General features: G+C 69.5%; 103 protein-coding genes and 1 tRNA gene (2 of these 104 running past the window's edge). 60 read left to right on the forward strand and 44 right to left on the reverse strand.

Going from position 1 to position 114,093, the window contains the following annotated elements:
- The 8 genes from AC07TY_RS06140 to AC07TY_RS06175 all read left to right on the forward strand — a co-directional run.
- Positions 1-1,101, forward strand: the 3' portion of a protein-coding gene (locus AC07TY_RS06140) for a TDT family transporter (protein WP_494784703.1). Its footprint begins 57 nt before the window's first position; the window shows 1,101 of its 1,158 coding nt (coding positions 58-1,158); the start codon falls outside the window, past its left edge; its stop codon occupies positions 1,099-1,101.
- Positions 1,102-1,141: 40 nt separating this feature from the next.
- Positions 1,142-2,254 carry a pyruvate dehydrogenase (acetyl-transferring) E1 component subunit alpha gene (pdhA, locus tag AC07TY_RS06145; RefSeq protein WP_494784704.1) on the forward strand — a complete coding sequence of 371 codons (1,113 nt, stop codon included), beginning with the start codon at positions 1,142-1,144 and terminating at the stop codon, positions 2,252-2,254.
- A gap of 5 nt (positions 2,255-2,259) precedes the next feature.
- Positions 2,260-3,264, forward strand: a complete 1,005-nt coding sequence (locus tag AC07TY_RS06150) for an alpha-ketoacid dehydrogenase subunit beta (RefSeq protein WP_494785043.1) — start codon at positions 2,260-2,262, stop codon at positions 3,262-3,264.
- Positions 3,261-4,556 carry a dihydrolipoamide acetyltransferase family protein gene (locus AC07TY_RS06155; protein WP_494784705.1) on the forward strand — a complete coding sequence of 432 codons (1,296 nt, stop codon included), beginning with the start codon at positions 3,261-3,263 and terminating at the stop codon, positions 4,554-4,556. Before AC07TY_RS06150 ends, AC07TY_RS06155 begins: the two co-directional genes overlap by 4 nt.
- A 155-nt stretch (positions 4,557-4,711) precedes the next feature.
- Positions 4,712-6,442: an aa3-type cytochrome oxidase subunit I gene (gene ctaD / locus AC07TY_RS06160; protein ID WP_494784706.1), complete on the forward strand. Its 1,731-nt coding sequence runs from the start codon at positions 4,712-4,714 to the stop codon at positions 6,440-6,442.
- Positions 6,439-6,855: a cytochrome c oxidase subunit 4 gene (locus AC07TY_RS06165; protein ID WP_494784707.1), complete on the forward strand. Its 417-nt coding sequence runs from the start codon at positions 6,439-6,441 to the stop codon at positions 6,853-6,855. Before ctaD ends, AC07TY_RS06165 begins: the two co-directional genes overlap by 4 nt.
- A 101-nt stretch (positions 6,856-6,956) precedes the next feature.
- Positions 6,957-7,379: a VOC family protein gene (locus tag AC07TY_RS06170; RefSeq protein ID WP_123944934.1), complete on the forward strand. Its 423-nt coding sequence runs from the start codon at positions 6,957-6,959 to the stop codon at positions 7,377-7,379.
- A gap of 281 nt (positions 7,380-7,660) precedes the next feature.
- Positions 7,661-7,903, forward strand: a complete 243-nt coding sequence (locus AC07TY_RS06175) for a hypothetical protein (RefSeq protein ID WP_123944932.1) — start codon at positions 7,661-7,663, stop codon at positions 7,901-7,903.
- 211 nt (positions 7,904-8,114) lie between these two features.
- On the opposite strand, the gene AC07TY_RS06180 is transcribed toward AC07TY_RS06175, so the two are convergent.
- Entirely contained in the window at positions 8,115-8,768 is a 654-nt protein-coding gene (locus tag AC07TY_RS06180) for a DUF4304 domain-containing protein (RefSeq protein WP_494784708.1), read from the reverse strand.
- A gap of 325 nt (positions 8,769-9,093) precedes the next feature.
- Between AC07TY_RS06180 and AC07TY_RS06185 the strand changes: the two genes are divergently transcribed.
- Positions 9,094-9,660 carry a recombinase family protein gene (locus tag AC07TY_RS06185; RefSeq protein ID WP_055960830.1) on the forward strand — a complete coding sequence of 189 codons (567 nt, stop codon included), beginning with the start codon at positions 9,094-9,096 and terminating at the stop codon, positions 9,658-9,660.
- A gap of 148 nt (positions 9,661-9,808) precedes the next feature.
- Here the strand turns inward: AC07TY_RS06185 and AC07TY_RS06190 are convergent, their stop codons facing one another.
- From AC07TY_RS06190 to AC07TY_RS06200, 3 genes are all read right to left on the reverse strand, one after another.
- Positions 9,809-10,345, reverse strand: coding sequence for a DNA N-6-adenine-methyltransferase (locus AC07TY_RS06190; protein ID WP_494784709.1), 537 nt, complete (start codon positions 10,343-10,345; stop codon positions 9,809-9,811).
- A gap of 245 nt (positions 10,346-10,590) precedes the next feature.
- Positions 10,591-11,559, reverse strand: coding sequence for a hypothetical protein (locus AC07TY_RS06195; RefSeq protein ID WP_494784710.1), 969 nt, complete (start codon positions 11,557-11,559; stop codon positions 10,591-10,593).
- A gap of 202 nt (positions 11,560-11,761) precedes the next feature.
- Entirely contained in the window at positions 11,762-12,067 is a 306-nt protein-coding gene (locus tag AC07TY_RS06200) for a hypothetical protein (protein ID WP_494784711.1), read from the reverse strand.
- 95 nt (positions 12,068-12,162) lie between these two features.
- Between AC07TY_RS06200 and AC07TY_RS06205 the strand changes: the two genes are divergently transcribed.
- A complete protein-coding gene (locus tag AC07TY_RS06205) occupies positions 12,163-12,306 on the forward strand; it encodes a hypothetical protein (protein WP_494784712.1) in 144 nt (47 codons plus the stop codon).
- Between the two features lie 18 nt (positions 12,307-12,324).
- Here AC07TY_RS06205 and AC07TY_RS06210 read toward each other — a convergent pair whose 3' ends face one another.
- The 3 genes from AC07TY_RS06210 to AC07TY_RS06220 form a co-directional block, all read right to left on the reverse strand.
- Entirely contained in the window at positions 12,325-12,531 is a 207-nt protein-coding gene (locus AC07TY_RS06210) for a hypothetical protein (RefSeq protein WP_494784713.1), read from the reverse strand.
- Positions 12,532-12,670: 139 nt separating this feature from the next.
- A complete protein-coding gene (locus AC07TY_RS06215) occupies positions 12,671-13,171 on the reverse strand; it encodes a hypothetical protein (protein WP_494784714.1) in 501 nt (166 codons plus the stop codon).
- A complete protein-coding gene (locus AC07TY_RS06220; protein WP_494784715.1) occupies positions 13,158-13,697 on the reverse strand; it encodes a hypothetical protein in 540 nt (179 codons plus the stop codon). Before AC07TY_RS06220 ends, AC07TY_RS06215 begins: the two co-directional genes overlap by 14 nt.
- A 561-nt stretch (positions 13,698-14,258) precedes the next feature.
- On the opposite strand from AC07TY_RS06220, the gene AC07TY_RS06225 reads away from it, so the two are divergent.
- From AC07TY_RS06225 to AC07TY_RS06235, 3 genes are all read left to right on the forward strand, one after another.
- On the forward strand, positions 14,259-14,732 hold the full coding sequence (locus tag AC07TY_RS06225; protein ID WP_494784716.1) for a DUF723 domain-containing protein: 474 nt from the start codon (positions 14,259-14,261) through the stop codon (positions 14,730-14,732).
- Positions 14,733-14,959: 227 nt separating this feature from the next.
- On the forward strand, positions 14,960-16,363 hold the full coding sequence (locus tag AC07TY_RS06230; RefSeq protein ID WP_494784717.1) for an SIR2 family protein: 1,404 nt from the start codon (positions 14,960-14,962) through the stop codon (positions 16,361-16,363).
- Positions 16,356-18,431: an ATP-binding protein gene (locus AC07TY_RS06235; protein ID WP_494784718.1), complete on the forward strand. Its 2,076-nt coding sequence runs from the start codon at positions 16,356-16,358 to the stop codon at positions 18,429-18,431. The genes AC07TY_RS06230 and AC07TY_RS06235 overlap by 8 nt, the downstream gene beginning before the upstream one ends.
- 494 nt (positions 18,432-18,925) lie before the next feature.
- On the opposite strand, the gene AC07TY_RS06240 is transcribed toward AC07TY_RS06235, so the two are convergent.
- Positions 18,926-19,108 (reverse strand): hypothetical protein, encoded by a 183-nt coding sequence (locus AC07TY_RS06240; RefSeq protein WP_494784719.1) that lies wholly within the window; start codon positions 19,106-19,108, stop codon positions 18,926-18,928.
- Between the two features lie 98 nt (positions 19,109-19,206).
- On the opposite strand from AC07TY_RS06240, the gene AC07TY_RS06245 reads away from it, so the two are divergent.
- From AC07TY_RS06245 to AC07TY_RS06255, 3 genes are all read left to right on the forward strand, one after another.
- Complete coding sequence (locus AC07TY_RS06245) at positions 19,207-19,908, forward strand: HAD family hydrolase (protein ID WP_494784720.1); 702 nt, start codon at positions 19,207-19,209, stop codon at positions 19,906-19,908.
- A gap of 53 nt (positions 19,909-19,961) precedes the next feature.
- Positions 19,962-20,333, forward strand: a complete 372-nt coding sequence (locus AC07TY_RS06250) for a PLD nuclease N-terminal domain-containing protein (protein ID WP_123505571.1) — start codon at positions 19,962-19,964, stop codon at positions 20,331-20,333.
- 150 nt (positions 20,334-20,483) lie between these two features.
- Positions 20,484-23,390, forward strand: a complete 2,907-nt coding sequence (locus tag AC07TY_RS06255; RefSeq protein ID WP_488624780.1) for an esterase-like activity of phytase family protein — start codon at positions 20,484-20,486, stop codon at positions 23,388-23,390.
- Positions 23,391-23,399: 9 nt separating this feature from the next.
- Here the strand turns inward: AC07TY_RS06255 and AC07TY_RS06260 are convergent, their stop codons facing one another.
- The gene (locus tag AC07TY_RS06260; RefSeq protein WP_494784721.1) at positions 23,400-24,314 is read right to left on the reverse strand and encodes an alpha/beta hydrolase; all 915 of its coding nucleotides are present in this window, start codon (positions 24,312-24,314) and stop codon (positions 23,400-23,402) included.
- 64 nt (positions 24,315-24,378) lie between these two features.
- On the reverse strand, positions 24,379-25,221 hold the full coding sequence (locus AC07TY_RS06265; RefSeq protein ID WP_494784722.1) for a class I SAM-dependent methyltransferase: 843 nt from the start codon (positions 25,219-25,221) through the stop codon (positions 24,379-24,381).
- Positions 25,222-25,437: 216 nt separating this feature from the next.
- On the opposite strand from AC07TY_RS06265, the gene AC07TY_RS06270 reads away from it, so the two are divergent.
- From AC07TY_RS06270 to AC07TY_RS06285, 4 genes are all read left to right on the forward strand, one after another.
- Positions 25,438-26,088, forward strand: coding sequence for a TetR/AcrR family transcriptional regulator (locus tag AC07TY_RS06270; RefSeq protein ID WP_488624777.1), 651 nt, complete (start codon positions 25,438-25,440; stop codon positions 26,086-26,088).
- Between the two features lie 193 nt (positions 26,089-26,281).
- A complete protein-coding gene (locus AC07TY_RS06275) occupies positions 26,282-27,931 on the forward strand; it encodes an ABC-F family ATP-binding cassette domain-containing protein (protein WP_494784723.1) in 1,650 nt (549 codons plus the stop codon).
- Between the two features lie 50 nt (positions 27,932-27,981).
- Entirely contained in the window at positions 27,982-29,445 is a 1,464-nt protein-coding gene (gene cls, locus AC07TY_RS06280; protein WP_494784724.1) for a cardiolipin synthase, read from the forward strand.
- A gap of 35 nt (positions 29,446-29,480) precedes the next feature.
- Positions 29,481-30,458, forward strand: a complete 978-nt coding sequence (locus AC07TY_RS06285; RefSeq protein ID WP_494784725.1) for a hypothetical protein — start codon at positions 29,481-29,483, stop codon at positions 30,456-30,458.
- 97 nt (positions 30,459-30,555) lie between these two features.
- Here the strand turns inward: AC07TY_RS06285 and AC07TY_RS06290 are convergent, their stop codons facing one another.
- Positions 30,556-31,110: a dihydrofolate reductase family protein gene (locus AC07TY_RS06290; RefSeq protein WP_494784726.1), complete on the reverse strand. Its 555-nt coding sequence runs from the start codon at positions 31,108-31,110 to the stop codon at positions 30,556-30,558.
- 10 nt (positions 31,111-31,120) lie between these two features.
- Entirely contained in the window at positions 31,121-32,305 is a 1,185-nt protein-coding gene (locus tag AC07TY_RS06295) for a glycosyltransferase (RefSeq protein ID WP_494784727.1), read from the reverse strand.
- A gap of 74 nt (positions 32,306-32,379) precedes the next feature.
- Here AC07TY_RS06295 and glgX point away from each other — a divergent pair, with 74 nt between their 5' ends.
- Together glgX and AC07TY_RS06305 are read left to right on the forward strand one after the other, a co-directional pair.
- Positions 32,380-34,404 (forward strand): glycogen debranching protein GlgX, encoded by a 2,025-nt coding sequence (gene glgX, locus AC07TY_RS06300; protein ID WP_123505563.1) that lies wholly within the window; start codon positions 32,380-32,382, stop codon positions 34,402-34,404.
- A gap of 98 nt (positions 34,405-34,502) precedes the next feature.
- The gene (locus tag AC07TY_RS06305) at positions 34,503-35,009 is read left to right on the forward strand and encodes a GNAT family N-acetyltransferase (protein WP_488624770.1); all 507 of its coding nucleotides are present in this window, start codon (positions 34,503-34,505) and stop codon (positions 35,007-35,009) included.
- 4 nt (positions 35,010-35,013) lie between these two features.
- On the opposite strand, the gene AC07TY_RS06310 is transcribed toward AC07TY_RS06305, so the two are convergent.
- On the reverse strand, positions 35,014-35,865 hold the full coding sequence (locus AC07TY_RS06310) for a DUF429 domain-containing protein (RefSeq protein ID WP_494784728.1): 852 nt from the start codon (positions 35,863-35,865) through the stop codon (positions 35,014-35,016).
- Between the two features lie 55 nt (positions 35,866-35,920).
- On the opposite strand from AC07TY_RS06310, the gene AC07TY_RS06315 reads away from it, so the two are divergent.
- Positions 35,921-37,006 carry a VIT1/CCC1 transporter family protein gene (locus tag AC07TY_RS06315; RefSeq protein WP_123505560.1) on the forward strand — a complete coding sequence of 362 codons (1,086 nt, stop codon included), beginning with the start codon at positions 35,921-35,923 and terminating at the stop codon, positions 37,004-37,006.
- 215 nt (positions 37,007-37,221) lie between these two features.
- Here the strand turns inward: AC07TY_RS06315 and AC07TY_RS06320 are convergent, their stop codons facing one another.
- Positions 37,222-38,073 (reverse strand): phosphatase PAP2 family protein, encoded by an 852-nt coding sequence (locus tag AC07TY_RS06320; RefSeq protein WP_158614183.1) that lies wholly within the window; start codon positions 38,071-38,073, stop codon positions 37,222-37,224.
- Between the two features lie 181 nt (positions 38,074-38,254).
- On the opposite strand from AC07TY_RS06320, the gene AC07TY_RS06325 reads away from it, so the two are divergent.
- Positions 38,255-38,327: transfer RNA gene (locus AC07TY_RS06325), tRNA-Arg, on the forward strand.
- 135 nt (positions 38,328-38,462) lie between these two features.
- Here AC07TY_RS06325 and AC07TY_RS06330 read toward each other — a convergent pair.
- Positions 38,463-39,488, reverse strand: a complete 1,026-nt coding sequence (locus tag AC07TY_RS06330; RefSeq protein ID WP_494784729.1) for a LacI family DNA-binding transcriptional regulator — start codon at positions 39,486-39,488, stop codon at positions 38,463-38,465.
- 163 nt (positions 39,489-39,651) lie between these two features.
- Between AC07TY_RS06330 and AC07TY_RS06335 the strand changes: the two genes are divergently transcribed.
- From AC07TY_RS06335 to AC07TY_RS06355, 5 genes are all read left to right on the forward strand, one after another.
- A complete protein-coding gene (locus AC07TY_RS06335) occupies positions 39,652-40,905 on the forward strand; it encodes a sugar ABC transporter substrate-binding protein (protein WP_494784730.1) in 1,254 nt (417 codons plus the stop codon).
- A 39-nt stretch (positions 40,906-40,944) separates the two neighbouring features.
- Positions 40,945-41,922 (forward strand): carbohydrate ABC transporter permease, encoded by a 978-nt coding sequence (locus tag AC07TY_RS06340; RefSeq protein ID WP_494784731.1) that lies wholly within the window; start codon positions 40,945-40,947, stop codon positions 41,920-41,922.
- Entirely contained in the window at positions 41,922-42,788 is an 867-nt protein-coding gene (locus tag AC07TY_RS06345) for a carbohydrate ABC transporter permease (protein ID WP_123505556.1), read from the forward strand. The genes AC07TY_RS06340 and AC07TY_RS06345 overlap by 1 nt, the downstream gene beginning before the upstream one ends.
- Positions 42,789-42,790: 2 nt before the next feature.
- The gene (locus tag AC07TY_RS06350; protein ID WP_494784732.1) at positions 42,791-44,716 is read left to right on the forward strand and encodes a glycoside hydrolase family 127 protein; all 1,926 of its coding nucleotides are present in this window, start codon (positions 42,791-42,793) and stop codon (positions 44,714-44,716) included.
- A gap of 79 nt (positions 44,717-44,795) precedes the next feature.
- On the forward strand, positions 44,796-46,517 hold the full coding sequence (locus AC07TY_RS06355; RefSeq protein WP_494784733.1) for a CBM35 domain-containing protein: 1,722 nt from the start codon (positions 44,796-44,798) through the stop codon (positions 46,515-46,517).
- 157 nt (positions 46,518-46,674) lie between these two features.
- Here the strand turns inward: AC07TY_RS06355 and AC07TY_RS06360 are convergent, their stop codons facing one another.
- The 3 genes from AC07TY_RS06360 to AC07TY_RS06370 are packed head-to-tail and all read right to left on the reverse strand — an operon-like array spanning position 46,675 to position 49,705.
- Entirely contained in the window at positions 46,675-48,096 is a 1,422-nt protein-coding gene (locus AC07TY_RS06360) for an MSMEG_0567/sll0787 family protein (RefSeq protein ID WP_494784734.1), read from the reverse strand.
- A 2-nt stretch (positions 48,097-48,098) separates the two neighbouring features.
- Positions 48,099-49,172 carry an MSMEG_0568 family radical SAM protein gene (locus AC07TY_RS06365; protein ID WP_488624762.1) on the reverse strand — a complete coding sequence of 358 codons (1,074 nt, stop codon included), beginning with the start codon at positions 49,170-49,172 and terminating at the stop codon, positions 48,099-48,101.
- 2 nt (positions 49,173-49,174) lie between these two features.
- Positions 49,175-49,705 (reverse strand): MSMEG_0572/Sll0783 family nitrogen starvation response protein, encoded by a 531-nt coding sequence (locus AC07TY_RS06370; RefSeq protein ID WP_123505554.1) that lies wholly within the window; start codon positions 49,703-49,705, stop codon positions 49,175-49,177.
- 221 nt (positions 49,706-49,926) lie between these two features.
- On the opposite strand from AC07TY_RS06370, the gene AC07TY_RS06375 reads away from it, so the two are divergent.
- From AC07TY_RS06375 to AC07TY_RS06415, 9 genes are all read left to right on the forward strand, one after another.
- On the forward strand, positions 49,927-50,799 hold the full coding sequence (locus AC07TY_RS06375; RefSeq protein ID WP_494784735.1) for a carbon-nitrogen hydrolase family protein: 873 nt from the start codon (positions 49,927-49,929) through the stop codon (positions 50,797-50,799).
- Positions 50,792-51,082 carry an MSMEG_0570 family nitrogen starvation response protein gene (locus tag AC07TY_RS06380; protein ID WP_123505552.1) on the forward strand — a complete coding sequence of 97 codons (291 nt, stop codon included), beginning with the start codon at positions 50,792-50,794 and terminating at the stop codon, positions 51,080-51,082. The genes AC07TY_RS06375 and AC07TY_RS06380 overlap by 8 nt, the downstream gene beginning before the upstream one ends.
- Positions 51,079-52,353: an MSMEG_0569 family flavin-dependent oxidoreductase gene (locus tag AC07TY_RS06385; RefSeq protein WP_494784736.1), complete on the forward strand. Its 1,275-nt coding sequence runs from the start codon at positions 51,079-51,081 to the stop codon at positions 52,351-52,353. Before AC07TY_RS06380 ends, AC07TY_RS06385 begins: the two co-directional genes overlap by 4 nt.
- A 20-nt stretch (positions 52,354-52,373) precedes the next feature.
- Positions 52,374-53,234 (forward strand): carbon-nitrogen hydrolase family protein, encoded by an 861-nt coding sequence (locus AC07TY_RS06390; protein WP_494784737.1) that lies wholly within the window; start codon positions 52,374-52,376, stop codon positions 53,232-53,234.
- Between the two features lie 27 nt (positions 53,235-53,261).
- Positions 53,262-54,404, forward strand: a complete 1,143-nt coding sequence (locus AC07TY_RS06395) for an MSMEG_0565 family glycosyltransferase (protein WP_494784738.1) — start codon at positions 53,262-53,264, stop codon at positions 54,402-54,404.
- Positions 54,361-55,809, forward strand: coding sequence for an AMP-binding protein (locus AC07TY_RS06400; protein WP_494784739.1), 1,449 nt, complete (start codon positions 54,361-54,363; stop codon positions 55,807-55,809). Before AC07TY_RS06395 ends, AC07TY_RS06400 begins: the two co-directional genes overlap by 44 nt.
- 66 nt (positions 55,810-55,875) lie before the next feature.
- Positions 55,876-56,316, forward strand: coding sequence for a MerR family transcriptional regulator (locus tag AC07TY_RS06405; RefSeq protein WP_494784740.1), 441 nt, complete (start codon positions 55,876-55,878; stop codon positions 56,314-56,316).
- Complete coding sequence (locus AC07TY_RS06410; RefSeq protein ID WP_494784741.1) at positions 56,313-57,299, forward strand: aldo/keto reductase; 987 nt, start codon at positions 56,313-56,315, stop codon at positions 57,297-57,299. Before AC07TY_RS06405 ends, AC07TY_RS06410 begins: the two co-directional genes overlap by 4 nt.
- A gap of 127 nt (positions 57,300-57,426) precedes the next feature.
- A complete protein-coding gene (locus tag AC07TY_RS06415) occupies positions 57,427-58,470 on the forward strand; it encodes an NAD(P)-dependent alcohol dehydrogenase (RefSeq protein WP_494784742.1) in 1,044 nt (347 codons plus the stop codon).
- A gap of 29 nt (positions 58,471-58,499) precedes the next feature.
- Here AC07TY_RS06415 and AC07TY_RS06420 read toward each other — a convergent pair whose 3' ends face one another.
- The 5 genes from AC07TY_RS06420 to AC07TY_RS06440 form a co-directional block, all read right to left on the reverse strand.
- Positions 58,500-59,192 (reverse strand): anti-sigma factor family protein, encoded by a 693-nt coding sequence (locus tag AC07TY_RS06420; protein ID WP_494784743.1) that lies wholly within the window; start codon positions 59,190-59,192, stop codon positions 58,500-58,502.
- Entirely contained in the window at positions 59,189-59,695 is a 507-nt protein-coding gene (locus AC07TY_RS06425; RefSeq protein WP_123505546.1) for a sigma-70 family RNA polymerase sigma factor, read from the reverse strand. Before AC07TY_RS06425 ends, AC07TY_RS06420 begins: the two co-directional genes overlap by 4 nt.
- A 94-nt stretch (positions 59,696-59,789) precedes the next feature.
- Positions 59,790-61,349, reverse strand: coding sequence for an FAD-dependent oxidoreductase (locus AC07TY_RS06430; RefSeq protein WP_494784744.1), 1,560 nt, complete (start codon positions 61,347-61,349; stop codon positions 59,790-59,792).
- The gene (locus AC07TY_RS06435; protein WP_494784745.1) at positions 61,346-62,239 is read right to left on the reverse strand and encodes an FAD:protein FMN transferase; all 894 of its coding nucleotides are present in this window, start codon (positions 62,237-62,239) and stop codon (positions 61,346-61,348) included. The genes AC07TY_RS06430 and AC07TY_RS06435 overlap by 4 nt, the downstream gene beginning before the upstream one ends.
- Positions 62,226-62,720, reverse strand: a complete 495-nt coding sequence (locus AC07TY_RS06440; RefSeq protein WP_494784746.1) for a hypothetical protein — start codon at positions 62,718-62,720, stop codon at positions 62,226-62,228. The genes AC07TY_RS06435 and AC07TY_RS06440 overlap by 14 nt, the downstream gene beginning before the upstream one ends.
- Positions 62,721-62,887: 167 nt before the next feature.
- Between AC07TY_RS06440 and AC07TY_RS06445 the strand changes: the two genes are divergently transcribed.
- The 3 genes from AC07TY_RS06445 (at position 62,888) to AC07TY_RS06455 (ending at position 66,380) form a co-directional block, all read left to right on the forward strand.
- Entirely contained in the window at positions 62,888-63,535 is a 648-nt protein-coding gene (locus tag AC07TY_RS06445) for a dihydrofolate reductase family protein (protein WP_494784747.1), read from the forward strand.
- 152 nt (positions 63,536-63,687) lie between these two features.
- Entirely contained in the window at positions 63,688-65,736 is a 2,049-nt protein-coding gene (locus AC07TY_RS06450) for a GMC oxidoreductase (protein ID WP_494784748.1), read from the forward strand.
- Between the two features lie 77 nt (positions 65,737-65,813).
- Entirely contained in the window at positions 65,814-66,380 is a 567-nt protein-coding gene (locus AC07TY_RS06455) for a TetR/AcrR family transcriptional regulator (RefSeq protein WP_494784749.1), read from the forward strand.
- Positions 66,381-66,706: 326 nt separating this feature from the next.
- Here AC07TY_RS06455 and coaBC read toward each other — a convergent pair whose 3' ends face one another.
- On the reverse strand, positions 66,707-67,984 hold the full coding sequence (gene coaBC, locus AC07TY_RS06460) for a bifunctional phosphopantothenoylcysteine decarboxylase/phosphopantothenate--cysteine ligase CoaBC (protein WP_494784750.1): 1,278 nt from the start codon (positions 67,982-67,984) through the stop codon (positions 66,707-66,709).
- Positions 67,985-68,028: 44 nt separating this feature from the next.
- Here coaBC and AC07TY_RS06465 point away from each other — a divergent pair, with 44 nt between their 5' ends.
- On the forward strand, positions 68,029-68,775 hold the full coding sequence (locus tag AC07TY_RS06465) for an NRDE family protein (RefSeq protein WP_494784751.1): 747 nt from the start codon (positions 68,029-68,031) through the stop codon (positions 68,773-68,775).
- A gap of 99 nt (positions 68,776-68,874) precedes the next feature.
- Here AC07TY_RS06465 and AC07TY_RS06470 read toward each other — a convergent pair whose 3' ends face one another.
- The 3 genes from AC07TY_RS06470 to AC07TY_RS06480 all read right to left on the reverse strand — a co-directional run bounded on the left by AC07TY_RS06470 (position 68,875) and on the right by AC07TY_RS06480 (position 71,300).
- Positions 68,875-69,345 carry a hypothetical protein gene (locus AC07TY_RS06470; protein WP_148061160.1) on the reverse strand — a complete coding sequence of 157 codons (471 nt, stop codon included), beginning with the start codon at positions 69,343-69,345 and terminating at the stop codon, positions 68,875-68,877.
- A gap of 79 nt (positions 69,346-69,424) precedes the next feature.
- Positions 69,425-70,036, reverse strand: coding sequence for a nucleoside deaminase (locus AC07TY_RS06475; RefSeq protein WP_488624742.1), 612 nt, complete (start codon positions 70,034-70,036; stop codon positions 69,425-69,427).
- A 142-nt stretch (positions 70,037-70,178) separates the two neighbouring features.
- Positions 70,179-71,300 carry a GAF domain-containing protein gene (locus AC07TY_RS06480; RefSeq protein ID WP_494784752.1) on the reverse strand — a complete coding sequence of 374 codons (1,122 nt, stop codon included), beginning with the start codon at positions 71,298-71,300 and terminating at the stop codon, positions 70,179-70,181.
- Positions 71,301-71,724: 424 nt separating this feature from the next.
- Between AC07TY_RS06480 and AC07TY_RS06485 the strand changes: the two genes are divergently transcribed.
- A complete protein-coding gene (locus AC07TY_RS06485) occupies positions 71,725-72,609 on the forward strand; it encodes a helix-turn-helix transcriptional regulator (protein ID WP_494784753.1) in 885 nt (294 codons plus the stop codon).
- A gap of 56 nt (positions 72,610-72,665) precedes the next feature.
- Here the strand turns inward: AC07TY_RS06485 and AC07TY_RS06490 are convergent, their stop codons facing one another.
- Positions 72,666-74,102, reverse strand: coding sequence for a DHA2 family efflux MFS transporter permease subunit (locus AC07TY_RS06490; protein WP_494784754.1), 1,437 nt, complete (start codon positions 74,100-74,102; stop codon positions 72,666-72,668).
- Complete coding sequence (locus AC07TY_RS06495) at positions 74,099-75,130, reverse strand: LacI family DNA-binding transcriptional regulator (RefSeq protein WP_494784755.1); 1,032 nt, start codon at positions 75,128-75,130, stop codon at positions 74,099-74,101. Before AC07TY_RS06495 ends, AC07TY_RS06490 begins: the two co-directional genes overlap by 4 nt.
- A 231-nt stretch (positions 75,131-75,361) precedes the next feature.
- Between AC07TY_RS06495 and AC07TY_RS06500 the strand changes: the two genes are divergently transcribed.
- From AC07TY_RS06500 to AC07TY_RS06520, 5 genes are all read left to right on the forward strand, one after another.
- Complete coding sequence (locus AC07TY_RS06500) at positions 75,362-81,103, forward strand: Ig-like domain-containing protein (protein ID WP_494784756.1); 5,742 nt, start codon at positions 75,362-75,364, stop codon at positions 81,101-81,103.
- Positions 81,104-81,388: 285 nt separating this feature from the next.
- On the forward strand, positions 81,389-82,684 hold the full coding sequence (locus AC07TY_RS06505) for an ABC transporter substrate-binding protein (protein ID WP_494784757.1): 1,296 nt from the start codon (positions 81,389-81,391) through the stop codon (positions 82,682-82,684).
- An 88-nt stretch (positions 82,685-82,772) separates the two neighbouring features.
- Positions 82,773-83,711 carry a carbohydrate ABC transporter permease gene (locus AC07TY_RS06510; RefSeq protein WP_123505530.1) on the forward strand — a complete coding sequence of 313 codons (939 nt, stop codon included), beginning with the start codon at positions 82,773-82,775 and terminating at the stop codon, positions 83,709-83,711.
- Positions 83,708-84,541, forward strand: coding sequence for a carbohydrate ABC transporter permease (locus AC07TY_RS06515; RefSeq protein ID WP_123505529.1), 834 nt, complete (start codon positions 83,708-83,710; stop codon positions 84,539-84,541). The genes AC07TY_RS06510 and AC07TY_RS06515 overlap by 4 nt, the downstream gene beginning before the upstream one ends.
- A gap of 48 nt (positions 84,542-84,589) precedes the next feature.
- Positions 84,590-86,875: an alpha-L-rhamnosidase gene (locus AC07TY_RS06520; RefSeq protein WP_494784758.1), complete on the forward strand. Its 2,286-nt coding sequence runs from the start codon at positions 84,590-84,592 to the stop codon at positions 86,873-86,875.
- Positions 86,876-86,952: 77 nt separating this feature from the next.
- On the opposite strand, the gene AC07TY_RS06525 is transcribed toward AC07TY_RS06520, so the two are convergent.
- Positions 86,953-88,017 carry a LacI family DNA-binding transcriptional regulator gene (locus tag AC07TY_RS06525; RefSeq protein WP_494784759.1) on the reverse strand — a complete coding sequence of 355 codons (1,065 nt, stop codon included), beginning with the start codon at positions 88,015-88,017 and terminating at the stop codon, positions 86,953-86,955.
- A 74-nt stretch (positions 88,018-88,091) separates the two neighbouring features.
- On the opposite strand from AC07TY_RS06525, the gene AC07TY_RS06530 reads away from it, so the two are divergent.
- Positions 88,092-88,283 (forward strand): hypothetical protein, encoded by a 192-nt coding sequence (locus AC07TY_RS06530; RefSeq protein ID WP_123505526.1) that lies wholly within the window; start codon positions 88,092-88,094, stop codon positions 88,281-88,283.
- A 1-nt stretch (position 88,284) separates the two neighbouring features.
- Here AC07TY_RS06530 and AC07TY_RS06535 read toward each other — a convergent pair whose 3' ends face one another.
- The 3 genes from AC07TY_RS06535 to AC07TY_RS06545 are packed head-to-tail and all read right to left on the reverse strand — an operon-like array spanning position 88,285 to position 90,431.
- A complete protein-coding gene (locus AC07TY_RS06535; RefSeq protein ID WP_494784760.1) occupies positions 88,285-88,482 on the reverse strand; it encodes a hypothetical protein in 198 nt (65 codons plus the stop codon).
- 36 nt (positions 88,483-88,518) lie between these two features.
- On the reverse strand, positions 88,519-89,181 hold the full coding sequence (locus tag AC07TY_RS06540) for a response regulator (protein WP_494784761.1): 663 nt from the start codon (positions 89,179-89,181) through the stop codon (positions 88,519-88,521).
- Positions 89,178-90,431: a sensor histidine kinase gene (locus tag AC07TY_RS06545; RefSeq protein ID WP_494784762.1), complete on the reverse strand. Its 1,254-nt coding sequence runs from the start codon at positions 90,429-90,431 to the stop codon at positions 89,178-89,180. Before AC07TY_RS06545 ends, AC07TY_RS06540 begins: the two co-directional genes overlap by 4 nt.
- 192 nt (positions 90,432-90,623) lie before the next feature.
- Between AC07TY_RS06545 and alr the strand changes: the two genes are divergently transcribed.
- A complete protein-coding gene (alr, locus tag AC07TY_RS06550; protein ID WP_494784763.1) occupies positions 90,624-91,742 on the forward strand; it encodes an alanine racemase in 1,119 nt (372 codons plus the stop codon).
- Complete coding sequence (locus tag AC07TY_RS06555) at positions 91,739-92,746, forward strand: D-alanine--D-alanine ligase family protein (RefSeq protein ID WP_494784764.1); 1,008 nt, start codon at positions 91,739-91,741, stop codon at positions 92,744-92,746. The genes alr and AC07TY_RS06555 overlap by 4 nt, the downstream gene beginning before the upstream one ends.
- A gap of 70 nt (positions 92,747-92,816) precedes the next feature.
- Here the strand turns inward: AC07TY_RS06555 and AC07TY_RS06560 are convergent, their stop codons facing one another.
- The 6 genes from AC07TY_RS06560 to AC07TY_RS06585 all read right to left on the reverse strand — a co-directional run bounded on the left by AC07TY_RS06560 (position 92,817) and on the right by AC07TY_RS06585 (position 98,862).
- Positions 92,817-93,095 carry a GlsB/YeaQ/YmgE family stress response membrane protein gene (locus AC07TY_RS06560; protein WP_123505521.1) on the reverse strand — a complete coding sequence of 93 codons (279 nt, stop codon included), beginning with the start codon at positions 93,093-93,095 and terminating at the stop codon, positions 92,817-92,819.
- 151 nt (positions 93,096-93,246) lie between these two features.
- A complete protein-coding gene (locus AC07TY_RS06565) occupies positions 93,247-93,915 on the reverse strand; it encodes an ATP-binding cassette domain-containing protein (protein ID WP_494784765.1) in 669 nt (222 codons plus the stop codon).
- A complete protein-coding gene (locus AC07TY_RS06570) occupies positions 93,912-94,766 on the reverse strand; it encodes an ABC transporter ATP-binding protein (protein ID WP_494784766.1) in 855 nt (284 codons plus the stop codon). The genes AC07TY_RS06565 and AC07TY_RS06570 overlap by 4 nt, the downstream gene beginning before the upstream one ends.
- Positions 94,763-97,885, reverse strand: a complete 3,123-nt coding sequence (locus tag AC07TY_RS06575) for a hypothetical protein (protein ID WP_494784767.1) — start codon at positions 97,883-97,885, stop codon at positions 94,763-94,765. The genes AC07TY_RS06570 and AC07TY_RS06575 overlap by 4 nt, the downstream gene beginning before the upstream one ends.
- Before the next feature lie 93 nt (positions 97,886-97,978).
- Complete coding sequence (locus AC07TY_RS06580) at positions 97,979-98,467, reverse strand: SRPBCC family protein (RefSeq protein ID WP_494784768.1); 489 nt, start codon at positions 98,465-98,467, stop codon at positions 97,979-97,981.
- Complete coding sequence (locus AC07TY_RS06585; RefSeq protein ID WP_488624725.1) at positions 98,464-98,862, reverse strand: ArsR/SmtB family transcription factor; 399 nt, start codon at positions 98,860-98,862, stop codon at positions 98,464-98,466. The genes AC07TY_RS06580 and AC07TY_RS06585 overlap by 4 nt, the downstream gene beginning before the upstream one ends.
- A gap of 53 nt (positions 98,863-98,915) precedes the next feature.
- On the opposite strand from AC07TY_RS06585, the gene AC07TY_RS06590 reads away from it, so the two are divergent.
- Positions 98,916-99,842 carry a nucleoside hydrolase gene (locus AC07TY_RS06590; protein ID WP_494784769.1) on the forward strand — a complete coding sequence of 309 codons (927 nt, stop codon included), beginning with the start codon at positions 98,916-98,918 and terminating at the stop codon, positions 99,840-99,842.
- Here the strand turns inward: AC07TY_RS06590 and AC07TY_RS06595 are convergent.
- The gene (locus tag AC07TY_RS06595; RefSeq protein ID WP_494784770.1) at positions 99,839-101,122 is read right to left on the reverse strand and encodes an MFS transporter; all 1,284 of its coding nucleotides are present in this window, start codon (positions 101,120-101,122) and stop codon (positions 99,839-99,841) included. The two genes, AC07TY_RS06590 and AC07TY_RS06595, sit on opposite strands and share 4 nt — an antisense overlap.
- Before the next feature lie 196 nt (positions 101,123-101,318).
- Between AC07TY_RS06595 and AC07TY_RS06600 the strand changes: the two genes are divergently transcribed.
- Positions 101,319-102,074 carry a sugar phosphate isomerase/epimerase family protein gene (locus AC07TY_RS06600; protein ID WP_494784771.1) on the forward strand — a complete coding sequence of 252 codons (756 nt, stop codon included), beginning with the start codon at positions 101,319-101,321 and terminating at the stop codon, positions 102,072-102,074.
- Positions 102,071-103,171, forward strand: coding sequence for a Gfo/Idh/MocA family protein (locus AC07TY_RS06605; RefSeq protein ID WP_123505513.1), 1,101 nt, complete (start codon positions 102,071-102,073; stop codon positions 103,169-103,171). The genes AC07TY_RS06600 and AC07TY_RS06605 overlap by 4 nt, the downstream gene beginning before the upstream one ends.
- Before the next feature lie 43 nt (positions 103,172-103,214).
- On the opposite strand, the gene AC07TY_RS06610 is transcribed toward AC07TY_RS06605, so the two are convergent.
- Both AC07TY_RS06610 and AC07TY_RS06615 read right to left on the reverse strand, forming a co-directional pair.
- Positions 103,215-104,051 carry a metallophosphoesterase gene (locus tag AC07TY_RS06610; RefSeq protein ID WP_494784772.1) on the reverse strand — a complete coding sequence of 279 codons (837 nt, stop codon included), beginning with the start codon at positions 104,049-104,051 and terminating at the stop codon, positions 103,215-103,217.
- A gap of 178 nt (positions 104,052-104,229) precedes the next feature.
- Complete coding sequence (locus AC07TY_RS06615; protein ID WP_488626745.1) at positions 104,230-104,820, reverse strand: YitT family protein; 591 nt, start codon at positions 104,818-104,820, stop codon at positions 104,230-104,232.
- A gap of 163 nt (positions 104,821-104,983) precedes the next feature.
- Here AC07TY_RS06615 and AC07TY_RS06620 point away from each other — a divergent pair, with 163 nt between their 5' ends.
- Entirely contained in the window at positions 104,984-105,451 is a 468-nt protein-coding gene (locus AC07TY_RS06620; RefSeq protein WP_123505511.1) for an Lrp/AsnC family transcriptional regulator, read from the forward strand.
- A 108-nt stretch (positions 105,452-105,559) separates the two neighbouring features.
- Positions 105,560-106,591, forward strand: coding sequence for an iron-siderophore ABC transporter substrate-binding protein (locus AC07TY_RS06625; protein WP_123505510.1), 1,032 nt, complete (start codon positions 105,560-105,562; stop codon positions 106,589-106,591).
- 87 nt (positions 106,592-106,678) lie between these two features.
- Here the strand turns inward: AC07TY_RS06625 and AC07TY_RS06630 are convergent, their stop codons facing one another.
- Positions 106,679-107,761 carry a LacI family DNA-binding transcriptional regulator gene (locus AC07TY_RS06630; protein ID WP_494784773.1) on the reverse strand — a complete coding sequence of 361 codons (1,083 nt, stop codon included), beginning with the start codon at positions 107,759-107,761 and terminating at the stop codon, positions 106,679-106,681.
- Between the two features lie 159 nt (positions 107,762-107,920).
- Between AC07TY_RS06630 and AC07TY_RS06635 the strand changes: the two genes are divergently transcribed.
- From AC07TY_RS06635 to AC07TY_RS06645, 3 genes are all read left to right on the forward strand, one after another.
- On the forward strand, positions 107,921-110,014 hold the full coding sequence (locus tag AC07TY_RS06635) for a beta-galactosidase (RefSeq protein WP_494784774.1): 2,094 nt from the start codon (positions 107,921-107,923) through the stop codon (positions 110,012-110,014).
- Between the two features lie 77 nt (positions 110,015-110,091).
- Entirely contained in the window at positions 110,092-110,502 is a 411-nt protein-coding gene (locus AC07TY_RS06640; RefSeq protein WP_494784775.1) for an ester cyclase, read from the forward strand.
- Positions 110,503-110,641: 139 nt separating this feature from the next.
- The gene (locus AC07TY_RS06645) at positions 110,642-111,034 is read left to right on the forward strand and encodes a hypothetical protein (RefSeq protein ID WP_488624716.1); all 393 of its coding nucleotides are present in this window, start codon (positions 110,642-110,644) and stop codon (positions 111,032-111,034) included.
- A 44-nt stretch (positions 111,035-111,078) separates the two neighbouring features.
- Here AC07TY_RS06645 and AC07TY_RS06650 read toward each other — a convergent pair whose 3' ends face one another.
- The gene (locus tag AC07TY_RS06650; RefSeq protein ID WP_494784776.1) at positions 111,079-112,743 is read right to left on the reverse strand and encodes a cation:proton antiporter; all 1,665 of its coding nucleotides are present in this window, start codon (positions 112,741-112,743) and stop codon (positions 111,079-111,081) included.
- Positions 112,744-112,877: 134 nt separating this feature from the next.
- On the opposite strand from AC07TY_RS06650, the gene AC07TY_RS06655 reads away from it, so the two are divergent.
- A protein-coding gene (locus tag AC07TY_RS06655) for an NAD(P)/FAD-dependent oxidoreductase (RefSeq protein WP_199738225.1) crosses the window boundary here: on the forward strand, positions 112,878-114,093 show its 5' portion. Its footprint extends 80 nt past the window's final position; the window shows 1,216 of its 1,296 coding nt (coding positions 1-1,216); it begins with the start codon at positions 112,878-112,880; its stop codon lies off the right edge, out of view.

The following is a 114,093-nucleotide window of genomic DNA, read 5'->3' on the forward strand; positions in this document are numbered from 1 at the left end:
CTTTTCCGGGAACTTGAACGACCCGGGCATATCGTGTCGAACCTGACCCCGAACTGGTTCGCCTCGATCATGGGCACCGGCATCGTTGCCAACGCGGCCGCGAGCCTGCCCTTGCAGTTCCCGGGCCTGCGGGTTTTCGGCACTGTTGTCTGGGCCATCGCCAGCGTCGTCCTGGTGGCCCTCACCGTCGCGACCGTCCTGCACTGGGTGTTTTACCGCGACACCGCGAAAAAGCACCACCTGAATCCCGTCATCTCCCACTTCTATGGCGCCCCCGCGATGGCGTTCCTCACCGTCGGCGCCGGCACTCTCCTCCTCGGCAAAGACGTCATTGGCCTCCCGGCGGCCATCGGAATCGACTGGGTGCTGTGGTCGCTCGGGACGGCGATGGGCCTCGTTACCGCGATCGCCGTCCCCTACCTGACCTTCACCCGGCACGAAACCAAACCTGACAGTGCGTTCGGGGGGTGGCTGATGCCGATCGTCCCCCCGATGGTGTCCGCCTCCACCGGCGCCCTCCTGATCCCCTACGTTTCCGCCGGTCAGCCCCGAGAAACCCTGCTGTGGGCGTGCTACGCCATGTTCGGGTTGGCGCTGGTGTCGTCCCTCGTCGTGATCACCCTCATCTGGTCCCGTCTCACCCAACACAAAGTCGGACCCGCCGCCATGGTCCCGACCCTGTGGATCGTCCTCGGACCCGTCGGGCAGTCGATCACGGCCGTGAACCTCCTCGGTGGTAACGCCCACCTCGCCGTCAGCCCCGCGATCGCGGATGTGCTGCTCACCTTCGGGATGATCTACGGCGTCCCGATGCTCGGCTTCGCCCTCATGTGGACCGCTCTCGCGCTTCTCATCACGATCCGCACCGCCCGGGAGAAACTCCCGTTCTCACTCACCTGGTGGTCCTTCACGTTCCCCGTCGGAACCTGCGTCACCGGTTTCAGCGGACTGGCCCTCCACACCGGCCTCATCGCCGTCCAGGTCCTCGCGTGCGTCTTCTACGCCGGCCTCGTCGCCGCGTGGATCACCGTCGCCATCCGCACCTTCCACGGCAGCGTCATCCGCGGCACCCTCCTCGCACCGCCTCAGGCAATCGCTTGACCTCCGCCACAAAAGCGACCGACGCACAGAGGGACGACTCATGACTGAAAAATCCAGGCCTTCGCGCAAGCGGCCCGTGCCATTGATACCGCCAGTGCTGCGCGAGGCTGACTTGGCCGATGGGGTCGATCGGGAGCTGGCGTTCTACCGGCAGATGGTCTTGATCCGCCGCTTCGAGGAGCGGGCCGCTCGCGGGTATACCCAAGCGTTGATCGGCGGTTACTGCCATCTGAACCTTGGCGAAGAAGCCGCCGTCGTCGGTCTCCTCGCAGCCCTCAAACCCAGCGATTACCTGTTCACGAATTATCGCGAGCACGGTTACGCCATCACTCGGGGTATCGAACCGCGACGAGTGATGGCCGAACTGTTCGGGCGAGTCGATGGAGTCTCCAAAGGCTGGGGCGGATCCATGCACATGTTCGACGTCACGCAACGACTTCTCGGCGGATACGGCATCGTGGGTGGCCAAATCCCCCTGGCCACAGGTGCGGCCCTCGCTATCGACTATCGCAGCGGCACCGAAGTGGTGTTGTGCACGATGGGTGACGGAACCACCAACATCGGAGCGTTCCACGAGTCGTTGAATATCGCCGCGCTGTGGAAACTCCCGATCGTCTACGTCATCATCAACAACGGGCTCGGCATGGGGACCACCGTACAGAAATCGTCCTCGGAACCAGAGCTGTATAAACGGGCCGCGGCCTACAGAATGGCCGCGGAGCGGGTCGATGGCCTAGATCCCCTAGCCGTCTTCGAAGCCGCGAAACGAGCCGTCGACACCGCTCGGCGGGGCCACCCGTACCTTCTTGAGGTCGTCACGGAGCGACTCCGCGGCCACTCCGTCGTCGACCCCGCCAACTACCGATCCGCAGATGAAGTCGCCCTATTGGCGGAGAACGACCCCGTGCACACCTTCGCCGCCCGACTGCTTGCGGAAGGGAATATCGACCAGTCAGCACTGGAACAGATTGACTCCGACGCCGTGAAGCGCGTCGTCGATGCGGTCGAATTTGCCGAACAAAGTCCCGCCCCAGATATCTCGACGTTGTTCGACTACACCTTCGCCACCCCGGTACCCAACGACTCTCGCCGACTCCCGGGGGAACCCCTTTTTCCCGCAGAGCCGTTCTTGACATCAGGAGCGACTAAGTGACACTCATGACCTACCGGCAGGCACTGCACGACACCCTGCGCAACGAAATGCTCCGAGACAAAGATGTCCTCCTCCTCGGAGAAGAAATCGGGATCTTCGAAGGTTCCTACAAGATCACGGCTGGTCTTCTGCAAGAATTCGGCGAAAAACGAGTCCGAGACACCCCGATTGCTGAAGAAGGCTTCACCGGCGCCGCCATCGGAGCTGCCATGCTTGGCCTCCGCCCGGTCGTGGAGATCATGACCATCAACTTCTCACTCCTAGCCCTCGACCAAATCGTCAACCACGCCGCCAAGATCTACGGCATGTTCGGCGGCCAGGCCCGTGTCCCCCTCGTCATCCGAACCCCAGGAGGCGGGGGACAGCAACTCGGAGCCACTCACTCCCAGAACGTCGAGCTGTACTACGCATTCGTTCCCGGGATGAAAGTCGTCGCACCCAGCACACCCGCTGACGCAAAAGCATTGCTTTTGGCGGCAATCCGGGACGACGACCCCGTGCTGTTCCTAGAAAACCTTGCCCTCTACAACACGCAAGGTGACGTCCCCGATACCAACGAGCCAGCCCAGATCGGACAGGCGGCAGTGACTCGGGAAGGCAGCGACATTACTCTCATCGGATATTCCCGCATGGCACACGTCGCAGCCGAGGTCGCCTCCGACCTCGCCGACCGGGAAGGGCTCGATATTGAAGTCATCGACCTCCGAAGCCTCCGCCCCCTGGACCGGGACACCGTCATCGCATCGGTCAAGAAAACGCATGCCGCAGTCATCGTCGAAGACGACTGGTTGACCTACGGGATCGGAGCGGAGGTCGCGGCGAGCATCTCCGATGGCGCCTTCGACTATCTCGACGCCCCCGTCCGGCGGGTCGCGATGGCCGAAGTGCCCTTGCCCTACGCGAAATCGTTGGAATCCGCCGCCCTCCCATCGGTTGACGACATCATCGGCGCCATCCACCAGACACTCGATGCCGTCGGCTACCGGCGCCCGCAGAAAGAGATGTCATGATCCAGATCACCATGCCCCGCCTCTCGGACACCATGGAAGAGGGTGCGATTGCCACCTGGCACAAGCACCCCGGCGACCACGTCGACGCGGGCGACATCCTCGTGGAGATCGAAACCGACAAAGCCACGATGGAATACGAGGCCTACGACAGCGGCACCCTCAAGCAGATCCTCGTCACCGAAGGCGATCTCGTCGCGATCGGCACCCCCATCGCCGTTCTCGACGACGGCCAGGGGGATCCCGACATCGACCCCACCGTAACCAGCGGGCCCGCCGAGGAAGACACCGCAGCGCCGTATTCGCCGCAGGAGGACGCCACCCGAACGCCTACCCCCACCCCGTTAGCCGAGGCCGCCCCGACAGGGCCACGTTCCTTCGCGTCGCCGCTCGCGAGGAAACTCGCCCGCGACCATCACCTCGACCTCACGGACGTCACCGGCACGGGACCGGGCGGGAGAATCATCCGGCACGACCTCGAACCCCTGCTCGAGCACAAGCCCCTGCCGGAAATTTCGGCCAGGGAAAAAACGGCAGACGCAGGCGCCTCGGGTACTGCTCAACGAGCCCTCGCCGTCCCCCCTACCGCCGACATTCGCCAGTCCCAACGAGTACCCCTGTCTTCCACACGGCGCGTCATCGCGAAACGCCTCAGCGACAGTGCGCAAACCATCCCGCACTTCTACGTCACGGCCGTCGCCGACGCCGAACTCCTCGTGCAACTCCGAAGCGACGTGAACGCGCGTCTCCTGGACGCGGGAAGGTCGAAGGTCAGTCTCAACGACTTCCTGATCCGGGCCGTCGCGCTCGCCCTCCATCAGCACCCGGATGTCAACGTGTCCATAGGCGATGACTCCGCCAGCATGCTTGTCCACCACCGCATCAATATCGGTGTCGCCGTGGCTGCGACCGGAGGACTCGTCGTCCCAGTCATCCCTGACGCCGATCAGAAAACCGTCACGCAGCTCGCTTCCGAGACTCGACAACTCGTGTCCCTCGCCCACAACAAACAGCTCACTCTCCAGCAGATGAGCGGCGGCACGTTCACCATCAGCAACTTGGGAATGTTCGGGGTGGAACACTTCACCGCCGTCATCAACCCGCCCGAGGCAGCCATCCTCGCCGTCGGAAGCGCCATCCTAGAACCGTCCGTACACGACGGTGTGATCGCGGCCCGGCATCATCTTCGCTACACGCTCTCCGCCGACCACCGCGTCATCGACGGCGCCCTCGCCGCCTCGTTCCTCGCCACCCTCACCGGTCTCATCGAGAACCCCTGGACCATCCTCGCCTAACCGCCGACAAGGAGCAGTTGTTTGCCCCTTTCCTGTCGTGGCCGTAGCGTTTTCTCGGAGTCGCATCCGAGCCTGCATCCGTCCCACCAGCCACGTCACCCACGAAGGGCAGCTGCCGTGCCACACCCCACACCTCACCTGCGATTGCTGACACCATGACCACCGAAGCGACACGGCCGAGCACAGGCACGACAGAGAAGCGTTTCGTCACGACGCGAGTCGGTCGGAAGGGGAACGTAGTCGTTCGTTGGGTGACGACCACCGACCATAAGACGATCGGTGCTCTCTATTTGATCACCTCGTTCCTGATGTTCCTCATCGGCGGGGTCATGGCCCTCGTCATCCGCGCCCAACTATTCGAACCGGGCCTGTCGGTGGTGGCGACGAAGGAGCAGTACAACCAGCTGTTCACCATGCACGGCACGATCATGCTGCTGCTGTTCGCCACCCCTCTCTTCTCCGGGTTCGCCAACGCGTTGATGCCGTTGCAGATCGGGGCCCCCGACGTTGCGTTCCCTCGGCTGAATGGTTTCGCGTACTGGCTGTACCTGTTCGGCGCGATCGTCGTCCTGAGTGGCTTCCTCACCCCGCAAGGAGCCGCCTCCTTCGGTTGGTTTGCCTACGCACCGTTATCCGACACGACATTCACTCCAGGGCTCGGCGGGAACCTGTGGGTCTTCGGCCTTGCGCTCACCGGATTTTCCACCATCCTCGGCGCGGTGAACTTCATCACCACCATCATCACCATGCGCGCCCCCGGGATGACCATGTTCCGGATGTCGCAATTCACCTGGACCACCCTGATCACCTCGATCCTGATCCTGATGGCGTTCCCGGTCCTCGCCGCGGGCCTTTTCGGGTTGGGCTTTGACCGGGTGTTCGACGCGAACGTGTTCAACCCCGCCAACGGGGGCGCCCTTCTCTGGCAACACATGTTCTGGTTCTTCGGCCACCCCGAGGTCTACATCATTGCCCTCCCGTTTTTCGGGATCATCTCCGAGACCCTCCCGATCTTCAGCCGCAAACCGATCTTCGGGTACAAGACCCTGGTTTATGCGACCATCGCCATCGCCGCTTTGTCCGTCACGGTGTGGGCGCACCACATGTACGTCACGGGGTCCGTCCTCCTTCCGTTCTTCTCGCTGATGACGATGCTCATTGCCGTGCCGACCGGGGTGAAGATCTTCAACTGGGTCGGCACGATGTGGAAGGGATCCATCACCTTCGAGACGCCGATGCTGTGGGCCGTCGGGTTCCTCATCACTTTCACCTTCGGCGGGTTGACCGGCGTGATCTTGTCCTCTCCACCTCTGGATTTCCACGTCTCCGACTCCTACTTCGTCGTGGCGCACTTCCACTACGTCGTCTTCGGCACCGTCGTGTTCGCGATGTTCGCCGGCTTCTACCTCTGGTGGCCAAAATGGACCGGCCGGATGCTGAACGAGCGGCTCGGCAAGATCCACTTCTGGCTTCTGTTCATCGGCTTCCACACCACGTTCCTGATCCAGCACTGGCTCGGCGTCGAAGGGATGCCCCGTCGGTACGCCACCTATCAACCCTCCGATGGGTTCACTTGGTTGAACCAGCTGTCCACGACCGGGTCCATGCTGCTTGGCATCTCGATGCTGCCGTTCCTGTACAACGTCTACATCACCGCCCGCTCCGCACCCAAGGTTGCCGTGAACGACCCCTGGGGCTACGGCCGCTCGCTCGAGTGGGCAACCTCCTGCCCGCCGCCGCGGCACAACTTCACCACGATCCCCCGCATCCGCTCCGAGTCCCCCGCCTTCGACCTCAACCACCCCGAAGCCGGACCCCAAAAAGGCATCGGACCGATCAAAGACGTCCCCGATTCCGAAGAACATTTGAAAGCAGCAGACGCATGAAAATCAACGCCAATATTTTCACCATCATCGGCATATTCTTGGCCGTCGTCACCGCCGCATACACCGCGTGGAACCTCATCTCCACCGGACAGGTGGAATGGGCCGGGACAGTATTTCTAGGCCTTGCTACGATCATGGCCGTCTTTCTGGCTTTCTATCTCAACCGGTCCCATGCTGCCCAAACCGGGGAACTCTCCGAAGACCGACTGGACGCTGAGATCGACGACGGCGACCCTGAAATCGGATTCTTCAACCCCTACAGCTGGTGGCCCATCGCTCTCGCGGCCGGCTGTACCCTCTGCTTCCTCGGCCTCGCCGTCGGCGTCTGGATCTGCTTCATCGGCGGCGCCGTCGTCGCCGTCACCCTTGTCGGGTGGGTATTCGAAAACTACCGCGGCCACTACCAGCACTGAACTCCCTCTCGGCCGCTCTCCGCACGCCCTGGAGCGGGCACCGGCAACAACAGATAAAGAAACGACCCTGCATCTCGGACACGGATTGGACAGCCCCAGAAATGACCCCTCGCGCAGAAATCGCCTCCTGTGTTCTCTTCGTGGGGAATGTAGAACGGTCTGCGCAGTTCTACAGGGATCTCATGGGGTGGAAGGTCACCGTCCGAGAAGCTGACGCCATTTTGTTGGCGTCGCCGATGGGGTTTCAACTTTTTCTCATCAGTGCCGGCCACCGGGCCCGGCATGCCAGTCTCGGAGTCGGCACGCACCACCTCATGTGGGCCGCGGACACGGCTGACTCCCTCGATCAGTTCGAACAACTCCTTCGTGGGAACGCCCAGGGAGGCAACTTCGTCGATCGTCACGTCACCGACGGGGTCACCTTCGTCGAAGGGCACGACCCGGACCAGATCCGCCTCATCCTCTGCTACCCGGGACCGCACCTGAAACCGCGAACTGTCATCGACAGCAGACTCTTCACCTGAAAACCAAAACGTCCGTCCACCGCAGCACCGCGTTAGGACGTTTCTGCACCGCACCTGAGCGACAGGGACCCGCATGACAAGTGACGACAGCTCCCGCAAGTGACCACTACGACGTGATCGACATCGGCGGCGGAACTAAGGCGGGAGTTAGCGAAGACCGGCGAGAGAAATACTGTTGCTGGAGCGAGGAGATTCCCTCACCCGGGAGCGGGAGAACGGGGACCCCAAGTCGATGTTCTCCGATCGACAGAGGCCTCGCCACCCTGGGCATGGATGACCGAGTGATCGTCTTCGAGGGTCGCCCTCAAGTCTTCAGCGGCTCCAATTCGCTGTATTCAGGCGCCAACAACCACTACTGCGGTCTCCGCAGGGCTCGAGACAAGTTTGGCCACGTCTCGCAGGAACTGACTCTTGCCGGCGTTGTTGGGACCGACGATCAGGACCACCCCGCGGTCAGGGAGATCAACGACGGTTCCATCGTTCAACCTGGGGTTGGCGATAGCGACTTCGGCTCGCATTTTTGAAGCGTAGCGACAACCAGTGGCCGCGTCCCAGGCGGCGGCTCTATCTATGTCAGCAACGTCGTCCCATATCCCTTCGATTCCGCTACAACGAGCCAGGCCCGAAGGGAAGTGATGTGTGAGGCGCCGCGGATTGTGGCCCAGTTATCGCAGAGATGAATGACCGACCCCTAGGTCGCTCGGCACACCCGCAGGGACCCTCGGGTCTGTAAGTTCAGATTCGAAATTGGAGCTCGTTCCCGGCCAGCCTCGACTCGACCCACGTCACCACAGCCCGAATCTGGTTGGAGCGGGCGCTGCTCTCTTCCTCCGCCGCCTGCTCTCGAAGAGTGGCAAGGAGAGCCGGGAGACTGCCCGGGGATGCGTCGTCGCTGAGGATGAGTGCTGACATGGCCGTGGTGCTCCAAGTCAGCAGCCAACCGGTTTCGACCTGTCGATGTTGTTTGGAGAGATGCTCGAGCAGAACCTTGCGGTCGAGGAGCTTGTCGACAATTGGTACGCCCTGCGAGCGAAGCTGGGACACGAGGGCTGCTGCATATTCGCCGGCGGCAGAGCCGTCCCCAAACGACCAATCGGTGCCCCAGCGGCGGTCTACGTTTTCAGGCTTGAGTCGGGCGCGCCAGAGGCCCGAAGCCTCTGAGGGTTGCTTTGGCAGCGGGCGGGCGTCATACCAGGCGTTGAATTTGCGGACGGCTTCCGGAACGATCGACAAATTGACGTACGCATCAACCGATCCGCCGTCGCCCCAGGCGGATTTTTGGACGTTAATGATCGCCCAATCACCGTGCGCATTTCGTTTGCGCCAGTTGAGACCCGATCCGGTGAAGCCCAATTCACGCAGCGCTGGGGCTACATCGAGGCGAAGCATGTCGCGAAAACGATCCCGAGCATCCAATGTCCAGTTCTCCTACCTCTTGATTATTGAAGGATCGGCCTGGCCGGTGGGCGTGACATTTACCCGACTTCTCTCCAAGTTTATTGAGACCTCTGCTTGCCCCGCATTTTGCATGCCCGCGCGGCGGTTACGAAACGCGGCATGCGACTTCGAGGTCCCCAAGCGTCTCTAGCGAGTGTCCATGGACGACCGTCCACGAGACAGTCGAGCCCACCGGGTCGAGAATCGGCGCGTCGTGTTCCATGGCCCGTGTCCGAGACCTATGTGCTGCCAGGTACGTCCGAGGTACAGTTCTGCCATGGCATCCGTCGGCTACGCCCGCGTCTCCACCCAAGAGCAGAACCTCGACGCGCAAACCGACGCCCTCGCAGCGGCGCACTGCGACAAGGTGTTCGTCGAGCACGCCTCCGGGGTCCTCGCGAAACGGCCCGCCCTCGATGACGCGCTCGATTACCTCCGCAAAGGCGACACCCTCGTCGTCACGAAACTCGACCGCCTCGGCCGCTCCGTCCGCAACCTGAAAGAAATCGCCGACGGACTCGAACGCCGAGGCGTTGGCCTCAAAGCCCTATCGCAGGGCATCGACACGACCACCCCCGGCGGCCGCCTGTTCTTCCACATGCTCGCTGCCATCGCGGAGTTCGAGCACGACCTCATCGTCGAACGCACAAGGGACGGACTCGCCGCCGCCCGAGCCCGCGGCCGAAAAGGCGGCGGGCGCTCCAAGATGACCGCCACGAAGGCGAAACAGGCCCGAGCGATGTACGACGAGAAGACCTACACGGTGCAGCAAATTGCCGACACCTTCGGCGTCTCGCGCGGCACCATCTACCGACACCTCGAGGAAGACGCCACCTCCAGCTAGCCGAGGACTTTCTTAGCTCACGAGCGTTCGTAAAAGCCGCAAGTGGGTCCGGCTTAGATTGCCATGGTGGGTCCCAAATACCTTGACATAGTCACGGCCGGGCAGATTCGTGGAATGCGGGTGAAATCGGCCCAGCGCGCTTGGATTATCAGTTTTTGACGGGGCGAACGCAGTGGCCGAGTCCGGACTGAAGCAGCGCCTGCGCGGCGGTCTCGCCGTAAGCGAAGAGCGCCGAACCGGTGCCGGGGTTGCCTTTGACCTTGCCCGTCCGTCCTTCGATGAAGGGAATGCGGCGGGCCATGAAGCAGACGAGGGTGGCCTTCGCGAGGGCGGCCTGGAACCACACCGTGTCGGTGCGGTTGAAGACGAGTCCGATGCCGTCGCCATGGTCGGCGAGCTTCAGCATCCACGTTTTCACGTCCGAGTACGGCGGATTGATGAACACCGTGCCGAACCACGAGGAGGTGAGTCCGTCGTCGTGGATGGTGTAGTGGTGGCGGGCCGGGACGTAGGACCGGTCGGCGCCGGGCGAGCAGGGGTCGAGGTCGAAGGTCAGCCCGATGCTCGTGAAGATGGACGGCGGGGTGAACCATTCGTCGGACTTGCCGGTGGGGGCTTCGTGGGTGAACCCGGCCTTCTTGCTGGAGGCGGGCGTGGGCGGGGTGAGGTTGAATTTGTCAGTCACTCCCCGCCTATGCGGGATCCAACATGTTCGACGTAGGAAATGTCCGACCACCTTGTCGCCGGTCGTCATCGACCTGTCGAGCAGCAAGGCTTCTTGTCAGACGGGTGCACTTTTTGTCAGTGACGACCCGTCCTAACTCGCATCATTTCGTGTACCAGGCCCGTTCCAGATTCCTCATTCTCGAGAGAATTCGGTGCGTCGGACACCCTTGGGCATGCAACCGCCCAACAATTTGCCAGACGAATTCAGGGCCCACGGCGCTCGTCGTCACGGGCGGTGGATGGCCTCTCGAGGATGTTGTTCCGGAAGGCTGTGGCGGCCTGGAACTGCTGTGTTGTCGTGGCTGTTCGTTCGATGTCGAACGCGGTAATAACCTCGTCCGTCCAGCCCGGGCGAGGAGAGGTCAGAGGCAACGTCTTGTCCTGGGGGAACGTGAGCTCAAGTGTGCAGTCGTCGGCGGTGGCCGGTGTGAAGCCTGCCTCCCAGAGGTTGAGGTTGTCTTCGTGGACGTGGCGCATCGGGTAGCAGTACGCGATGACCCGGTCGAAGGCACCTTCGCGTGCCGGCGGGGTGCTTGCCCTCGGGGTCGACAGCAGGCTGAATCCGGTGCGGCGGATGAGGTGTGCTTGCTCGTCGAGGGGCGCGGGGTGGATCCACCGGGTCGTCATGCCGTGCGCACCGGGATACGTGTCGAGCGCGTAGTGCAGCAGGCCACGCCGGTTGCGGATGCGGACGTGCTCGCGGGTGACGTCGACGTACTCGCGGAGAACCTGGAGGGCGACAGAGATCGTGCTGTGCGGGACGTGGAATCGGTGGTGCAGGTCGTCCTTTGTCGGAGCCTCGGCGCTGTGGAGGAGGGTGCGGGCAATGGCGAACGCGATGAACGTCTCCCGACGGGGGGTCTCAGTGATCTGGCGCCGGCGACCGAACCGCGGCACCTCCGAACCATGCGCCCACACCCGTCCCAAGGCAACGGACGCGAGGAGGGTGCGGGTGTTCCCGGTGACGGCGCGGATGGTCTCTCCGGACGGGTCGTCCGCGATGAACAACACGACCGTGCTGGGGCCGGCGCTTTTCATGGTCTCCTCGACGCTGTTGCGCCACGTCTCGTGGTCGAGCCACCGGACGAGGATAGGCAGCAAGTCGGGGCCGAGGACTTCCGTCGAAGACACTGCGAAGACCGGTATGCCGGCTGAGGCGAGGAGGGCGATCACCGGGGTCAGGTCTCGGGCGCCGCCGAACCGGGGCGGGGCAAGGAACCACGCGCCTTCCTCCAGGCGCGGCTCTCCATCGGACGCGTCAAAGGGAGGCCCGTTCATCACGGCTGCCTCTGTCGTGGGCGGATCCGCAGGATGTGGTCCCGCAGCACGGCCATGACGTGTGCGGGCTCGAATGTGCGGGCATCGCGGGAGGTGGTCATGCGATTCGCACCCATGAGACGACCGGTGTGGTGCGCCGGACGGTCGGTATCCCGTCTCCCCTAATGTCGAGGACCATCACCAGGTCGTGACCGATTTCAAGGGCCCCCATTCTCAGCAGGGGCCGCTCGTTCTCGTCCTGGCGGAGGTTTTTCGCCGGGTCCGCGTCATCCGGGTCCGGGAAACGGGTAGCCGTCTTCTGGTCGAAGTCGATCCTGTAGTGCGACCCCGTCAACGTGACCACGAGGTAGACCCCTGTTTGCGGCATCGCCGGCAGCTCCCCGGCATCCGTGTCGTCGCTCATTTCTGGTTCTCTCGTTCGTCTCGCAGGCGCATCCATTCCGCGTTCCACCGGGCCCGTGCGTTCTTCCACGCCGCAACGTCATCAAGGGGCACATTGTGGACCGCCTCCCGGAGGGCGATGAGGCGGCTCATCGCGTCCTCATCGGTATCAAGGCGCACGATGAGCTCCCCTGCGACCCGCCGGGCGGCATCACACATGAGGTCGTAAACGACATCGGCGAAAAGGTCCGGGGCTTCTGAACGTGCGGAAAGTCGTCCTCATCCGGCATTGTCACGGTCATCCAGAGCCGTGAGAAGGACTCGGACGAGCCGGTCCGCTTCCTCCACGTAGACATCGGTGTTGGGCAGGTGCGCCTGGCTGCCGGCCGCCGTCACCCGGTATCCGAATTCCGCGTCAGCGTCTTCGATGTTGACCTGCCTGGGCTCGTAGCTACCAGGGTCGTGGAAGAAGAACATGCCGAGCATGTGGAGGCTGTCCCTGCCAAGTTGCATCGAGATAAGACGAGGCTTCACAGCGCACCCGTTTCGTTCAGCCGGTCGGTGATGCAGCCGGTTGGGCGCGAGGGCTCCCGGCTTAATCCCTGTGACCTTGTCGCCATAGGGGTCACCACCGGCAGTCGTAATCGGTAAGCGCTTCGATGACCGGGTTCGGGTCCCGGCCATCGGCAAGCCAGTCGACGGCGGATACCGGCTCGCCGTCGACGAGGGTCTCGTCCTGCGGTGTGGTCATGAACGCGTGCATCATCTCCCCGTACTTACGGCTGAGGCTCACTGGCATGGCACCAAGAACTTCCGTCAGATGCGGGAGAAGCTGCCAGGCGTCACGCCGGTCCGGTTGGCCGGTGAAGACGAACTGCCAGCGCGGAACACGCTGTTCACCGCTACGACTCGTGGCCCAAAGGCGTCCCGCTTTGATGTCGTCCTCGATGTGGCGCGGTTCGACTCGGAGCATGGCGGCCGCCTCAGCCGGGGTGACCGTGTGTTCGAGATGTCGCCGCCTGCCGTCTGCCTCCCACACGGCGGCAAGCAGTGCCGCCTCCTCGTCCGAAAGCTCCGGGACATCGAAGGGGTCGACGTTGCCGCCCACGGGGTCAACCGGCGACATGCGGGTCCCTGACCTCTTCAGGCGGAAGAGGCGGCAGCCGCTCGAGTCCCAATCCGGCACTCTCCAAGATGGTGGTTTCCGCCTGGTAGTCGGAGACGGCGGCACCGATGAACGAGTTGACCTCGATGAGCTTCGCGGCGCGACGAATCGTCGACCGCTCCAAAGCGTCCGCGTCCACAGCGTCCCGGTCGCGAAGCGGGACAGGTTCGTCCCATTCCAGGCACTGCGCCTCGACGCAGGCGATTTCGGGGTCCCACCGCACACCCACGAGGACGCGGCGCTGATCGGAGTCGCGTTCGAAGATGAGCGAGCCGAAGACGAGGCTTGCCCGGTGCATCTCGACCTCTGCACCGGTCAACGTCCACCCGGGAACGTCCAGCGCTGGGTTCCACTTCGGCAGCTTCAAACCCCACGGCGGGACCGGGAGCTGCAGGAGCAGCTGATCCTTATTGATGGTGGTGTACTGCCTCTTTATGCCGTGGCTGGCGAGGAAGGCGTCGTCGGACGGCTCGTCGGCGTCGGTCATGCCGGTGATTCCAATCGGTTCGAGTTGGTGGCCAAAGGAGAAGCAGGGCCATTGCTGTGTTCTTCGCCCCGTGCAGGAAGCTGTCGCCTCCGCGTAGGTGCTGATGCCTTGACGGGGGCTAGAGACGGTTCCGGCGACATTGCCGGGCCTGGCTGCGTCCAGTCCAAGGACTTCCTCGCCGTAGCGGCAGAGCGCGTACGGAGGTGAGGAGCCGCCCTGCACCTTGATGTGTAAAGAAAACCGTGTTCGACCATGTGCTGATAATAATCAGCTTTTCCCGAGAGGTCGACCGGATATCGCGGATTGGACCCGATGACCGAGGCGTCAGATCCTTTCGAAGAGTTCCGATTCTGGAGAGAACCCGTCGAGTCCCTCGTTGCTTGATGACCGGACGGGTTCCCTCATTGACGCATGTACGGGACTTGTCGCTGAGAGCTCACCGGACGCCGGGTAGGGGCTGATCGCCCTCGGCGAGGAAATCGCCAAGCGGTCGTCCCCGGCAAGTTCGGGATGTGCGTCAGAACGCCTCCAGCCCCTCAAACGCCGACGCATAGAAGCGGCATGACTAACCGAAACCTCGCTGCCAGGGCCGAAGCCTTCATTACCGCCGCTTCCGAGAAGCACAACGGCAAGTACGACTACAGCCGAGTGACATTTGAGTACATCAATGCACACGCGAAGGTGAGAATTGGGTGTGACGAGCACGGGACATTCACGCAAACCCCCAATGAGCACAAGCAGGGTGCGGCCTGCCCATCTTGCTCGTACCGGCGCGGAGCGAGCGTGAGGTCTCGGACATCGCGTTTCATCGACAGCGCCCGCAAGGTGCACGGTGACGCCTACGACTACGACGGCATCACTTTCATCGACCAGCGAACGCCCATCAAAATTACGTGCCGCATCCACGGACGTTTCGAGCAGCGCCCCATCAACCACCTCGCCGGCCACCACTGCCCCGACTGTGGGCACGTCAATCGGACGACGACCAGACGCCAGGCTCCGTCTCTGCCCGATTGGCCGACCTGGTGGAACTAACCCGCCTGGAAGGTTCAGCTCCACCTCTGCCATGGATAACAGACCATGACCGAACGGGTTCACTTGTCCGCTGCGCTGCGGCTCCCTCGTTTGGCATGGCGCTGACGGAAATTCCCTGCTGGCTGCCCGGGCGGTTGAGCTGTAACGCGGATAACTCGCGCCAACGGCAGTCCGACGCGCACGGTGAGACGACATAAGGTCTCGCCCGCGCGTGAGAAAGTGGCAGCATGACAACAGATGCCGCGGCGGAGTGGGCAAAGGGCCTTTTCATTGTTGGCGGAGTTGTGAAGTCCACACTTAGCGATGCAAACCGCCGCGTAGTGCAAGACCATCTCGCCATGCTTCTGCAAGTGCAGAACTTAGTCATCCTCGTCGGTTCGGGTGCTTCTTTTCATTTGGGGTCACCGCAGACGCGCAACCTGAATGCGGAAGCGATCGACGTGCTCCTTCGGAGGGCTGGCGAACAGCTGACTGTCGAGGACGAGGCCCTTCTTTTCGCACTTAATCCAAATGATGATTCCGACCTGGAAAAGCTCCTGACTTCCCTTCAGCTAGCAGCAACGTTGGCTGACCTCACGACGGAATCCGCCATTACGTTAGGTTCAGGCGAGACTGCTGAAGCATTCGGGGCGGCCGCCCTTGAGTCCTTTCGGCGAAAGATCGGTTCCGCGTTAGTCGAGGCTTGCAGACTTCCTGGAGACCCTGCACGCATCGATTCTGCCTATCACGCCGACCCGTTTCGGGCCCATCGGTCCTTCCTTTCGAAGATTGTGCGAGCTCGCAGATCGAACCTCCCTCGACCGCGCATCTTCACCACAAACTACGACCTCGTCTTAGAGCGGTCGTTGGACCAACTGGGCTACCCATACATCGACGGCTTTAGCGGGACAGTTGACCGTCGACTAAATCTCGCGTTTTACGGGCTGGATTTTCACCGCGTGGACAGTAGCTCTCAGCAAGTCCTCGCCCGAGCCGACAGCGCCTTTTACCTGCACAAGATTCACGGCAGCCTGAACTGGCGCGCGCGTCAGGAGCCCGACTCCGTAACGGGCGTTGGATCCCTCGAAGTGCATCAGGTGGCAGAAGACGCCGAGACTGCCGAGGATCGCGTCCTGATTTACCCTACGACCGCCAAAGAGGGCGACACGTTGGCCTTCCCGTACTCGGATCTCATGCGGCAGCTGGGCGACGCCGTTCAGCTGGATGACACGGCCATCATCTCCGTCGGCTACGGTTTCGGCGATGCGCACATCAATCGAATCCTGCTTCGCAGCTTGGCCGTCAATCCTGCGCTCAACGTCCTAGTCGCGGACCCGTACGCTGTTCTGAGCCCAGAGGCCATGGCCTCTGCCCTGACATCGCCTGAGCCTGTCGGGAAATCACTCACAGATGTGTCACCCACGCTTCGTGACACCGCGGTGGCATCGCTCGCGCAGGCGCGGGATGCGCGCCTGGCGGTGCTGACGGGCGACGCCGGTAGATTTACGAGCTTCGTGGACTTGCTTCCCGATTCTGGTGCGGCTGGAACAGACGGCTCTCCTCAGATAGTGGCGGATCTGATCGAGTCGCTGACCGTGATTCGCAACCAGCCCGGACAGAGAGTCTCCGACGGAACGGCTAGTGATGCCTGACGTCGGGATGATTGGAAGGGTCACTTCCGTATCGAGCACGACCCTGCGGGTCGCTCTTGACGTGGGGACCAAGGGCTTCACAAAAGTGGGTCCCGACGGCCTGCACACTGTCGGCGTCGTCAATTCCTACATCACGGTGCCCGCTGGTGCGCACCAAGTGGTGGCAATCGTCACGGGCGTGTACATTGCCCGACGGCTCGACCGGGCTGACTCAAAGACCATTCTTTCAGAGGATGACCAGAGCTCCTACGAACTTGAGGCGTCGGTCGTAGGACGATTCGAAGGACCGATATTCCGATCGGGGCTGACGGGATACCCGCCGCTGCACGCCGCAGTTCGGACCGCCACGCCTACCGAGGTGAAGAGCATCTTCCTGCCGAATGATGTCCCCGCCCTGCGACTCGGATCATCAACAGTTGCGGCCGACCAGGACGTGCACCTGGACGCCAACCTTCTACTCGGCCATCACTGCGCCGTCGTCGGTTCGACTGGCTCGGGAAAATCTTGCACGGTCATGGCGATTATCGACGCTGTCCTGGACCACCCCGTCGAGAACGGGCACATCGTTATTTTTGACGTAAACGGAGAGTATGCCCAGTCGTTCGCGCCAGGAACAGCCCGGGGAGACTCCACCCGCACTGTCGTTCTCGGGCCAACCCCGGGTCCCAGCGACGGGCTGATCCTCCCGCATTGGTTCATGAATAACGAGGAGAGTCTCGCGCTCTATCGGGCCGGCGAAGGTGTCCAAGCCCCGGTACTACAACGGTCGATCGCCGACGCTCGTGCGAGCGCAGCTACGTCAAGAGTAGATTTCAACCGCCTGCAAGCTGTGGAGGGGGCGCTCAGAAATATCGAAGGACTCTTCGGCGATAGAAGTGGTCAGGCTCGGGCTCTCGAACAACTTCGAGCACTTCATGACCTCGTTCAAAACCAAGCCGCTCGAGAAGGCCCGTGCTCGGCGCAATGGGCCGGAATGCTCCTTCGCGTGACTTCCGCGGGTCAGGAGGCTCAGCTCGGGAGTCAGGAGTGGCGCGCGATGACCGCCCCTCAAATCGCAGTGCTAACAGAGCTGCTCGAGAGCATGAGAACCGAGGTGGCGTCAGCCTTCGGCGCCTTGAGGCTCGGCAGCGACTCAGTCTTGCCAGACTTCGACGCACCCATTTATTACTCGCTTCAGCAACTGTGCGACTTCTTTCTTCCCGCGCGAGTCAAACAAGAACAAGGCAACGACAACCGGATTGCCGCTTACGTTGCGACGCTCCAAATGCGCATGAGTCGCCTCCTCGCTGACGGCCGCTATGACTTCATGACGCGGGTAGAAAATCACGATGACCCACTCGGTACTTACCTTCGACTCCTCATGGGTGCCGATCCTCTCAAGGGCGCCTCGGACTCCGACTGGCCCGCGGCGCCCCACTACCTAGAACAAGCGAAAAGTCACACGCACGGCCCATCTGTCACGATCTTCGATTTGAGCCTTGTAGCCAGCGACGTGTTGGAAAACGTGACAGCGCTTCTCGGCCGCATCCTGTTCGACTTCGCCGTTCGCAGCGACCCCCGCGCCGCGCACCCTCTGCTGCTCGTCCTCGAAGAAGCCCACCGGTTTGTTCCAGCACGAAGGGACCCCAACGGCTTGGCCAGCCGCTCAACTGCGGTCTTCGAACGGATCGCAAAAGAGGGACGCAAGTTCGGACTCTCGCTTCTGCTCGCTTCGCAGCGGCCGAGCGAGCTCAGCGAAACAGTGGTGGCACAGTGCGGAACAGTGATCGCTCATCGACTAACCCATGAAGCGGACCAGAATCTTTTGAGGCATGCCACAGCTCTCAGTTCGAGGGCGCTCCTAGACCAGCTACCGGGACTTGCCCAGCAACATGCTCTCGTAACGGGTGTCAGTACCGGGGTGCCTGCCGCCGTTCGAATTCGGGACATCGTCGATCCGCCGCGCAGCAACGACCCGGACTTCATGCGCGTCTGGGGAGATGCATCGGGACGTGAAGCGCTGGTCCAACACATAGACCGGGTCGTCACTGGATGGCAGGGCATGGCCACGGTTACCGGGGACGACTAGAAGCTCCAGTGGCCAGAGCGAGAACCGTGGGTCTGAAGGCGAGTCGCCACATCCCCCACGTCGACTAGGCAAAATCGGGTGCCTTCACTTCGATTCAAAGAAATCCCAGATCAGGCGCCAAGCAGGAATGCGTCCTGGATAGTTGAACCTCGTTCAGAGGATAGGCCCCAAATCGAAGCTTCAGAGAGGCCCGGAATTAGGGGCATCGGGGAGTTTCGTAAACGCCCCCACTGGATTCTGCCTGTTCGCCGCTGGCGCGGCTCACCAACGCCAGTGCTAGCGCCTTCGGCTCGCTCTCGCTCGCACGCGTCTTGCTCGCTGGCGCTCGCTCGACGCTGTGGCCTACCTCGCTTCGCTCGGTGGCCGGCGGTGGTGCGGGACCACGACAAGGCCTACCTCGCTTCGCTCGGTGGCCTGCGGTGGTGCGGGACCACGACAGGGCCTAGCTCGCTTCGGTCGGTGGCCTGCGGTGGCGAGGGTCGCGGGGCCGGGGATCAGGAACGCGTACACGTACCAGCGGGGAGCCAGTCCGCCACGGCGAAGGCGGGGCCGACGGTGTGCACCATCTCGTTGGCGACCGAACCCGGATCGAGGGCCGCTGCCCTCAGCGTTCTGAACCACGGCAGTTCCTGCGCCCCGATGCTGAGGACCACCACGCCGATGAAGAGCGATCTCACGGAGGCCTCTCTCGACCGGGACGGGGTGGCACCAGCGTAGTGAGGCCGAATCACCGATTCGCGACCGGGCCGTGAGGAGGATCGGGCATCATGGGGGCATGGGATACAGCGCCGTCCTCTTCGACCTCTACGGCACCCTCGCGCCGGGTGGCACGAGGGCGACGCGCGACGCGGTGTCGCTCCAGGTCGCTGACGACCTCGGCGTCGACCCGACGGCGTTCTGCGACCTCGTCCGCGACACGTTCCTGGACCGCACGCTCGGCCGCCTCGGCTCGCTCGAGGAGACCCTCCGCACCCTCGCCGGCCGCCTCGGCGGCTCACCCGACGACGCCGCCGTCGAGCGCGCCGTCGGTCGACGTCTGGCGATGACCGCCTCGCTGCTCGAGCAGACCTGGGCCCTTGAGGTGCTCGACGAGCTCCGCGACCGCGGCTACGCGCTCGCGCTGGTCAGCGACTGCTCCGTCGAGACGGCCGTCGTCTGGCCCACCACGGCGCTCGCGGAGCACTTCCAGACAGCAGCCTTCTCGTCGGTCCACGGGGTCAAGAAGCCCGACGCCCGTCTGTACCGGGCTGCGACCGACGTGCTCGGGGTCGAGCCCGAGGAGTGCGTCTACGTCGGCGACGGCGGCAGCACCGAGCTTCCCGGCGCCGCGGCGCTCGGAATGCGGGCGATCTGGCTCGACCACCCCGGCAACGACGGGGGAGCCGCCGACCCCGGCTGGTCGGGTGAGGCGATCCATGAGCTGCGCGAACTGCTCGGGCTGCTTCGACCGCTGCACGTTCCTGCGCCAGGAGACTGATCTCACCCTGTCGGGGGATAGCCGTTTCTCAGGCGATCAATAGAATCGACCGCATGTATCTGGTGCTGTCGGCGTTCTACTTCCTGCTGGTCATCGCGGCGCTCGTCGACATCATCACGCGCGACGAGTCGCAGGTGCAGCACCTGCCGAAGCTGATGTGGGTCTTTCTCGTGATCATCATCCCGGTGATCGGCAGCATCCTCTGGTTCGCGGTCGGCCGCGACTACCGGCCGCAGCCGGAGTTCGTCCGCTACGGCGATCCGCGCCGGCACTCGGCGGCCGCCGAGACGGTCGACGTGCGGGCGCAACGCGTCTCGACGACCGAGCAGCAGCTCGCCGAGCTCGACCGCGAGATCGAGTTCTACGAGAAGCAGGCGAAGCTCAAGAGGCTGCAGTCCGAGCTCGACGACAAGGCCGGCGAGTAGCGACCCGCGTCTTCCTCTCCACAGGGTGACCGTTCGGCGACGATCGCGCGAACCCTGTGGAGAACCGTCGCAGGAACTCGAGAACTCGGCTTACATGGCAGAGGTCGCGGGTCACACCGCTCGCGGGTTCCAGCTCAGGGGAGACAAGCCATGCAACGATCACACGTGCGCGCCATCGGCGCCGCAATCGGGGCCGCGGCCCTTCTCGGCGGGGTGCTGGTGGCGGTTCCGGCTTCGGCCGCTCCGTCGTCCGGCGCCGTGCGCATCCACGACATCCAGGGCGCCGCGTGGATCTCGCCGCTCGACGGCCAGAAGGTCGCGAACGTGCCCGGCATCGTCACCGCGGTCCGCGCCAGCGGCTCGAGCCGCGGCTACTGGATCCAGGATCCCCAGGCCGACTCCGACCCCGCCACCAGCGAGGGCGTGTTCGTCTACACGGGCACTGCGCCGACCGTGGCCGTGGGCGACTCCGTGCTGGTCTCGGCGAGCGTCAAGGACTACCGCGCCATCGCGTCGGGCACCACTCTCGCGACGACCTCGTACCTCTCGGTCACCGAGCTGACCTCGCCGACGGTGTCGGTGCTCTCGCACGACAACGCCCTGCCCGCCCCGGTCGTCATCAGCCCGACGACCGTGCCCGCGGTCTACGCCCCCGATCTCGCGGGCGCGAACATCGAGTCGACGGCGCTCACGCCGACGCGCTCGGCGCTCGACTACTACGAATCGGTCGAGGGCATGCGCGTCGAGGTCGACGACGCACGGGTCATCGGCCCGAGCGACCAGTACGGCGAGCAGTACATCACGACGAAGCCCGACCAGCTCGCCAGCGCCCGCGGCGGCGCCCTGCTCACCGCCGAGAACGCGACCCCGTCGGGCCGCCTCGAGGTCGTCCCCGTCGACGGCGGCAACCCCGGCGTCAGCGTCGGCGACGTGTTCAGCGGCGCCACGGTCGGTCCGGTCGACTACTCGCAGTTCGGCGGCTACCTGATCGCCGCGACCACGCTCGGCTCCGTCGCCTCGAAGAACCTCGCGCCGACCGTCGCCGAGAAGGCCGACCGCAAGCAGCTCTCGGTCGCGACCTACAACGTCGAGAACCTCCAGCCCACCGACTCGGCCGCGAAGTACGCCGCCCTCGCCGAGGGCATCGTGACGAACCTGTCGTCGCCCGACATCCTCACCGTCGAGGAGGTGCAAGACGACAGCGGCGCCACCGACGACGGGACCGTCGCCTCCGACCGGACGCTCGCGAAGCTGACGGACGCCATCTCCGCGGCCGGCGGCCCGACGTACTCGTCGCGCTCGATCGACCCGGTCGACGACCAGGACGGCGGCCAGCCCGGCGGCAACATCCGCATCGTGTTCCTCTACAACGCCCAGCGCGTCAGCTTCGTCGACACGGGCGATGCCGGCGTCGACCGCGCAACGACCGCCACCGCAGCGATCTCGCGCAGGGGCGCCACGTCGCTGACACTCTCGCCCGGCCGCATCGACCCGACCAGCGACGCTTGGGCGTCCAGCCGCAAGCCGCTGGTGGGCCAGTTCACGTTCCGCGGCAAGACGGTGTTCGTCGTCGGCAACCACTTCGCCTCGAAGGGCGGCGACCAGAGCCAGGACGGCCGCTTCCAGTACCCCGCGCAGTCGAGCGCCGTCCAGCGCGCGAAGCAGGCGACCGAGGTCAACCAGTTCGTGGGCAGCATCCTGAAGCACGACTCCAGGGCGGCTGTCGTCGTCGCGGGCGACCTGAACGACTACCAGTTCAGCCCGGCGATGAAGGTGCTCACCGGCAAGGCCGCGGGGAAGCCGATCCTGACCGACCTGATCACCACGCTGCCAGCGAACCAGCAGTACACCTACGACTACCAGGGCGTGAGCGAGGTGCTCGACCACATCCTGGTCACGAAGGGCGTCGGCACTCCCGAGTACGAGGTCGTCCACACCAACGCCGAGTACGCGAACCAGATCAGCGACCACGACCCGCAGGTCGTCCGGCTGTTCGGCAAGGCGGAGAAGCCCGACCTGTCGATCGCGCCGTTCGGCACAGCCGTCGGCTACAGCGACGCGCTGAACAAGCTCGAGTACAAGGGAGCGGAGGTCGGCGGCCTGTCGTCGCTCGCGTACGACAAGCGCGCCCGATCGTGGATCTCGGCCGTCGACAACCACGCCGACGACCCATCGCGCCTCTGGTTCATCGGCCGCTCGCTGCAGAACCCGACCGTGACCCGGTCGCCGCTGGTGCTGAAGAAGTCCGACGGAACGCCCTACACCGGGCCCACGGCCGACAACGAGGGCTTCGCGGTCCTGCCGAACGGCGACTACCTGATCTCGAGCGAGACCGAGCCGTCGATCCGCGTCTTCGGGCGCGACGGCGTCGAGAAGTCGCAGCTCGCCGTCCCCGGTCGCTTCGCGGTCACCGGTACGACCCTGGCCGGCTCGTCGGAGGTCGGTGAGGCCGCCTCGAACGCCACTCTCGAAGGGCTGACCATCTCGCCGTCCGGCCGCACCATCGTGGCGGCAATGGAGGGGGCGCTCTCGGGCGACGTCTCGTCGAGCGGCGACGCCACGTCGCACCGGTTCCTCGTCTACACGGCTGGCAAGAGGGGCACGTACTCGCTCACGAAGCAGGTGGGGTACCGCACCGAGACCGGCATGCGGGTACCCGAGGTCGCGGCTGTCGACGACGACCGCCTCCTCGTCGAAGAGGCATCGTTCGCCTCCGATACGGGCAACGCCGTGACGCTCTACGAGGTCAGCGGGCTGTCGAAGGCGGTCAACGTCTCGAAGGTCGCGAACCTGTCGGCGGCGCCGGCCCGATCGATCCTGTCGAAGACGCTGGTCGCCGATCTCGTGAAGGGCCCGACGCTCGGCGCCACGGCGCTCGAGTCTCAGGCGAACCCGCTGCTGGACAACTTCGAGGGGATGGCGCTCACCAGCGGCAGCTCCGGGCTGCGGGGCCATGGCGCCGGCAGGAGGGTCGGCGTCAGCCTGATCTCCGACGACAACTTCGGAGCCAAGCAGGTCACGCGCGTCGTGAACATCGAGCTCAAGCTGCCCCGGTAGTCCGTCCGATCAGGTGAGGTGCCGGCCCAGGTGCGCGAGCTGGGCCGGCACCATCCGCCGCCAGTAGCCGACGTCGTGCGCACCCGGCTCGAACCCGCCCGCGGGCGCCGTGGCAAAACCCGCCACGTAGTCGCGCGCGGCCGGGTAGAACCCGTCACCGGTCCCGCAGTCGACCCTCACGGCGATCCCGTCGAGGGTCGACTGCCGCCCGAACACCGTGTGCGCGGCGAAGTCGGCGGGCGAGTCGAACGCGATCGACGCAGCCTCGGCGGCCGTGTGCCAGATGGCCGGGCTCTCCGCAGCGACCGCGGCCACGCGCGACGAGCCGAGCTGCGACGCGAGGGCCAGCGCGCCGAAGGCGCCCATCGACCAGCCCAGAAAGCCGATCCGCGCGACGTCGAGCCCCCTCTTCCGAAGCAGCGGCAGGAACTCGCCCACCACCATCGCACCGGCGTCCTCACCGGTCACCCGCCGGTGCCAGTAGGTGTTGCCTCCGTCGATCGAGGCGAGCGCGAACGGCGGCCCGCCGGCCTGGGCGTGCGCGGCGAGGAACCGGTCGAGGCCCAGGTGCGCGCCGCCGAAGGCGGAGGCGTGGGTGCCGCCGTAGCCGTGGAGCACGACGGCCACGGGGAGGGGATCGCCGGGCGCTGAGCCGGGCGGGTACGCGATCGACCAGCCCACGTCGGCCCCGAGGCGGGCCTTCGAGGCGAACGAGCCGCTCACGAGGCTGCCCCCGCCGGCGGAGGGCACGACGCCGGGTGCGCCGTCGAGGTGCAGCAGGCGGTGGAGGGTCGTGCGGCCCGGCAGGAGCCCCTGCTCGACGGCGGCGCCGCCTGCGGCGGTGAGGGCGGCGGCGGTGGCGGCAGTTCCTGCGCCCCAGAGCAGTGATCGTCGGGAGAGCAGTGATCGTCGGGAGGTGGTCACGTCGCGAGGCTACTGAGCGGCACCGGCCCGCGGAGTCCGCCGCGAGGACGAGACCCCTGGGTCGCTAGGAGCGTTTGCGCGCGGCGATCGAGAACGCGAGCGGCAGCCGGTCGGCGTGCTCGGGGAGCACGTAGTCGCTGCCCTCCTCGACCATGTGCGGCAGGGCGGCCCAGGGGAGAGTGCGGTGCTCCCGCAGGTCGATCAGCTCGAGGCCCGCGCCGAGCAGCGCGCCGACGATCTCGGCGAGCGAATGGGGCCACTCGTACGTCGTGCGGTGCGCGATCGTGGCGGCAGGATCGCCGATGTAGGTCTGCTCGTCGTCGTACCGCAGCGGCTCAGGCCCTGGGAAGTAGCGGCGCCCGACGACCAGCAGCCCGTCGTCGCGCTCGTCGTCCATCGCGTTCAGGATCGGATGGGCGTCGCGCACGTAGAAGAGGCCGCCGGGCTTCAGCAGGGCGTCGATCGTGCGTGCCCAGGCGCCCAGGTCTTCGAGCCAGCAGAGCACGCCGATGCTGGTGTAGACGACGTCGAAGGTCTCGTGGACGTGCCCGGGAGCGTCGTCGACGGTCGACTCGACGAACGTCGCGCGGTCGTCGAGGCCCGACGCGGTGGCCAGGTCGCGCGCGGCCGCGATCGACGCAGGCGAGAAGTCGATGCCGGTGACCGTGGCGCCGAGCCGCGCCCAGCTGAGCGTGTCGGTGCCGATGTGGCACTGCAGGTGCGCGAGCGCGAGGCCGTCGACGGTGCCGCCGGGCAGGAACGGGGCCATCAGCGGCACGTCCTCCCGCACGACGTCGGAGAGGTAGTCGGGCGACGCCGCGAATCGGTCGACGCGGTACCCCTCCAGGTGCGGTTCGACGCGGTCGTCCCAGTTCGCGCGGTTGGTGTCGGTGTGCTCGGCAGGCATGGCTCCCCCTCGGTCGGTGCCGCCCGGGAGGGCAGCCGACCAGGATGCCAGGTGCGGCGGCGTGGCGCCACCCCCGAGGCGATGCGGGCGCAGGAACTGCCGCCCCGGCCCCCGGCGCGACCATTGCGTCCGAGGCCGCTTGGCGTTGTCTGGGCGTTCACGCGCTCAGGAACGATCGGGGAGGCGGCCGAGTTCCTGCGGTCTAGGCTTTCGGGCGTGGACAGCCCCGGAACGCGCAAGGTCGGCCGACCCCGCGATCCGCTGGTCGAGGAGCGCCTCCTGCGCGTCACGCAGGAGCTGATCGCCGAGATCGGGCTCGACGCGCTGACGATGAACCGCGTCGCCGAGCGGGCCGGGGCGAGCAAGGCGACGCTCTTCCGGCGCTGGGACGACAAGCGGTCGCTCGTGCGCGACGCGGTCGCCGCCTTCGACGTCGACACCACGATCCCGAACACGGGGGCGCTCCGCACCGACCTGGAGACCCTGATCCGCACCTGGGTGAGCCCGATCGGCTATCCGCCCGCGGAGTTCCGCCACGTCATCGCGGCGATCTCTCGAGACCCCGACATCTGGCGCGCCTTCGACGCCGCCACCCACGCCGAGCGCACCCGCTCGCTGACCGTCATCGTGAGGCGCGCCGTGTCGCGCGGCGAGGCAGAGCCCCTGCGGTACGACGCCGCATTCGTCACCCGCGCCGTGCACTCGCTCGCCGTCGAGCACGCCGCCCAGCGCGAGCTGCCGCTCGACGAGGCCTTCGTCGCGCGCGCCATCGAGAGCATCGTCGAGCCGATCCTGGGCGTCGGGCGCGACCCCGAGGCCGACGCGCGCGACGTGGCCGCCGGCATCCCCCTGCACGTGCGGCGCTAGCGCGCCGGCGCCCCGGCGCCCCGGCGCCCCAGCGCCGCCGCCCCGCCGCCGGCAGGCCCGGCAGGCCGGTGAGGAGTCGCTCGTTGCTCTAAACCGCCCTGGCGGCGAGCAACCAGCGACTCCTCACCGGCCTGGGGCGGGGCTGGGCGGGGGGCGCGGGGCGGGGGGCGCGCCGGGATGGGACGATGGGGGCATGACCGCCACGCTCGTCGCCAAGGGGCTCGCCGGCGGATACGCCGCTCGCACGCTGTTCGACTCTCTCGACCTGACCGTCGCCCCCGGCGACGTCATCGGCCTCGTCGGCGTCAACGGCGCGGGCAAGTCCACGCTGCTGCGCCTCCTCGCCGGCGTCGACCAGCCCCTCGCGGGGACGGTGTCGCTCTCGCCGAGGGACGCGTTCGTCGGGTGGCTGCCGCAGGAGCACGAGAGGATCGCCGGCGAGACCGTCGGCGCGTACATCGGCCGCCGGACGGGGTGCGCGACGGCGACGCTCGAGATGGACGCCGCCGCAGCTGCTCTCGCCGACCCCGACGGGGGCGACTCGGCGGCCGACGCCTACTCGACGGCGCTCGACCGATGGCTCGCCTCGGGCGCGGCCGACCTCGACGAGCGGGTGCCCGTCGTGCTGGCCGACCTCGGGCTCGACGACGCCGTCGGGATCGACAGCGAGATGACGGCGCTCTCGGGCGGGCAGGCCGCCCGGGTCGGGCTGGCGGCGCTGCTCCTCAGCCGCTTCGACATCGTGCTGCTCGACGAGCCCACGAACGACCTCGACCTCGACGGGCTCGCGAGGCTGGAGGAGTTCGTCAGCGGTCTGCGCGGCGGCGCGGTGCTCGTCAGTCACGACCGCGAGTTCCTGCGTCGATCGGTCACCGCCGTGCTCGAGCTCGACCTGCCCCAGTCGACGCACCGGCTCTTCGGCGGCGGGTACGACTCGTACCTCGATGAGCGCCAGATCGCCCGCCAGCAGAAGCGCGACGCCTACGACGAGTTCGCCGCGACCAAGGCCGACCTCGTCGGGCGGGCCCGCACGCAGCGCGAGTGGTCGAGCCAGGGCGTCCGCAACGCGATGAAGAAATCGCCCGACAACGACAAGATCCGCCGCAAGGCCGCCGCCGAGTCGAGCGAGAAGCAGGCGCAGAAGGTGCGGCAGATGGAGTCGCGGATCAGCCGCCTCGACGAGGTCGACGAGCCGCGCAAGGAGTGGCAGCTCGAGTTCACCATCGGCCAGGCGCCGCGCTCGTCGTCCGTCGTGGCGACCCTCTCGGAAGCCGTCGTCGAGCAGGGCGATTTCGCCCTCGGGCCCGTGTCGCTGCAGGTGAACGGCGGCGACCGCATCGGCATCACCGGCCCGAACGGCGCTGGCAAGTCGACGCTGCTCCGCGCTCTTCTCGGGCGGCAGGAACTCGCCGCCGGCTCCGCCTCCCTCGGCGCCACGGTGGCCGTCGGCGAGGTCGACCAGGCCCGCAGCGTCTTCACCGGCCGCCGCGCGCTCGCCGACGTCTTCGAGGCCCTCGTGCCCGAGCTGACGCAGGCCGAGGTCCGCACGCTCCTCGCGAAGTTCGCGCTCAAGGCCGACCACACCGGCCGCGCCGTCGACGAGCTGTCACCGGGTGAGCGCACCCGTGCCGGGCTCGCCCTGCTCCAGGCGCGCGGCGTGAACGTGCTCGTGCTCGACGAGCCCACCAACCACCTCGACCTCGCCGCCATCGAGCAGCTCGAGCAGGCCCTCGAGTCGTACGACGGGACCCTGCTGCTCGTCACGCACGACCGGCGGATGCTCGAGACCGTGCGGCTCGACCGGCAGTGGCGGGTCGAGGCGGGGCGGGTGACCGAGCTCTGACCCGTGTGGCGGCGTTCACGAGCGTCAGAGGCAGGCACTAGCCTCTGACCATGAGCTGGAAGTCCATCACGGCGACCGTGGCCAAGATCGTCGTCGGCATCAACTTCTTCCTTCGGGTCACCTCGGTGATGGCGGTGCCCCGCAACCGGCGCCCGACGACCGCCCTGGCCTGGCTGCTGGCGATCTTCGCCGCGCCGATCCCCGGCGTGATGGCGTTGAACCTGTTCGGCTCGACCCTTCTCCCGAAGGGGCGCCGTGAGAAGCAGGCCGAGATCAACGGGTTCATCCTCGAGACGACGTCGGGCCTCGACCTCGTCACGAAAGAGGAGAGCTGGCCGCGCTGGTTCGGCTCGGTCGTCGACCTGAACCGCAAGCTCGGCGCCATGCCGCTCGTGGGTGGCAACGACGCGCACATTCTCGCCGACTTCGCGGGCACGATGCGCGCCATGACCGACGCGATCGGCAAGGCCGAGCGCTACGTGCACGTCGAGTTCTACCTCTTCGCCTACGACAGGGCGACGGTCGAGTTCTGCCGGGCCCTCGAAGACGCGCACCGGAGGGGCGTCACCGTCCGGGTGCTCTACGACCACTGGACGACCATGCGAAACCCCGCCTCCAGAGACACTCTGGCGTGGCTCGAGCGCACCGGGATCCCGAACCGCGCCATGCTGCCCGTGAACGCGCGAACGCTGCTGCGGCGCCGCCCCGACCTGCGCAATCACCGCAAGGTCGTCGTGATCGACGGCACCATCGGCTTCATGGGCTCGCAGAACCTCGTTGATCCCGACTACAACAAGGCCTCCAACCGGCGTCGGCACCTGCGCTGGAAAGACCTGATGCTCCAGCTCGAGGGTCCGGTCGTCGCCGGTGTGAACGCCATCTTCATCACCGACTGGTTCGCCGAGACCGAAGAGCTCCTGCAGCGCGAGGCCGACCCCATCCACGACGTCGTCGAGCCCGACACGCTCGACTGCCAGATCGTGCCCTCTGGGCCGGGGTTCGAGGGCGAGAACAACCTCCGCCTCTTCAACGCGCTCGTCTACGGCGCCCAGGAGAAGCTGATCATCGTCAGCCCCTACTTCGTTCCCGACGACTCCATGCTCTACGCGATCACGACCGCGGCCCAGCGCGGCGTCGAGGTGCAGCTGTTCGCCTGCGAGGTCGGCGACCAGTTCATGGTCTATCACGCTCAGCGCTCGTACTACGAGACGCTTCTGCGCGCTGGCGTGCGCATCTTCCTGTACCGCAAGCCGATCGTGCTGCACGCGAAGCACTTCACGGTCGACTCCGACGTCGCCGTCGTCGGGTCGAGCAACATGGACATGCGGTCGTTCAGCCTGGACTTCGAGGTCTCGGTCATGATCCGCGGCCGCAGGTTCGTCTCCGAGCTCGCGAAGGTGCAAGACGACTACCGGGCCGAGTCGCGCGAGCTGTCGCTGACCGAGTGGCTCGACCGGCCGCTGCTGTCGCGGATCCTCGACAACGTATGCCGGCTGACGGCGGCGGTGCAGTAGAGCCGTCCCGTCGGGACCGACCAGGGGGAGCAGACATGACCATTCCACGCGCACTTATCGCCGCCATGACTGTCGGCGTGCTCGCCGTCGTCGCGATCCTGGTCTTCGGGCCCCGTCACGAGCCGACCGCCCTCGGAGGCTCGACGCCGCATCCCATCGCCGGCCCCGCCATCCCGAGCACCTGGCCCTATTCGCAGCTCGCGGTGCTGCGGCAGCAGCGCCTGTCGACCGACGTTCTCCCCGCCTCTTTCACCGCCGACGACGAGACGATCATCCGGGCTTCGGCGCGGCACCTCGCCACCGACGGACACCAGCAGCTCTGGCTCGTGGTCGACGGGGCGCAGGATCTCTGCCTCCTGTTTCTCGAAGACGGCGTCGGCGGCGCCACGACGGCGTGCGCCTCGCCCCCGGATCACGTCGTCGCGCCCGGGACGCTGACCCTCGGCGCCGGTGCCGGCGACTACGAGCTTCACATCTACGCCGACGGCGCCGTCAAGCGGACGGGCGAGGACGCCCCGACCGGCCGGCGGATCGCGTACAACGTCTGGCTCGACGGGGTGAAGCACCCGTCGCGCCTGACAGGGCTTCGGGCGCCGTCGGCAGGCCCCGACGCGCAGTCCTTCCCTCTCACCTACCCGTACTCGACGTACGCCATCCTCCGGCAGGAGCCCGTGCCCCTGGCGAAGCTCCCGGCGATCTTCACCAAGGACTCCGGCGGGTTCCTCGACTCGATCGACCAGACGACGGTCCACTACGCCGGCGAGTACGAGGGCGCCGAGGCCTGGGTCGCCGTCAACACCGTGGGCGAGGTGTGCTTGATCTCGAAGGGGCAGGACGACTCACTGGGGCTCGGGTGCGACGACGACCGCGAGACGGGCCGGGGCGTCTTCGTGTCGGGCTTCGGCAACGGCGGCGTCACCACGCAGCTGGTCACCGACGGCAAGGTCTCCACCGACGATGTCGAGGGCGCCACCCGGATCGCGCCCAACGTGTGGGCCGCCGCCCTCGACTAGGCGGCGCCCGGTGGACGGCTAACCGTCTGACGCACGACTCGCCGAGGCGACGGTCAGCGGTGCGTGAAACGGTTAGCGAAGGGACGCCGGCGGGGCGTCAGGGCGCCAGCGCGCCGGGCGTGTACGTCAGGATCGCGACGCCGGTGGCCGTCGTGCGCGCCTCAGCGAGCGTGAGCGGCACGGGGCTCGCGCCCGGCGCCCAGAGCGGGCGGCCGGTGCCGACGACGACGGGAAACACCATGAGGCGGATCTCGTCGACCAGGCCCGCGGCGACCAGGGCGCCCAGCAGCTGCGCGCTGCCGTTGATCAGGAGTGTGCCGGTCGACGCGTCGTCCTTGAGGGCGCGCACGGCCTCGACGACGTCGGTCGCCAGCGGAGACGCGTTCCACGTCAGCGCGTCGGGCGTCGACGTCGCGACGAACTTCGGCATCGAGTTCATCTTCACGCCGAACTCGCCGGTCTCGGCCTCCATCTGAGGCCACGCCTGCGAGAAGCCCTCGTAGGTGACGCGGCCGAGCAGCAGGGCGTCGGCCTCGATGAGGTTGTTGTACTGGAACGCCTGGAGCTCTTCGGCGAAGTAGGGCGCCGACCAGCCCGGCTCTTCGAAGACCCCGTCGAGGGTGACGTACTCGACTGCGACGATGCGACTCATAGGGCAGAAGCTAGCGCACCGAGGTGACCTGCCGGTAGGCGGCGACGAGCCCGTCGGCGGAGTGGGCCCAGCTCAACCCGGCGGCACGGACGCGCGCCGCGGTCGCGAGCGACGCAGCGAAGCCCCCGTCGCGGAGGATGCGCTCGATCGTCGACCCCCAGACCTCGGGGGCGCGCGACCGCAGCACGACGCCCGTCACGCCGTCCACGACGGCCTCGCGGAGGCCGCCCGCGGCCGCAGCGACGACGGGCGTGCCGCTGGCAGCAGCCTCGAGGGCCACCAGGCCGTAGGTCTCGGAGTGCGACGGGACGACGGCCACGGCGGCCTCGCGGAGCAGCGCGGCGAGGTCGGCGCGCGACTGCGGACCGACGAACCGCACCCGGTCGCCGATGCCGAGCCCGTCGGCCAGGGCGCGGAGCTCGCCGGGGTAGCTGCGGTAGTCGACCGACTCCTCGCCGGCGATGACGAGGTCGGGGCGCACATCGGCGGGGATCGCGGCGACGGCCTCGATCGCCAGGTCGAACCCCTTGAGCGGGTCCAGGCGGCCGGCCGCGACGACGAAACGCGTCTCCGAGCGCGCACCCGGCCGGAACATCACCGAGTCGACCCCCGGCGGCACGACGTGCACGCGGTCGGGGTCGCCGCCGAGGCGGTGCACGACGGTCTCCGCCTCGGCGGCCGAGATGGCGACCACGGCGTCGGACTCGACGGCCAGCCGGGCCTCGCCGGCGAGGCGCCCGGGCGACTCGGGCCTCTCACCGTCTGACAGCGGGCTCGCCGGATCGGCGGCGATCGAGTGGAAGCTCTGCAGGTGCGGCAGCCCGCGCTCGCGGGCGTAGGGCATCGCCGCGATGCCCGAGAACCAGTGGTGGGAGTGCACGATGTCGTACGGCCCGAAGGCCTCCAGGGCGGCGCCGAAGTCGGCCATGTAGAGCTCGTGCATGCCCTTCGCCAGGGGCTCGGCGGGGCCCGCGTCGAGGAACCTCAGCACGACGCCGTCACCCAGCGACGTCGACTCCGGCTGGTCGGGCGACGATCGGCGGGTGAGCACCTCGACCTCGTGGCCGAGCGCCCCGAGGGCCACCGCCTGGTTCCGGACGACGACGTTCATGCCGCCCGCGTCGCCGATCCCGGGATCGGACGCGGGTGACGTGTGCAGGCACACCAGGGCGATCCGGAGAGGGGTCGAGGGCATCGTCCCAGCGTATCGGCCCGGCCGGGGTACGTCGCGGCCGGACGATCTCAGCCGCCGACCGGTATCACTGAGCCATGACCTCCTCCTACCCGTACCCGCTCGGTGTCTCCGTCGTCGACGGCGGCGTCCGTGTCGCCGTCTACTCCGAGACCGCCACGGCCGTCTACTTCTGCAGCTTCGACGCCGACGGCGCCGAGACCCGGCAGGAACTCGACACGCGAACCGGGTACGTCTTCCACGGCTTCGTTCCCGGCATCACTCCGGGCACGCACTACGGTCTGCGGGTCGACGGCGCATGGGACCCCGCCAACGGCCTCCGCCACGACGTCGCGAAGCTCCTCCTCGACCCGCACGCCCGCGCCATCGACGGCGGCTTCGAGTGGGGCCAGGCCCTGTTCTCGCACGAGTTCGACGACCCGTTCGCGCGCAACGACGAGGACTCGGCGGCGTCCATGCCGAAGTGCGTCGTGACCGACGACTCGTTCGACTGGGGCGACGACGCACCGCCGCAGGTGCCGCTGGCCGAGACGGTGCTGTACGAGGTGCACGTCAAGGGGTTCACGAAGAGGCACCCGGGGGTCGCGGCGGACACGCAGGGCACCTACGCGGGTCTCGCAGTTCCTGCGGTCATCGAGCACTTCACGAAGCTCGGCGTGACCAGCGTGGAGCTGCTGCCCGTGCACCAGTTCGTGCAGGACGACACCCTCGCCGACAAGGGACTCCGCAACTACTGGGGCTACAACTCGATCGGGTTCTTCGCGCCGCACAACGAGTACTCGTCGTCGGGCCAGGCCGGCCAGCAGGTCGCCGAATTCAAGTCGATGGTGAAGGCGTTCCACGCGGCGGGGCTCGAGGTGATCCTCGACGTGGTGTTCAACCACACCGCCGAGGGCAACCACCAGGGGCCGACGCTGTCGTTCAAGGGCATCGACAACGCGTCGTACTACCGGCTGGTCGACGACGACCGCCGCAGCTACTTCGACACCACCGGCACCGGCAACAGCCTCAACGTCGGGCACCCGGCCGCCCTGCGCCTCATCATGGACTCGCTGCGGTACTGGGTGACCGAGATGCACGTCGACGGCTTCCGCTTCGACCTCGCGACCACGCTCACCCGTCAGGACGGCGACGCCGAGAAGCACAGCGCGTTCCTCGACCTCTGCCACCAGGACCCGGTGCTCGCGCCGGTCAAGCTCATCGCGGAGCCGTGGGACACCGCGGGCTACCAGGTCGGCGGATTCCCGGCCGACTGGTCGGAGTGGAACGGCAAGTTCCGCGACGACACCCGCGAGTACTGGGGCTCGGGCGATGTGCTCGGCACCTTCACCCAGCGCGTGCTCGGCAGCCCCGACGTGTACGAGGGCGACCGCCGCGCGCCGGTCTCGAGCGTCAACTTCGTGACCGCGCACGACGGCTTCACCCTGCGCGACCTCACCTCGTACGCCGAGAAGCACAACGAGGCGAACGGCGAGGACAACAACGACGGCGAGAGCAACAACGCCTCGTTCAACGGCGGAGTCGAGGGCGACACCGACGACGCCGGGGTGCTCGAGTGGCGGGGCCGCCAGCAGCGGAACCTGCTGGGCACCCTCCTGCTGTCGGCCGGCGTGCCGATGCTGCTCGGCGGCGACGAGCTCGGGCGCACGCAGGGCGGCAACAACAACGCCTACTGCCAGGACAACGAGATCTCGTGGTTCGACTGGGAGAACGTCGACCAGGAGCTCCTCGACTTCACCACCGCGCTCGTCTCGCTCCGGAAGTCGTCGAAGGCCCTGCGCCCGGAGTGGTTCCGCACCGCCCCCGGCGACTCGGCCTCGACCGTCGAGATCCTCCGCGCCGATGCCCGTCCGTTCGAGGAGCACGACTGGCAGGATCCCGAGAACCGCGCCGTCATGTTCGTTCTCGCGCACGAGGGCGCCGACACCCTGGCCGTGCTGATGAACGCCGCCCACAACGGCGTCGAGTTCACGCTGCCCGAGGCGCCCTCCGGGGAGTGGGAGCTGGCGATCTCCAGCGACAGCGAGCAGCAGGTGGCCGCTCCGGTCTCGACGCTGATCGTCCGCGACGCCTCCTTCACGGTGGTCCGCTCACGCGCCTGATTGTTCACATGCCCCGGCGTGAGGGGTCGCTGGTTGCTCGGCGGGCAGGCCCACCTGAGCAACCAGCGCCCCCTCACCGGGATGGATAAGGTCTCTCCATGCACTCCAGCTTCACCGTCCGCTCCGTCAGCGAGGACGACTGGCGCCAGGTGCGGTCGCTCCGCCTCGAGATGCTGGCCGACACCCCCATCGCGTACGGCGAGACGCTCGAGACGGCTCTGCGCCACCAGGAGCCCGAGTGGCGCCTGCGCGGCCGCCGCGGCACCGACCGCAGCTCCGCCTCGTTCGCCGCCATCGAGGTCGCCTCCGGGCGCTGGATCGGCACGATGGGCGGCTACCTTCCGACGGGCGGCGAGCCGCTGCTCGTCGGCGTCTACGTGGCGCCCGACTTCCGCGGGGCGGCGGCGGGCGTGGCCGACCTCCTGCTCGACGCCGTCGAGGCCTGGGCGGACGGGTACGGCGAGGAGCTGTTCCTGCACGTCCACGAGGACAACCGGCGTGCCATCCGGTTCTACGAGAAGCGTGGGTTCGTCGACACCGGCCGCCGCCTCGCCTACGAGCTCGAGCCCGGCGGGCACGAGGTCGAGATGCGCAAACAGCTCTAGCGGGTCAGAGCAGGCGCTGCGTCGGCCGGCACGGCGTGACGATCGTCGCCGGGCGGCCCGCCTCGTCGAGCGGCTCGTCGCGCCCCAGCACCTGCGTGCGGTCGAGCCCGTGCCGCAGCCACACCGACGCCGTCCAGGCGCAGAGCACGGCGTCGATCAGGTCTTCGCGATGCTTGTGCCCCGGGCCGTCGAGCGGCGTGGGCGACTCCAGCAGGTCGGCTGTGAGCGGGTGCGACCGGAGGTCGACGGGAGGGTCGGCGGCGTCGAGCCGGGCCAGCCGCCCGATCAGGTCGTCGGTCGCCGCGCGCCGGGCCAGCCGAGCCTCGGCGGGCGGGAGCGCCCGGTCGAGCCGCTTGTACCGCGGCCGCTCGACGTCGTAGCCCAGCTCGGACATCCCGACGAGGGTGGTGAACGGGTAGCACTCGAAGGCGACTCGGGCCCCGGCGGCGGGTGGCGATGTTCCTGCGACCACGGTCACGCCGTGCTCGTGGAGGAGATCGCGCAGACGGAGGCCGGCGAGCCAGGGGAGGGCCTGGTTGGTGGCATTGCACGAGACCTTCCAGCGGCCGTAGGCGCGCCCGACCTGCTTCTCGGACTCGCGCATGCCCGTCGCGTTCGGCACGACGAGGGGCGCGTCGACGGCGATGACCGCTCCCTCGCCGGTGTGGCGCAGGATCCACTCGGCGGTCGCGTCGACCCCGCGGGTCCAGCCCGCGTCGACGATCGTGCCGTCGGGCCGCATCGCGCAGACGCCGGTCTCGTTCGCGAGCCTCGCCCGGGTCGCCGGCCCGGTCGCCGACGCCGGCCTGGCGGGAGACCCCTCGCCCCACGCGAGGTCGACGCCGATCAGGAGCACGAGCCCACGGTAGTCGCGGCGGCTCCGAGTCCGGCGCGCGGACTACCCTTGCGGCATGAGCGACCTGGCGCCCACCCGCACGCCCACCCCGGCCGACCTGAGACGGTGGCGCCGCTACCTCGCCGACGAGCGAGCGGAGGCGGCCGTCTACCGCGACCTGGCCGCGCGGCGCGCGGGGGAGGAGCGCGACATCCTGCTCGCCCTCGCCGACGCCGAGGGGCGCCACGCGCAGCACTGGCTCGATCTGCTGGGCGACCGCGTGGGCAAGCCCGCCGGCACCGACCTCCGCACCCGGATCCTCGGCCTGCTCGCCCGCCGCTTCGGCTCGATCTTCGTGCTGGCCCTCGTGCAGAGCGCCGAGGGCCGCTCGCCGTACGACGCCGACGCCGACGCGACGGACGCCATGGCGGCCGATGAGCGGATCCACGGCGAGGTCGTGCGCGGGCTCGCCGAACGCGGGCGATCGCGGCTGTCGGGGACGTTCCGGGCGGCGGTGTTCGGCGCGAACGACGGTCTGGTGTCGAACCTCGCGCTGATCCTGGGCGTGAGTGCGACAGGGGCCTCGCACGCGGTGGTGCTCGTGACGGGCCTCTCGGGGCTGCTCGCCGGTGCGCTCTCGATGGGCGCCGGGGAGTACGTCTCCGTCTCGTCGCAGCGCGAGCTCCTCGCGGCGTCGACGCCCGATCCCGACGCGCAGAACGCGCTCCGCCACCTCGACGTCGACGCCAACGAGCTGTCGCTCGTGTACCGCGCCCGGGGCATGTCGCAGGAACTCGCGGACACCCGCGCCCGCGACGCCCTCGCCGCGCTCCCCGCGCCCGCCTTCCCCGCCGGGGGTGCCGACTCGGCCTCCGCCGACGCGCACGAGGCCATCGGGTCGGGCCTCGGTGCCGCCGTCTCGAGCTTCCTGTTCTTCGCGTCGGGCGCCGTCATCCCCCTGATCCCGCTGTTCTTCGGAGCCACCGGGCTGACGGCCGTCGTGGTCGCCGCCGTGCTCGTCGGGCTCGCCCTGCTCGGCACGGGGGCCGTCGTCGGCCTCCTGTCGGGTACCTCGCCTCTGCGCCGGGCCCTGCGCCAGCTCGCCATCGGGTACGGGGCCGCCGCCGTCACCTACGCACTGGGGCTGGCTTTCGGGGCGTGACCCGGCCGTCTGGGTCCGCTCGCCGCGCCGCGCCCCGCTCCTGCCTCGGGCGTCCCGGTCTCCTCGAAATTCAAGGAGAAAAGCGCGGACGCAGCCGACCTCATGCCGATAGGCGGTCGTCGCGGCAAAAATTTCCTTGAATTTTCGGCGACGAGCGGGGGCAGGGCAGGGCAGGGCAGGGGCAGGCGGCGGGGAGAAGACGGGAGCGGTGCGGGTCAGATCGAGCGGTCGAGCTTCCACGCCAGCCACGCCGTCGCGATGACCACGCCCGACGAGAGCAGCCGCGCGCCGACCAGCACACCCGGACCTGTCGACATGGTCAGAGTCATGTCCTCGCCGACGCCGATCGCGAAGATCGCCCCGGCGGCCGCGAGCGTCGCCACCATCGCGAGGCCCAGCAGCCCCGACGTGAAGCCGTGCGCCTTGCGTCCCACCGTGTCGCGGGCGTCGTTCGACCAGACGGCCGCGGCGCTCCGCACGATCGCGAGCCACAGCATGCTGACCGCGCAGGCCCCGACGACGTCGCTGACGCGATGCCAGCCGAAGGCCACCGTCTGCTCGGCGACCCAGGCGGCGAAGAGCGTGCCGACGATCATGATGAGCGGCCGGAGGTGGCGCCCGAACGCGGTGCCGAGCGCCAGCACGCCCGCGACCGCGATGGTCACGTGCCCGCTCGGGAAGCTGTTGCTGAGGGTCAGCGAGGTGAGCTCAGGTCGCGGCGCGATCGCCTTCACGACCTGCGCCGTCGCGATCGCGCCCACGATCAGGGCCGCTCCCTGCAGTGCCGCACCCGGCCGCCGCCGCACGAACGCGATCACCACGACCACGCCGACCGCGGCCAGCACCGCCGGGATCGTGATCGCGTCGAGGGCCCGCCCCGACTTCAGCAGGGTCTCGCCGTCGACCGATCGCAGGATCGAGTCCTCGATCATCTGGCCCTGCTTGGTCAGCACCGCCGCCGTGTACACGCCGCCCAGAGTGATCACCGAGCCGACGCTCGTCAGCATCCACCGGGCCGGCACATGACGACGCACGGCCGTCCGGGTCGGGAGAGTGGTGGCGTTCACCCCGTAATCCAACCGCACGGCGCCTGACAGGAGCCTCTGTCCCGACCGCCAAAGAGCGGTGAGGAGGCGCACACCCCGCCCTCGGATCAGGGCGCAGGAACTCGAGATGGAGACCTCGATTCGCGCCCACCCCCGCCCTCGTGTAATGTTTCCTCTGGCCATTCGGCCAGAAACAACCTGCGCGCTCGTAGCTCAACGGATAGAGCATCTGACTACGGATCAGAAGGTTGGGGGTTCGAGTCCCTTCGAGCGCACGTGCTTGCTACACGACACTGAAGAAGTCACACGACAGCGAAGAAGTCGTGGAGCAGAGCAAGAGAACTGAGTTGAGACAGCAGTAAGGCGAGGCCCCGCACTCCAACGAGTGCGGGGCTTTGCTTTGCCCTGCGTCAGGCCGACTCGCGTCCGACGACGTGCACGGCTTCATACGACCGGCCGGGATGGCCGACGCCGGCTATGGCGTCGACGAGCCGCTGGGCCGCGACACGGCCGAGATGCTGCAGGTTCATGTCGACGCTCGTCAGGGGCGGTCGTGACTCCGTGACGAGCAGATCCCAGTTGTCGAACCCGACGACTGCGATGTCGTGCGGCACTCGCCTGCCGAGGTCATGGAGGGTGTCGAGCACCCCGCGAGCGATGTGGTCGCTGCCGGCGATGATCGCATCGATGCTCGGATCGCCGTTCACGAGCAGTCGAGCGCAGTCACGCCCCCAGGCTTCTCCCCACTGGCCGAACAGCGCCCGCCCGCCGGCCAGCTCCAGTCCGTGGTCGGCGAGCTCGGCGATCACGCCCGCCGCGCGATCCTGGGCGGCCGCATACGAGGCCTCGCCGTTCACGAGAGCGATGCCGCGCCGGCCCGACTCGACGAGGTGGCGGACGGCCAGTCGACCAGCCAGATGGTTGTCCGGCGTGACCGACGAGTCGGCGTCATCGGTCGACGGCGCGTAGACGTAGACCACGGGGATGTCCGAGGCGAAGGTCGCGGGCGGTCGCGGATTCGTCGTGCGTCCCACGATCAGCAGGCCGTCGACCTTCCGTGCCATGAGGGTCTGGATGTGCAGCTGCTCTCGCAGGACATCGTCGCGGGCGTCGGCCAGCAGGACCGAGAGGGAGCCCGACCCGAATGCATCCTCCGCGCCGAGCAGGATCGGCAGGACGAAGCGGTTGTCGAGGTCGCTCGTGATCATGCCGATGGTGTTCGTGCGCGACGAGTTGAGGGCTTGGGCGAAGTAGTTCGGCGTGAAGTCCAGCGATGCGGCGGCGGCCTCGACCCGGAGCCGGGTGGCCTCCTTGACGTGGGTGCGCTTGTTGAGCGCCTTCGAGGCTGTCGCGACAGAGACGCCCGCGGCGCGTGCGACATCCGTCAGGGTGACCTTGCCGGAGGCTTCGCGGGGCGAGCCGCCGGTGATGGACATGATCCGAAATTAGTTCAGGACTGGGTTGACAAGCAAGCGGTCGACAAAATATGGTCCTTCCGAAACCGGTTTCGGTTTTGGTTTCAACGGAGAGATCGAGTCCCCACAGCGGACCTCTCCGTCCCGCATCCTGCAGACACGCTGCATTCAGAGAGGAATCACTGTGATCTCGTTCTTCCGCCGCAAGCGCGCATTGACCGCGCTCGCCGGTCTCGCCGTCGCCACCGTCGCGCTCACCGGCTGCTCCACCGGATCCGGTGGCGGCAGCTCCGCCGCCAAGGGCACCTACACGTTCTGGGACCCGTATCCGCAGTTCGACGCGTCGTCCGCCTGGACGAAACTGGTTGAGAAGTGCGGCACGAAAGCCGGCGTCACGATCAAGCGCACCGGCTACGACACGTCGGATCTCACCAGCAAGGCGCTTCTCTCCGGCCAGCAGGGCAACTCGCCCGATCTCCTGCTCGTCGACAACCCCGTCGTCTCCACTCTCGCCGATGCGGGCCTGCTGACGGACACCTCGGAGACCAAGACCAGCACCTCCGACATCGAGGCGAACATCCTCGCGGCCGGCCAGGTCGACGGCAAGACGTACGGAGTTCCGATCGGCGCGAACACGCTCGCGCTCTACTACAACAAGAAGATCCTGAGCGCGGCCGGCGTCGACGCCTCGAAGATCACGACGTGGGACTCCCTGACCGCGGCCCTCGCAAAGGTGAAGGCGGACGGGAAGAAGGGCATCACCTTCTCGGCCATCGGCACCGAAGAGGGCAGCTTCCAGTTCCTGCCCTGGTACTGGGGGTCGGGAGCCGACCTGACGAAGCTCGACTCGTCGGACGCGGCATCGGCTCTCTCGCTCTGGACCGACTGGGTCGACAAGGGCTACGCCCCCAACTCGGTCATCAACAACACGCAGACGACCTCCTGGCAGGAGTTCCTCACCGGCGACTTCGCCTTCAGTGAGAACGGCACCTGGCAGCTCGCCGGCGTCAAGGCGTCGAAGATCGACTACGGCATCATCTCGATCCCGGCGAAAGCCGGCGGAGCGGCTCCCGCGCCGACGGGCGGCGAGTTCCTGACCATCCCGGTCCAGAAGGACTCTGCTCGCTACGCAGTCTCGAAGAAGATTCAGTCGTGCCTTACCTCGACGGCCAACTACGTCTCGACCGACACCACCCTCTCGTACGTCGCCCCCACCAAGGCCGCGCAGGAGAAGCAGGTCGCGGCCGACCCGGACCTCGAGCCCTGGGTCACCGCGGTCGGCGACGCCAAGGGTCGCACCAGCGACAACCTCGGCACGAAGTACCCCAAGATCTCCGAGCAGCTCTGGAAGGCCGTGCAGAACAGCCTCAGCGGCTCGCAGACGCCCGACGCCGCCCTGAAGCAGGCGCAGACCGCCGCGGCCGCGGCAATCAAGTAATCCCCCACCCCCGACACGGCAGCCCGCAGGAGCATCCCCATGAGCAGCACCATCATCGAACGCCCTGAGGCCGCCGTGCCCGACGGGAGGTCGGCGAAGAACGCCGGCCTCCCGCCCCGACCCTCTCTGAAGAAGCGATTTCGCGCCGACCAGCTCACCGCCTGGGGGTTCATCGCCCCGGTCGTCGCCTACCTCGTCATCTTCTACGCGTACCCGCTCTTCAAGAACGTCGACCTCTCCGTGCGCGACTACACGGTCCGGTCGTTCATCGACGGCAACGCCCCGTTCGTCGGATTCGCCAACTTCACCGCGATCTTCCAGAACCCGACGTTCGGACCGGCACTCGTTCACACGCTGCTGTTCACCGGCATCTCGATCGCATTCCAGTTCACGATCGGCATGGCCCTGGCTGTGTTCTTCTTCCAGAACTTCCGGCTCTCCTCGACCCTGCGGGCCCTGTTCCTGGTGCCCTGGCTCCTGCCGCTCATCGTCAGCGCCTCGACCTGGTCGTGGATGATGAACAGCGACTCCGGCGTCATCAACTCCGTTATCCAGAGCTTCGGCGGCACCAGCATCAACTGGCTGACCTCCCCGCACTGGGCACTCGTCGCAGTGATCATCGCGAACATCTGGATCGGCATCCCGTTCAACCTGGTGATCCTCTACAGCGGCCTGCAGAACATCTCGACGGACATCTACGAGGCGGCTTCGCTCGACGGCGCCAACGCGTGGCAGAAGTTCTGGCGGATCACGTTCCCTCTGCTCAAGCCGGTGTCGGCGATCACGATCCTTCTCGGCCTCGTCTACACGCTCAAGGTCTTCGACATCATCTGGATCATGACCAAGGGCGGCCCGGGCGATTCGTCCACCACCTTCGCCATCTGGTCGTATCAGCTCGGCTTCGGCAGCACTCTGCCGGACTTCAGCCCGGCCGCCGCCGTCGGCAACCTCCTCATCGTCATCGCCCTCATCTTCGGGTTCCTCTACCTCCGCGTGCAGAAAAGGCAGGACGCCTGATGTCCAGCATCACCACTCGACTCTCGAACGTCGCTCCCGGAAGCAGGCGGCGCGGCCGCCGCACCTGGCACAAGACCCTCCTCGGCCTCGTCTTCACGGCGATCATGCTGTTCCCCATCTACTGGATGGTGAACGTCTCGCTGACGCCGGCCGACCGGATGCGGAGCTCGCCGCCATCCTGGTTTCCGTTCGCACCGACCTTCGACGGCTACATCGCCGTGATCCAGCAGCAGCTCCCCTACCTCGGCACCAGCCTCGTGATCGGCCTCGGCACCGTCCTGCTCACGGTCGTCGTCGCCGCTCCTGCGGCCTACTCGCTGGCCAAGCTGCGGCCGAAGGGCGGGGGCGCGCTCTCGTTCGTCCTGCTGGTCGCGCAGATGATCCCGCAGGTGATCGTGGCCATGGGCTTCTACGCCATCTACCTCAACCTCGGCATCCTCAACCAGCCCGCTGGCCTCATCATCGCCGACTCCACCCTCGCCGTGCCCTTCGGCGTGCTGATCTTCACCGCCTTCATGAGCGGGATCCCCGACGAGCTGATGTCCGCCGCGAAACTCGACGGCGCCGGCACCATGCGCACGTTCCTGAGCGTCGTCCTGCCCGTGAGCCGCAACTCGATCGTGACCGTGAGCCTCTTCGCGTTCCTGTGGGCGTGGTCCGACTTCGTCTTCTCCTCGACTCTCAACTCCGGCGGGGACGCCCAGACGATCACCCTCGGCATCTACCGCTACATCGGCAACAACAACCAGGACTGGAACTCCATCATGGCGACCGCCGTCGTCGCCTCCATCCCCGCGACCATCCTGCTGATCGTCGCCCAGCGCTACGTCGCCGCCGGTGTCACCGCGGGCGCCGTGAAGGACTGACCATGACCGACACCATCTCCCTCGCGGCCCCCGGCACAGAAGGTCGCTCGACCAATCGACGCGGCGGTCCCGTGTCGCCGTCGACCTCGCTCCTCACCCCGCTCGACTCCAGCGAGATCCATCTGACCAAGGGCTACTGGCGCGATTGGCAACGGACCAACGCTGAGGTCGTCCTGTCTCACTGCGAGACCTGGATGGAGCGCATCGGCTGGACCTCGAACTTCGACCGTGCCGCCTCCGGCGAGACCGGCTGGCAGCACTCGGGCATCGAGTTCGTCGACTCCGAGATCTACAAGCTCCTCGAGGGCATGGCCTGGGAGCTCGGCCGCGGTGGCGACCCCGAGCTGAACGCCCGCTACGACTCGCTGGTCTCGCGCGTGGCAGCGGCGCAGGACCCCGACGGCTATCTCCACACGTCCTTCGGCCGTTCCTGGCAGCGCCCACGCTACTCGGACCTCGAGTGGGGTCACGAGCTGTACTCGTTCGGCCACCTGATCCAGGCCGCCGTCGCCCGCATCCGCACTGTCGGCCACGGCGAGCTCATCGATGTCGCCGTCCGCCTCGCCGACCACCTCTACGAGACCTTCGGGCCCGACGGGCGGGTCGCCGTCTGCGGCCACCCCGAGATAGAGCCCGCACTGGTCGAGCTCGGACGAGCCCTCGACGAGCCCCGCTACATCGAGCTCGCCGGTCTGTTCGTCGAGCGCCGCGGGCACGGGCTCCTGAAGTCGATCGAGTACGGCCAGGAGTACTTCCAGGACGACGTGGCCGTCCGCGAGGCGACGACCCTCCGAGGCCATGCGGTACGCGCCCTGTACCTGGCCTCAGGCGCGCTCGACGTCGCAGTGGAGACAGGGGATCAGGAACTCGCCCACGCCGTCGAGCAGCAGTGGCGGCACACGGTGGCCACCCGCACCTACGTCACCGGCGGCATGGGATCGCACCACCAGGACGAGGCGTTCGGCGCCGACCACGAGCTCCCGCCGGACCGCGCCTACTCGGAGACCTGCGCCGGCATCGCCTCCACGATGCTGTCGTGGCGCCTGCTCCTGCAGAACGGCGACTCGGCGTATGCAGACCTCATCGAGCGCACGCTGCTGAACAACGTCATGGCGTCCCCGCGGGAAGACGGCCGAGCCTTCTTCTACACCAACACTCTCCACCAGCGTGTTCCCGGCACGGTGCCCTCCGAGGTCGACATCAACGCCCGGGCTCTGTCGAGCCTCCGAGCGCCATGGTTCGAGGTGTCGTGCTGCCCGACCAACGTCGCGCGCACGCTCGCCAGCGTCGAGCTGTACTTCGCCACCAAGACCGACGACGGCATCCAGCTGCACCAGTACGGCGACTACGACGTGCACACGACACTCGCCGACGGCACGCCGATCGAGTTCTCCGTCACGAGCGGCTACCCGTTCGACGGCCGCGTCACGGTCACCTGGCGCCGGAGCACCGGCCGCTCGGTCGACCTGCGACTCCGAATCCCGGCCTGGGGTGCAGGCGCCGTCCTGAGCCTCGTCGGCGAGCAGCCACGCAGCGTCGACGCCGACCACGCCATCGTCTCGCGGGCTTTCGAAGCGGGCGACACCGTCCAGCTCGACCTGCCCATGGAGGCGCGGTGGACCACCCCGGACCCTCGGATCGACGCGATCCGCGGCACCGTGGCCGTCGAGCGAGGTCCCCTCGTCCTCTGCCTCGAAGAGACCGGGGGCTCGGTCAACGACGTCGTCGTGGACACGGACGAGCCACTGTGGACGACAGACCGCGGCGCCGGGGTGACCGTCCGCGACATCTCCACTGTCGATCCGGCGTGGCCCTACGGCGACGCCGTCCCGGCCGAAGGGCCAGGGCGCCACGCGATGCTCGTCCCCTACGCCACCTGGGCGAACGACGGGCCCTCGACGATGCGGGTGTGGCTCCCGAGGGGGTAGCGCGCCGACAGGCTTCGCCGGGGCAGCCTGTCCGGGCGGACGGAAAGAAACATCAGCAGACCACGCAAAGGAGCATGGAATGAAGAAGAGAACCATCACGTCAGCGATAGCGGCGTCGGCCCTGGTGGCCACCAGCGTCTTCGCCTTCGCCGGCGCCGCGCAGGCGGAGACGAACACCCTCGTCGTCAATGCCGGCGCGACGCTGCGGCCGGTCACCCACGCCGCCTCGGGGGGCCTCTACGCGCTGGCGACGACGACCACCCCGGATCCTGCGCTCCTCCCGGCCCTCCACCTGAGCCAGCTCACGCAGCCGGCGCCCGGTGTCACTCAGCTCGGCAACGGTGCGACGACGCCGACCGGCGACGCGCTCAAGGTCGCGCCCAGCGCGATCGGCGCCGGCGCCCAGACGACGGTCCGCATGCCCGACATCTACCCGGACTTCCCGTACAAGTGGGTCTCGATGTCGGACTACCTGAGCAAGGTCGACACCATGGTCAAGGCCCGCCTCGCCGCGACGTCGACCACGAACATCAACGGCTGGGAGCTCTGGAACGAGCCCGACGGCAACTGGGACACCGCCAAGGCCGGCCCGTTCAACGACGCCTGGGTCCAGATCTACCGCGAGGTCCGCTCGCTCGACACGGTCACCCCCATCGTCGGGCCCAGCTACAGCCAGTACAACCACGCCACCATGGTCGCGTTCCTGACCAACGCCAAGAACACCGGCACCATCCCCGACGTGACCAGCTGGCACGAACTCGACAGCGGTCAGAACGGCTGGGCGCGGATCACCTCCGACGTCGCCGACTACCGCGCCGTCGAGACCTCCCTGGGCATCTCGCCCCGCCCCATCTCGATCAACGAGTACGCGGCGCCCGACCAGGTCGACGTGCCCAGCGCCGCCCTCCACTACGTCGCCCAGTTCGAGCGGGCCGGCGTCCGCGACGCAGAGCGCGCGTACTGGTTCGAGTCCGGGACCGTCAACGGACTCCTCTACAACGGGGCTCCGACCGCGAGCTACTGGATGTACAAGTGGTACGGCGACATGGCAGGAAGCATGCTGCCCGTCACCGCGTCCAACTACCTCGACGGCATCGCCTCCCTCGACTCGACGCGCAAGAAGGTCGACGTCGTCTTCGGCGGCCAGGCCGGCACCACCACGGTGCGCGTCGACGGGCTCTCCGGTTTCGGCACGCAGGTGAAGGCGACGCTGTCGTACACGCCGGGATCGGGACGGCAGACCAACGTCGCCGCGCCGACGTCCCTCGGCTCGCAGACGCTCCCCGTCACCAACGGCTCGGTCAGCGTCCCTGTCTCGGCCAACGCCGACTACAACGGCGCCTACCAGCTCACCGTCACTCCGGTCGCCGGACCGACCACGGCATACCAACAGACCTACGAGGCTGAGAACGCCACGGTCGTCAATGCGTCGAGGCTCAGTTCGTCGACCGCCTCCAACGGCGGCTACGTCGGGCGAATCGACGGGTCGTCCGACATGCGCAGCGACAGCTTCGTGGACTTCCTCGTCACCGTTCCCACGGCCGGCAGCTACAACCTCGCTGTCCGCTACGCCAACGGGGGCACCGCCACATCGACCCAGGGCCTGGCCTACAACGGAGGCGCGTTCTCGACGGTCTCCTACCCGGTGACGGGCAGCTGGGGTTCGTTCGCGAACTCCGTCACGACGCCGGTCACGCTGAAGGCCGGGTCGAATGTCATCCGGCTGGCGAAGGGATCGCCGAACTACGCCGGGGGCTCGGGCTATGCGGAGCTCGACTCCATCACGGTCACTCCTCGCTAGGAGCGCCCGCTGAAGGCGAGGCCCCGCGCCGAGAGGTGCGGGGCCTCGGTCTGCTCGCGGGTAGCCTGCCGGGATGAACGCCGAGATCGCCGGCGTCCGCGAGATCCGACCCGAGCCGGCGCGCTGACGCGGTCGGACCGCGCGAAGGCAGCCGCGCTCAGGCGGGGCCGAGGCCGGTCACCCCTCCGGTGACCGCTCGCGTGATCTCGCCGTCGGGCCACCGCAGGACGACGCCGCGCTCCAGCGTCAGCGAGCCGACCTCGGCCGTCGATGCGAACGGAGAGTCCATGCGCGATTCGCCCGGGCGGTCGGCCGTGATCATCCCGAAGCCCGGGAAGCATCCGAGCCAGTCGCCCAGCGCGACGTCTGCCGAGGCGTGCGGCGTCGGGACGGCCTCGACGTCGAGTACCGCGCCGTAGCCGCTGGCCTCGGCGAGCATGCCCGCCGTGCCGACGATCCCGGCCATGCTGACGTCCTTCGCGGCGGCCGGCCGCGCGCGGGCCACGGTCGCGGCGAGGTCGCGGAGCTCGTCGGAGCGGCGTCCCTCCGTCGAGTTCCACTGCGCTCCGCGGTGTCCTTCGCGCCAGGAGCCGCTGACGTCGATGGTGAGGCTGAGTGCGTCGCCGTAGCGACCGCCCCCGCCCGGAACCGAGTGGGCCGTGCGTCCGAGAGCGGTCACGGAGAGCGCGGCCGGCACCCCGACCTGCGTGTGCCCGCCCAAGATGGGGATGCCCCAGGCCGCAGCGCCGCGACGGATGCCTGTCATCACGCGGCGGACGAACTCCGTGTCGCGCCCGGCCACGGCGTCGAGAAGCCCGACCGGCGCGGCGCCCATCGCGCTCAGGTCGTTGACGTTGACGAGCACGCCGCACCAGCCGGCCCACTCCGGATCGCGCTCGACCATGGAGGGCAGGATCGCGTCGCACGCGGCGATCACGTCGCTTCCGGGCACGGGAGCGCCGTCGTCGCCGACCCAGCCGGGGCCGCCGAGCGAGGTCGCCGGGGCGTCGGCCCACGCCGAGTGGGGCTCGAGCAGGGCGGCGAGGTGCGACTTCGTGGCGTCGACGAGTCGCTGGTACCGGTCGATCGGCCAGCGCATGGCGAGATGGTCGACGCCGCCGATGACGGTGCTGCCCGTCGTCTGCCAGCCGAGGCGACGGAAGAGGACCGAGCTCCGGGTCTGCACGGTCGCGTCGAAGCGGATCACCCCGAGCTGCTCCGCCAGGGCGCTCGCCGCCCGCACGAGCGCGGAGCCGATTCCGAGCGCACTGCGGGCCTCGGGGGCCACGACCAGGCGCGAGCCCGTCCACCAGCCGATGTCGCGGGCGCCGACGGGTGAGATCCGCACGCCGCCGACGACCGTCGTGCCGGCCCGCGCCACGAGCACGACGGTGCGCGGGTCGTCGTCCAGGTCGTCGCGGTCGGTGCCCGCGAAGAGCCCCTGCTCATCGACGAAGGCCGCCTGCCGGAGCCTGCGGTAGGCGTCGACCTCCGTGCCTTCGGCGATGGCGACCAGGAACTCGGCGGGACGCGCGACGACACTCGGCCCCATGAGGGCCGGCACATCCAGCAGGGCCACCCCTAGCCCCCCGCCGTCTGCAAAGCGGAGCACGCGCCGCACGCCGCGCAGCCCGCCTTCTGGTCGGAGCCGCGCATCCCGGCAGCGATCAGCGCCTGCGACACCCGGGACGTGATGTCGTGGAGGACGCCGCGGTGGGGTGCAGGCACCTTGTCGACGTCGGTCGCGAGGGTGCCGCGGAGCGGGCGGAACGGGACGACGAACGGGTAGACGCCCATGTCGATCAGCTCCTGCGCTCCGGCGACCATCTCGTCGGGGTCCTCGCCCATTCCGACGAGGAGGTAGGTCGAGACCTGGTTGCGGCCGAAGACCCGCACGGCCTCCCGCCAGGCGGCCCGGTACTCGTCCAGCGAGACGCGCGACTTGCCCGGCATCCACCGGCGCCGGACCGCGTCGTCCATCGACTCGACGTGGATGCCGATCGAGCGGGCGCCGGCTTCGTACAGGTCGGTGATCGTCGTCAGGTCGGCGGGCGGCTCGCACTGGACCTGGATCATCAGGTCGGGGACGGCCTTCTTGATCGCGCGGACGCAGCGGGCCAGGTGAGTGGCCCCGCGGTCGCGCCCGTTCGAGGTGCCGGTCGTCATGACCATCTGCTCGACCCCGTCGAGTCGCCAGGCCGCCTCCGCCACCTCGGCGATCATCGCCGGCGTCTTGACGGCTACGGTGCTCCCCGACTTCAGCGACTCCTCGATGGAGCAGAAGCGGCAGCGCTCCGCCGGGTCGTAGCGGATGCAGGTCTGCACGACCGTCGTGGCGAGCACCTTCGCGCCGTGCAGGCGCGCGATCTGCTCGTACGGGACGCCGTCGGCGGTGGCGAGGTCGTAGAACCTCGGCCGATCGACGGGGGACACCTCGATTCCGGTGTCCTCCCCGTCGAGCAGGAGCCGGCCGTCGTCGACGAGGTAGGGGCTGTCCTGGTTGACCGGGATGGCCGACTGCATCCCCTGGAACAGCACGTGCCCGTCGTCGCTCGGCCCGGCGCCGCCCTCGCGATGCACGGGGGCCGCGACGCGGATGCCGCGGATCGCGACGTCGACCCGGGTCGACAGCGCCCCGCCGTTGGTGATGGTCACGGTCAGACCATGTAGGTGCTGTTGATGATCGCGCCCTTGCGGGCGTAGTGGATGACGGCGTCCTGGACGTCGAGCGGGTGGCAGGGGATGACGCCCTCGATGAGGTCCTCCTCGCGGTTGCCGTGGAGCGCCAGGCCGAAGCGGCAGCAGAAGACGGTGCCGCCCTCCTTGATGAAGGTCTCCAGGGCGTTGTTGATGTTGTTCTCGCCCGGGAACCCGTCGGCCCCGGTCGTCGGGAAGCCGCGGTTGGCGATGCAGTTCATCGAGCCCGGGCCGTAGAAGTACAGGACGCTCGTGAATCCCTTGCGGAGGGCGCGGATCGCCTGCAGCGTCGCGACGAAGCTGACGGAGGACTCGTGGGCGATGCCGTGGACGAGCTGGAAGTAGTACTCGTCTTTCGTGGCCGTGTAGTCGGGGAAGATCTTCGTCGATCCGTAGATGTTCGAGCCCTTGGGGATCGAGGGGTGAGGGATCTCGGTGCGAGAGGTCTCGATGTTGTCGAGGATCTGCTGGTCGTAGTCGATGTCGCTCATGTGTGTCTCCTAGCGGGTCGAGATGCATGCGTGTCTGGATCGGGAGCCGTACGAGATCGAGTCTTTGCCGTGTTTGTTGCGGACTGGTTTCGGCGAGATTGCATGTTTCCGCCGAAATGAGCTCTTATTCCTGCCGTAACCATTCAGAAACACGTGCCGTCGTTGACTAGGTGCACCGCAGGATCCTGCGCGTCCCGCTCCACTCACCGCAAGGAGACCCGATGGCCACCACCGTCGCAGCCGTCTCGGCGAATTTCACACGAGTCCTCGAGCAGAACTACGCGCTCATCGAATCCCTGGTCGCCGAGGCACGGGAGAACGACGTGCGGCTCCTCGTCCTGCCGGAGGCCGCGATCGGCGGGTACCTCTCGTCGCTCGGCAACCACGGCGACACCCTGAAGAACACGACGCGCTCCCTGCCGCCGGCGATCTCCCTCGACGGCCCCGAGATCCGCCGGGTCCAGAGCATCGTGGGCGACCTGGTCGTCTGCATCGGCTTCTGCGAGCTGGCCGACGACGGCGAGACCCGGTACAACGCGGCCGTGTGCCTCGACGGGACGACGATCTACGGCTCGTACCGCAAGGTGCATCAGCCGCTCGGCGAGAACATGTCGTACTCGGCCGGAGACGTCTACGAGGCGTTCGACACCCCCGTGGGTCGCGTCGGGATGCAGATCTGCTACGACAAGGCGTTCCCGGAGGCGGCCCGTTCGCTCGCGATGGACGGCGCCGAGATCATCGTGAGCATGTCCGCCTGGCCGGCTGCGCGCACCGCGACCGCCGAGAACCTGCAGGAGGACCGCTGGACCTACCGGTTCAACCTGTTCGACATGTCGAGGGCCCTCGACAACCAGGTGTTCTGGATCGCCTCGAACCAGGCCGGCACCTTCGGCTCGCTCCGCTACGTGGGCAACGCGAAGGTCGTCGACCCGGGTGGCAACATCCTCGCGACGACTCTGCTCGACTCGGGCATGGCGATCGCCGAGATCGACGTCGAGGGCACCTTCGCAGCCATGCGCGGCGGCATGTTCCACCTGCGAGACCGTCGCCCCGACGTGTACCGGACCGGCGAGGGGGCGTTGATCGATGCCTGAGATGACCTTCGAGGTGCGCTGGCCGGACGGCTCCGAGGTGTCCTGCTACTCGCCCAGCCTCGTGATGCACGACTACCTCGACCGCGGAGCGACGTACTCGGTGGACGAGTTCGTGAGGCGGTCGTCGGCGGCGCTCGACCTCGCCAGCGAGCGGGTGCTCGCCACGTACGGCTTCAGCTGCACGTCGGCGATCCAGCAGAAGAGCGAGATCGTCGCGACCGCAGCCGGCTTCGATACCGGCACCGTCGAGATCCTGCGCATGGAACCGGGGCTGCCCTCGTGAGCGCGCGGATCACCGACGGCTCGCATGTCGAGGTCGCCGTCGTCGGGGGCGGCCAGGCCGGGCTGTCCATGAGCTGGCAGCTCACGCAGCGGGGCATCGGCCACCTCGTGCTCGAGCGAGACACGGTCGCCCACGACTGGGCCGACCGCCGCTGGGACAACTTCACGCTGGTCACGCCGAACTGGCAGTGCGCTCTGCCCGGGTATCCGTACGACGGCGCCGATCCGGACGGCTTCATGAAGCGCGACGAGGTGCTCGCCTGGATCCGCCGCTACGCCGAGTCGTTCGGTGCGCCGGTCGTGGAGGGCGTGCTCGTCACTCGAGTGCGTGAGGGGGCGGCGGGCGGCTTCGAGGTCGTCACCGACCAGGGCACCATCACGGCCGACCAGGTGGTCGTCGCGACCGGCGGCTACCACCGGCCCGTCCTGCCGGCAGCGGCCGGCCGGATCAGCGGCTCGATCGTGCAGGTGCACTCCGCCGACTACCGGTCTGCCGACGTGCTGCCCCAGGGGGGAGTGCTCGTCGTCGGCTCCGGCCAGTCGGGCGCGCAGATCGCCGAAGACCTGTTCCTCGCCGGGCGCGAGGTCCACCTGGCTCTCGGGTCGGCGCCTCGCTGCGCTCGCTTCTACCGCGGCCGCGACTGCATCGCCTGGCTCGACGACATGGGCGTCTACGACATCCCCGTCCAGGCCCAGGTCGGCGGACTCACCAAGCGCGAGTCGACGAACCACTACATGACCGGTCGCGACGGCGGCCGTGACATCGACCTGCGGTCGTTCGCCCTCGGCGGCATGCGCCTCTACGGCCGTCTGATCGGCGGCGAGGGCACGTCGCTCGCCTTCAGCCCGACGGCCGAGGCGTCGCTCGACCACGCCGACTCGGTGATGGAGTCGATCAAGACAGACATCGACCGGTACATCGACCGTGCCGGGATCGACGCGCCCCGCGAAGACCGCTACGTGCCGGTGTGGCGGCCCGACGAGGAGGTGACGTCCCTCGACCTCGACGAGGCCGGGATCACCAGCATCATCTGGTCGGCGGGGTTCCGATCCGACTACTCCTGGGTGCAGGTCGGCGTCTTCGACGGCGCCGGGCACCCCACGCACCAGCGCGGTGTCACGGCCGCTCCGGGGCTGTACTTCCTGGGCCTGCCGTGGCTCCACACCTGGGGGTCGGGGCGCTTCGCGGCGATCGCCCGCGATTCGGAGCACCTCTCGTCGGCCATCGGCGACCGCGCGCGACACCCCGCGGAGGCCGCTGTGCCGGGGTAGCGGGCATTAGCCTGTCCGACATGGCCGAGATCACGATGGGCGCGGTCGCCGCCCACTTCGGGCGCGACATCGAGCGGACCCTCGCCAAGCTGCCGGGCATGATCGACCAGGCGCGCGAGCGCGGCATCGACCTGCTCGTCCTGCCCGACGCCACCGTCGGGGGCTACCTGCTCGACATGGTGCACCCCGGCCCGGAGGCGCTGCCGCCGGCCGTCGAGCTCGACGGACCGGAGGTCCAGGCCATCGCCGACATGGCAGGCGACCTCACGCTGTGCTTCGGCGTGGCCGAGAGGGCGCTCGAGGGCGGCGAGGACGTCCGGTACAACAGCGCCGTCTGCGTCCAGGGCGGCAGGGTCCTCGGCACGCACCGCAAGGTGCACCTGCCGCTGGGCGAGTCCGAGGCCTATCGCGCAGGATCCGGCTTCCGCTCGTTCGACACCCCCGTGGGGCGCCTGGGCATGCTGATCGACTTCGACAAGACCTTCCCGGAGTCGTCGCGGACGCTGGCTCTCGACGGCGCCGAGATCCTCGCCTGCCTCAGCGCCTGGCCCGCCAGCGTCACCGACCGCTCGGACCGACTCCGCAACGACCGTCAGGCCCACCTGTTCGACCTCTACGACTGCGCTCGCGCCGCCGAGAACCAGGTCTACCTCGTGTCGTCCAATCAGACCGGCGTCCTCGGCGGGCTGCGCTTCCTGGGGCAGGCCAAGGTGGTCGACCCGGCCGGCGAGATCATCGCCAAGACCTGGGCCAAGGGGGGCCTCGCCGTCGCCACGGCCGATGTCGCCACCGATGTCGCCCGGGCTCGGCGAACCATGTTCCATCTCCGCGACCGCGCCCCCGAGGCCTACGGCCCCACGGTGGCCGCGGCCCGCGACTGACCGATCTCGACTGACCTTGGAGGTCGCGTGCGTATCGCCCAGGTGACCTACTCGACCAAGCCGCGCGGCGGCGTGGTCCACACGCTCGCCCTCTCGGAGGCGCTGGCCCGTCGCGGCCACGACGTCACGGTCTGGACCCTCGGGCGCGGCGGCGACCAGGCCTTCTTCCGCTCGGTCGACCCCGCGGTGACCATCCGGGTGGTCCCGTTCGAGCCGATCGACGGAGAAGCCGTGGGGCACCGGATCCAGAGGTCGATCGAGACGATGCGGAGGGCGTTCGCCGAGTCGTCGTCCGAGTTCGACGCCGTCCACGCGCAGGACTGCATCTCGGCCAACGCGGTCGGCCCCTGCATCCGCACGATCCACCACCTCGACGAGTTCACGACCCCGCAGCTGATCGCCTGCCACGACGCGGCCATCCGGGAGCCGATCGCCCGGCTGTGCGTGTCGGCGGCGGTCGCCTCCGACGTCGCGGACGGCTGGGGGCTCGCGCCGACGGTGATCCCGAACGGCGTGGACGCGGAGCGATTCGCGGCCGCCGCCGGCCCGGCCGGGAAGGCGGGCCGCGATCGCTGGCGCACGGAGCTCGGGCCCTACGTGCTCGCACTCGGCGGGATCGAGCCGCGCAAGGGGAGCATCGACCTCCTCGATGCGTTCGCCCTCCTGCGCTCTCAGCGCCCCGACCTGCGGCTGGTATTCGGCGGCGGCGAGACGCTCTTCGACTACCGCCCGTACCGCGAGGTCTTCGATGCGCGGGCCGCCGTGCTCGGAATCGCGCCGACGATCCTCGGCGTGATCGACGAGCCCGAGCTGGCCCCTCTGGTCGCCGGCGCCGCGGCCCTGGCGTTCGTGTCGACCAAGGAGGGCTTCGGCCTAGCGGCGATGGAGGCCCTGGCCGCCGGAGTCCCCGTCGTCGCGCGCGACCTCCCTGTCCTGCGCGAGGTGTTCGGCTCGACCGTGTCGTACGCCACCGAGGCGACGTCGATCGCCGCCGCGCTCTCGTCGGCGATCGGCGGCGACGGGCCGACGGCCGATGGCGGTCGCGCGCTGGCGGCCGCCCACGACTGGGACGACGTCGCACGCCTCCACGAGTCGTTCTACGAAGCGGTCGGTCAGGAGGGCGACCATGGCCAGGCAGTCGATCTCCCGGATCTTCACGGCGCTCGCTGAGCAGGATCCCCACCGCGTCGTCGCGATCGACGACGCGGGGGCGCTGACGGCCGTCGAGCTCGACCAGGCCTCCAACCGCCTCGCGCGCGCCTACCTCGCGCTCGGTGTGACGACAGACTCGCTGGTGACGGTCTCGCTGCCGAACACCGTCGAGATCGTGATCGTCTGCGTCGCGGTCTGGAAGTGCGGCGCCACGCCCCAGCCGATCTCGACGGGGCTCTCGCTGGCGGAGCGCGACGAGCTCGTCGAGCTGGTGTCGCCGGCCCTGGTGGTCGGCTTCGAGGCTGAACGCGACGTGCAATGGGTTCCCGTCGGCTGGACTCCCGACGCCTCGGTCTCGGACGCCGCGCTGCCGGACGCCTGGGCCGCGAGCTGGAAGGCGCCCACGTCGTCGGGCTCGACCGGGCGCCCCAAGGTCGTCCTGGCGGCCGGGCCGGCCCTCATGGATCCCGACCTCGCCGTCGCGCCCTACCTGCCGCGCGAGCAGGTTCAGCTCGTCACCGGGCCGCTGACCCACTCCGCCACGTTCACCTACGCGTTCCGCGGCCTGATGACCGGCCACGCCCTCGTCATCCTCCCGCGCTTCGACGAGACGCGGGCGCTCGCCGCGATCGGGACCCACCGGGTCACGTGGGCGCTGCTCGTCCCGACAATGATGCACCGGCTCCTCCGCCTACCGGAGTCCGAGCGCGCGGCCGCGGACCTCTCGAGCCTCCTCACGGTCCTGCACCTGGGGGCGCCGTGCCCGCCCGACCTCAAGCGCCGCTTCCTGGACTGGATCGGTCCGGAGCGCGTCGTCGAGGTCTACGCGGGCAGCGAGTCGAACGGGCTCGTCATGATCCGCGGCGACGAGTGGCTGGCCCACCCCGGCAGCGTCGGCCGCGCGATCGGCGGCACGACGGTCGCGATCCGCTCCGCCGACGGCGCGGAGCTCCCGGCGAACGAGGTCGGCCGGATCTGGCTGCACCGGGAGGGCGAGCCGACCTACCGCTATCTCGGCGGCTCCTCGTCGCGGACCCCGGACGGGTGGGACACCATCGGCGACCTCGGGCGGGTGGACGACGACGGGTACCTCTACGTCGTCGACCGTGCGGACGACCTGATCCTGCGAGGAGGGGTCAACGTGCACCCCGCCGAGATCGAGCGCGTGCTCGAGGCTCACCTCGCCGTGCGGAGCGCCGTGGCCTTCGGCGTGCCGGATGACGACCTCGGGCAGCGCATCGAGGCCGTCGTCGACGTCGCGGGCGCCGCGGTCGAGGCCGGCGACGTGCTCGCCTGGGCGGCCGGTCGACTCGATGGCGCTCGCCGCCCCGCGCGGATCCACGTCGTGGACGACCCCGTCCGCAACGACGCGGGCAAGACGAGCCGCCGGGCCTACGCGCGCCGGTTCGGCCCCGCCGGCTGAGCCGTCGCGCGCGCGACGGACACCCGCACTTGACCTGGAGCGCGCTCCAGGTGTGACGATGGGCACATGAGCGAACTCCTTCTCCCCGAGGTCGAGGTCGACGTGCCCGACGGCGGGCTGCCGATCGGCGAGGCGGCGCGGGTCACGGGGCTCGGCGTCGAGACCCTGAGGTACTACGAGCGCGCCGGGCTGCTGCTGGATCCTGCGCCCCGGAACTCCGGCGGGAAGCGCCGCTACGGCCAGCGCGACCTCAACTGGATCGCCGGTCTCGTCATGCTGCGCGAGACCGGGATGTCGATCGCGGACATGCACCGCATCGCGGCGATCAGCCGGCGCCCCGGGACCGAGCGCGAGCGGCTCGTCGCCTTCGAGGAGCACCGCACCCGGGTCGTCGCCGACCTCGAGCGCACCCGGCGGCACCTCGCCGCCATCGATCGCAAGATCGCCGCCTACCGGGAGGCCGCGTCCGCGGTCGCCGACGACAGACACGCAGGAGACAGCGAATGAGCATCAGCACCACTCGGATCGGCGACGGCCTCGACGTCTCGGGCATCGGCCTGGGCGCCATGGGGATGAGCGCCTTCTACGGGGCGAGCGACGAGAAGGAGTCGATCGCCACGCTCCGGCACGCGATCGACATCGGGGTCACCTTCATCGACACGGCCGAGGCCTACGGGCCGTTCGAGAACGAGAAGCTCATCGCGCGGGCCCTCGGCGACCGGCGAGACGAGGTGACCCTGGCCACGAAGGCGTCGACCGAGACCGACGACGACGGGACGGTGCACGGCCGCAACGGCACGCCCGCCTACATCAGGCACGCTGCCGAGCGGTCGCTGAAGCACCTCGGCACCGACGTGATCGACCTCTACTACCTGCACCGGGTCGACCCGGCCGTCCCGATCGAGGAGAGCGTCGGCGCGATGGCCGAGCTGGTCGCCGAGGGCAAGGTGCGGCACATCGGCCTCTCGGAAGCCGCGGCATCCACGATCCGCCGGGCCCACGCCGTGCACCCGCTGGCCGCGGTCCAGTCGGAGTTCTCGCTGTTCGCGCGCGACGTCCTGCACAACGACGAGAAGGCGGTCATGGACGAGCTCGGCATCGGGCTCGTCGCGTTCTCACCGCTGGGCCGGGGCATCCTGACCAGCGGCATCCGCAGTCTCGACGAGCTCGCCTCCGACGACGCCCGACGCCACCTGCCGCGGTTCCAGCCCGACGCCTTCGCAGCCAACCTCCGGCTGGTCGAGCGCGTCGAGGCGATCGCCCGGACCCATGAGGCCACCGTGGCGCAGGTCGCCCTGGCCTGGCTGATCGGCCAGGGCGTCGTTCCGATCCCGGGCACCCGCCACCGCGAGCGGCTCGACGAGAACGCGGGAGCCGCTGCCGTCTCGCTCACGGAGGCCGAGCGGCAGGAACTGGCCGACGCCGTCCCCCGGGACGCCGTGGCCGGCTCGCGCTCGGCCGCCCCCGTCCGCCCCGGCGAAGATCGCTAGCTCCTCGCGTCGGACCGGTCTCTGCGACGCGCTCTGAGTCTTCGGGCGCATAATGAAGGGACACTAGCGCGACACCTGTCGTCGAAACGAGTTCCCCGGACAGCGCTGCCGCACGAGAGGAACAGCAATGAAGGCACTCCGCTACGTCACGGTCGGCGCGGCCCCCGAGGTCGTCGAGATCCCGACCCCGAAGCCGGGCCCCGGGCAGGTGCTGCTCAAGGTGACCGCCGGCGGCGTCTGCCACTCCGACGACTACGTGATGGGGCTGTCGGCGGAGGAGTACGCCGCCGCCGGCTACCCGCTCCCGATGACGCTCGGCCACGAGGGCGCGGGAATCGTCCACGAGCTCGGCGAGGGCGTGTCGACGGTGAAGGTCGGCGACGCCGTCGCCGTCTACGGCCCCTGGGGCTGCGGCTACTGCCGCAACTGCTCGATGGGCCACGAGAACTACTGCACGAACGCGGCAGAGCTCGGCATCACGCCTCCCGGTCTCGGCACCGACGGCTCGATGGCCGAGTACATGATCGTCGACGACCCGCGCCACCTGGTGCCGCTGGGCGACCTCGACCCGGTCAAGAACGTCTCGCTCACTGACGCCGGCCTCACGCCCTACCACGCGATCAAGCGCTCCCTGCCGAAGCTCGGCGCCGGCACCCACGCCGTCGTCATCGGCTCGGGCGGCCTCGGCCACGTCGGCATCCAGATCCTCAAGGCGCTCTCGGGTGCGACGGTGATCGTGCTCGACGTCAACGACGAGAAGCTCGAGCTCGCGAAGCACGTCGGCGCCGACATCACGATGATCAGCGACGGCGACGCCGCGGCGAAGATCCTCGAGCTGACCGACGGCAAGGGAGTCGACGCGGTGTTCGACTTCGTCGGCGCCAAGCCCACCATCCCGCTCGCCATCGCCGTCGCCGCGTCGGAGGCCGACGTCACGATCGTCGGGATCGGCGGCGGCGCCGTCGAGTTCGGCTTCGGCACGATCAAGTACGACGTCGCCGTGCGGATTCCGTACTGGGGCTACCGCAACGAGCTGATCGAGGTGCTCGATCTGGCCCGTGCCGGCAAGATCGACGTCGAGGTCCAGCAATACTCGCTCGACGACGGCCCGAAGGCCTACGCCGACCTGGCGAGCAGCTCCATCCGCGGCCGCGCGGTCATCGTCCCGTAGGGTGTCCGAGCGGGGCGCGGCGGGCGCGGTCAGTAGTGCCGCGTCGCGAGCGCCACGTCGGAGCCGGCGGGGGTGATGGAGACGGCGCGGATCGACCCGGCGGCGATGTCGGTGGCGGCGGAGAGGTCGGACGCCGTGCCGCCGATGGCCTTCCAGGTGGCGACGGTCGTGCGAGTTCCGGCGTCGTCGATCACGACCAGGTCGTACGAGCCGCTGTCGGTAGCCCAGTCGGTGCCGTACGAGCAGTGCCAGTCGACGCGGGTTCCCCAGTCTTTGGCGGTCAGGCCGATGTCGGCCTCGACGGGGCTTCCGGCGGCGGGGGTCATGGCCGCGAGCGGGGCGGACGGGTCGGGACGCAGGGCGCCGACGGTGAAGCCCCCGGCGATCAGGAGCACGGCCGAGACGGCGGCGACGAGCACCAGGCCGACGCGGCGGCGCCGACGGCGGGATGCGATCCGGCCGGCGATCGACTGCACCGTGCTCGACGGCACGGGCGTCGTCGCCTCGTCGTCGAGCAGCTCGAGGGCCTCCTGGACGCTCAGCGAGCGGAGCAGCGCGGGCAGCCCGGCGATCTCGGCCATCTCGGCGCGCGCGTCGGGGCGGTCGCGCAGGTAGCCCTCGTACTCGAGGCGCTCCTCGGGCGTGAGCGAGCCGAGCACGTAGGCGGCGTCCCAGTCGCGGGGCTCGTCTCCCGAGGTCGGCGGCGGGGTGTCGTGGGTCACTGGGTGACCCCCCTCTCTTGAAGCGCGAGCCGCAGGGCCCGCAGCGCGTAGTGCAGTCGCGACTTGATGGTGCCGGGCGGGACCCCGGCCTGGTCGGCCAGGTCGGCGATGGACATGCCGAGGTGGTAGGCGCCGACGATCACCTGGCGGTGCTCGCGGGTCAGCGACTTCATGGCGTCCTGCAGCAGCCACTTGCTCAGGCTGGCGTCGGTCTCGTCGGCGGTCGCGCGCTCGGGCAGCAGGTCGGTCGGGAACTCGTGGCGGTGATGGGCGCTCCGGGCGTCGTCGACGACCAGGTTGCGCGCCACGGTGAACAGCCAGCGCCGCGCCGAGAGGTCGTCGCCCTCGAGCAGGCGGGTGTTCTTCCAGAGCCGCAGCAGCGACTCCTGCACGATGTCCTCCGCGAGGGCGGGGTCGTTCGTCAGCCGCGACACGTACCGCTGGAGCGCGGGCGCGTGCGTGTCGTGGATCGCCGACAGCAGCTCGCTGTGGTCACCGCGCATGGCGTCCCTCCTCGGGGCAAGTCTCCATCAGATGTCGCCGAGGGTCACGGGACAGGGTTCGCGGGCCAGCCGTGCGTGGGCCAGCGTGCACCGGTCAGTACCCCGTGAACGCATCGGTGGTGGCACGGCGCACGCCGGCCCGCTTCAGGACGGCCTTCACCCCGGCGACCAGACGCGGGGAGCCCGAGACGTAGGCTCGCCGGCGGTGCGCGTCGGGCACGAGGTCGCGGAGGTGCTCGACGGTGAGAGGCCCGCGGCCGGCGTACGTCCAGCCCGGTGGGAGGTGGGCCGGGAGTTCCTGCGTCAGGACGATGCCACGACCCGCGCCGAGCCGCAGCTCGCCCAGGTACGCGAGCTCGTCGGGGGTGGATGCCGAGAGCACGACCACGACGTCGCGGAGCTCGTCGCGGGCGGCGGCCTCGGCCAGCTGGCTGACGAACGGGGTGACGCCGATGCCGCCGGCCACCAGCAGCAGCGGCACTGAGGCATCGGCGGGCAGCGTGAAGTCGCCCCCGACCACGGTCGCGCTCACGGTCTCGCCGTCACCCAGCGCCAGCAGCCGGCTCTTGAACGTCGACGACGGGTCGGCGGCCTTGATGCCGATGCGGATCACGTCGGGCTCGGACGGCGCCGACACGATGCTGAAGACGCGCCGTTGCCCGCGCACGTCGGCCCCCGCGTGCGGAATGCTCAGCTCCAGGAACTGCCCCGCCCTGAACGCGACCGGCCGCCGCGGGCGGAACGCCACCTCCCACGCGGTCGGCGTCAGCCTCCGGCGCTCGACGAAATCGAGGGCGACGCGTCGGCGCTGCCCGACCGCGAACGCGAGCACGTTGCCGATGACGAGCGCCAGCTCGTAGGTGCCGTAGAGGGGCCCGACGTGGAACGGCAGGGCGAACAGCACGCCGACGATCACGGCCAGGGCCAGCTGCTGCCAGCGCCGCGGCGGGAGGGTGAGCGGCTCGCTCAGCATGAACCCCGCGAAGAAGACGACCGGCGACGACAGCACGGCGTTCGAGAGCGCGGCGGGCAGTGCGGTGCCGAACGACATCGACGCGAGGGTCACGCCGGCGACCGCCACGACCGCGAAGACGAGGCCCATCGTGAGGTTTCGCGTGCGCCGCAGGATCGCGAGGGAGGCGACCAGGACGACCGGGAGCATCGCCGGAGACCCGATCCACCAGCCCGGGAAAGCCGCGGGGATCGCGACGCTCATGACGACGGCCGCGATGGCGGCGGGGTTCGCGACGTGGCGTCCGCGGATCGCGAGGAGGTACTTCGAGGCCGAGGCGACGGCACCCGCGATCGCGAGGGCGGCGATGCCGGTGCCCGTGAGGCTCGGCTGGAAGAGGAAGACGAGGATCAGCGCCGTCACGAACGACGACTCCGTGTGGGCCTTCGCTCGGAACGCCAGGGCGAGCAGCCGCGTGCTGACGACGGTGGCGACGCAGGCCACGAGGGCGCCGACGACGATGGCCAGGGGGCTGTAGGCGATGAGCCCCAGCGCCGCGGCGATCAGCGACCAGACGAGCAGGGCCAGAAGCGCCAGGAGCACGAGCCGGTACATGGTGACGCGGCCGGTGACCCCGTCGAACCAGGCCGAGACCGAGCGCGGTCGGGTGGTGCGGCCGAGGGCGGCAGCCGGAGCGCTCATCGGAAGAGCACCTCGTCGAAGGCGGCGGTCGCCTCGACCGAGCCGTCGCGCAGGAGGCGGAGCGACTCGAACGCGATGCCGACACCCCGCTCGGCGAGCTCGGCGTGCGTGGTGAAGAACAGCGCGCTCGCCAGGCCGTCGGCCTCGAGGGCGGTGGGGGCGAGGGCCCAGGTCGCGAGGACATCCCGCGTGGGCGCACCCGTCCGTCCGTCGAGCACGTGGTGGAGGTCGTCGCCCCAGGCGCGGCGGTTCACAGCCGACGCGCACAGGGCCGAGTCGCGCAGCTCGACGACGCCGATGGCGAGCGTCGGATCGAGCGGGTGCTCGAGGGCGACCCGGGCAGGGACCTCGCCCGCCTGGCGGATGTCGCCGCCGGCGTCGATGGTGAAGTCGTCGATGCCGGCGTCGGCGAGGACGTGGGCCACCAGGTCGACCAGGTAGCCCTTGCCCGCCGCGCCCACGTCGATCAGCACCGGCTCGAGCGTGACGAGGTGCGTGCCGTTCCAGGTGGCGGCGTCGCCCCACCGCGGCACGGCCGCGGGGTCGGGCGTCGCGTGGAACGCGTAGTCGGCGCCGTAGCCGAGGTGCTCGAGGCGCCGGCCCACGAGCGGGTTGACGGCGCCATCGGTCGCGGCGCCGAGCACCGAGTAGAGGTCGAGCAGCGGCCCCGCCTCGCCGGGCAGCTCGTAGCGCCCCGCCTTCCGCGCGATGCGGCTGACCAGAGAGTCGGGGCGGAACCGCGACCAGGCGAGGTCGAATGCCTCGATCCGGGCGTCGACGGCTCGGCACGCGTCAGCAGGCAGGGCCTCGAGTGTGGTGATGCTCCAGCGCGTGCCGATCGCGTCGAACTCGATCCGGGCCGGCGCGAGCGCTGCGTCAGGCCGTGGCATCGGACTTGATCTTCGACAGCGCGTCGTCGAAGCCCTGGCTGGTCAGCGACGAGCCGGCGACGTTGGTCACATTGAGGTCGTCGATCTTCGTGCCGACGATGGCGTCCGAGATGCCGCCGATGAACTTCGCCTCGTACTGCGTCGCCGTCGGGTCGGCCTTGACCGTCTTGACGTCGACGGCCTTCACCGCGTCGCTCGCGATCGTCAGGGTGACGCTGATGACCTCCTGGCCGCCGGGCGACGAGTAGGTTCCCTGCTCGGTGTAGGCGCCGTCCTTGTAGGTGCCGGAGCCGGCATCGGAGGGGGCCGAGCTGCCGGAGGTCGAGCCGCTGTCGGAGCTCGCAGGCGCCTTCGTCGCGCCGGCGTCGGCGGACGACCCGCCGCCGGTCGAGGCGGCGCCGGCCGAGCAGCCGGTCAGGACGCCGAGGGCGGACAGGCCTGTGAAGGCCAGGAGGGCGGTGCGGGAGCGGGGGAGGGACATCGCTATCTCTTCTCGTCGAACGGGCGTCGCGGTGACGCGGCCGGGTGGCCTATCCCGACAACGAGACAGCGCGCGAGAAGGTTCAGTCCGCCCGACGGATCGGCGCGACGGAGTCGGCGGCGCGGGCGGCGGAGCTACGCTGGCACCGAGCCGACCGAGGGAGTCCCATGAGCGCCGTCCGCATCCACAATTTCGCCGTCTCGCTCGACGGGTTCGGCGCTGGAGCCGACCAGAGCCTCGAGGCCCCGTTCGGCCACGCCGACGGCCGCCTGATGGGCTGGTTCACGGGAACCCGGACGTTCCGGGCCATGCAGGGCGCCGAGGGCGGGACTGCCGGCATCGACGACGCGTTCGCATCGGCGTGGGGCACCGGGATCGGCGCCGAGATCATGGGCCGCAACAAGTTCGGCCCCCAGCGCGGACCCTGGACCGACGACGAGTGGACGGGCTGGTGGGGCGACGAACCGCCGTTCCACACGCCGGTGCTCGTGCTCACCCACCACCCGCGCGAGCCGTTGGTGATGGAGGGCGGCACGACGTTCCACTTCGTCGACGCGACACCGGCCGAGGCTCTGGCCCAGGCGACGGAGGCGGCGGACGGCCTGGACGTGCGCATCGGCGGCGGCGTGGAGACGGTCCGCGAGTTCCTGCGCGCGGATCTCGTCGACTACCTGCATCTCGTGATCGTGCCCATCGTGCTGGGCCGGGGCGAGCGCGTCTGGGACGACCTCGAGGGGCTCGAGGGGCGCTTCGACGTCGAGAGCGTCAGCTCGCCGAGCGGCGTGACGCACGTCGTGTTCACGCGCCGGGTCTGACCGGCGGGGGCCGGCGCGCACCCGCTGAATCGGCGCCAGCCCGCCGGACGACGGCCGCCGAGAGCAGCGCAGCTCGGGCGGCGGAGACCCCTTGCGCTAATTTTTAATGGTGATAAATTAACGGCACGCAGGAACTCGACGGAGAGGCTCCCATGACCGACATCACCGCATTCGCAGAGGCCCACGCCGCCCGGCTCGACGAGCTGATCGACGCGGTGGTGCCCTCCGACGACTTTCCGTCCGGAGCCGAGGCCGGAGGCCGAGAGTTCCTGCGCCGGGTGCTCGCCGAGAGGCCGGAGTGGGTCGCGCGCGTCGAGGGGGTGCTCGCCGAGGGCGAGGCCTCTGCCGACTGGGACTGGTTCGCCGAGCTCGTGTCGGGCGGCTACTACGCCGATCCCGACAACGGCGGCAACGACGGCGGGCGCTCGTGGCAGATGGTCGGCTGGAGCCCCGACCCGATCGGCGGCTGGAGCACGGCGGTGCCGGTGGCCGAGGCGCCGAAGACGGTGGTGCAGCCCCGCGATCTCGACGACCGCTTCGACGCGATCGTGATCGGCTCGGGCGCCGGGGGAGGCGTCGCCGCGTGTGGGCTGGCCGAGGCCGGCCGGCGCGTGCTGGTCGTCGAGGCGGGGGCGTGGCCCGGGATCGCCGAGCTCGCCGCGGACCACATCCGCAACCCGCGCTCCGACTGGGGCCTCGCGCCGCTGTCGGGTCCGTCCGACTCTGGCAACCCCCGGATCGGCAACCGCGGCGACCTCCTGCGCCCGTCGGATCCCGCCTGGGGCAACAACGCGTTCACCGCGGGCGGCGGCACCCGCGTCTACGGGGCTCAGGCCTGGCGGTTCGGGCCCCGCGACTTCACGATGGCCTCGACGTACGGCGTCCCGGAGGGCAGCTCGCTCGCGGACTGGCCGATCGGCTACGACGACCTCGAGCCGTACTACGGGCGCGCCGAGCGCGAGGTCGGCGTCTCGGGCGGCGACGTCGACGGACCCTGGGCGGGGCCGCGCAGCACCCCGCTGCCGATGGGCCCGGTCGGGTCGGGGCCCGCCCGCGCACGCCTCGCGGAGACCGCCCAGACACTCGGCTTCTCGACCGTCCACGTGCCCCTCCTGATCAACACGCGCGAGTACCTCGGCCGCCGCGCCTGCGAGCAGTGCGGCCTCTGCGTCGGCTTCTCGTGCCCGGTCGATGCCAAGAACGGCAGTCAGAACACGATGCTCACCCGCGCCTTCGCGACCGGCAACGCCGCGATCGTGCTTGAGACACGGGCGAGCAGGATCCGCACCGACGCGGCCGGCCACGTCGTAGGAGTCACCCTCGTCGGCACCTCCGACGGCGTGGACTGGACGCGCGACGTCGACGCCGCCGAGGTCGTCGTCTCGGCCGGCGCCACGGAGTCGGCCCGCCTCCTGCTGAACAGCGCGCACGAGCACGAGCCGAACGGGATCGGCAACAACCGCGACCAGGTCGGCCGCCACCTGCAGGGCCACGTCTACGGCGGCGCGTTCGGCATCTTCGACGAGCCGGTCGAGGACGCTCTCGGGCCCGGTCCGTCGATCGCGACGACCGACTTCCGGCACGACACCGGAGACGGCCGCATCGGCGGCGGCATCATCGCCAACGAGTTCGTCGCGACGCCCTCGAACACGTACCGGTACCTCACCGGAGCGGGTCTGCTCGCCCGCGCCGGAATCGAGAGCAAGCGCGGCATGCGCGACCTCTACCGGCGCACCATGCGGCTGATGGGTCCGATCCAGGAGGTCACGTCGGCGGAGGCGCGCGTGCGTGTCGACCCGTCGGTCGTCGACCGCCACGGCGTCCCGGTGGCGCGGATCAGCGGCAGCGTGCACGCCGAAGACGTCCGCGCCCGCGACTTCACGAGCGGCATGAGCGGCGAGTGGCTGCGCGGAGCGGGCGCGACGTCGGTGGTCGAGCTCCGGTCGCCGATCGACGGGCCGAGCGTCGGCCAGCACCAGGCCGGTACCGCCCGCATGGGAGACGACCCGGCGACGAGCGTCGTCGATCCGTTCGGGCGCGTGTGGGGCCACGACAACCTCCGCGTCGTCGACGGCTCGGTTCACGTGACGAACGGCGGCGTGAACCCCGTGCTCACCATCTTCGCAACGTCGCTGCGGAGCATCGAGCAGATGGCGGGCGGCTGGGTCTCGCCCCGGGAGCCCGAGCTCGCGGTCTCGTGAGGGGGCTCGTGCTGTGAGTCGGACCGCTGTGCGCCGGATCGCTGTGAGTCGGGTGGCCGCGTGAGCCGGGTGGCCGCGTGAGCCGGCCGGGCACGTACGCCAAGGGGGCGGCGAAGCGGCTGGAGATCCTGGAGGCGGCACACGCGGTGCTCGCCAGGGAGGGGTACCGCAACTCGTCGCTGCGGTCGATCGCGCGAAGCCTCGGGATGGAGCCCGCGCACATCCTGTACTACTTCGGCAGCCGCGAGGAGCTGCTGCGCGAGGTGATCGAGCGGTGGGACGCCGACTCCCGACGCGCCCATGAGTCGCTCGACGCCCTCGACGGGTTCGCGGAGGCCGTACGGCGCAACGTCGGGATCCCGGGGATCGTGCACACCTACCTCACGTTCGCCGCGGAGGCCGTCGACCCGGCCCACCCCGCCCACCAGTACTTCATCGACCGGTTCGAGAGGACGCGGGCGGAGCTCAGCGCCGCGATCGCCGACGGACAGGTCGTCGGCACCCTCCGGGCCGCGCTCGACCCCGACCGCACGGCGCGGACGCTGATCGCCGTCTCGGACGGCCTGCAGCTCCAGGCGCTCGTCGACCCGGGCGTCGATGCGGTCGCCGACATGGCGGCGGCGATGGCCGACCTGCGGGTCTAGGCGGCGCCGCGCCGCGTCTGCCGCGGCGCGCGGGGCCACCGTGTGCCCGCAGTGTCGGGGTGGTGGCCCCGCCGGATCGGGTCGTGCCCGCCGTTGTGTCGGCGGGGTTGTGCCGAACCGGCGGGGCGTGGGAGGCGCCCGCAGGATCGGCCTGGCCCCGCCGGGCCGGCGTGTGCCCGCGGTGTCGGGGTGGTGGGCCCGCCGGATCGGGTCGTGCCCGCCGTTGTGTCGGCGGGATTGTGCCGAATCGGCGGGGTTGTGCCAACGCCCGCCGGAACGGCTCGGGCCCGCCGAAACGGCACGGGCGCCACGCCGCGAGCCGGCGTCTAGGCCGACGGCGAGGGCTCCCCGGCCCCGCCGACCCCGGCCCCGCCGCCACCCCGCACCCGCACCACCTCGTCGAGCACCGCGTCCGCGACCGCGCGCTTCGACCCCGCCGACTCGGCCACGACCGAGCCCGCGCCGTCGAGCACGACGACGGTGTTGTCGTCCGACCCGAAGCCGGCCGCCCATCCGACGAGGTTGACCACCAGCAGGTCGGCGCCCTTGCGGGTCGCCTTCGTGCGGCCGAGCTCGAGCAGCTCGTCGCGGGTGGGGGCGGTCTCGGCCGCGAATCCGACGACGGTCTGCCCCGGACGGCGTGCCGCGGCGAGCCCGGCCAGGATGTCGGGGTTCTTCACGAGGCGAAGGGTGAGGTCGTCGCCCTCGGCGTCCTTCTTGATCTTCGTCTCCGACACGCTTGCCGGGCGGTAGTCGGCGACGGCCGCGGCCATCACCACGACGTCGGCGATCTCGGCCGCGCTCTCGACGGCGAGAGCCATCTCGGAGGCGGTGGTCACGTCGATCACAACAAGGCCCGCGACGTCGACCTCGCCCGCCAGGTGCGCGGCGACGAGCGTCACCTGGGCGCCGCGCGCGAGGGCGGCCCGGGCGAAGGCCACGCCCTGCTTGCCGCTCGACCGGTTCCCGAGAAACCGCACCGGGTCGAGCGGCTCGCGCGTGCCCCCGGCCGAGACGACGACGCGCAGGCCGTCGAGGTCGCGGGCCGGTACCGCCGGCGCAGCGGATGCCTCGAGCACCCCCAGCGCCGCCGCGACGATCTCGTCCGGCTCGCTCATGCGGCCCTCGCCGACGTCGGTGCCGGTCAGAGCGCCGCTCCCGGGCCCCACCACGACGACGCCCCGCTCGCGCAGTGTCGCCACGTTGGCCCTGGTCGCCGGATTCGACCACATCTCGGTGTGCATGGCCGGCGCCACGACGAGCGGCGCCCGCGAGGCCAGCACGGTCGTGCCGAGGAGGTCGTCGGCGAGGCCGGCGGCGAGCTTGGCCAGGGAGTTCGCGGTCGCAGGGGCGACGACGATCAGGTCGGCGGCCTGGCCGAGCGCGACGTGGCGGACAGCGGCGACGTCGTCGTAGAGCGAGGCGGTGACCGAGTTCCTGCTGATCGCCTCCCAGGTCGGAAGCCCGACGAAGCGCAGCGCCGCCTCGGTCGGGACGACGTGCACGTCGTGGCCGGCCTTGACGAGCAGGCGCACGACGCCGACGGCCTTGTAGGCGGCGATGCCTCCGGTGATCCCCACCACGATGGTCTTGCTGTCGGTCATGACCGTCTCACCTTCGTCGAAGCGCACACCTCTATCCTGTCCGAGTGTGCACCGTCGTCATCGGGTTCGATCCCGCGGCCGCCTGGCCGGTCGTGCTGCTGGGGCTTCGCGATGAAGAGGCGTCTCGCGCGTGGGATCCTCCCGGCCCCTGGTGGCCGCACCTCGGCGACGGGATCGTCGGCGTCCACGACCGCGAGGCGGGCGGCGCCTGGCTTGCCGTCAACGAGTCGACCTCGCGCGCATCCGTGGTGCTGAACCGGCACGAGCCGGTGCCCGTCCCGTTCGGCGGCTACGTCTCGCGCGGCGTGCTGCCGCTCGAGTCGGTGACCACGGGGGCGCAGGAACTCCGCGACCCCGACGCCGACCTCCCCACGACGCGCGCCTTCAACCTCGTCGATCTCGCCCCCGACTCCGTCTCCTTCACCCGGTGGGACGGCGCCCGCGTCGAACGGCACGACCTCGGGCCCGGCGTGCACATGATCACGCACGAGGGCCCGGATGTGCCGTCGGTGGCCCGCGAGCACCGGTGGCTGCCGGAGTTCCGCGCCGCTGCCCGCCCCGACGGACCCGCCGCCGAGCCGACGTGGGAGCCGTGGCTCGACGTGCTGCGGGCCAGCGCCGTGCTCGCGCCGACCGACGACGAGGCGCTCTTCCGCCGCGACGAGGCCGAAGGGCACGTCTACGAGTCGCTGTCGGTCACGGCGCTCGCCGTGCGTCCGGGGGAGGCGTCGCTGCGTCACGCGCGCCTTGCCAGCCCCGGCCATCTCGCCGAGACGCTCGCCTGGCGCTAGACCGTCGCGAGTTGCCCACATCTGGGCGAACGCGCCGCCGGTCTCCCCCGATCGGGGACTCTCGCGCGTGCGAGATCGAGGCCGACGGCGCCAGCCGGTCTACGCGCAGCGCACGGCGGCGAGGCCGGCCAGCGAGAGCACGTTGACGGTGACGGCGGCGCTGGTGGCGGTCCAGTTCGACGACAGGTTCGTGCGCACGCGGATCGGCTGGTTCAGACCGAGGGCGAGGAGGCCGCCGCCGGCGAGGACGACCGTGCGGGTGGCTCCGGGGACGGTGGTGGTTCCTGCGCCCACGAGCACGTCGAAGCCCGTCGGCGTCGCGCCGCTGTACGTCCACGAGATGGTGACCGTGCTGCCGTCGGCGTTGTTCGTGCAGGTGACACCCGTGGCGGCAGTCGCGGTGGCGGTGCTGAAGGTGCCGGTCGCGGCCCCGGAGTCGCTGAAGGCGGCCTGCGTGTCGACCAGGCCGTGGCCCGTCACGCCGAGCGTCACCGCGACTCCGAGGGCGAGCGCGACGATGGCCAGGCGCACGCCCGCTGGGCGCCCCCGGTGTCGCGTGCTTTCGGACATCGCCGACTCCTGATCCGTGGCCGTGCGCTGGTGAGGCGCGGGCCGTGACCTCCATTGTCACCGGATCGGGCGGAAACCTCTAGCCTTCGTCGCTCTGACCCCGGGCGTTGTAGACGAGCACGCCGCCTGCGTCGACGGCCTCCCGGTACGCCCGGAACACCGCCAGCGCCTCGTCGCGGAGCACGTTCTGCGTCACCGTGATGCCCCGCGACTCGAACTCCTCGGCCCAGTCGGCGGTCAGGGGGCCCTCGTCGAACGTCGAGATCTCCTCGAGCTCGGGGCCGGATCCGGCGACGAACAGCGACGTGATGCCCGACCACATGGCCGAGCCGTAGCACTGGATGCACGGGCGCCAGTTGACGACCAGCTCGTGCTCGGGGAGGCCGGAGCCGCCGAGATCCCACGACCCGAGCGCCTTCTGCGCGAGGCCGAGCGCCATTCCCTCCGCGTGCGCCGAGCTGATGCCGCTCGCCAGCACGACGTTGACGCCCACCGACACCAGCCGACCCGATTCGCGCTCCACCACGATCGCTGCGAACGGCCCGCCGTTGCCGCGCCTCCAGTTCTCGTCCGCGAGCGCGTTGACGAGGCCCATCCGCTCCTCGGGCGACGGCAGGAACTCGGGTACGTCGGCCACGGCGTCGTCGATCCAGTGCGGCAGGGCGAGGGTGAACTCGGATTCGATGGGCATGGCGCGAGCGTAGCCACCGCATGTTTCGGGGTCGTGTCAGGCCGACCTCGGCGGCGACGCGATCCTGCGCCAGCTCGGCGCGAGCGTGTTCCGCTGACGCCGGTCAGGGCCTCGGTCTCGGGTCAGCTTTCTCCGTGCTGGGCTAGAGGTGGCGTCCGGTGCGGGACTCCTTCAGCGTCGCGTTCAACTGCGTGGTCAAGATGTCGGCCAGGCCTTGCAAGATCTCGACCTCCTGGTCGCTCCAGTGGCGGGGTTCGTGATCGATGGCGCAGAGCGCTCCCACCGCGTGCCCTTCCGTGGTGATGAGAGGTATCCCGGCGTAGGCCGCCCAGTTGCTCTCCGAGACCGAGGGGCTGCTCTGAACGAGAGGGTGTCTTGCGGCGTCGTCGATGACGAGGGGCTGCCGGGAGGTGATGGCGTACTGGCAGTAGGAGTGCTGCAGGGGTGCGTGTCCTTGCGCGGCCCAGGGCTCGGGGACGCCGATCTGACTGGCGTAGACCTGCCTGTCGTTCTCGATCAGGGTCACCATGGACACCGGGGCGCCGAGCATGTCCGAGGTCAGCTTCGTGAATCGGTCCAGGTCGACGTTGCCGGCCGTGTCCCGGCGGAGCGATGCGACCGCGGCGAGCCGCTCGCTGTCGCCCAGCACCGAATTGGGGGCTCCGGTCAGAGAACCCCTCGTCAACCCCAGCTGAGTACTGACGGCGTTTCGCAACATGACGTCCGTCACCGGTCCGGTGACGACCCGGGTTGCGCCGGCCCGGTCGGCGGCGACTGCGGCTGCGGGAGTGTTGGCGATGACGAAGACAGGGATGTCGGCGGTGTCGGGCAAGGAGAACAGTCGTCCGACCAGTGCGAGCCCGAACGGGTGGGTCATGGAGTGGCCCAGGACGACGAGGTCCGGTTGCGCCTTCACGATGGCAGTGGTGGCTTCGAAGGGGCCGTCTCCCACCATCACCTCGAACCCGTACGGCAGCAGCGCCTGGATGGCGTCCCGCCGGGTACTCGCGTCGCTGTCCACGAGGAACACCCGGCCGCGTGACTTGTCCAGAGGCGGGAGGCCTGGCGCGGATGCTGAGGTCAGCGTTGACGACATCACGAACAACTTTCTCTGGGTGAGGCTTCGAAGCGTCGAAGCGTCGAAGCGTCGAAGCGTCGAAGCGTCGAAGCGTCGGGGCTTCGGGGCGAAGCGGGTGTGACCCGGTAAGCCAGCATCTCCTGGCAGGCTCCGAACGGTCACACCCCGAGTGGGGGCCGTGGTCATTCGAACCCCGCTCCAGCTAGATGATCTAAGGGAATCGGAATACCGGCCCCCCTCGGTTTGGGGATAACCACCAGAGGCGTCTCTGCGAGAACCGGCTGAGAGCACACCGGACGGTAGCGAGCTCGACCATCAGTCACGGCCCTTGATTGAGGCAGGGCAGCGGGTCAGGCGGACCCCGAACGTGTCTTTGGCCAGGGCGGCGAGGTGGGCGAGGGGGCGGGGTGGCTTTGACCCGAATCAATGCCGCCCCGCCTGGAGTCGGACCGTGGGGTACAACTCCCGCCGGGAGAGACCCTCAACCAGCGTGGCTGAGACGGTAACCGGACTCTCGCGCGGGTGCCCGATATCTCTGTCGTCGCCGAGACAACGCAGAGGGTACCGCCAGAGCCTCCCATCGGAGCGCAAAGCGCCGTACCGTCGATGCATGGACATCACGACGGAGATCCGCGAGTTCCTGGTCACCCGCCGGGCGCGCATCACACCCGAGCAGGCGGGGCTGCCCGTGTTCCAGGGCCACCGCCGAGTGCCGGGCCTGCGCCGCGAAGAGGTCGCGATGCTCGCGGGCGTCAGCGTCGACTACTACGTGCGGCTGGAGCGCGGCCACCTCAGCGGCGTCTCGGAGGGCGTGCTCGAGGCGCTCTCGCGCGCCCTGCAGCTCGACGACGTCGAGCGCATGCACCTGTTCGACCTCGCCCGCACGGCGAACGCCTCCGTCGGAACCCGGCGACCTGCGACGTCGAACCGCATCCGGCCGAGCGTGCAGCGGCTGCTCGACGCGATCGGCGCGCCGGCCTGGGTGCGCAACAACCGCACCGACTTCCTGGCGTCGAACGTGATGGGCCGGGCGCTCTACTCGCAGATCTTCTTCGACCCCGCGCGGCAGGCCAACTCGACCCGCTTCGCCTTCCTCGACCCGCGCGCCGTCGACTTCTGGCCCGACTGGGACCGCATCGCGAGCGACAGCGTCGCCACGCTGCGTCAGGAGGCCGGGCGCAACCCGTTCGACAAGGGGCTCACCGACCTCATCGGCGAGCTGTCGACGCGCAGCGAGGAGTTCCGCGTGCGCTGGGCGGCTCACGACGTGCACCAGCACCGAGCCGGCATCAAGCGGATGAACCACCCCGTCGTCGGCGAGATGGAGCTGACGTACGAGGCCATGGAGCTGCGGCAGGATCCCGGCCTCACCCTCCTCACCTACACGGCCGAGCCCGACACCGTGTCGGCCGACCGCCTCCGGCTCCTCGAGTCGTGGGCCGCGTCCGAAGACGTCGCAGCCCGCGCCGTCGCGGCCGTCGAGCCTGCCTCCTGACACCGGTTTCGCCGGCGGACTCCGGCGATCGTCGGTGTCCGCGCGCCAAAGCGGTGTCACCGAGCGCGGTGTACCCAGCGCGCGGCGGGCGCCCGGCGCAGCCGCCAGAACGCCAGCACGGCCGCGAGCCCGGCCCCGATGACGGCGACCCAGAGCACGCCGCTCGACGCCGACGCCTGATCGGCGAGCGACGTGGCGCCGGTCAGCACCAGCGCCATGCTGACCGCCCCGGCGCCCGCCGACTGCGCGATCGTGCGATTGATGTTGAGCATCCCCGCGGCCGGGCCCGACATCCGGGGCGTGGCGGCGTCCATCATGTCGCGGTTGTTCGGCGCCTGGAACACGGCGAACCCGAAGCCGGTGAAGGCCGTGCAGAGCAGCACCTGCCAGATCGGCGGGTGGTCGCCGAGCAGCGCCAGCGAGAGCAGCCCGAGGGTGAAGAGCGCGAGCCCGATGGTGGCCATCAGCGTGGGCGAGAAGGAGTCGGCCACGCGGCCGGCGATGGGCGCGACGATCACGATCACGAGCGGCCACGGCGTGAACAGCAGCGCCGATTCGAGCGGGGTCGCGTGGTACGCCGTCTGGAAGAGGAAGGGCAGGGCCACGAACGCGACGCCCTGGCCGAAGAACGACCAGAAGGCGGCGAGGACCGCGAGCACGAAGCGGCCCGAGAACATCGAGGGCGGCAGCACCGGGGCGACGGCGCGCTTCTCGTGCCGCAGGAAGAGCGTCGCGAAACCAGCGCATCCGGCGAGCAGGACGCCGGCGAGCCAGACGGTGGAGTCGTCGGCGAGCTGGTGGACGCCGAGCAGGAAGCACGCGATGGCGGAGCCGCCGGTCAGGGCGCCGACGAGGTCGAACGCGCTGCGGGCAGGCGGCGTGTGCGGCAGGGCCACGAGCACGAGCACGCTCGCCAGGGCGCCGATGGGCACGTTGATCAAGAACAGCCACGGCCACGACAGGTTGGCCAGGATCACGCCGCCGAGCGCGGGGCCCGCCGAGATGCCGAGCGCGACGATCATCGCGTTCAGGCCCAGGATCGACCCCAGCCGCGCCGGCGGAAAGAGCTGGCGGTAGGTGGGGATCACCACGGCGAACAGGAGCGACGCGGCCGCGCCCTGCAGCACGCGGCTCGCCACGAGCGCCTCCAGCGACGGCGACAGCGCGCAGAAGAGCGACGCCAGGGTGAAGACCGGCGTGCCGATCAGGAACAGGCGCTTGCGGCCGAGCTGGTCGGCGAGGCCGATCGCGAGCGGCAGGCAGCAGGCGACGGCGAGCAGGAACGCCGTGGCCACCCACACGGCGTCGCCGGCGGTGACGTGCAGATCGCCGGCGAGCTGCGGCAGGGCGACGTTCACGATCGACGCGTCGATGTTGGCCATCAGCATCGAGAGCAGGAGGCCGACGAGTGCGACGGTGCGCCGGGCGGCGCCGATCTCGAACGTGCCCGAGACGCCGCCGACGACGGGGATCGGCGTGGTCGAGGTGCTCACAGCGCGGCCTCCGCGGAGACGAGGGCGCGGCAGCTGCCGCGGTCGATGAACTCGGCGGGCAGGTCGACGACGCGCGGGGCCGTGGGAGCCGTGCCGCGGAGGCGGCCGACGACGAGCTCGACCGAGTGGAACGCGAGCTGGTCGAGCGGCTGGCGCACGGTGGACAGCGGGGGGTCGAGCAGTTCCAGCCACGGATTGTCGTCGAACGCGATGACAGAGAGGTCGGCAGGAACTCGAGTGCGCAGCTGCCTCAGCCGCAGCAGCGCACTCTGCACCTGCGCGGTGTTCGCCACGATGAGGGCTGTGGGTGGGGCGTCCAGGCCGAGCAGATCGCTGACGGCATCCGCTCCTCCCGTGCCGCGGTAGGGCACATGCCGCAGCAGCTCGGCGTCGACCGGGACGCCGGCGGCGCGGAGTGCGTCGACGTGGCCGTCCTGCCGCTGGCGGCCGGCGGACGTGTGCCCGGGGCCCGAGATCATGCCGATGCGCCGGTGACCGAGGTCGAGGAGCCGGCGGGTGGCGGTCGCCGCGGCCTCGGCGTTGCGGATGCTGACGCTGTCGGCGCCGTCGACCTCGTCGACGGTGCGACTGACGAAGACGAGCTCGATGCCGCGGTCGGCGAGCTTGCGCCACTGCTCGGGGTTCTCGCCGGTGGGGGCCGCGATGACGCCGCCGACGGAGCGGTCGAGGAGGGAGGTCAGCAGATCGGCCTCGAGGTAGGGGTCTTCCTGGGTCGTCATCAGGACGACCTGGATGTCGTGCGCGCGGGCCTCGGTGGCGATGCGGTCGGCGAGCCGGGCGAAGAACGGGTTCGTCAGGTCGGGCACGAGGAGCGCGACCGACGAGGCGAGGGAGCGGTTCAGGTCGCGGGCGGCGGCCCGCGGGCGGTACGACAGCGCCTCCATTGCGTCTACGACCCGCTGCCGGGTCTCGGGGGCGACGGGCCCGCCGTTCAGGACGCGGGAGACGACCGAGACGGAGACGCCGGCGTCGCGGGCGACGTCGCGGATGGTGGCGGGCTTGATCACCTGTCGATGGTACAAAAATGGAACCGGTACCACAATGCGGCAGGTGTCGAACAGGGGGTGGCCGACGGGTGGCACCCCCGCCGGGGGCACCCGCTTTAGGGGATATGCACTGGGGTACAGGCACCGGAGGATCGTCACAGCCCCGCTCGCGTCGAGGATCAGCCGCCGCGATCGGAGAAGCGGTCCCCACCACCGCGAACGATCTGCCATCCCACGTCTCGAGGACTCCGAATGCCCGAACACGCCGCCCGCCTCCCCCTCTCGAAGCGGCTGCTGAAGCCCGCCGCGATCGCCGCTGTCATCCTGCTCGGCGCTCTCGGCATGACCGAGGGGCAGACCAGCGCCGCCAAGGCCGCCGCCCTGCTCTCCTGCGATCAGAACACCGTCTACGCGATCACGGGCTCGAACGGCACCGTGCAGGGGATCAACGTGTCGAACGGCTCGACGACCGCCCTGCCGAGCTTCGGCACGGCGAACAACGCCCTCGCTATCGCCCCGAACGGCACGGCCGCCTATGCGACTGTCAATCAGGCCGCCGCTAATACCGCCGGGGCCATCACCAAGTACGACGCGGCCACGGGGAACGTCACGACAGAATCGCCCGTCAGCATCCCCGGCAACACCTTCCGCGGAGCGATCAACCCGCTGAACAGCTACTACTACTACGCGCAGGGCGGCGTCTCGGACCCTGCCGTCTACGCCTACGACACCATCAACAAGACCCCCATCGGGCTCGTGGGCCACCTGCCCGCGGTGACCGCAGGCAACGGCGACTTCGCGTTCTCGACCACCGGACAGCTGTACCTCGCGGCTGGAGCGCAGGTGCTCCGGGTCGACACGGCCATCCCCACGACCGCCGGCAACGTCTCCCTCGCCACCAGCCAGGTCACCGCGCTCCCGTCGGGCACGAACAGCCCGGGCATCGCCTTCTCGACCAGCGGGTACCTGTACGTCGCGAGCGGTACGAGCCTCCTCAAGATCGACCCGAGCTCCGGCGCCAACATGGGCACCGTCGCCATCGCGGGCAACATCCAGCCCAGCGACCTCGCGTCGTGCAACTACGCCGACAGCGTCTCGGCGAAGGCGTCCGTGAACGAGCGCTGGCAGTCGACCGACCAGTTCGGCCTCGAGGTCGACGGCGACGGCCTGCTCTACGGCAACACCGCGACGACCTCCGGCACCGCCACCGGCCTCCAGAAGGCCATCGCCGGCGCCTCGCTCGTCGTCGCCGGCCAGACCTACACGGCGAAGGAGACGGCCAAGGGCACGACCGATCTCGCGAACTACGACACGAGCTACGTCTGCACGACCAAGACCGTCGACGGCACCACCACGCAGACCCAGCCCACCCAGGGCACCTCCGCGTCGATCACCCTCGCCGCGAACTCGGCCGACGCCGACGTCTCGTGCGTCTTCACCAACACGCTCAAGGCCGTCCACTCCGTGGCCGTCGCCGACAGCTTCCACACGCCCACCGGCACGACCCTGACCGTCCCGGCCGCCGGCGTGCTCGCCAACGACACCGTCGGCACCGGCAACACCGTCGCGGTCTCGTCGCAGCCCTCGAACGGCAGCCTGACCTTCGACACGGCGACCGGCGCCTTCACGTACGTGCCCGCCGACGGCTTCGCGGGTACCGACACGTTCACCTACACCGACACGGACTCCTCGGGCACGGCCTCGACGGCCACCGTCACGATCGTCGTCGGACCCACCGCCGTCGACGACTCGGCCACGATCGGGGCTGACGACACCCTCGCCGTCGACTCCGACCACGGCGTGCTCGCGAACGACAAGGGCACCGGCCTCACCGCGGTCAAGGCCTCGGATCCGAGCCACGGCTCTGTCACCGTGAACCCCGACGGCTCGTACACGTACGAGCCGACCGCGAACTTCTCGGGTCAGGACTCCTTCACCTACACGGTCACCGACTCCGGCACCGACTCGGCGACCGGCACGGTCACCATCACCGTCACCCCGAAGGCCGTCGCCGACACCCTCCCCTCGACGACGATCAACCAGACCGCCGAGATCCCGGCCTCGACCCTCACGGGCAACGACCGCGGTACCGGACTGACGATCACCGCCGTCGGCCCGGCCGCGACCGGAACCGTCTCGCTCTCGTCGGACGGCTCGAGCATCACCTACGTGCCGAAGCCCCGCACCTCCGGAATCGACACCTTCACCTACACGGTCACCGACGCCTCGGGCACGACCAGCACGGCGACCGAGACCATCCGCATCGCCCCGACCGCGGCCGACGACACGCTGCCGTCGACCCCGGCCGGCGCACCCGAGACCATCACGAGCGCCACCCTGCTCGGCAACGACCGCGGCACCGGCCTCAGCGTCACCGGCGTGAGCTCGGCCTCCAACGGCACCGTCGCCCTGTCGACGGACGGCACCGAGGTCGTCTTCACTCCCGCCGACGGGTTCTCGGGCCCGGCCCAGTTCACCTACGAGGTCACCGACTCCTCCGGCGGAACGGCGACCGCCGTCGGCCGCCTGACCGTCGAGCCCGAGGTCGGCGCGAACGCCATGACCGCCGTCTCGGGCCAGGAGCTCAGCGTCTCCAAAGAAGACGGGGTGCTCTCCGACTCGTCCGGCAGCGGTCTCCAGGCGTCCCTCGAGACCGGGCCGCGGCACGGCGACCTGACCCTGAACACGGACGGGTCGTACACGTACACGTCCGATCCTGCGTTCTCGGGCACGGACACCTTCACCTACACGGTGACGGACAGCTCGAACGGCACCACGACGGGCACCGTGACCATCACGGTCGTGCCGTCGGCGAAGGACGACACTGTCACGCCGACCGACGCGGGCGTCACGGAGAGGATCGCGGCCGCCGACCTGACCGGCAACGACTCCGGCTCGACCCTGACGGTCGCCGGGATCACGCAGGGCCAGCACGGCCGCGTGACGCTGAACAGCGACGGCACCGTCTCGTACCGCCCCCACACCGGCTGGTCGGGCACCGACACGTTCACCTACACGCTCACCGACGGCTCCACCGTCTCGGAACCCGCCACCGTGACCATCGCCACGACGCCGGTCGCCGTCGACGACACGGTGCCGAACGCCACGGTCGGCACCGACTCGGTGATCCCCGCGGCCGACCTCACCACGAACGACAAGGGCACCGGCCTCACCATCACCAGCGTCCAGAACCCGTCGCTCGGCTCCGTCTCGCTGGACTCCGACGGCGACGTCGTCTACTCGCCGACCCCCGGGTTTTCCGGCATCTACACGTTCGACTACACGGTGACCGACGGCTCCGGCCAGAAGTCGACCGCGACGGCGACCATCACCGTCGCCCCGTCGGCCGGGCCGCTGACGGCGACCCCGACGGCCGGGACCACCGACACGGTCGCAGCCGACGACGGCCTCCTGTCGCAGGCCGACGGCTCCGGACTCTCGGTGGCGATCGCCAGCCAGCCCGACAACGGCACGGTCACGCTCGTCGGCACCGACGGCGGCTACACGTACGTGCCGGCCCCCGGCTACTCGGGCCCCGACTCGTTCACCTACACGGTGACCGACGGAAGCGGCACGTCGACCACCGGAACGGTGACCGTCACGGTGCTCCCCAAGGCCGTCGACGACACGGCGACCGCTCTCTCGGGCGTCGACACCACCATCACGACCGCGTCGCTAACCGGCAACGACAAGGGCACCGATCTGAAGGTCACCGGCGTCACGCAGCCGACCGGAGGCGCCGTCGTCGACACTGGCGACGGCGCGCTCACCTTCACGGCCGACCCGACCTTCTCGGGCACGACCACCTTCACCTACACCGTCTCCGACCCCACCGGCGGAACCGCGACGGCCACCGTCACGGTCCAGGTCGCCCCCGTGGCCAAGGCCGACTCGGGCACCACGCCGGCCGGCACGAAGCTGACGGTCGCCAAGGCCGACGGCCTCCTCGCGAACGACTCCGGCGCGGGTCTCACCGCCGCGCTGGCCACGTCCGCCGCGCACGGCACGGCCGCCGTCGCCTCCGACGGCAGCTGGACCTACCAGCCGACCGGCTCGTTCTCGGGTACCGACTCCTTCACCTACTCGGCGACGGACTCCTCGGGCACGATCCGCACGGCGACCGTCAAGGTCACGGTCACCCCGAAGGCGGTCGCCGACGCCTACACGACCGCTGCCGGAGTACCGGTCCACCGCGACGCGAAGGGCGTCCTCGCCAACGACATCGGATCGACCCTGACCGTCACCGGCGTCGCCACGACGACCTCCGCCGGCTCGGTCGTGACCACCCCCGCGGGCGGCACCGTCACCATCAAGGCCGACGGCACGTTCGACTACACGCCGGCCGCCGGGTTCTCGGGAGCCGACACCTTCCCCTACGCGATCACCGACGGCTCGCACCAGACCGTCGCCGCGAACGTGGTGGTCACGGTGACTCCGGTCGCCGTCGACGACGCATTCGAGACGGGCGCAGGAACTCCGCTGGCCATCGGCGCGACCGACCTCACCGGCGACGACCTCGGCACCCACCTGGCCGTCACCGCCACCGGGACTCCGAAGCACGGCACCCTGGTCCCGGCGACGAGCGGCTTCACCTACACGCCTGCCGACGGCTTCTCAGGCACCGACTCCTTCACCTACACGGTGACCGACTCGTCGGGCCAGGCGGCGACGGCGACGGCTCGCATCCTCGTGGGCGTCCGCGCAGCCGACTACGCCACGGGCACAGACGCCGGCACCTCGGTGAAGAAGAGCGCCCAGAACGGCCTGCTGAAAGACGACTCGGGCACGAAGCTCGTCGCCACGCTCGACCAGGCGCCGACGCACGGCACCGTCACGGTCGACCCCGACGGCGCGTACGTCTACGTCCCCGCCCGGGGCTTCTCGGGCACCGACTCCTTCACCTACACGGTGACGGACGACTCCGGCCAGGTCCGGACGGGCGTCGTGACCATCACCGTCACGCCCCTCGCCGCCCCGAACTCCGAGAAGACGAAGGCCGGCAGGCAGCTGGTCGTCGGCGGCAGCAGGGGAATCCTCGGCAACGACTCGGGCTCCGGCCTGGTCGTGACCGGAGTCACCACCCCGTCGCACGGCGGAACCGCCGTCATCAGCGGCGCGGGCGTCCTGACCTACACGCCGGCCACCGGGTTCTCGGGCACCGAGACGTTCGACTACACGGTCACCGACACGTCCGGCCAGACGGCCACGACGACCGTCACGGTCACCGTCCTGCCGAACGCCGCCGCCGACTCGGGTGCGACGACGATGGGCCGCAGGCTCGCCGTCACCGCGGCCGTGGGGCTGCTGTCGGACGACCTCGGGACCGGCCTCACCGCCGCCCTGAAGTCGGCGCCGCACCACGGCACGGTCGCCGTTCGCCCCGATGGCTCGTACACGTACGTGCCGAAGGCGGGCTTCACCGGCGTCGACACGTTCACGTACACGGCGACCGACGCCAGCGGCCACTCGACGACGGCCACGGCGACCATCACCGTCGCCCCCGGTGCCAGCGCAGCGGATGACGCGATCACCGGCAAGCCGAACCACGCGGTCACGGTGAACCTGCTGGCGAACGACAACCCGACCTCGGGGGCGACCTTCGACCCGTCGTCGATCGGCCTTCTCGACCCGGCCACCGGCCACGTCGTCCAGTCGATCGAGATCGCCGGCAAGGGCACCTTCCGGGTGGTCGACAGCACGGTCACCTTCGCGCCGGAGCACAACTTCCACGGCGAGGCGCAGATCCGCTACCGCGTCGCCGACTCCGACGGCGTCTACGTCTCGGCCGTCATCCGCGTGACCTACCCGACGGTCGTCGCCGCGGCGATCAGCGGCTCGGCCGGAGCCGTCGCCTCGTCGCTCGCCTTCACCGGCTCGACCGGCACCGGACTCACCCTGACGGTGGGAGCCGCCGCGATGCTGCTGGGCCTCGGCCTGATCGCGGCTCGTCGCCTCCGCCGCCCGGCTCCGGGGCCGCGCCGCACCGGGGTCTAGCCTCCGCCACCCACGATCGGGACTCGCCACCACAGGCTTCTGTGGTGGGGAGTCCCGATCGTGCGTTTAACCGGGCGACGCGGTCGCACATCGCTTTCGTAAATCGTTACACAAAACCATTGACGGGCCTGTGAGTGCGATGCGACTATCGACACGCACCAAAATTGATTCGTTTCAAAACGTGTCTCTCCGCTCGTCGCATCCCGCCGGCGAGCCTCTTACAAGGAGGTAAGAATGTTTCGACGTACCCAGAAGGGCGCGGCTCCCCGAGTCGCTTCCCGAGCGGTGAAGGCAGCAGGACTGGGCGGCGCCGCCGTCCTCCTGCTCTCGCTCACCGCGTGCTCGGCCGGCGGCGGCGGCGGATCGAGCGATGGCCCGGTCACCATCACGTTCCTCACCGACAACGCTCCCGCCAGCAGCACGTCGGGCCAGGCGCTCATCAAGGCCTTCGAGAAGGACAACCCGAAGATCACGGTCAAGCTCGACTCGCGCCCGCAGGGCACCGACGGCGACAACCTCATCAAGACGCGCCTGTCGACCGGCGAGATGGCCGACGTCTTCACCTACAACTCCGGCTCGCTCTTCCAGGCGCTGCACCCCGACAACACGCTCGCCGACCTCTCGGACCAGAGCTGGGTGAAAGACCTCACGCCCGAGTTCAAGACGACGGTCAGCACGTCCAAGGCCACGTACGGCGCCCCCTTCGGCACCTCGTTCGGCGGCGCGGTCATGTACAACAAGGCCGTGTACAAGAAGCTCGGCCTCGACGTCCCGCAGGACTGGGCGACGTTCATGAGCAACAGCGACAAGATCAAGGCCGCCGGCATCACCCCGATCATCCAGACCTACGGCGACACCTGGACCAGCCAGCTGTTCGTGCTCGGCGACTTCGCCAACGTGACCTCGCAGCAGGAGGACTGGGCCAGCCAGTACACGAAGAACAAGGAGCGCTACGTCGACCAGCCGGCGTTCGCGTCGTTCCAGCACCAGCAGGAGGTCTACGACAAGGGCTACCTGAACAAGGACTTCGCCTCGGCCACCCAGGTCGCCGGACTCAAGATGCTCGCCACCGGCGAGGGCGCCCAGTACCCGATGCTGACCAACGCCATCGCGACGATCCAGCAGAACAACCCGGACGACGTGAACGACATCGGCGTCTTCGCGCTGCCGGCGCAGAACGCCTCCGACACCAAGATGACCATCTGGGAGCCGGGCGGGGCCTACATCCCGAAGACGACGGAGGGCGGCAAGCTCGCCGCCGCGAAGAAGTTCGTGGCGTTCATGAACTCGTCGGCCGGCTGCGAGATCCAGAACACGACGATCGCACCGTCAGGGCCCTACGCGACCAGCGCCTGCACGCTCCCGAGCGACGTGGCGCCCGTCATCACCGACCTCCAGAAGTACGTGGATGACAAGAAGGTGGCCCTCGCTCTCGAGTTCCTGAGCCCCATCAAAGGACCGAACCTCGAGAAGATCACGGTCCAGGTCGGCTCCGGCATCAGCTCGGCGGCGACCGGCGCCAAGCTGTACGACGCCGACGTGAAGCAGCAGGCGCAGCAGCTGGGCGAGCCCGGCTGGTGACCCGCCGCTAGAGAACCGACCCCGCGCGGGCGGCGGCGACCCCGCCGCCCGCGCACCCCCGCTTGTGCACCACCGCAAAGGAGCGCTGATGACCGCAACACTGACCACGCCGGCTGCGCCGCCGACACCGACGACCACGCGCCCGCCCCGCGGGCGGAAGCGGGGCCTCAGCACGGGCCGCACGTACCCCTCGTGGTTCTACATCCCGGCGACGGCCCTCTACGTGGTGCTGTTCGCCGTCCCGACGTTCGCGTCGTTCTACTTCGCCCTCACGCGCTGGACCCTGTTCGACATCACGTTCATCGGGTTCCAGAACTTCGTGCAGTTCTTCCAGGACCCCCAGCTGACCCAGGGCTTCATCCACACGTTCGAGTACGGCTTCGTCACCAGCGCCGCCAAGGTCGTGATCGGGCTGGCACTAGCGCTCCTGCTCACCTCCCCGGTGCTCGGCCGCGGCTACCTCCGGGCCGTCGTGTTCTTCCCGGTGCTCGTGTCGACCATCGGCATCGGCATCACGTTCAAGGCGCTGCTCGACCCGTTCCACGGCATCGTCAACAGCGTGCTCGGCACCCTGGGCCTGCCCCAGCCCGGCTGGCTCACCGACCCGGCCCTCGCGCTCTGGTCGGTCGCCGCGGTCGACGTCTGGAAGGGCGTCGGCATCGCCACCCTGATCTTCATCGCCGGAATCGTGGCGATCCCCCAGGAGTACGTCGAGGCCGCGAAGGTCGACGGCGCCAGCGCCTGGCAGGTGTTCAAGTCGGTCACGCTGCCGCTGTCGCGCCCGGCGATGGGCACGGTCATCATCCTGTCGCTGATCGGCGGCCTGCGGTCGTTCGACCTGATCTGGGCCATGACCGGCGGTGGTCCCGGCTTCACCTCCGACGTCATCGCGTCGGTCATCTACAAGCAGTACCAGTCCGGGTTCTACGGGCTGTCGACAGCGGGCAACGTCGTGCTCTTCGTGGTCGTGACGGCGATCATGATCCCGGTGTCGCGGCTGCTGAACCGAGGGGAGAAGGAGTCATGAGACGCGCACGCATCCAGAAGTGGACGGTCGGAACCATCGCGATCGTCGTGTCGTTCGTGGTCTTCCTCGTGCCGTTCGCCTTCGTGGTGCTCCAGGCGGCGAAAGACCCCGCCGAGGCCGCCGACCTGTCGTTCTCGCTGCCGACGAACTGGCAGATCTGGCAGAACCTCACCGCTGTGCTGCAGTCGAACGACGGCGTCGTCGTGCGCTCGTTCATCAACAGCGGCATCCTCACCGTGTTCAGCGTCGCGCTCATGGTCGTCGTCGCCGCGATGGTGGGCTACGTCCTGCAGCGCAAGCCGTCGCGGATGAACGGCGTCATCAACTTCTTCGTGCTGGCCGGCCTCATCGTGCCGCCCGCGGTCGTCCCGACCATCTGGGTGATGCAGGGCCTCGGCATCTTCAAGACGCTGCCCGGCATGATCCTGATCGAGGCGACATTCGGGCTCTCGTTCTGCATCCTGCTGTTCCGGGCCTTCGTCGCGACGATCCCGCGCGAGCTCGACGAGGCGGCCGTGCTCGACGGCTCCGGGCCGATCCGGCTGTTCTTCTCGGTCGTGCTGCCGCTGCTCAAGCCGGTCGTCATCACGGTGATCCTGGTGCAGTCGGTCGCGGTGTTCAACGACTTCGCGGGCCCCCTGTACTTCCTGCCGGGAGCTGACAATTCGACGGTCCAGCTGACGCTCTACAACTTCCAGAGCCAGACTCTGAGCCAGTACAACCTCCTCTTCATGGACGTGCTGCTGATCACCATCCCGCCGCTCATCCTCTACATCTTCTTCAACCGCCAGATCGTCGCCGGCATGACCTCCGGCGCAGTGAAGGGCTGACCCGTGACCCCTCAGACAGAACCGACCACGCACACAGAAAAGGACAGCATGACCTCGAACGCATCCGCCTCCTGGACGGCGCAGATGATCGCGCCCGACGCCGACCTCCGCGGGGCACCGCTGCTCCGCACGGAGTTCACGCTCGACGAGGGGCACGGCGCCGTGACTCGCGCCGAGCTCCGCCTGTCGGCGCTCGGCATCGTCGAGGCGTTCCTCGGCGGCGAGCCCGTCTCGCCCGACCTGCTGACGCCCGGCTGGTCGAGCTACGAGTGGCGCGTGCGCTACCAGACCTACGACGTCGCCGCGCAGATCCGCGAGACGACCGTCCTCGGTCTCGCCCTCGGCAACGGCTGGTACCGCGGCCGCCTCGGCTGGTCGGGCGACGGCGGCTGGTACGGCGACGAGGCCGCGGCGTTCGCCGAGCTCGAGATCGAGTTCGAGGACGGCCACGTGCAGCTCGTCGTCACCGACGACACCTGGACGGCCGGCGCCTCGACGACCACCCACAACGACCTCTACGACGGTCAGGACATCGACGCGCGCCTCGCCCGCACCGACTGGCTCGAGGTGGGCTTCGACGGATCGGGCTTCGCGGGCACGCACGCCGTCGAGTTCGACCTCGGCAAGCTCGAGCCCTACATCGGGCCCTCGGTGCGCCCGACGCAGGAACTCGCCGTCACCGAGGTCATCACGACCCCGAGCGGCGCCACCGTCCTCGACTTCGGCCAGAACCTCGTCGGCTGGCTCCGCGTCAACGTCACCGGCCCTGCCGGCACCGTCGTCACTCTGCGGCACGCCGAGGTGCTCGAGAACGGCGAGCTCGGCGTGCGCCCGCTCCGAACGGCGAAGGCGACCGACCGTTTCACCCTCTCGGGCGGCGCCGACGTCTTCGAGCCGACGTTCACCCTGCACGGCTTCCGCTACGCCGAGGTCGACGGCTGGCCCGGCGAGCTCGACCCGGCGGCCATCACCGCCGTCGTCATCGGCTCGGAGCTCGTCCGCATCGGCGAGTTCACCACCAGCGACGCCGATCTGAACCAGTTCCACGAGAACGTCGTCTGGGGCATGCGCGGCAACTTCGTCGACGTGCCGACCGACTGCCCGCAGCGCGACGAGCGTCTCGGCTGGACCGGCGACATCGCCGCGTTCGCTCCGACGGCGTCCTTCCTCTACGACGTGGGTGCCTTCCTCGGCGACTGGCTCGTCGACCTCGAGCGCGAGCAGGAGCACCACGACGGGATCATCCCGTTCGTCGTGCCCGACGTGATCAAGTACATGCCGAAGATCGGCGCGTTCCCCGATCCCGACTCCACCGCCGTCTGGAGCGACGCGGGCGTCTGGGTGCCGTGGACCCTGTACCAGGCCTATGGCGACGAAATGGTCCTGCGCACGCAGTGGAGCTCGATGGCGTCGCACGCCCGTCGGGTCAAGTCCCTGCTGTCGCCGGCCGGCGTCTGGGACACCGTGTTCCAGTTCGGCGACTGGCTCGACCCCGACGCGCCGCCGGAGAACCCGGCCGCCGCCAAGGCCGACACCGGCGTCGTCGCGACCGCCTGCGCGTACCGCACCGCGACGCTCGTCGCCGAGTCGGCCGCGATCCTCGGGCTGACCGCCGAGGAGGCCGAGTTCCGCGCGATGGCGGACGACCTGCTGGCGGCCTTCCACGCGGCCTACATCGACGAGAGCGGGGTGATCCTGAGCGACTGCACCACCGTGTACAGCCTCGCCATCGTCTTCGGGATCGTCGAGGGGGAGCTGCTCGAGTTCGCCGGCAACCGGCTCTCCGAGCTCGCGGCCGAGAGCGGCTACACGATCTCGACGGGCTTCGCCGGCACGCCGTTCATCACCGACGCCCTCACCCAGACCGGCCACCTCGACGACGCCTACCGCCTGCTGCTGCAGAAGGCCTGCCCGTCGTGGCTCTACCCCGTCACCATGGGCGCGACCACCATCTGGGAGCGCTGGGACTCCATGCTCCCCGACGGCAGCATCAACCCCGGCGAGATGACTTCGTTCAACCACTACGCGCTCGGCGCCGTCGCCGACTGGATGCACCGCGTCGTCGGCGGTCTCTCGGCGACAGCCCCCGGCTACTCGGAGGTGCTGATCGCGCCGCAGCCCGGCGGCGGGCTGACCTCGGCGGCGACGTCGCTGGTGACTCCGCACGGCCGGATCGCGGTGTCGTGGACCCTGGACGGCGAGACGCTGACGGTGGAGACGGACGTGCCCGCGGGCGTGTCCGGCACGCTGCGGCTGCCGGGCGCCGCCGACCGGCCCGTCGTCGAGGGGCATGACGTGGTGACGGCCGACGTTCCTGCGCCGGTGTCTGTCTGAGGCTCGGCTTCTGAGACCCCGGTATCCGCCGCACCTGGCGGATGCCGGGGTCTCGGCGTGGCGTGCCGGTCGAGGAGCTACGAGCGGGGCGGGCGGGTCGACGTGCCGACCCGGAGGCGCGGCTCGATCAGCAGCTGCTTCGACTCGGTGCGGCCGGCGAGGCGCTCCAGCAGGAGGGTGACGGCGGTCGCGCCCATCTCGTGGCCGCGCTGGTCGACGGTCGTGAGCGAGACGGCGGGGTGGGCCGTCATCGGGATCCCGTCGTACGAGGCGAGCGAGATGTCGTCGTGCGTGAGCCCGGCGTCGAGGATGGCGCGCTGCACGCCGAGGGCGATGGAGTCGTTGCCGGCGAAGATCGCGGTCGGGAGCTCGTCGCCGCTCTGCCGGGCATCGCGGAGCAGCGTCATGGTGGTCGCGTACGCCTCGTCGTCGTTGGCCCCGGTGCGGATCACCCGTGCGGAGCGGTCGAGACCGGCCGCCGCCATGGCCGCGTGATAGGCCTCGTAGCGGACCGCGTGGGGGGTGAGCGAACCCGCCGCGGTGACGGCCGCGCCGTGGGTGAGGTGGGCTATCCGACGGTGGCCGAGGTCCCGGAGGTGCTCCATGACGAGCCGGGTTCCGAGTGCGTCGTCGCTCGCGAGGGTGTCGTACGCGGCCGTCTCGTCGTGTCGACCCAGCATGACGATCGGCATCTGGCGCGACAGGCGGGCCAGCCACGCGGTGCCGACGAGCGGCGAGATGGCGACGAGGCCGTCGACCTGGCGGTCGGCAAGGGCCTCGAGGGCGCGGAACTCGAGAGCGTCGGCCGACATGGCGGGAGCGACGACCAGCTGGTACGGGGAGTCGGCGAGGGCGGCCATCGCCCCGCCGATCAGGACGTTGAAGAACGGGTTGCTGTCGCTCGGCATCTCGAGGCCGATCGTGAAGCCCGAGCCGCGCATGGCCCGGGCGGTGGCGCTCGGCCGGTAATCGAGGGCGTCGATCGCGGCCGTGACCCGCTCGCGCATGCCGGGGCTGACCCCGTAGGCGTTGCGGATGACCTTCGACACGGCCGAGTGCGAGACGCCGGCCAGCCGCGCGACGTCGCGGATCGTGGCCTTGCCCGGCGGGGTCGCGCTCAGAGGATCGCCGCTCGCCGACATGGCTCCACTGTACTGTCGCGCGGGGGTCGAAGTGCCTCTGTCCACCACCCCGGTCGGCCCCGTAGGTTCGAGGTATGGAACACCTCGTCTACCTGCTCGCCGCGATCGTGACGGTCGTCGTGCTCTCGGGTCTGGTGGGCGGTCTGGCGGCGTTCGTGGTGGCGATGCGCCAGCCGTCGGGCGCGGCCTCGCGCGGCGAACGTCCAATCGCGGCTGTCTCCCGCCCCGCCACCCCGCCGCTGGCGGACGCTCGCCGCCCGGAGTAGCTCAGCGGCGGCCGGCGCGGCGTCGCTTCCGCGCCATCACCACGCTGGCGCCGGCGGCCATCACCACGCTGGCGCCGGCGGCCATCACCACGCTCGGTGCGAGAGCGCCGGGCAGCACGCCGGGCATGAACTGCGCGGCGACGATCACCGCGCCGACCGTGGTCCCCATCAACGCGGCAGCCCTTCCGAGAATACTCATTCTGAACATCATATCCGAGAGCGAGTGCCGCGAGCGCTAGTCGAGCAGGCCGTTGTCGTGCGCGTAGACGACGAGCTGCACGCGATCGCGCAGCCCGAGCTTGCCCAGCACGGCCGACACGTGCGACTTGACCGTCGACTCGCTCACGTACTCGTGGGTCGCGATCTCCGAGTTCGAGAGCCCGCGGGCGGCGAGCGTGAACACGACGCGCTCGCGCGCGGTCAGGTGCAGGAACTCGACGGGGCTGGGCCCCTTCGCCGGGGTCTGCGCCGCCTCGACGTCGGCGCTGAACAGCTGGCCGAGCTCATCGGGCGCGAGGACAGCGCTGCCGGCATTCACCGCCCGGATCGCCGCCGTCAGGAATGCCGGCGTGCTGTCCTTCAGCAGGAAGCCGCTGGCGCCGCGCCGGATCGCGGTCGCGGCCGCGGCATCGAGCGCGAACGTCGTCAGCACGATCACGCGCGGCGGCCGCTGCGGTCCGCCGGGGCCGAACAGGGCGCCGACGGTCTCGACGCCGTCCATCACGGGCATGCGCATGTCGAGAAGCAGGATGTCGGGCTGCGTCGCGGCGATGACGTCGAGGCCCTCGCGGCCGTTGCCGGCCTCGCCCACCACCTCCATGTCGTCTTGCGCGTCGAGCGCGACGCGGACGCCGCCGCGGAACAGCTCCTGGTCGTCGACGAGGACGATGCGGATCATGGGGACTCCTCGGTGGGGTGGGGAAGGGGGATCCGCGCTCGCGCGGTGAACGTTCCGTCGACCGCCTCGGCCTCGAGGCTGCCCCCGACGGCGGAGACCCGGGCCTGCATGCCCTTGAGCCCCGTGCTCGGGACGCCGGTCGCGGCGGCCGCGTCGACGCGCAGCCCTCCGCCCGGGGTGGTGGGCGGCTCGTCGAGCACCTCGTTGTCGACCTGCAGGACGACGTCGCTCTGCCGCCACGTCTCGGCGAACGCGATCGGGCGACCGGGGGTGCCGTGGCGGAGGGCGTTGGCGAGCATCTCCTGGGCGACGCGGCGCACGACGAGCGCGCGGGCGGGGTCGGGCTGGCGCACGGCGCCGCGCACGGTGTGCTCGACGGTGACGCCGGCGGCGCGCACCTGCTCGAGCAGAGCGGCGAGGTCGTGCGGCTCGTCGGCGCCCCCGCCGCTGCTGGCCGTGCCGCTCAGCACCTCGCGCACCTCGCCGAGCGAGCGGCGGGCGGTGTCGGCGATCGTCGCCGTGACGGTGCGGATGCGGGCGGTGTCGTCGATGAACTGAACGGAGTCGGCCTGCGCGATGATGACGGCGAGCGAGTGGCCGACGATGTCGTGCACGTCGCGCGCCATCGCGGCGCGGACCCGCTCGGCCTGTGCGACGCCCTGAGCCTCGACGGCCTCGGTCTGGGCCAGCACGGCCTCGGTCTGCGCCTTGGCCGCCTGGGTCTGGGCCTGGAGGCGGAGATCGGACTCCGAGCTCCGCGAGCGGAACGCGCGGACGGTGAGTCCGGCGAGCCAGGCGAAGCCGAGGACGCCGATCGGGGCGAGCAGGGCCGCGATCGCCTGCCACGGCGAGCCGTCGAGGAAGAGCGTGAAGCGGGTGCCGGTGCGCGACAGGTAGACCGAGGCGATGCTGCCGCCGACCACGGCCGAGATGAACGAGGCGAGCAGCACGGCTCGGCTGCCGCGACTCGCCGCCGCGTAGATGACGAGCACGAGAGCCACGGTCGTGACGTTCGGCCGCTCGTTGCCGTAGACCTGGAAGGCCGCCATGACCCAGATCAGGATCAGAGCCCAGCCCGGAAAGACGCGGCGCAGGGCGACGGCGGCCACGGCGAGCAGGGCGGTGCCGGCAGTGGGGCTGTTGAGCTGGATCCCGAAGTTCACGAGGCTCAGCACGAAGAGGACGGCTCCGACGGTGAGGTCGGTGTAGAAGGCGCGCGAACGGAACCGGTCGGCGATCGACGTCTCCATGCGGTCCTCTCCGGTTCGTCCGCGCGCGACCGCACGGACACTCCATCCTCGCGGATTCGAGAACGCCGGGCTTAGTCCGGCAGGCGGAGATGGGTCGTGAGGATTCGTCCTCCCGGCCGATTGACCCCCATGTGACATATCGTACTGTGGTGGACGGCTCCACTCGCGGGCCACGATCACGAGGGGTTTCCGATGAGCACCGCCGCAGAACTCACGGTCGACGCTGACGCAGTCGCCCGCAACACGCGCCTCTTCGCCGAGCGCGCCCACGGCCACCTGATGGCCGTCCTCAAGGCCGACGCGTTCGGCCACGGCGACCTGGCCCGCGTCGCAACCGACAACGGCGCGAGCTGGCTGGGCACGACGTCGCTCGCCGACGCGCACGACCTCCGCGAGCGGGCCCCGGGCACGCCGATCCTGAGCTGGCTCAACCCCGTCGATGCCGACTGGGGCGGGGCGGTGGTGGCGGGGATCGACGTGGCGGTCCCCACGGCCGAGCACCTGCACGCTGTGTCGCGGGCGGCGGCCGCTGCAGGCGGCATCGCGCGGATCCACCTCCACATCGACCTCGGCATCAACCGCGACGGGGCCGCGCGCTCCGACTGGGCCACCCTCTGCGAGCTGGCCGCGCTGCACGAGCGCACTTCCGGCCGGGTGCGCGTCGTCGGCATCATGGGCCACCTGTCGTCCGCCGACGCTCCCAGCTCACCCGAGAACGCGCGCGAGCGGATGCTCTTCGACAACGCGGTGCGCGTCGCGCGGGCGAGGGGGCTGCGACCGGTCGTCCGGCATCTGGCCGCCAGTGCGGCGACCCTCACCCAGCCGGAGGCGCTGTACGATCTCAGCCGCGTGGGCGCCGGCCTCTACGGCATCGATCCGTCGCGGACCACGAGTTTGCACCCCGCGCTGACGCTCACCGCGCCGATCGTCTCGGTCAAGCGCGTGGGTGCGGGTGCCGGGGTCGGCTACGCGCACACCTGGTCGACCTCCCGTCCGACCTCGCTCGCGCTCCTGCCGGTCGGCTACGGCGACGGCCTCCCTCGCACGGCGTCGGGCCGAGCCTGGGTGCAGGTCCGCGGTCGGCGTCGTCCGGTGGTGGGCCTCTTCTCGATGGACCAGGTGGTCGTCGACGTGGGCGACGATCCCGTGATGGCGGGTGAGACTGCGACGGTGTTCGGCCCCGGCGACCACGGCGAGCCGACCGTGCGCGAATGGGCGGACTGGTCGGGCACCATCGACCACGCGATCGTGGTCGGCATCGGCGCGCGAGTCACCCGTCGAACCGTCGGCCTGGCGGAGGTCTCGGCGTGAGCCGGGCAGAGGGCGTGAGCCGCGCGGGCGGGCTGCTCCGACTCGCGGTCATCGGCGGTGGCGAGAACTCCGAGCACGACGTGTCGCTCGCGTCGGCGGCCGGTGTCGCGTCGGCGGCGATCGAGTGCGGCTTCACCGTCGTCGGCCTGACGATCGGCCGCGACGGCACCTGGGCGACGGCGGCGGGCGCTCCCATCGGCGTCGAGGACGCCGTCCGGATCCTGCGCTCCTGCGACGTCGCCTTCCCCGCGCTCCACGGCGTCAACGGCGAGGACGGCCTGCTCGCCGCCTTCCTGACGGCGATCGGCGTGCCGTACGTCGGCTCCGACATGCCGGCCGGCGTCCTGGGAATGGACAAGTGGGTCACCAAGCTGATCGCCGAGGCTGTCGGTGTCGCGACCGCCCCGGGTGTGCTCGTCCGCGCAGGAACCCGACCCTCCTCCGCCCTGCCCGCCGTCCCGGTCGTGGTGAAGCCCGTCGCCGCCGGCTCGAGCCACGGGGTCACGTTCGTCGCCGACGCCGCCCTGATCGACCTGGCCGTGGTCGCCGCCCTGGAGCACGACGACCGGGTGCTCGTCGAGAAGGCCGTCGTCGGCCGCGAGGTCGACATCGCCGTGATCGAGCGGGCTGACGGCGCCCTCACGGTCAGCCCTCCGCTCGAGATCGACCTGGGGGGCGAGGACGTCTTCGGGACCGAGCGGAAGTACGGGGGGACGGCGCGGTTCGCCGTTCCTGCGCCCGTGAGCGACTCGGTGCGCGTCGAGATGGAGAGCGCGGCACGGACGCTGTTCCGGGCGCTCGGCTGCCGCGGCGTCGCGCGCTTCGACTTCTTCGTGACCGATTCGGGCATCGTGCTGAACGAGGTCAACACGATGCCGGGGTTTACCGCGCAGTCGCAGGTGCCCCAGATGTTCGAGGCGGCGGGCTGGAGCTACGCGCGTCTCGTGGGGGAGCTCGTCGAGGTCGCGCTAGCCGGCGCCGTCGTCCGCCGTGTCGGGGGTTAATCGACGAGATCGCAGCAGCGGCGCCCGGAGGCGACCACTGCTGCGATCTGGGTGAAGAGTCGGCTGGCGACTAGCGCGAGACGCTGCGGCGTCCGCTGACGCGCAGGTAGATCACGAGCACGATGATCGCGCCGATGATGGAGCCGACGATGCCGGCGGGCTGGAAGAAGCCGTCCGAGGCGTCCTTGTGGAAGATCAGGTAGCCGATGAAGCCCCCGACGAACGATCCGATGATGCCGAGGAGGATCGTCATCGGGATCGAGATGTTCTGCTTGCCCGGGACGACGAGACGTGCGACCGCGCCGGCGATGAGGCCGATGACGATGAGGCTGATGATGAGGCCGAGCATGGTGTTCTCCTTGTGGGGGCTTGGGGGCCGCTCGGGAAGTAGCGACTCATCAACGAAACACTCAGGAACGGCCCAGCGCCCGATTTCGTGAGGGGATGGCCGCTACGCGGACATCAGGCGTATCCTTCCGGCCGCACGTGTGCTGCCGAGCTCATTCGCCGTGCCCGGCGAGGCCGAGAGACAGGGTGACGACCGCGCTGGCGCGTTCTCGAGGAAGCGGATCGTCCGTGGCGATGATGACCAGAGCACCTGCCGCCGCCGCTGTCTCGATGGCGGTCCAGACGAGTTCCGCCGTGGCCTCGTCGAGCTCGCTGGTCGGATCGTCCACGACGATCACGCGAGGGGTCCCGATGAGGGCACGGGCCAGGGCCACTCGCTGCTGCTGTCCTCCCGAGAGCTGCTCGACGAGGTTGTGCCAGCTCGCCGGCGGCAGGCCGAGTGACGCGAGAAGCCGCTCGACGTCTGTGACGACAGGAGGCGTCGAATGCGATCGACCCCTGGCCGTGCGATGCCCGTCAGCGGATGCGAAGAGCCGGACTGCGACGTTCTCCACGGCCGTCAGGCCTCCGAGGAGCTCGTGACGCTGCGCGAGAATCCCGGCCTCGCCGAGGCGGGGCGGAGAACCGTCGATGAAGGCGCGTCCCGCCGAGGGCATCCGGGAGCCCGTCAGGACCTCGAGCAGGGTGGACTTGCCGCTGCCGGCGCCGCCCGTGACGACGACGAGATCGCCGGAACCCGCTTCGAGCGTCACCGGGCCGATGCGTCGCGACGGCCCCAGCACGATCTCGACCGCGTCGAGACGGAGGGTGACAGGGCTCACGGGGTCACCTCGTCGCGCTGCAGGTTCAGCACGAGTTCGCCGGGGGCCGTCTCGGCCACCGAGACGAACGAGCCGGCCGGCCAGCGGTCGCGGAGCTCGGCGGGCAGCTGGACCGAGCCGTCGACGCCGACCACGGCAAAGCGCCCGCGATCAGAGGCCTCCTCGCCGATCCGGCCGTCGCGGAGGTGGATCATGCGCTGCATCCGGGCAGCGACCTGCTCGTCGTGCGTGACGATGAGCGTGGCGGTGCCCTCGGCGCTCGCGGTCTCGACGAGCACGTCCAGGAGGTGATCGCGGGAGGCGTCGTCGAGCTGGCTCGTGGGCTCGTCGGCGACGAGCAGGCGCGGCCGACCCGCCATCGCGACCGCGAGCGCGACGATCTGCTGCTCCGACGGGCTCATCGCAGAGACCGGTCGACGGTCGCGATGCAGGTCGCTCGACCGCAGCACCCGTCGGCCGAGACGCACGTCTCCGCGTTCGGCGCCGCGCAGGGCCCACGCGAGGTTCGCGTCCGAGTCTTCGTGCAGGAGCAGGTTCGTGGACGCGCCCTGGAGCATCAGCCCGAGGGTCGACCGGCGCACGTGCGCCAGCTCGCGTTCCTTCGCCCTCCCGATGTCGGCGCCGAACACCACGACGCGACCGGCCGACGGTCGGAGGATTCCGGCGACGATGGCCATGAGCGTCGACTTGCCCGACCCGGACGGCCCGAGGAGGGCGATCCGCTGCCCCTCCTCGACGACCAGGTCGATGCCTCGGAGGGCCGCGACGTCGGTGTCGGCCTCGCGGTAGACGTGCACGAGGCCCTCGCAACGGAGGGCGGCGGGGGCGGTTCGGCGGAGGGTCTCAGTCATCGCGACGACCGCCCCACGGCGCCGACCTCGAGCCGGGCGCCGACTGCGGAGCCACCCGCTGCGAGGAGCAGGGTTCCGGCGACAAGCGCGATGAGGGGCAGGACAGCCGGCGAGAAGTCGGGTGGCGGCGTGGCACCGTCTCCGGCGAGGAGCGGCAGCCGCGAGATCGTCAGGGCAAAGGCGGCGAGGCCGCTCACCGTGCCGAGGACGATCCCGCCGGCCACGGGAGTCAATGCCTCGAGCAGGAGAAGGCCTCTCAGCTTCTGCGGGGAGATGCCGGCGTCGAGAAGCGACTGCCAGTCCGAGCGTCGGCCGGCGCTTCCGATGATGCGGAGGGCCGCCGCCGCTACGAGCGTCAGCAGAAGTGCCGCCGCGCCGATCGGGAGGCCCGCGAGGGCTGCCCGCGGGTGAGCTTCCCGGACGTCTGCCGTGACAACGTCAGAGAGGTGCGTGACGGAGGTGACGCGGATGCCCTCGGAACGGAGCGCAGTCAGCACCGCGGGGTGCTGACCGGGAGACAGCCACACCTCGTCGTGGCCGACCCGCGAACCGGAGTCGGAGATCCTGCTGGCCGTCTCCAGATCGATCAGGGCGCCGGTGTCCAAGAGGCGTGGAAGGGCTCGGGCCCGGCCGATGACTGTCAGCACGCGAGGGCTGAGGTCGGGGGCGACCCCCTGGACTCCGTCGGGGACGCCCGGGTAGTCCTGGACGCGGGTTCTGCCGCCGAGGAGAGCGGGAAGGGGATCCGGGGCGTCCCGAGGCATCGCGCTGACCGTGTTTCCGCCGTCGAAGTCGGAGAACTGCAGCCGGAGTCCGGTCACCGCCGCCGGCCCGTCTCTGCCCTGGGAGATCCGGACGGAGGCCTGCTGCTGGCTGTCGGTGCGGTCGCCGATGCGATTGCGCCACTGCGAGGGGACGAGCCACCTGGCGAGCTCGGAGACGTTCTGCCGGTCGGTGGAGACGCCGGTGACGGTGAGTTCGTACCCGAACGGCAGCGGGTCGGCCAGAGCGCTCTCGATGCCGATCCACGCGACCCGGCAGCCTGCGGAACAGGGGAACGAGCCCGCCGGACTCACGAGAGTGCCGTTGCGAGGGGTGCCGAAGACCACGGTGTGCCAGCCGTCGGCGGCCTGGACGACGGCGATCAGGTGGAGCGTCGACGGATCCGTCTTCTGCGCCGTGACGCCCGCGCCGGCGATGCGAAGGCGGAGAGATGTCCCGTGGGCGGTGAGAGGTGCCGTTCGCTTCGGGACGAGCAGATCTCGGAAGGCCTCGGACGAGAGCCCGAGCCAGGCCGGACGAACGCGGGAGACAGCCGCGAATCGTGAGGTGTCGACGGCGATGAACCGCCCGACGCCGTTGCCCGTCGTGGAGACCTCGGCGGCCATCGCGACCTGCCCGGAGGGATCTGCGCGGCGGACGGCCTCGAGGAGGGACACGGTGCGAGGCACCTCGACTGTCAGGACGGTGTCCGCCCCGAGCGATGCGGCAGCCCGGTTCTGCTGCAGATGCACGGCGACCACGGCCACCTGCGCCGAGTACGTCGCGACTGACAACCCGAGCGACACCATCACCGCGGCCAGCAGGACGGACGGGGTGCGCCCGAGTTGACGACCGACCACGATGCCGCCGAGGGATCGCGGTGACCGACGGGACATCCTTCGGAGCACGACTATGGCGATCTGGACAGCGAGGATGCCGGTGACCACCGCTATCAGGCTCGGCGTCAGCGATGCGAGCTGCACGCCGCTGATGGTCTTCAGCCCGAGCAGTGAGTAGACGACTGCGGCTGTCAGGAGCACGGCCCCCGACTGCGCGACCAGCGCTGTGCGGCTGATGGTGCGCGGTTCGGTCGACTCGCGGAGGACGGAGGTCAGCGGCAGGCGTGCCGACCGGATGCTCGCAGCAGCCAGGGCCGCGAGCGCACCGAGGAGGGCGAGGCCCGCGGCGGCGAGGACGAGCGGGCGTATCGGCTCCACCGGCGCTCCAGGGCCGATGACGAGGTGGACGGCCTCTCGGGCCGAGAGGACGGCGAGGCCGAAGCCCGCGACGGCTCCGGCGACGAGGGCGATGCCCGGTTCCAGAAGGATCATGCCGATCCGCCGCCCCACCGGAAGACCGCGGAGCCGCGCGAGGCCCCACTCCTTGGCGCGGACTCGCCCGATCCGCTGCACCGCCAACGCGATGGCGAACCACGACAGAGCGAGGGCCTCGACGACGACGATGGCCAGGAGCGCCTCCGCAGCCCGGTGCTGGGGTCCCAGTCGCGCGATTATTCGAGGGAGCGGACTCGCGGTGTCGGTATCGGAGATCGCAGCGATGCCGTCGAGCGTCGCCCGGTGCGCTGCCGACACGTCGCGCAGCGCCCGCGGCACGTCGTCCAGGCGCAGAACATGCCGGAGCCCGCGGAGGGCGTAGCCGGTGGCTTCGAGTTTCTGAGCGTCGAACTGCGCGTCCGCGACGACGAACGAGGGCGCGTCGGATACCCCCGCGACGCCGAAGAAGGACGCCGGGTCCGACAGGAAACGGCCATTGAGCGGTCGGTCGTCGTAGATTCCCACGACCGTCACCGGCACCTGATCGTTCACGATGAAAAGGGAGAGCCTGGTCCCCAGCACCAGGCCAGCCTGACTTCCCCTCGTGTCCCTGTTCGCGGCCTGGGCCGCTTCCCGACTGACGGCGACCTCCCCGACCGCGTCCGGGCACCTGCCCTCGAGGAGGGGCGCGCCAGCGCAGTCCGTGCCGCCGCCGACCAGGCCCACCGTCGGCAGGGTGCCGCTCTCGCTCGGAGATGCGGCCTTTTCCCAGGACGACGCAGAGGTCGCGGCCGACACGGTGACGGGGTCAGACCACAGGGAGGCAGAAGAGCGGGTGAGAGCATCGACGGCGGCTTCGTAGCCGGAACTGACATCGCCGGGCCCGGAGTCCGCAGAGGCGACGAGCGTCGTCCGGCTCCCGCCGACAGGGCCGGTCGCATCCGCCAGCGTCTGCTGCTCGAGAGAGCGGAGCATCACGGGAGCGAGGGCGGAGAGCACGACGGCGATCAGTGACAGGACGAACAGGGACAGGAAAGCCGCAGGCCGTCGTCGGACGCTTCGCGCCCAGAACGGTCCTCTCATCACGCAGCTCCTTCGCCCGCCGTCCCGGCAACACTAATGCGTCGACGGCGCGGCGCAGCGAGCCGCGGCCCCGCTCGATCGGCGAGACCCCGCCTAGTTCGCGAGGATGGCCTCGATCTGGCCCATGGCGAGGGTCATGCCCTCCTTCATGCCCATGGCGATCAGCTTCTCCATGCCCTCGAGCGAGTCGAAGTGCGACACCAGCGTCATACGGGTTCCGCCGTCGGCGGGCTCGAGAGTCATGCGCATGCTCGTGATCGGCATCGTCTCGTCGGGCGTGCCGTCGCCCTCGGCGAAGCCGTCGCGAAGCTCGAGGCGGCGCGGCTCGTCGACGACCGTGATGACCCACCACCCGGGCATCGTGTCGCCCTCGGGAGAGGTCATGTGGTACGCCGTCGTCGAGCCGACAACGAGGTCGTGCTGGGTGAACGTGGCCGGGTACGTCGGCGGGCCCCACCAGCGCTCGAGCTGGCGCGGGTCGGCCCAGAGCTGCCAGACGCGCTCCGGGGTCGCGTCGAGCTGGGCGACTACGGTCATGGTGAGGTTCTCGGTGTCGTGAGTTGCATCGATGGCGAATGTCATGTGTCCGTTCCTTTCGATGGTGCGTCGGTGGATGATGCGGGTGCCGGCAGGTCCGTGGCTGGTCCGTCTTCGGCGAGGAGGGCGTTCATGCGCTGGAAGCGCTGCTTCCAGATGTCCTCGTAGCTTCTCAGGAGCTGCTCCGCTCGCTGGATGGTGCCGATGTCGCCCGACACGATCTGCTCGCGCCCGCGCCGGGCCTTGTGCACGAGCGAGGCCCTCTCGAGGACCGCGACGTGCTTCTGGACCGCCGCGAAGCTCATCTCGTAGCGGTCGGCGAGGGTCGACACGGACTGCTCGGCGCGGATCACTCGCTGCACGATGTCGCGCCGGGTGGCGTCGGCCAGTGCGTGAAAGATCCGGTCGATCTCATCCTGTGTCAGTTTTTCTACAACCATTTGGTTGCACGTTAGACCGACGACGCGTGAAGCGCAAGCACTACCGTCGGGGGATGAGCGAAACCATCCCCGTCTTCCTCGACTGCGACACCGGAATCGACGACGCCCTCGCCCTGGCGCACCTGCTCTCGCGCGACGACGTCGACCTGGTCGGCATCGGGGCGGCGAGTGGAAACGTCACGGCGGCGCAGGCGGCGGCCAACACCCTCGCCCTGCTGGAACTGGCCGGACGCACCGATATCCCGGTCGCCGTCGGCGGCGAAGACCACCGCGTCCACCCCTTCGACGGCGGAGCCCCCCACGTGCACGGGGCGAACGGCATCGGCGGGCTCGATCTCGCGGCCCCTGCCGTCACCACGGTCGAAGGCAGCGCCGCCGACCTCCTGATCGCGGCCGCCAGGGCGCACCCCGGCCGGCTCCGCGTCGTGGCGATCGCGCCGCTCACCAATCTCGCGCTCGCCCTCGATCAGGAGCCGGAGCTCCCCGGTCTCATCCAGAGCCTCACGATCATGGGCGGAGCGGTCTGGGACGCCGGCAACCGCACGCCGTTCGCCGAGGCGAACATCGCCGGCGACCCCGAGGCCGCCGCGCTCGTCTTCGCCGCCGACTGGCCGATCACCCTCGTGCCGCTCGACGTCACCCGGCAGCACCGGTTCGACGAATCGGATCGCGCCGCCCTGCTGGCCGCGGGAACGCCGATGACGTCAGCGCTCGGCGAGATGCTCACGACCTACTTCGACTTCTACGAGACGGTGCTGGGCGAGCGGATGTGCCTGCTGCACGATCCGCTGGCGTCGATGATCGCGACGGGCGACGTGGTCCCGGACCTCACGCGAGCGACCGCCATCCGTGTCGACCAGAGCGACGGCCCCGAGCGCGGCCGCACGGCGCCCGTCGACGGCGAAGGGACGCTCGTCGTGACGAGCGCCCCTTCGGAGAGTGCGCGAGTGCTGCTGGCGCAGCTGCTGGGCGTGGCCTAGCGGACCCGCTTGATCGGGATCACGGCCAGAGCGCCGACGACGCCGATGATGCCCGCTCCCCAGAGCATGAGCGTGTAGTTCTGACCGGCGGCGCTGCCGATGCCGAGCAGGAGGCCCGCGAAGGCCGGGGCCAGCGACTGCGGCAGCGCGTTCGCGATGTTGATGACGCCGAGGTCCTTGCCGGGCTTGTCGGCGTTGGGCAGGACGTCGACGACGAGCGCGGTGTCGATCGAGGCGTAGATGCCGTACGCGAAGCCCATGATGACCTCCGCCAGGTAGAACGCGCCGAGCGTCGAGGTGTGGGCGAGGATGATCAGGCCGACGGCGAACAGCGCGGTCGAGCCTCCGACGAAGATCTTGCGACGGCCGAGCTTGTCCGAGAGCCAGCCCGAGACGGCGGTCGAGGCGATGAGCGCGATCGTGTAGAGCAGCACGCCGAAGGCGACGGCCTCGACGGCCTGCTGCTTGCCCAGGCCGATCTGGTGCTGCATGTAGAACAGGCGGTAGGTCGTGAACATGAAGGTCGCGAAGATGATCAGGAAGCGCGACCACCAGGCGAAGGCGAAGTCGGGGTTCTTGATCGGGTTCGTCCAGAACGACGAGATGATGTTCAAGAAGGTGAACTTCTTGATCGGCGCGGTCGGCAGCTCGTCGCGGGCGACGAAGGCGTAGACGATGACGAGGGCGAGCGCGAGGAAGCCGGGGGCGATGAACAGCACCGGCAGGTTGAATGCGAAGAAGACAGCGAGGTAGGTGCCGAAGAGCACGGCGCCGTTCTGCGCGAGCGAGATGATGCTGGAGGCGCGGCCGCGCTGGAACTGCGGCACGTTGTCGGCGAAGCTCGCCGTGAGCGTGGAGTAGGTGGCGTTCGCGGCGACCTGGCAGATCAGCCAGCCGACGATCAGCTGGCCGGTGCCCTGCGCGTAGGCGACGATCGCGAGGCCGGCGATGAAGACGATCGAGCCGCCGAGCAGCCACGGACGGCGACGGCCCCAGCGGGTGCGGGTGCGGTCGCTTAGCGCGCCGGCGAGCGGGTTGGCGAACAGGGCGCCGAGGGCCCCGATCGGCAGCACCGACGCGATCATGGCGGTGGCCGCCGCTTCGGTGGGCGCGAGTTCCTGCGCCTTGAGCTGCATGCTGACGTACACCGGCGACAGGAGCGCCACGAAGATGCCGAACTGGGCGAGGCCGAGGCCCCAGAGGTAGAGCTTCGACACGGCCACGGTGCTGACGGCCTGGGTGAGGGGATCCGGAATCTTCGTTGCTTCGGGTGTCGACATGACGCCTCCTTGAGTCACAAACAAAAACCAACCACAGGTCGGCAACGCGACAGTAGTCGGTTTGCCTGTGCCTGTGCAACTGTTTCGCGGACCTTGTGAGCCGCCTGATCACCGGGCTACGCTGAGTTCGGCCATGAAATGATCGACTTTTGATCGAAGATCGACAGAAGTCACCACGAGTTTCCAGGAGTCACTGATGACAACGCCTCTCTCCGTCCAGCTCTACAGCGTCCGTGACGCCGTGGCCGAGAACCTGCAGGCGGCAGTCGACCGTCTCGCGGCCATCGGGTTCACCGATGTCGAGCCCTACGGCTTCGCCGAGCGCCCCGCCGAATTCGCCGCGGCACTGAAGTCCGCCGGCCTCGCCGCGCCGTCCGGCCATGCGGCCGTGATCGCCTCCGACGACCCCGACGCGATCTTCGCCGCAGCCGTCGAGGTCGGCATCGAGACCGTCATCGACCCGCACGCACCCGACCCGAGCTGGGCCTCGACCGACGCGGTCGCGGCCCTCGCCGAGCGCGTCAACTCGCTGTCTGCCACGGCTGCCGCGCATGGGCTCCGCTTCGGCTATCACAACCACAACTGGGAGCTGGAGAAGACCTTCGACGGTCAGACCGCTCTCGAGCTGTTCGCCTCGCAGCTGGCGCCCGAGGTCGTCCTCGAGGTCGACACCTACTGGGCGGAGATCGGCGGCGTCGACGCCGCCGCCCTCCTGACGCGGCTCGGCGACCGCGTCCAGCTGATCCACGTGAAGGACGGACCCCGGACCGGCGGCAAGGAGCTCCAGGCTCCCGCCGGTCAGGGCGAGATGCCGATCCCCGCCATCCTCGCCGCAGCACCCCAGGCGCGACGCGTCATCGAGTTCGACGTCTACGCTGGCGACGTCTTCGAAGGCATCGCCGAGTCGTTCGCCTGGCTCACCGAGCACGACACTGTAGGAGCAGACAAGTGACCAATTCCGTAAAGATCGGCTTCATCGGAGCCGGCAACATCTCGACCCAGTACTTCGACAACCTGACGAAGTTCGCAGACGTCGAGGTCGTCTTCATCGCCGACATCAACCTCGCCGCAGCCGAGGCGCAGGCCTCGAAGTACGGCATCGCGCGCTTCGGCACCGTCGACGAGCTCCTCGCGATCGACGAGATCGAGATCGTCGTCAACCTGACCCTTCCGGCGACGCACGCCGAGGTCGGCGAGCGCATCCTCGCCGCCGGCAAGAACGTCTGGAGCGAGAAGCCGCTCGCTCTCGACGCCGCCAGCGGCACCCGTCTTCTCGAGGCGGCGGCCGCAGCGGGGCTGCGCGTCGCGTGCGCCCCCGACACCGTCCTCGGCGGCGGCATCCAGACCGCCATGCGCGCCATCGCCCGCGGCGACATCGGCGAGCCGCTCACCGCGACCACGCTGTTCCAGGTGCCCGGGCCCGAGTCGTGGCACCCCGGCCCCGAGTTCCTGTTCGCCAAGGGCGCCGGCCCGCTGTTCGACATGGGCCCGTACTACGTGACCACGCTCGTCCACGCGTTCGGCTCGGTCGCGACGGCGCAGGCCGTCTCGTCGAAGTCGCACGAGACGCGCACCATCGGCTCGGGCCCCAAGGCCGGCACCGAGTTCCCGGTCGAGGTGCCCACCCACTACTCGGCGCTCCTCTCGTTCGAGGCCGGCCAGTCGGCTGCCACGACGCTGAGCTTCCAGCAGGCGCTGCCGCGCATGGGCTTCGTCGAGATCACCGGCACCGAGGGCACTCTCGTGCTCCCCGACCCGAACACCTTCGAGGGCGACTCCACCCTGTGGGCCTTCGGCAAGGGCGAACCGACCACCATCCCCGTCGAGGGCTCGACCTGGGGCCGCGGCACCGGAATCGTCGACCTGGCACGCTCCATCCGCGCGGGCGTCCCCGAGCGTGCCACCGGCGCGATCGCGGGCCACGTGCTCGACGTGCTCCTGGGCATCACCGAGGCCGCCGAGACGCGCTCGACCGTCACGATCGCCAGCTCCGTCACGAAGCCCGAGCCGCTCCCGGTCGACTTCGACCCGTCGGCCGCGACGCTCTAGCAGGGCCGGAAGGGCGCAGGAACCCCGGTTCCTGCGTCCTTCGTCACGCCGCGGGCGGCCCGGCCTCCGCCGCGATCCGCGCCACCTCGTCGGCATCGAGCGCGAAGACGATCCCGCCGTCGTCGGGCGCGGCGGCCGTGAAGGGCAGCACGCGGACTCCGCCGTCGGCGTCGAGCCTCACGATCGTTCCGGCGGCCCCGCGCACGGCGCCCTCGTGGCCGGCGGGCGCGAACAGGTCGGACTGGTTCGCGACGCCGCCGCTGACCACGACGGGGATGCCGGCCACCGCGTCGACGAGCGACAGATGGTAGTGGCCGGCGAGGACGACGCGGACGTCGGTGCCGCGGATCACCTCGACGAAGGCCCCGGGATCCTGCAGCTCGAGAGCGGCGAGGAGCGGCGTTGCGGCGGGGATCGGCGGGTGGTGCAGCAGCACGACGGTGCCGCGGGGGCTGGGCGTCGCGAGCTCGTGCGCGAGGAGGTCGAGCTGCTCGGCGCCGAGACGGCCGTAGCCGGCGCCGGGGACCGCGGTGTCGAGGACGACGACGCGGGTCTGCGCGACCGAGAACACCGGGGTCGTCTCGCCGAGGACTTCGCGGAACCCGTCGTGCAGGTCGTGGTTGCCCATGGCGTAGGCGACGCGGGCGCCCCGCGCAGCGGCCCACGGCTCGACGAGGTCGCGCAGGGTGCGGTACGACTCGGGGGTTCCGTCGTCAGACAGATCGCCGGTGCACGCCACGAGGTCGAGACGCTCGATCGCCGAGGCCCGGGCCAGGACTCGCTCGAGGTTCGCGCGCGTGTCGACGGTGCCGTAATGGCGGCCGTCGCCGGCGAAGAGGTGGGTGTCGCTCAGGTGCAGGATGTCGAACGTATCGCTCATGCGCTCACGGTAGCGCGGGCCGGTGACAGGCCGCGTGCGCGCTGCCAGAGCGACGGCGCAACGGGGCCGGGGTTTCTCCTGGAGCCGCTTTCCCTGAGCGTGAATTCACGCCCAGGGAAAGTCTCCCCAATGGAAACCCCGGGCCCGCGGGGTCGTGATCGGGTGGCGTGGCCGCGCGTCAGAGCCAGCGCGGCACCCCGGCGTAGCGGCCGGGGCGGTGGTTGAGCGCGATCATGAGGTTGATGACGACCGCACCGCCGGCCGACAGCAGCACGAGCCAGGCGGGCACGACGGCGAAGGCGGCGAGCACGACGGCGACGTCGAAGCCCATCTGCACGTAGCCAGCGCGCCAGCCGAGGCGCTCCTGGGCGATCAGCGCGACGATGTTGAAGCCGCCGAGGCTCGCGCCGTGGCGGAACAGCACGATCACCCCGAGTCCGGCGAGCACGTTGCCGACGACCACTGCGTAGACCGGCGACAGGTGCGAGACGCCGAGGGCGGCGACGTGGACCGATGAGAGTCCTGAGACGAGGGCCACCGACAGGGCGGTCTTGAGCGTGAAGACCCAGCCCTTCTTCCAGAGGGCGAGGGCGAAGAACGGCGCGTTGACGGCGAAGAAGAGCACGCCGAAAGGGACCGGGGTGGCGTAGCTGATCAGCAGCGAGAGCCCCGCGGTGCCACCGGTGACGACGCCGGCCGACTTCAGCAGGAAGAGGCCGAGCGACGCGACGAGCGTGCCCGTCGCGATGCCGAGGGCGTCCTCGATCATCGAGTGGCGGGTCGGGGAGGGGGCCGGCGCGGTCGTGGCAGCGGCGGCAGGCAGTGTCTGGGTCACGGCCCCATCGTCGGTGCGCGTGGGCCGACGCGCAAGCATCGGGCGCAGGAACGTGCACACGCCCACGCCAGCCATCGATTCCGGGCAGAATGCTCACATGACCGTCGATCCTCTCGATGCCCGCCTGATCCTCGCCCTCGACGCCGACCCTGACGCCACCGTGGTCGCGCTCGCCGCGAAGCTCGGCGTCTCGCGCAACACCGTGCACGCCCGCCTCAAGCGCATGGTCGACGGCGGCACGCTCGGCGCGCAGAGCCGGCGCGTGCATCCGGCGGCGCTCGGCAGGCCGCTCACCGCGTTCGTCTCGATAGCGCTGAGCCAGGCCGACGAGGAGCATGCCGTCGCCGGCCTCGCCGCGCTGCCCGAGGTGATCGAGCTGCACGCCATCACAGGCGAGAGCGACATGCTGGCGCGGGTCGTCGCCGCCACGACAGAGGATCTGCGGCGGGTGACGGGGGCGATCCTGCGGATCCGCGGCGTGGTCCGCACCAACACGACCATCGCGCTGACCGAGGTGCTGCCGATGCGGCTGGGCCCGTTGCTCGAGCGCGAGGCCGCCCTCTAGCCGGACCCGCGTGAGCGCTCGACGATGGCCGTTGCAGATTAGGCAAGGTTTGCCTAACTAAGGATGACCTAATAAGGTCGATGCGACCCCACCCGAAAGGCACCGCCCTTGTCATCCTCCCTCTTGCGCAAGTCCGCCGCGATCGCGGCCGCCGCTGCCCTGGCCCTCTCGCTGGCCGCCTGCTCGACCTCGAGCGACGCCGGCTCGACCGACACGTCGAGCTCGTCCGCCGACGCGTTCCCGGTCACGATCAAGTCGGCACTCGGCTCCGCGACCATCGAGTCGAAGCCTCAGCGCGTCGTCACCATCGGCTGGGGCGCGGCCGACACCGTCGTCTCGCTCGGCACCACCCCCGTCGGCATCGAGGAGGTCACCTGGGGAGGCGACTCTGAGAAGGACTACCCGTGGGTGACCGAGGCGATCCAGAAGCGCGGCGACGCGCTGCCGAAGACGTTCGCCGTCTACCCCGACATCGACATGACGGCGCTGGCCGAGCTGAACCCCGATGTGATCATCGCGCCGCAGTCGGGCATCACTGCCAAGCAGTACAAGACGCTCAGCGCTCTCGCACCGACCGTCGCCTACCCCGGCGAGGCGTGGGGCACCTCGTGGAGCGACGAGATCTCGATCATCGGCAAGGCGCTCGGCGAGACGGCGAAGGCCGACGACCAGGTGACGAGCATCAAGAAGACCCTGGCCGACACCGCCGCCGCCAACCCCGAGTTCGCCAAGTACGACTTCACCTACATCTACGCCGCCGAGCCGGGTGCGCTGTCGATCTACCAGAAGGGCGACCCGCGAGTCGACATCATCTCCGGTCTCGGACTGACGCCGGAGAAGACCGCGGCGGCCCTTCCGAAGACGGCCGGCACCTTCGTCTCGACCATCGGACTCGAGAAGGCCGACGAGCTCGACAAGACCGACATCGTCTTCACCTGGTTCAACGACAAGGCCAACCAGGCCGAGATCGAGAAGCAGCCGCTGTACGCGCAGATCCCCGCCGTGAAGCGCGGCTCCTACGTCGCCAACACGAACCAGCAGCTCGCGATGGCCTCGACGGTCATCACCAGCCTGAGCCTGCCGTACGCGCTCGACCGCTACGTCGACATGATCAAGGCGGCTGTCGCCAAGGTCGAGTAGTCGGTTCGCTCCTGAGAAGGGCCCCGTGCAGCCGCGCGGGGGCCGTCTCTGGTCGCAGGATCGCGCCGTCGTCAGCGCGGCGGGCCGTCAGGGGCGGCGCGGCGCCGTCGACTCCCGCGCCACCAGCGACGTCGCGAGCTTCACGTGGTACGAGGACGGCGCCGTGCCCGACGCCAGCCGCAGCACGGTCTCGACGGCGAGGCGGCCGATCTCGCGCATGGGGGTGCGGATCGTCGAGAGCGTCGTCGGCATGGGCATCGCCGAGTAGGTGTCGTCGTAGCCGATGACGCTGACGTCGTCGGGAACCCGGAGCCCTCGGGCGACGACGGCCCGGATGGCGCCGAACGCGGCGCCGTCGTTCGTGGCGAACACGGCCGTCGGCGGGTCGGCGAGGGCGAGCAGCCGCGCGGTCTCCTGCTCGGCGGCATCCAGGCTCGAGGGAGCGGCGTCGACGGGCCACGCCCCGAGGGGTTCGCCGATCAGCTCGGAGTCGTCGACGATGCCCGCCGCGGCCAGCGCGTCGCGGTAGCCGCCGAATCGCTCGCGCTCGTCAGCGCCGGCCGGGTGGCCGCTCACGAAGCCGATGCGGCGGTGCCCGAGCGCGATGAGGTGCTCGGTGGCCTGGAGGCCGCCGGCGAAGTGGTTGGAGCCGATGCTCGCGAACGATGCGTCGAGGCTCGCGGCCGAGGCGTTCGGCCCGCTCGGCGGGTCGACCGCGACGAGGGCCAGCCCGGACTCGCGGCACGCGGCGACGAGCCAGGGCTCGACGCGGGTCGTCACGAGCACGACGCCCTGATGGCCGCGTGAGGTGATCGACTGCACCCACGCTCGGTCGAGCACGAGGGGCTCCTGACCGTCGCCGGGCACGCGCAGCACGGTGGTGACGAGATCGACGCCGGCGCCGCGGCTCGCCGCCACGAGCCCCTCGAGCACCTTCATCGAGTAGAGGTTGACCAGGGTGTCGAAGACGACGTGGACGGGACCGCGCCCGGGTCGTTCGCGCGAGAGCGGCGTGTAGCCGACCTCGGCCATCGCCCGTTCGACCCGCTCGCGGGTGGCCTCGGAAGAGCCTGGCCGCCCGTTCAGGACCTTCGAGGCGGTCGCCTTCGAGACGCCGGCGAGCGCTGCCACGGCATCGAGGGTCGGCCGGGAGTCCGGTGTGCGTGCCATGGAATGCCCCTCACGACGACAGTCGATGCTTGACGGGGATCGATCGTGCTCGTAGCCTCGATCTGCCAGCGAAACTTATTGAAACAGTTTCGCACATGGAAAGCAAGTGCGCGAGTGCAGCCTCTGCGCGCGCGCAGTTCGACGACGAATGAGAGCACGATGTCTTACACCCCGAAGCAGGTCCTGTTCGGCGCGGCGTATTACCACGAGTACCAGCCGACGCCGCGACTGAAGCAGGACTTCGACGAGATGAAGGCGGCGGGCTTCAGCGTCATCCGCATCGGCGAGTCGGTCTGGTCGACGTGGGAGCCCGAAGACGGCGTCTTCGACCTCGAGTGGATCACCCCCGTGCTCGACGCCGCCGCCGAGTACGGCATCGGCGTGATCCTCGGGACGCCGACCTACGCGATCCCGCCGTGGCTGCAGCGCCGCTACCCCGAGCTGAACGTCGAGATCGCCACGGGCAAGCCGTTCGGCTGGGGCATGCGCCAGGAGATCGATGTCACGCACGCCGCGTTCCGGTTCCATGTGGAGCGCGTCGTCCGGAAGATCCTCGAGCGCCACGCGTCGCACGAGGCGATCATCGGCTTCCAGGTCGACAACGAGCCCGGCGCCTGGGTCATCCACAACCACGACGCGTTCGAGCGCTTCCGCGACCATCTCCGCAAGAAGTACGGCACCGTCGAGACGCTGAACGAGACCTGGGGCCTGACGTACTGGTCGCACCGGCTCACCGACTGGAGCGACCTCTGGCGCCCCGACAGCAACTTCCTCCCGCAGTACGACCTCGCGTGGCGGCTCTTCCAGGCCGACCTCCTGACCGAGTACATGGCCTGGCAGACCGCGATCGTCGACGAGTACGCGGGCGACCGCTTCGTCATGACCTGCATGTCGTACACGCGCCCGACGATCCGCGACGACGCCATCGGGGAGATGATGACGGTCACGGCGGGCAACCCGTACTTCAAGGCGCAGGACGCCCTGACCCTCCCCGACTCCGAGATCAAGCCGCAGACGTGGTGGACCCAGGGCACCTGGGGTCTCTACCACTCGGCCGACTGGATGTACGGCACCCGCCACGAGCCGTTCCTCGTCACCGAGGTCGGCGCGGGCTCGATCGGCTTCTCGTCGATGAACCACCCCGCCTACCCCGGCCAGCGCCGCCAGAGCGCCTGGGCGCTCATCAGCCGCGGCGCGCAGATGATCGAGTACTGGCACTGGCACACGCTCCACTTCGGCCCGGAGACCTACTGGGGCGGCGTCCTCCCGCACAGCGAGAAGCCGGGGCGCACGTACCGCGAGATCGCTGCGCTCGGCTCGGAGCTGCAGGAACTCGGCGACCGCATCGTCGGCCTCACCCCCGACGCGCACGTCGGCCTCCTCTACGACCACGCCTCCAAGTGGGCCTTCGAGAAGTTTGGACCTCTGGCCGGCCCCGGCGGCTGGCCCATCAACGACTCCTACTCGCCGCTCGTCGAGGCGTTCGAGCGAGGCGCCTTCGACGCGGGGCTGCAGACCCGGCTCTTCCACACGTCGGTCATCCTCGACTTCGACCCCGCGGTCATCGCCGCCGAGATCCCGGTGTTCGTGGCGACCGCCTACTACGTGGCCGACGACGCCGTGCTGGCGTGGCTGCGCGACTACGCAGCCGCCGGCGGCCACCTGATCGTCGGACCCCGCACCGGGTACGCCGACCTCGAGGCCCGCGCCCGGCTCGAGGTCGCACCGGGCGGGCTCGCCGACGTCGCGGGGGCCTGGTACGACGAGTACACCAACGTCGAGGCGCCGGTTCCTGTCGTCGCAGTCGCCGGTTCGTGGCTCGAGCTGCCCGACGACGCCGCGGCGGTCGAGTGGATCGAGGCGTACGAGGCCACCGACGCCACCGTCCTCGCCCGCTACGACCACCCGCACCACGGCAGCTACGCCGCCGTCACCACCAAGGAGCTCGGCTCGGGCCGAGTCACCACCGTCGGCGCACTGCCGAACCCTCCGTTCGCGCAAGGCCTCTTCGCCTGGGCGGGCGAGATCGGCTCCGCCCGGCCGTGGCGTCCCGCCGCCGGCTCCGTGCGCGTGCACTCGGCCGTCAACGAGGCCGGGGAGCGCCTCCACGTCGTGCAGAACTGGTCGTGGACGCCCGCCTCGGTCGAGCTGCCCTTCGCGGCGGCCGACCTCCACTCCGGCGACGCGCTCGAGGCCGGCGCGGCCCTGTCGCTCGGCGCCTGGGACGTCCGCGTGGTGGTGACCCCCGCCTAGCCGAGTGGCGCGCGCGTACCCCGGGCGTTGACTGGCGGGGTGCGCGCCGTCCGGGCGCGCCGGAGAGGAGAACCGGCATGGCAACGGAGATCACGGAAGGCGGCGAGGCCACCCTCGCAGCGATCGGGCGCATGCGCGACCAGTCGCTGGAGCTCGGCGAGAGGTTCGACGTCGACTTCGCCGACCACGACCCGGCCGAGGGGCAGCCTGCCGGCGGCGGCGGCATCGCCTGGTTCTGGGAGACGTTCGGGAAGTCGTTCTCGGACATCGATCACGACGTCGTCGAGACGATCGCGACGCCCACGAAGTTCATCACCATCACCGACCTGTCTGGCACCCACACCGGCGACTTCATGGGGCACGCTGCGACCGGCAAGCGCTTCACCGTGCGCAACGTGCAGGTGATCGGGTTCGCCGACGGCAAGGCCCGCGACCGCTGGGGCTCGACGGACGTCCTGGGGATCCTGCAGCAGCTCGATCTCCTGTAGCGACGGGTCTGCTCCCGGGTGCCGCCGGGGCTATCACCCGGTCGGGTGGCACCAGAACGTGGAGGCGCGGGAGAGGCGCCCGCGACCCTAGCCTTGCCGCGAGGGCGGAACGCCGACCCTCACGGGAGAGGGGTCGCGCATGGACGGCAGCAACGGACTGGTTCGCGGAGTTCCTGCGTACACGTGGTCTCTGGCCTTCGTGCTCGCCGGAGCGATGACGGTGCTCGGTCTCGTCTCCCTCGTGGGCGCCCTGCTGTCCGTCGCCACCACCGGTCAGCCCGACCTCAGCGTCACGGTGGCGCCCGTCGTCGTCCTCGCGCTGGGCCTCACCGGCCTGCCGCTGTGCCGGATCGCGCTGCCCCGGGTGGCCGCGCGCGAGGCCGAGGCGGGGTACACGACCGTCCCGCTGCTGTCGGGCGATCTGCCTCTGCGCGACCCGCGCGACGGCCGCACGCTGCTCGCAGCCGGTGCCACCGTGCCGCGCTCGTACCGCGTCAGCCTGCGGCCGGCGCGCCGGCTCGCGCACGCCTAGGCGCTCGCTGGCTGTGCCGCGTGAGTCAAGCGACCCGCGTCGGCTCAGCCGTTCGGGCCGCCGCGCAGGTCGATGCTGATCTGATCCGCGTCGAGCACGACCAGGGAGCTCTGCAGGATCTCGGCGTCGAATGTGCCGTCGTCGCGGGCGTCGAGCAGTGCGTTCCGCTGCGCCTGCAGGACGGCGAGCCGCGTCTCCTTGTCGACGAAGTCGCCGCGCTGGTAGCCCGTCATCAGCGGCGCCGACGCCTCCTGCATCAGCGTCATGATCTTGGTGCGCTCCGCCGTCTCGTCGGCCGGGTTCGTCGTCGCGGGCGCCAGTCGCTTCACGAGCCAGCCGATGCTGCCGCCCTGGAGGAGCAGCGACCCCGTTGCGACGGCGAAGGCGATGAACACCAGGAGGTTGCGGTGAGGGGCGTCCTCCGGGAGCGTCTGGGCCGCCGCGACGGTGATGGCGCCGCGCATGCCCGCCCAGACGAGGATCGTGCCCTCCTTCCAGCCGAGCGGCGCCTGCAGGTAGTACTCGATGTCGGCCAGAGCCCGCACCAGTCGCGTGCGCATCATGCCGAGGCGCGTGGGGTCCTGTCTCGCCTTCTCGAAGCGCTCCTGACCGGCGCGGCTCGCTCCGCGTCGCGATCCGTCGGTGATCGCCAGAGGCTCACCGCTGTCGATCTGGCCCTGCATGGTCGTGAAGCGGTCTTTCGACTTCGCCATCCGCGCGGCCCGCTTCTTCAGGCCGTTCAGCAGCAGGCTCAGGTAGAGCGCTCGCACGCCGAGCGTGATGACGAACGCGCCGGCCGCGATCAGCAGCGCCAGCGGGACGCCGACGCTGTCCTCGTGCACGTCGCTCAGGATGCGGGAGAGCTGGAGCCCCATCGTCAGGAACAGCGCGCCTTCGAGGACGAGCTCGACCGTCCTCCAGTTCTGTGCGTCCGACAGGCGATGCTGCGGGCTGAGGACGCGCGGCGCACCCCGCCCCGTCACCAGCCCGGCCACCACCGCTGCGACGAGTCCGGACGCTCCCAGCGCCTCGGTCGGCAGTGCGGCGATGAACGGCACGGCGAAGCCGATCACCGTGTTGACCGTGGCGTCCTGAACCCGCTTGCGCACGAGCAGGTTGACCTTGCCCACAGCGAAGCCGATGGCGACGGCGACCAGGACCGCGTAGGCGAACGACCCGAGGGCGCCGATCGCCGAGAACGACAGGGCGACGGCGGCGACGGCCGACCGCAGGGTCACCAGGGCCGTGGCGTCGTTGAGGAGGCTCTCGCCCTCGAGGATCGAGACCACGCGCGGCGAGACGCCCAGCTTCTTGATGATCGACGTGGCCACGGCGTCGGTGGGGCTCACGACCGCGCCGAGGGCGATCGCCCAGGCCAGCGGCAGGTCGGGGATCGCCCACGCGAAGAACAGGCCGAGCAGGAGGGAGGACGCGATCACGAGCACGACCGACAGCCCGCCGATCGCGCCGAACTCGCGCCGGAAGTTCATCGACGGCATGGACACCGACGACGAGTACAGCAACGGCGGCAGGACGCCCAGCAGCAGCCACTCGGGATCGATCGGGAGATCGGGCACGGCGGGGATGAGCCCGACGACGATTCCGAGCACGACGAGCAGGAGCGGCGTGGCGATTCCGACGCGCGGCCCGAACGCCGTCGCACCGGCGACAGCCAGCAGGCCGAGCACTCCGATGATCAGCGGTGTCATGCGTCCATTGTGGCGTCACGAGCCGTTCGTTCGCGGCGCGGCCCCGCGAGGACTACCGTTGGAGGAGCATTCGAGCGAAGACGACGAACCAGCGCCTTCGCGGCCTCCTCGTTCGTCGCAGGGAAGAGGACCACATGGCAGAGATGCCGCACGTCGTAATCGTCGGGGGCGGGTTCGCCGGCATCGCCACCTTGAAGGCACTCAAGGACGCCCCGGTCCGCGTGACGCTGATCGACCGCCACATCTACAACATGTTCCAGCCCCTCATGTACCAGGTGGCGACCGGCGGGCTCAACGCCGGCGACGTGACGTACTTCCTGCGGAGCCTGCGCAAGTCGCAGCCCAACGCCAACTTCCAGCACGGCCTGCTGGCCAAGATCGACGACGATGCTCGCAGGATCACGCTGGCCGACGGCGAGGTCATCGCCTACGACGCTCTCGTCCTCGCGAACGGCGTGAACACCAACTACTTCGGCACGCCCGGCGCCAAGGAGTACGCGAAGTCGATGTACTCGCGGTCGCAGGCGCTCCGCATCCGCGACGAGCTGTTCACGCAGCTCGAGAAGGCGGCGCTCCGCGAAGACACCTCCGAGGTGCGCGTCGTGATCGTCGGCGGCGGCTCCACCGGCGTCGAGATGGCCGGCGCGCTCGCCGAGCTGCGCGACCAGGCGCTCATCCACGCCTACCCCGAGATCGACCGCAAGAGCATCACCATCACGCTCGTGCACCGCTCCGGCGAGCTGCTCAAGCCGTTCGCGGCGCGCCTGCGCAAGTACGCGGCGTCGTCCCTCCGCAAGCGCGGCGTCGAGCTCCGCCTGAACACGGGCGTCGCCGAGGTGCAGAAGCACGGCGTCGTGACGGCCGACGGCGAGTTCATCCCCGCCGAGCTCGTCATCTGGGCCACCGGCGTCACGGCCCACGGCGAGGTCAACGACTGGGGTCTCGAGCAGGGCAGCGGCGGGCGCATCGTCGTCGGCTCCGACCTGCGCGTGAAGGGCCACGACCGCATCTTCGCCGTCGGCGACATCGCGCTCACGCCCAAGCCCCTCGACCAGCTCGCCCAGCCGGCCCTGCAGGGCGGGGTGCACGTCGCCGAGCAGATCCAGCGCATCCTCGCCGGCAAGCCCACCAAGAGCTTCAAGTACCACGACCGCGGCACCATGGCGACGATCGGCCGTCACGCCGCTGTCGCCCAGCTGCGCGGCGGGATCACCCTCACCGGCGTGCTCGCCTGGTACACGTGGATCGTCATCCACATCTACAGCCTGCTCGGCAACAGCAACCGCATCACCACGATGGCGCACTTCATCTCGCGCTACGCCTTCTTCGCCTACCGGAAGGCCGTGCCGA

Source organism: Frondihabitans sp. GW821-FHT04F02, from assembly GCF_059420045.1.

Coding starts and splice junctions, on each gene's coding strand:
- pdhA (WP_494784704.1), top strand. CDS start 1,142: ATGACTGAAAAATCCAGGCCTTCGCGCAAGCGGCCCGTGCCATTGATA.
- AC07TY_RS06150 (WP_494785043.1), top strand. CDS start 2,260: ATGACCTACCGGCAGGCACTGCACGACACCCTGCGCAACGAAATGCTC.
- AC07TY_RS06155 (WP_494784705.1), top strand. CDS start 3,261: ATGATCCAGATCACCATGCCCCGCCTCTCGGACACCATGGAAGAGGGT.
- ctaD (WP_494784706.1), top strand. CDS start 4,712: ATGACCACCGAAGCGACACGGCCGAGCACAGGCACGACAGAGAAGCGT.
- AC07TY_RS06165 (WP_494784707.1), top strand. CDS start 6,439: ATGAAAATCAACGCCAATATTTTCACCATCATCGGCATATTCTTGGCC.
- AC07TY_RS06170 (WP_123944934.1), top strand. CDS start 6,957: ATGACCCCTCGCGCAGAAATCGCCTCCTGTGTTCTCTTCGTGGGGAAT.
- AC07TY_RS06180 (WP_494784708.1), bottom strand. CDS start 8,768: ATGCTTCGCCTCGATGTAGCCCCAGCGCTGCGTGAATTGGGCTTCACC.
- AC07TY_RS06185 (WP_055960830.1), top strand. CDS start 9,094: ATGGCATCCGTCGGCTACGCCCGCGTCTCCACCCAAGAGCAGAACCTC.
- AC07TY_RS06200 (WP_494784711.1), bottom strand. CDS start 12,067: ATGAGCGACGACACGGATGCCGGGGAGCTGCCGGCGATGCCGCAAACA.
- AC07TY_RS06210 (WP_494784713.1), bottom strand. CDS start 12,531: ATGCTCGGCATGTTCTTCTTCCACGACCCTGGTAGCTACGAGCCCAGG.
- AC07TY_RS06215 (WP_494784714.1), bottom strand. CDS start 13,171: ATGTCGCCGGTTGACCCCGTGGGCGGCAACGTCGACCCCTTCGATGTC.
- AC07TY_RS06220 (WP_494784715.1), bottom strand. CDS start 13,697: ATGACCGACGCCGACGAGCCGTCCGACGACGCCTTCCTCGCCAGCCAC.
- AC07TY_RS06225 (WP_494784716.1), top strand. CDS start 14,259: ATGACTAACCGAAACCTCGCTGCCAGGGCCGAAGCCTTCATTACCGCC.
- AC07TY_RS06230 (WP_494784717.1), top strand. CDS start 14,960: ATGACAACAGATGCCGCGGCGGAGTGGGCAAAGGGCCTTTTCATTGTT.
- AC07TY_RS06235 (WP_494784718.1), top strand. CDS start 16,356: ATGCCTGACGTCGGGATGATTGGAAGGGTCACTTCCGTATCGAGCACG.
- AC07TY_RS06245 (WP_494784720.1), top strand. CDS start 19,207: ATGGGATACAGCGCCGTCCTCTTCGACCTCTACGGCACCCTCGCGCCG.
- AC07TY_RS06250 (WP_123505571.1), top strand. CDS start 19,962: ATGTATCTGGTGCTGTCGGCGTTCTACTTCCTGCTGGTCATCGCGGCG.
- AC07TY_RS06255 (WP_488624780.1), top strand. CDS start 20,484: ATGCAACGATCACACGTGCGCGCCATCGGCGCCGCAATCGGGGCCGCG.
- AC07TY_RS06265 (WP_494784722.1), bottom strand. CDS start 25,221: ATGCCTGCCGAGCACACCGACACCAACCGCGCGAACTGGGACGACCGC.
- AC07TY_RS06275 (WP_494784723.1), top strand. CDS start 26,282: ATGACCGCCACGCTCGTCGCCAAGGGGCTCGCCGGCGGATACGCCGCT.
- cls (WP_494784724.1), top strand. CDS start 27,982: ATGAGCTGGAAGTCCATCACGGCGACCGTGGCCAAGATCGTCGTCGGC.
- AC07TY_RS06285 (WP_494784725.1), top strand. CDS start 29,481: ATGACCATTCCACGCGCACTTATCGCCGCCATGACTGTCGGCGTGCTC.
- AC07TY_RS06290 (WP_494784726.1), bottom strand. CDS start 31,110: ATGAGTCGCATCGTCGCAGTCGAGTACGTCACCCTCGACGGGGTCTTC.
- AC07TY_RS06295 (WP_494784727.1), bottom strand. CDS start 32,305: ATGCCCTCGACCCCTCTCCGGATCGCCCTGGTGTGCCTGCACACGTCA.
- glgX (WP_123505563.1), top strand. CDS start 32,380: ATGACCTCCTCCTACCCGTACCCGCTCGGTGTCTCCGTCGTCGACGGC.
- AC07TY_RS06305 (WP_488624770.1), top strand. CDS start 34,503: ATGCACTCCAGCTTCACCGTCCGCTCCGTCAGCGAGGACGACTGGCGC.
- AC07TY_RS06315 (WP_123505560.1), top strand. CDS start 35,921: ATGAGCGACCTGGCGCCCACCCGCACGCCCACCCCGGCCGACCTGAGA.
- AC07TY_RS06330 (WP_494784729.1), bottom strand. CDS start 39,488: ATGTCCATCACCGGCGGCTCGCCCCGCGAAGCCTCCGGCAAGGTCACC.
- AC07TY_RS06340 (WP_494784731.1), top strand. CDS start 40,945: ATGAGCAGCACCATCATCGAACGCCCTGAGGCCGCCGTGCCCGACGGG.
- AC07TY_RS06345 (WP_123505556.1), top strand. CDS start 41,922: ATGTCCAGCATCACCACTCGACTCTCGAACGTCGCTCCCGGAAGCAGG.
- AC07TY_RS06350 (WP_494784732.1), top strand. CDS start 42,791: ATGACCGACACCATCTCCCTCGCGGCCCCCGGCACAGAAGGTCGCTCG.
- AC07TY_RS06355 (WP_494784733.1), top strand. CDS start 44,796: ATGAAGAAGAGAACCATCACGTCAGCGATAGCGGCGTCGGCCCTGGTG.
- AC07TY_RS06370 (WP_123505554.1), bottom strand. CDS start 49,705: ATGAGCGACATCGACTACGACCAGCAGATCCTCGACAACATCGAGACC.
- AC07TY_RS06375 (WP_494784735.1), top strand. CDS start 49,927: ATGGCCACCACCGTCGCAGCCGTCTCGGCGAATTTCACACGAGTCCTC.
- AC07TY_RS06380 (WP_123505552.1), top strand. CDS start 50,792: ATGCCTGAGATGACCTTCGAGGTGCGCTGGCCGGACGGCTCCGAGGTG.
- AC07TY_RS06390 (WP_494784737.1), top strand. CDS start 52,374: ATGGCCGAGATCACGATGGGCGCGGTCGCCGCCCACTTCGGGCGCGAC.
- AC07TY_RS06400 (WP_494784739.1), top strand. CDS start 54,361: ATGGCCAGGCAGTCGATCTCCCGGATCTTCACGGCGCTCGCTGAGCAG.
- AC07TY_RS06405 (WP_494784740.1), top strand. CDS start 55,876: ATGAGCGAACTCCTTCTCCCCGAGGTCGAGGTCGACGTGCCCGACGGC.
- AC07TY_RS06410 (WP_494784741.1), top strand. CDS start 56,313: ATGAGCATCAGCACCACTCGGATCGGCGACGGCCTCGACGTCTCGGGC.
- AC07TY_RS06415 (WP_494784742.1), top strand. CDS start 57,427: ATGAAGGCACTCCGCTACGTCACGGTCGGCGCGGCCCCCGAGGTCGTC.
- AC07TY_RS06425 (WP_123505546.1), bottom strand. CDS start 59,695: ATGCGCGGTGACCACAGCGAGCTGCTGTCGGCGATCCACGACACGCAC.
- AC07TY_RS06430 (WP_494784744.1), bottom strand. CDS start 61,349: ATGAGCGCTCCGGCTGCCGCCCTCGGCCGCACCACCCGACCGCGCTCG.
- AC07TY_RS06435 (WP_494784745.1), bottom strand. CDS start 62,239: ATGCCACGGCCTGACGCAGCGCTCGCGCCGGCCCGGATCGAGTTCGAC.
- AC07TY_RS06440 (WP_494784746.1), bottom strand. CDS start 62,720: ATGTCCCTCCCCCGCTCCCGCACCGCCCTCCTGGCCTTCACAGGCCTG.
- AC07TY_RS06445 (WP_494784747.1), top strand. CDS start 62,888: ATGAGCGCCGTCCGCATCCACAATTTCGCCGTCTCGCTCGACGGGTTC.
- AC07TY_RS06450 (WP_494784748.1), top strand. CDS start 63,688: ATGACCGACATCACCGCATTCGCAGAGGCCCACGCCGCCCGGCTCGAC.
- coaBC (WP_494784750.1), bottom strand. CDS start 67,984: ATGACCGACAGCAAGACCATCGTGGTGGGGATCACCGGAGGCATCGCC.
- AC07TY_RS06470 (WP_148061160.1), bottom strand. CDS start 69,345: ATGTCCGAAAGCACGCGACACCGGGGGCGCCCAGCGGGCGTGCGCCTG.
- AC07TY_RS06475 (WP_488624742.1), bottom strand. CDS start 70,036: ATGCCCATCGAATCCGAGTTCACCCTCGCCCTGCCGCACTGGATCGAC.
- AC07TY_RS06480 (WP_494784752.1), bottom strand. CDS start 71,300: ATGACCACGGCCCCCACTCGGGGTGTGACCGTTCGGAGCCTGCCAGGA.
- AC07TY_RS06485 (WP_494784753.1), top strand. CDS start 71,725: ATGGACATCACGACGGAGATCCGCGAGTTCCTGGTCACCCGCCGGGCG.
- AC07TY_RS06500 (WP_494784756.1), top strand. CDS start 75,362: ATGCCCGAACACGCCGCCCGCCTCCCCCTCTCGAAGCGGCTGCTGAAG.
- AC07TY_RS06510 (WP_123505530.1), top strand. CDS start 82,773: ATGACCGCAACACTGACCACGCCGGCTGCGCCGCCGACACCGACGACC.
- AC07TY_RS06515 (WP_123505529.1), top strand. CDS start 83,708: ATGAGACGCGCACGCATCCAGAAGTGGACGGTCGGAACCATCGCGATC.
- AC07TY_RS06520 (WP_494784758.1), top strand. CDS start 84,590: ATGACCTCGAACGCATCCGCCTCCTGGACGGCGCAGATGATCGCGCCC.
- AC07TY_RS06525 (WP_494784759.1), bottom strand. CDS start 88,017: ATGTCGGCGAGCGGCGATCCTCTGAGCGCGACCCCGCCGGGCAAGGCC.
- AC07TY_RS06530 (WP_123505526.1), top strand. CDS start 88,092: ATGGAACACCTCGTCTACCTGCTCGCCGCGATCGTGACGGTCGTCGTG.
- AC07TY_RS06535 (WP_494784760.1), bottom strand. CDS start 88,482: ATGAGTATTCTCGGAAGGGCTGCCGCGTTGATGGGGACCACGGTCGGC.
- AC07TY_RS06540 (WP_494784761.1), bottom strand. CDS start 89,181: ATGATCCGCATCGTCCTCGTCGACGACCAGGAGCTGTTCCGCGGCGGC.
- AC07TY_RS06545 (WP_494784762.1), bottom strand. CDS start 90,431: ATGGAGACGTCGATCGCCGACCGGTTCCGTTCGCGCGCCTTCTACACC.
- alr (WP_494784763.1), top strand. CDS start 90,624: ATGAGCACCGCCGCAGAACTCACGGTCGACGCTGACGCAGTCGCCCGC.
- AC07TY_RS06560 (WP_123505521.1), bottom strand. CDS start 93,095: ATGCTCGGCCTCATCATCAGCCTCATCGTCATCGGCCTCATCGCCGGC.
- AC07TY_RS06570 (WP_494784766.1), bottom strand. CDS start 94,766: ATGACTGAGACCCTCCGCCGAACCGCCCCCGCCGCCCTCCGTTGCGAG.
- AC07TY_RS06575 (WP_494784767.1), bottom strand. CDS start 97,885: ATGAGAGGACCGTTCTGGGCGCGAAGCGTCCGACGACGGCCTGCGGCT.
- AC07TY_RS06580 (WP_494784768.1), bottom strand. CDS start 98,467: ATGACATTCGCCATCGATGCAACTCACGACACCGAGAACCTCACCATG.
- AC07TY_RS06585 (WP_488624725.1), bottom strand. CDS start 98,862: ATGGTTGTAGAAAAACTGACACAGGATGAGATCGACCGGATCTTTCAC.
- AC07TY_RS06590 (WP_494784769.1), top strand. CDS start 98,916: ATGAGCGAAACCATCCCCGTCTTCCTCGACTGCGACACCGGAATCGAC.
- AC07TY_RS06595 (WP_494784770.1), bottom strand. CDS start 101,122: ATGTCGACACCCGAAGCAACGAAGATTCCGGATCCCCTCACCCAGGCC.
- AC07TY_RS06600 (WP_494784771.1), top strand. CDS start 101,319: ATGACAACGCCTCTCTCCGTCCAGCTCTACAGCGTCCGTGACGCCGTG.
- AC07TY_RS06610 (WP_494784772.1), bottom strand. CDS start 104,051: ATGAGCGATACGTTCGACATCCTGCACCTGAGCGACACCCACCTCTTC.
- AC07TY_RS06615 (WP_488626745.1), bottom strand. CDS start 104,820: ATGATCGAGGACGCCCTCGGCATCGCGACGGGCACGCTCGTCGCGTCG.
- AC07TY_RS06620 (WP_123505511.1), top strand. CDS start 104,984: ATGACCGTCGATCCTCTCGATGCCCGCCTGATCCTCGCCCTCGACGCC.
- AC07TY_RS06630 (WP_494784773.1), bottom strand. CDS start 107,761: ATGGCACGCACACCGGACTCCCGGCCGACCCTCGATGCCGTGGCAGCG.
- AC07TY_RS06635 (WP_494784774.1), top strand. CDS start 107,921: ATGTCTTACACCCCGAAGCAGGTCCTGTTCGGCGCGGCGTATTACCAC.
- AC07TY_RS06640 (WP_494784775.1), top strand. CDS start 110,092: ATGGCAACGGAGATCACGGAAGGCGGCGAGGCCACCCTCGCAGCGATC.
- AC07TY_RS06645 (WP_488624716.1), top strand. CDS start 110,642: ATGGACGGCAGCAACGGACTGGTTCGCGGAGTTCCTGCGTACACGTGG.
- AC07TY_RS06650 (WP_494784776.1), bottom strand. CDS start 112,743: ATGACACCGCTGATCATCGGAGTGCTCGGCCTGCTGGCTGTCGCCGGT.